The organism is Streptomyces yamdrokensis, from assembly GCF_053890455.1.
In genome coordinates this window covers 57,033-172,375 of sequence record NZ_CM132679.1, presented here as the reverse complement: position 1 = coordinate 172,375, position 115,343 = coordinate 57,033, and the positions used below count along the sequence as shown (strand labels likewise).

The following is a 115,343-nucleotide window of genomic DNA, read 5'->3' as shown; positions in this document are numbered from 1 at the left end:
GATCTTCACGGCGACGGTTCGGCCGTCCGGGAGCGCCGCGATCTGGACCCCTTCGAAACAGTCCCTGACGAGGAGTCCCGGCACGGCCCGCATCGGCGCGGCGACATCGCGGCCGGAGCCCGACACCATTTCGGCGTGCTCGCGCATCGCGTCGGCCACCCGGGCTTCGGGGGTGCAGGGCGGGGCCGTAGTGATCCCGGCGGCGGCGCGTGCGAGTCCGTGCAGCGGGACGGAGAAGAGTGGAGCGCCGCAGCCGTCGACCGTGACCTGGGCGATGGTCTGACCGGTCAGGTCCTCGACGGTCTCCGCGATCGCCTGCTGGAGAGGGTGCGCGGGGTCGAGGTAGTCGTCGAGCGTCCAGCCGTTGAGTCGTGCTGTGTAGAGCATCGCGGCGTGTTTGCCCGAGCAGTTCTGCGCGAGCCTCGACGGCAGTCGGCCCGCACGGATCCAGTCCTCGCGGACGACCGGGTCGAACGGCAGGTCCGTGACGTTGCGCAGATCGTTCTCGGAGAGCGCGGCGAGCTCCAGGATCCGCCGGGTGCCGGCGAGATGCCGTTCCTCGCCGGAGTGGCTGGCGGCGGTCAGCGCGAGCAGGTCTCCGTCGAGCGGCAGCCCGGCCCGCAACAGCGCCACGGCCTGCACGGGCTTGAGCGCCGAGCGCGGGTGGAAGGCCGCCTCCATGCCACCGATCTGCAGCTCCACACTCCCGCCCGCGGCGAGCACGACGACCGAACCGTAGTGGATGCCTTCGATGACATCGCCGCGTATGAGACGGGCGGCGGGCGCGTGCAGCGGTTCTCGGACGGAGGGTGCCTCGGCGAGTGAACCGTTGTACGCGGTATGCGTGTTGGTGATCATGCCCCGCCTCGGGCTTCCGTACGGCCGCGACCCGGCCGCGTACGCCGTACCAACCGGTGATCAGGCCTGCCGCGACCAGCGGCAGGCACGGCGCTGTCGTACGCCCCGCTCCGCCGTCGGCGTACATCAGGACCAGCACGGCGTATCTGCTCTTCGAGGGACCGCTCGCTCACGCCCGGGGTCCTCCACCGTCCGTGGGGGTGTCCGCGCCGTCGGTGCGTTCGGGGCGCACGATCGCGGTGAGGGTCGTCTCGACGCGGTCGAGGTGGTGGGCCATGGCCTCGGTCGCGTCGCGCTCGCTGCCGTCGATGAGCGCCTCGACGATGGCGCGGTGCTCACGGTTGGACTGCTCGCGGCGGCCGCCGAGTTCGTTGAGGAACGCCGACTGCCGGGCCAGCGCGTCCCGGATCTCCTCGATCACCCGGCGGAAGACCGGGTTCTGGGCGGACTGCGCGACGGCGAGGTGGAAGAGCGTGTCCATGGCCACCCACGCGGTGGTGTCGGTCTCCCGTTCCATCCGGTCGAGGAGGTGGGCCAGCCGGTCGAGGTCTTCGGGCGTGCGGCGCGCGGCGGCGTAGCCCGCGACGGGGATCTCGACGTGACGCCGGACCTCCAGCAGGTCGCTGGCCGCGTAGTCGCCGAAGGTGGGGTCCTCGACCGGACCGCTCGAGACGACGAACGTGCCCTTGCCCGTCCGGGAGACGGTCAGCCCCATCGTCTGCAGGGCCCGAAGAGCCTCCCGCAGTACGGGCCGGCTGACTTCGAGACGGCGGCAGAGCTCCGCCTCGGAGGGCAGTTTGTCCCCCACGGCGTAGTCACCGCGCTCGATGGCACTCCGCAGATGACCGAGCACCGCTTCCATCGCGCTGACGCGCCGCGGCACCGAGCCACCTGTCTGGCTGTCTGACAGGTTCACGGAAGCGATCCTGAGGGAATGGGAGACGGCTGTCAAGAAGGGGCAGTCGGCCCCCGCTCCCCGGACGGCCGGAGCGCCCCGGCGTCCGGTCGCCCGAACGGCAGCCCGACCGCGATCCGGTAGAACACGAACGCGCTGAAGGAGTGCTTGGCCGCGAACTTCGGCAGCCGGACGATCGAGGCATACGCGTCCCGGAAGACCTGTACCTCCCCGGCCTGCGGGCCCGTTCGACGGTGGCTGCCGCGGTGCTTCGACACCCGCCGCCTCTCGAGGACCAGAGCACATGCCCACTTGCCCGCGACGCCTTCATCGGCGTCGCGGGCAAGCAGCCTCGCGGCATCCGCGAGAGGTACGCCGGGCGGTGTGCAGGTGACCCGGTAAGCGCGGTGAGCATGTCGGCAGCGGTAGTTCGCGCCCCGGATCACCGCGGTGGCACCCGCCGCCGTCGGCGCGTTCGTGGTGAGCCGGCACGATCGGTGCGAGTGTGGCCGGCGTCGGCACTCGCTGGAGATCCGATGGGTCCAGTACATAGGCATATGGAACTGTTCCGTCTCGGCCACCGTGGGACCTCCCGCTCTGTTCCGGACGCCGACCGGAACGACCACGCGGCCGAGGTCGTGCAGCGGCGCCGCGCCGCGCGACTGCGTCAGCGCCTTCTCGTCGAGTCCTGCGACGCACCAGGCGCCCACCGCCAGGCCGGCGGCATGTTCGCTCTGCCCCGGCAACCGCCGGTTCCTCAGGGCCACGAGTCGGCCCAGCACCGCCGACAGCTGTGGCGCGGACCCGAACGGTACGGCAACGTGCGGCTGCGGTTCCGCTTCCAGTACGGCGACGCGGGTGTCCGGCGAGGTCCTCGAGGCCGGCGACATGGTGATCGCCCTGAGCCGCCACCGGGCTGCCGACGGGGCCACCGGCCTTGCCGCGACAGCGCGATTCGCCCACATCTGGCGGCTCCGTCACGGCGCAACCGATGAGAACGTTCGCCCTCGGAGCCACCGGCGATCCTGTGCGAAGGCCCAGGTCTCGGCATGGGCGTACCTCGGCCCGTGGCCTGGGCGCCGGAGGCCCCGCCTGTCCCACGGCAGAGAGCGACGGTTTCCGGGGCGCCGCGAGCGACGACCGGATCACTCACTCCCGCGGACCCGGCCGCCGCGAAGCCCGGCGGATCTCGTCGGCCGCGATGTGAACCGCGTGGGGCTGCTGCGCGTTCCGTCGGCCGCCAATGAGCGAGTGAGAGTGCAAGGTCAGGTTTTCACTAATTTGGGTGTTACTGGGTGGAGTGCGTTGCTCTCTGCCGGGTCGGCGTGACCATGATGCTGGGCGACGGGCCGGGGCCGAACGGCCGAGGACGGACCGCGGTAGTGCGTCAGTGGAATGGGGTGACAAGTCCCAGGGCTTCGCCCGGACCGCTGAAACGGGCACGACCGGTGCCGGTAAGCAGGCCCAGGGCGGACGTTCTGGGCAGGAGCGAAACGCGGGGGAAGAGCACTGTGCACCTGACTCCACATGAACAAGAACGCTTGATGATTCACGTGGCGGCGGATGTAGCCGAGAAGCGGCGGGCCCGGGGGGTGCGGCTGAATTACCCCGAGTCGATGGCGCTGTTGATCGTGCACGTCCTCGAGGGGGCCCGGGACGGAAGGACCGTTGCTGAGCTCATGTCGTCCGGGCGGAAGGTGCTGTCACGGGAGGAGGTCATGGACGGTGTCCCCGAGATGATCGAGAACGTACAGGTGGAGGCCACGTTCCCCGACGGCACGAAGCTGGTCACCCTCCACGACCCCTTCCCGGAGGCGGCCGACGGCGAGATGGGGACCGTCTGTCCGGGAAAGGTGGACTATTCCACGCGCCGGGAGGACCAGGTAGTGGTCTTCAACGAAGAGCGCGAGGTCACGGAGCTGACGGTCAAGAACCCGACCGACCGTCCTGTCCAGGTCGGTTCGCACTACCACTTCGCCGAGGCCAACGCCGGGCTGGAGTTCGACCGTAAAAGGGCGTGGGGCAAGCGTCTGCACGTCCCGGCCGGCAGTTCCGTACGGTTCGAGCCCGGCATCTCCGAAGAGGTCGAACTCGTCCCCATCGAGGGTGAGCGCGTGGTCCACGGTCTGCGCGGCAGGACGAAGGGTCTACCCGAAAAGATCGAAGGCTCGCTCGACAACACGCAGGGTTCGTTCGACGACAAGGAGCGGGTGTGACCTCCAGGACCGAGTGCCCCGACTGTTCCTGCTGCCAGCAGCCTCCGAAGCCTTCTGATCCGCTGTCCCGCCCCGCGTACGCGGACCGGTTCGGCCCGACGACCCGCGACCGGATCCGGCTTGCCGACACGGCGCTGCAGATCAGGATCGAGGACGACTGGTCGGGCGGCCCCGGACGCAGCGGCAACGAGATGGTGTTCGGCGGCGGCAAGGTGATCCGTGAGTCGATGGGACAGTCCGTCGCGCCGCGCGACCCGGGCAGAAGTAGTGAGTCCGCCGGCGACCCCGCCGTCGAGCCGCCCGACACGGTCATCACCGGCGCTGTCGTGCTGGACCACTGGGGCATCGTCAAAGCCGATGTCGCCATCCGGGACGGCGACATCGTCGCCCTCGGCAAGGCGTACAACCCGGAGACGATGGATCCCCTGCACGAGGAAGCCGGTCCTCACAACGACACCGGCCCCAAGCCCACCGACTTCGCCATCGGCCCGGACACCGAGGTCATCGCGGGCAAGGGCAGGATTCTCACCGCCGGGGGCATTGACACGCACGTCCACTTCATCTGCCCCGATCAGGTCAAAGAGGCACTGGCCGCAGGTGTCACCACGCTCATCGGTGGCGGGACGGGACCCGCAGAGGGCAGCACGGCCACCACCGTGACCCCCGGTTCCTGGCACATCGCCCGCACCTTCGAAGCGCTGGACGCCTTCCCGGTCAACATCGGACTGCTGGGCAAGGGCGCCACCATGTCCGAGAAGTCCATGTACGACCAGGTGGACGCAGGCGTCATCGGCTTCAAGATCCACGAAGACTGGGGTGCCACCCCGGCCGTCATCGGAAAGTGCCTTCAGGTCTGCGAGAAGACCGGTGTGCAGCTCGCACTGCATGCCGACTCCCTGAACGAGGCAGGCTTCGTCAAGGACACCATCGACGCCATCGGCGGCTGCTCCATCCATGTCTTCCACGTCGAGGGCGCCGGCGGCGGACATGCCCCGGACATGATCAAGATGGTGAGTGAGCCGAACGTCCTTCCCGCCTCCACCAACCCCACCCGGCCGCTGACCGTCAACACGGTCAAGGAGCACTTCGACATGGTGATGGTCTGCCATCACCTCAACCCGAAGGTCGAGGAGGACCTGGCCTTCGCGGACTCCCGGATCCGGCCCTCCACGATGGCAGCCGAGGACACCCTGCACGATCTGGGCGCCATCTCCATCATGTCCTCGGACGCCCAGGCCATGGGCCGCATCGGTGAAATGATCATGCGCACCTGGCAGACCGCGCACGTCATGAAGGTACGCCGCGGCTTCCTGCAGGAGGACCTGCCGCAGGACAGGAAGACCAAGAACACGACCCCGGAGGATGATCCGCTGCCGGCCGACAACCGGCGTGCTCGCCGGTACGTGGCGAAGTACACGATCAACCCGGCCATCGCCCAGGGCATCGACGCCGTCGTCGGGTCGGTGGAGACCGGCAAGCTGGCCGACTTGGTGCTGTGGGAACCGAAGTTCTTCGGAGTCAAACCACACACCGTCATCAAGGGCGGACAGATCGCCTACGCGCAGGTGGGCGACGCCAACGCCTCCATCCCCACTCCGCAGCCGGTCCTGCCCCGCCCCATGTGGGGAGCGACGGGCCAGGCCCCCGGCTCCGTCTCCTTCAACTTCGTCACCGAGCGGGCCGTCAAGAACGGCCTGGCCAAGAAGCACAAGCTGAACAAACAGTTCAGGGCCATCACCAGCACGCGCGGCGTCTTCAAAAAGCACATGAGGGAAAACGACGCCACCCCCGACGTCACGATCGACCCCGACACCTACGAAGTCGTCATCGGGGGCGCGAAGGTCACGGACGTGACGACCTTCGTCGACGACCGGATCGTCGACCGCGCCTACGCTTCCGAACTGCCGATGGCACAGCGTTACTTCCTCTTCTGAGACTTCCAAGAAGCATGCCGGCGACGTGCAAGGCGAACTGCGAAGAGCTGGAACGAAAGGTGACCCGCACCAGATGAAGCGCGCCGCGCTGTTCGTCCTGGCCGACGGTCGGTTCCCCGCCGGAGGCCACGCGCACTCCGGCGGGGCCGAAGCGTCCGTGACCGCAGGCCTCATCAAGGACGCAGCCTCGCTGGAGAACTTCTGCCGGGGACGGCTGCACACCACGGGCCTGGTCACAGCGGCACTGGCCGCCGCAGCCGCCGCCGGGCACGATCCGCTGAAACTCGACGACGCCGCCGACGCCCGCACGCCAGTGCAGGCCCTGCGGAACACCGCACGCAAACTCGGCCGGCAGATGATGCGGGCCGCCCGCGCCACCTGGCCGTCGGCCGAACTCGACCACCTGGCCACGCACCGGCCGCACGGTGCACACCAGCCGGTGGTCCTGGGCCTGGCCGTCCGGTCGGCAGGCCTGACCCCGCTGGACGCCGCCTATGCAGCGGCCTACGAAACGATCAGCGGGCCGGCCACGGCGACCGTCCGGCTGCTGAGCCTGGACCCGTTCGACGCCACCGCTGTCCTCGCCCACTTGTCCGACGACCTCGACCGCGCCGCCGCCGCAGCCGCCGCCGCGGCCCGGCACATCCCCGAGCACGGGCTCGACGTGCTGCCCGCCGCCTCCGCACCGCTGCTCGACATCACCGCGCAGCAGCACGCCGACTGGCCTGTACGCCTGTTCGCCTCCTGACCACTGCACCCACGAGACCCACGCAGGAAACCGCATGCACCTCGGCCATGACCTCGACGAGAAATTCCCCCACCGGCACACCTACAGCGCCGCCGAACCGCGACGCCCCAACGGCACACGGCGCGCCCTGCGGATCGGTCTGGGCGGGCCGGTCGGATCGGGGAAGACCGCCACCGTCGCCGCCCTGTGCCGGACCCTACGGGACCAGCTTTCCATCGCCGTGGTCACCAACGACATCTATACCCGCGAGGACGCCGACTTTCTGCTGCGCGAAGCCGTCCTGCCACCCGAGCGCATCAGAGCCGTCGAAACCGGTGCCTGCCCGCACACCGCCATCCGCGACGACATCTCCGCCAACCTGGAGGCCCTCGAAGACCTGGAGAACGAGATCGATCCCCTCGACCTGGTCCTGTTGGAGTCCGGCGGCGACAATCTCACCGCGACGTTCTCCAAGGGTCTCGTCGACGCGCAGATCTTTGTCATCGACGTGGCGGGCGGCGACGACATTCCGCGCAAGGGCGGCCCCGGAGTGACCACCGCCGATCTCCTCGTCGTCAACAAGACCGACCTCGCACCGTACGTGGGCTCCGACCTGGAGAGCATGGCCCGCGATGCCAAGACGCAGCGCGGTGAGCTTCCGGTCGCCTTCACCTCCCTCAGAAGCGAAGGCGGCGTGGAGCCGGTGGCCGACTGGATTCGCCCACTCCTCACAGCATGGACGGCAGGTCCGGCATGACCCTTGCGACCCGGCCCGCCGTGCCGGCAGCCACAGGCGTACAGGCGACCGCACGCATCACGGCAGCCACCAGCGGCACCACCACCGGTCTGCCGGTCCTCGAGGGTGACGGCCCCTTCGAACTACGGCGCCTGCGTTCACGAGGAACCGAGGCACGTGTGTGCGTCGTCGGCGCCATGAGCGCCCCTCTCGGCGGCGACCGGCTGCGCATCGAAGCCATCGCGCGACCGGGCGCGGTTCTGCACGTCACCTCCGCCGCCGCGACCCTCGCGTTGCAAGGATGCACGGCCGAACACGCCACCTATGACGTGCAACTGACCGTGGAAGAACACGCAGAACTCCACTGGCTGCCGAAACCCCTGATCAGCACCGCCGGCAGCAATCTACGGCAGACCTGGACCGTCCACCTCGCCCCCACAGCGCGACTCGTCCTGCGCGAAGAGCAGATCCTTGGACGCACAGGAGAACCACCAGGTCAGGTCACAACACGCCTCATCGTCCGACACGGTGGACGCACCCTGCTCAACCAGGAAGCCAACTACGGTCCAGGCACACCGGCCTGGGACGGCCCAGCCGTACTCGCCCACCACCGAGCGATCGGGCAAATCCTCACCGTCGATCCCGCTTACCAGAGCAAGCCCTCAAAGGTGAGACATTTCGCCGGCCCTTCGCAAGACGGCCAGGCAGTACTGACACCCCTTGTCGGACCGGCCACCCTGGTCACCGCCATTGCCCCGGACGGCCTCCGCCTGCGCCACCTCCTCGACACAGCGCAGACCGCCTCCCGCAACCCTGCCGCCACAGGCACAGCCCCGTAGAACGGCGGCCCGCCTCGGACCGGCCGCGGTGCAGGCGCCGGCCGGGTCCCCGCGTGGGCGGACTTCCGCGACCTGGCCGGGGCACAGCGGCGAACCGCCAGGTTGCGCACGCAAGTCGGTGAGCAGCCCGCCATGGACGGATCCCCCTACGAACGCCGTCCCGTAGGGGCACCAAACGGGCCTGCACGTCTTCCACGGCATGGTCACCGCAGCAGTGATCCGCCTATGGCTCCGCCCGTAATCGGCTTCAGCCGCGGTGCCTTCACCGCCCGCAGCCTCGCGGGGCTGGTACGCAACAGCGGAATCCTGCGCCGGTACCACGCCGACCGGATCCTGGAGGCCTGGGCCCTGTACCGCGACCGGATCGAGCGACCGAACGGCGCGGCCGCCACGTTGTTCCGCCGCTCGTACGCGCGCGAGACGGAGATCGGATTCATCGGGGTGTGGGACACGGTCGGCGCCCTGGGTATCCCGGTTCCGGACACAACATGGCTGCAGCCGGCGGGGAACCGGTTCAATCACCGCTGGGCGTTCCACAACACCGAATTGAGCAGCTGGATCAAGGCGGCCTTCCACGCACTGGCCGCCGATGAGCAGCGCTCAGCGTTCCGGCCAACGCTGTGGCATCAGAACCCCGGCTCCGCCGCGCAGGGCCAGGAGCTGAAGCAGGTGTGGTTCGCCGGGGTTCACTGCGATGTCGGTGGCGGCTACAAGGAGACGGGACTGTCCGACATCGCCCTGCTGTGGATGGTCGACCAAGCCCGCAGACACGGTCTGGAGTTCGACGCCGATGCGCTGAGCACGGACGGGCCACGGGTGATGCAGCCTCGGGAAAGCATCGACTTCCGCGTACGGCCGGACGGTTCGGGAGTTCTCCACGTCTCACGGGCGGGCATGTACCGACTGGCCAAGCCGCTGCACCGGCCGCTCGGAGAGGCGGTGAACGGCGGCGGCGAGCCCGACGGCAACGAGTTCCTGGCGGTGCCTGCCAAGGAGCGCTACGACCGGAACACAAGCTACCGGCCGCCGGAGCTGGAGCGCTATCTGGCCAGGCAGGAGCGGGTCAGGCTGGAGCCCGTCCTGCTGCCGGGCCTCTCCGCGGGCCTGCCGCCCATGCCACCGGCTGCGTCTGGTACGGGAGCGGCGGCCGACGCGCACGACGGACTCGACCGCGCCACGTGACGCCGCGGCCCGGACCAGGGTGGTCTGGCCCGGCAGGCGCCATGGCGCTCGGGTCGTATGCGGAACGGTTGTCGGCCGTACCAGGGCAGCGGCGCATATCCCTTTGCGCAGCGATCTTCGGCGTGGTTGGCTCGCGCCCATGACCTGGCTGCCGCATGACTTCGTCCATCCCCTCCACGTCGACATACCCGACGGCGGAGGCCACCGGCTGCGCCCGATCAGCAGTGCGGACGCGCCGCTGGACTACCCGGCGGTGATGGGTTCGCGGGAGCGGCTGTGGTCGGTCTTCGGCCCCGCGTGGGGCTGGCCGCCGGCCACGATGTCGTACGAGGCGAACCTCACCGATCTGCAGCGGCACGCCGCGGAGATCGAGGCCCACGAATCGTTCAACTACACGATCGAGAGCGTGGACCGCACTGCTCTGCGCGGATGCGTCTACATCGACCCGCCGGAGAAGCAGGGGGCCGACGCCGAGATTTCATGGTGGGTGGTGGACGACGAGGTGGGCGGTGCGCTCGAGCGGGCGCTGGACACGTTCGTGCCGCGCTGGATCGCCGAGGACTGGCCCTTCGAGCGGCCGCGCTTCATCGGCCGGGACGTGACCTGGGACGAGTGGATGAAGTTGCCGGATCATCCGTGAGCAGGACATCCGGCGGGCGCCGAGACGTCGCCGTCGGTGCCGCCGGCCGAAGCGCTGGCCCACGTCCGTCGGCCTCCTTGCCCGCCTTGGCGCATCAACCGCCATGTCCCGGCCCCGTCTCGGGTTCGGATCGGCCGTCTCCCCGCCACCCGCCTTGAAGCCGATGGAGTCGACGTTCCCGCCGGCCACTCGTAAGCGACCTCGTACTCCTCGTCAATTGGCCGACTTGTTGTCGGGCCTTCGCTCACGCACGTCGGCGTCGGCCGCGCAGCTCCCATGCTCGAGGTTCGCGTCCTGGCGACCACGCTCGGCGCAGCCCGTCCCCTTTCCGCGTCTCCGAGCGTCGCGGCCTCGGCGGCCGAGTCGTCGTGGGGTGCCGGGCGGCGAAGCGTGGTGGGCCACGAGACGGCAGTGGCCTGACAGCCACACCCAGCACCCCTGGGCGATCCAACCCTGCGAATGGTTCGATCAACCCGATCAGGAAGGCGGAGCGGCCCGACCGGGAACCGGCCGACACCCCCGGCACCTCACTAACCGACCCGCTGCATCGCCTTCCGGTGCCGTTCCGCCATCGCGGCCCCGGACTCGCGGCGGGCCATCCTGCGCAGGACGGACGGCGCGAGGAGCAGCCCGGCGACCGCCCAGGCACCCAACACACCCGCTGTCTCCAGGTGCCGCCAGGAGTCGCCGATCTCGGCGGCGACCGCTTCGGCCGGCAGCAACGCGGCCCGGAGGCCGAGGCCGAGCCAGTACACGGGGAAGATCTGCCCCACGGTCTGCAGCCACTCGGGCAGCTTCGACAGGGGGAAGTAGATCCCGGAGACCACGACGAGTCCCATCACCGGAAGCATCAGCAAACCGATGGTGCGCGGACTGTCGACGAGTGAGCCGATGACGGCGCCCAGCGGCAGGGTCGCCAGGAGACCCAACGGCACCACCCACACCAGCGTCAGCAACGCTCCACCGCCCTGCCGGGCGACCCCGTCCACCAGGAAAACACCAACGACGAAAGGGAGTGCCATGGAGACGAGAGCCGTCCCCGACACCATGACGATCTTGCCGACCAGATGGCCGACCATGCCGTGAGGCACGGCCTTGGCCCGCAGCAGCGTGCCGTCCTCGCGCTCGGTCGCGAGCAACTGCGCCGTGGTCATCATCCCGGTGAACGCAAGCGTCATCCCCACCATGCTCGGCAACATGAACGCGCCGGCCGAGATGCCGGCGCCCTTCAGCGGGTCGTCCCTGACCAGGAACAGCGGCACGATGAGCAGGACCGTCCAGAGTACGTACCCGAACACGTCCTGGCCGGTGGTGAATGTCTGCCGGAGTTCCGTCCAGCCGCGCCGCACCCCTATTCCCGCCGCGTACCATGCCGGGCTCATCGCGTTTCCTCCCCGAAAGCGTGTGCCGCCCGCTCGCCGGGGACACTCCCCGCCTCCAGCTCCCGCACCATCGTCAGATAGGTGTCTTCCAGGCTCGCCCGGCGCACCTCCAGCCCGCCGATCGCCTCGCCGTGCTCCTCGAACAGTCGACGGACGAACCGGGTGGGCTCGGCCGTCGCCTCCTCGAAGGGCCGCCCGTTTCGCGTCCAGCGCACGGTGGCCTCGGCCGATGCCTGCCGGGACAGCTCCTCCGCCGCGCCATCGGCCACGATCCGGCCACCGGCCAGAATGAGGATCCGGTCGGCGAGCCTCTCCGCCTCGGCGAGGTCGTGCGTGGTCAGCAGAACGGTGGTGTTCTCGTCCGCCAGCCCGCGTACCAGGCCGTGGAACTCGTTCCTGGCCTCCGGGTCCAGACCTGCCGTCGGCTCGTCCAGGAACAGCAGCTCGGGTCTGCCCACGATGCCGACGGCCACGTCGAAACGCCTGCGCTGCCCGCCGGACAGGGCTCCGACCCGTTTGTCCGCCTGCTCGGTCAGCCCCACGGCCGCGATGAGCTCGTCGATGTCCCACGGCCGCCGAACGAGGGGGGTGGAGTACGGCGCGTAGTACGAGCCGAGGTGGGCCAGTAGCTCCCGCACCCGCCACTTGCCGTGGTCGCGCCAGGACTGCAACACGATGCCCAGGCGCGCACGCCACCGCTCGTCCCCGCGAGCCGGATCGGTGCCGAGGACGGTCACGTCACCGGCCGAGCGCATCCGGAAGCCTTCCAAGACCTCGATCGTGGTCGTCTTGCCCGCGCCGTTCGGACCGAGCAGCACGACGACCTCGCCTCGCCGTGCGGTGAAGCCGACCCCCTTCAGTACATCCTGGCTGCGGTAGCGCATCCGCAGATCCCGTACGTCGATGACCGTGTCGCTCTTGGGCAGTGGGCTGCTCCCAGCCCCGGACAAGGCGTGGGCGGTCGCCATTCGGTGTCCCCCGTCCGTCTCGTGGTCCGGCCCCTGGGGCCAGGGGCCGAAGGCCGTGCCGACGTCCGTGGTCATGGGACGTGTCTACGGCTTGTGACGGCTGTTGCCGCCTGGCAGCAGCCGTTCGGCCCCTCCCCGGACGAACACATTACCGAACGGTTCAGGTATCTCATGCTGCTCCACCGACCCGGCGAACATTCCCGGTCAGAGTTCTGATCGCAGGGCCTCACGGGTGATGCCCGGGACGCGGGCCTTTGGACGGAGTGCGCGCACCGACGGTGAGCAGCCGTCTCCTGGCCGCCGTGCCACGTCGCATTCCGGCCGGAGTGACAAGCCTCTGACGTGGAACCCGTACCGACGTGGACGTCCGCGACACGGGACGACATATGTCCGCGGCACATGACGACAGAGAGGAAGGGACCGGCGCATGGAACGGGCTGCCTTGTTCGACGTCGACGGAACCCTCGTCGACACCAACCACCTCCACGTGACCACCTGGTGGGAGGCGTTCCGGCAGGCGGGCCACCAGGTACCGATGCACGCGATCCACCGGGCTGTCGGGCTCGGCTCCGACGACCTCGTCGCCCACCTGCTCGGGGACGGCCGGGACAAGGATCTGGACGAGGAGCTGAGCGCCGCCCACAAAACCCTCTACGGGCAGTACTTCGACCGGCTGCCCGCGTTGCGGGACGCCGGCCGGCTGCTGCGTCGCCTCGACCGGGACGGCTGGACGGTGGTGCTCGCCACCTCCGCCGGGGGCGCGGAGCTGTCCGCGCTGCGCCGGGCGATCGACGCGGACGACGCGATCAAGGCCACGGCCAGCGCCGACGACGTGGAGCAGGGCAAACCGGCCGCCGAGCCCGTCGAACACGCCCTGGAGCTGGCGGGGGTGCCCGCCGAGCGCGCGGTGTTCGTCGGTGACACCGTGTGGGACATGGAGGCGGGCAGCAGGGCCGGGGTGCACTGCGTCGGCGTGCTGTGTGGCGGGATCCCGCGTGCCGACCTGGAGGAGGCGGGCGCGCGTGAGATCTACGACGATCCCGCCCAGCTGTTCGCGTCCCTGGCCGACAGCCCGCTGGCGTGAGGAACGATCACCGCGGGACACCCACAGGAACATGACTCGTATGACGGGATGCGGCACGACGGGGGCGCACGCCTGGAACGCCACCCACGACGTGCTCGCCGCGCCCCACTGCCATGGCGCCACCTCCCTGCGCCGGCTGCTGCTGCGGCTGTCTGTACGCCTGTGGTGGCACCCGTAGGGGAGGGCCGCCCCTCGGTGCCGACGGCGCGTACCGAGCCGCGGCAGCCGGTCCGCGCCCAGGGAGCAGCCCGGGCCGCGTGAAGCTGCCCGGAGTCGGGTTACGACAAGAGCTGTGCCATCTGTTGCGCGACCTCACGGCCCGCCCTCGTGTCAGCACAGGTCACCATGCCGTTTCGCCGTGGTCGGCCCGCTGGCATCCCCGTCGCGGCCGTTTTCGCCCATGTTCCCGGCCGGAGTGAAGGAGGAAGGGGCGGGCGGGAGAGGCGGCGCGGGCTGCCGGGGATCGGGAACCCGCCCAGCCGGTTGCGCGTCGGCCGGGACCGCCGCGCCTGTGCTGCGTCAGCGCGGCGGTGACGTCAGGCGGGGGATCCGGTGGGGGGGGGGAGAGGGCAGCAGGAGATGACGGTATCCAGCCCCACGAGCCGAAGAACCCGAAAATCGGTTCCGGCGGGGGCGTCCAGGCGCAGCCGGCCCCGGTGCTCCGGGCAGCCTGGTGGGCGGTGACGAGGGCGTTGGTAGCGCTGGAGTCCATGAAGGCGACGGCACCGAGGCCGAGTACAGCCCGCAGCGACGTGTCATCGGCATCCGGCGTCAGGGCCGCACGGAGCTGGGGGAGGTGGTGTGGTCGATTTCGCCGCGGACGGTGAGGATGCGGACGTCGCTGATGGAGGTGCGGTCGACCGAGGACCGGGTGCCGTCCCTGGGCTCGTACGTCTCTGTCACACTTCCCTCAACAGCGCTCGGTGGTGCTCCGACCAGCGCTTCCGCGGGGAAGGCTGCCCTCGCATGGTACGGATGGTGCACCCGGATGGCCCTGCCACAGGTGTATGAGCGACCTGGGTGGTACCCGCTGGGGTAGACGGCGGCAGTGAACGGGGTAAGGATGACGGGGCAGATGGACGCAGAGGACCAGGGCGAGTGCCGCAACGGCCAGGACGCCGGCGCGATAGAAACGGCCCTCGCTCTGGATGGTGGCGGTTCCTGCCTTGCAGAGGCCCGGCATCTGGCCGTCGGCTTCCTCACCCAGGCCCAGGCCGATCACGAATTGACCGTTCCGGCCCGGGCGATCGATCTGACGCAGCTGGTGGTGAGCGAGTTGGTCACCAACGCCTGCAAATACGCGCCCGGTCCCATCCGGCTGCGGCTGCGCCTCACCGATGCAGCGGTGGAGGTAGCGGTGTGGGACACCCACCCGGTGCTGCCGGCCGCGAGGGCCGCTGACCCGCAGCGAGTCGGACAACACGGCCTGGAGATCGTCAAGGCCGTCGCCCACCTCACCATGCAGCCCGAGCCGGTCGGTAAGCGGATCACCGCCTGCATCACCTTGCAGCCCGATCCGGATCGCACCGCCCTCGGACAAGCTCCGCGGTAACCGCCGAACGGTCCGTTGCTCGAGCACCCTGTGCCGGCCCGCAGGGGTGTGTATGCGGCGAAAGGCTCGTCCGGTGAACCGGGCACATACGGTGAACCGGGCACGTACGGTGCGAAAAGCCACTTGACCACCGGGCAGGCCGCACTCGCAGGGGCGCAGACCCCCAACGGCCCGAAGGTCGCGCTGGACCGTCGAACGCACCATGACCCGCCACGCCGGATGCCGACGCCCGCATCGCCTGCGTTCTCGGCCCAGGCCGCCCTGGCCCTGTACTGCGGTCTGCCCCGACATCACCAGGCGGGTCGAGTGAAGAATCGACTCATCGGAGAGGGTATAAAATCTATACTTGCCGGAGTAGACATTGAGGGATCGTGTGGCTATGGTTTCTCTCGTAGCCGAGATGAGTGAGGCCCGGCAGACATGAACTGTCGGGCAGCAGTACCCGCATGACGGTGCGGTGGTGGAGTTCCGAAGCCAAGGTTGTTGCAGGACGGTGACGGGACTGACGACCGGACCGGGCGGCCCGCGGTGATCAGGGGCCGCCACGAGCAATACCGCAGTCGGGAAGCGGCAGTCTGCCGTTTCGGCAGACTGCCGGGGAGTGGCGCTGCGTGAGGCCACCAGCAGTTCGCAGAATCGCAAGTGATTGATGCAGAGGGAAGAACGGAGGAGTCGGCGACATCAGGATCGCCCGGGCGGACAACATGAACCCGGGTACCGCAGGACATCGATAGGTAGGTGGTCTCCGGTCACGCATCCGCGATCCCCGCATCCCCGTCGGTACATTCGGCGGCTGTGCGGAACAGAAGGCCGGCGCAGCACTGGGGCCGGCAGATGATGTTGCAGTCCCTTCGGGCCCTGGTGCCGTACGGCACCAGGGCCCCTCAACGCATTCCAGAGAGGTGAAATGACAGCAGACGCATCACTGAGCCGTCTCGATGACGACGACTACCCCGCCTACACCATGGGCCGGGCCGCCGAAATGATCGGCGCGTCTCCCGGCTTCCTCCGCGCCATCGGCGAAGCGCGACTGATCACACCGCTCAGGTCCGAGGGCGGACACCGCCGCTACTCCCGCTACCAGCTGCGCATCGCCGCTCGCGCCCGCGCACTTGTCGACCGGGGGACCCCCGTCGAAGCGGCGTGCCGGATCATCATTCTCGAAGACCAGCTCGAAGAAGCCCAGCGCCTGAACACCGCACACCGCAAGACCGCGTCGGCAGCCCAGGTCGACCCCGCCGCCTGACGCAGTCGGCAGCCCCGGGGTACGCAGCGGTACAGTTGCCGGACTCCGTCACTTCGAGCGGCCTGCACGCATCCGCTGTGGTCGGCGTAGTGCAATTGGGCTGCCGGCATCCGGCCCGGCACCGGCCTCTGAGCAGCTAGCGAGGGCTGGCGGTTCGGGAGCGGAGGCCGTGTCCAGTGCACCCGACTCCAGTCATCTGTGCAGCCGACTTCGAAGTCTGGCCCCGGAGCTGAAAGAGCTCCGGAACTCCCGCGTTTTGCCCCGGTCAAAGGGAACCAGCCAACCGGCCCCCGCGACTTCTTGCGGTGGGGCCGGAGGCACGGGCTCTGAGCCTGACCTCCTATTCGGTGCGCAGGGCCGTGGCAGTTCGGGCCCTGGCGGCCCAGCCGGCAGGCAGGAGCGCGCCCAGGGTGGCGATGAGCAGGCCGCCGAGCGCGAGCGGGAGCAGTTCGGCCCCGTGATGGACGGCGATGACGGACCCGGGAAGGCGGAGCCCCACGCTGTCGCCCATCGCGGGGATGACCCAGCCGTGCGGGGCTACGCCGAGCGGCACGCCCAGAGCGCCCGCGACCAGTCCGGTCACGACGACCGGGGTGAGGACCATCGCGGCGGTCTGCCGGGGGGGCATGCCGAGCGCCTTGTGGACACCGATCTCCCGGACGCGCTCGTGGGTGTCGAGCAGCACGCCGTTCAGCACGCCGAGCGCGGCGACGGCGACGAGTATCAGCGTGAGGATCGCGGACAGCGCGTTGAGCGTGACGACCATGTCGCTGCCGGCGTCGAGCCCGCCGGCCCGAGCGGTGACCCCCAGCGGTACCAGGTCACTGTTCAGCGCGTCGACGTGGCCGGTCACGTCGGTGCCTGACGTGACCGCGATGTGATGGCTCGTCTCCGTCGGGTCGGGATGTGCGGCCGTGAGGGTCGAGGTGTCGGTGAAGACCTGCATGCCGTCCTTCCGGGGGTCGAGGACCTCGCCGACGATCCGGACCGTGACCGGCTCGGCCAGGCCGTTCAGCGTGACGGTGTCGCCGATGCGGGTGCCGGTGGAGGCCAGGAAGGGGGTCGGGACCACGGCCTCGCGGGCCGGTCGATCCAGCGGCCCGAGACCATTGTGTAGCCGCCCCAGGAAGCGTCGCCGGTGAAGGCGATCACGTCGATGGTGCCGGTCAGGCCGGAGTGCCGCGCCCGTCCGGTCCCGGCGGCCTGGCCCTCATGGTGACCCTCGCGGTCATCGCCTCGGGTGCTCTGGCGCTGCGCCGCCGCTATCCGCTCGCCGTGCTGTGCGTCGTGACGGCCGCGACACTGGCGACACCGCAGAGCGTCCTGCGGCTGACCTTCTACGCGTTCGTCATCGCCGTCTACAGCGCCGCCGTGTACAGCCCGTACCGGGTGGCGACCCTGGCGGCGCTGCCGGTGTCGGTCGTCCTGGTCGGCACCTCGGGGAACTCGGTGACACCGATCGTCCCCAACGAGTACATCGCCCTGCTGATCCTGGCCCCGATGGCCGTGGCCGCCGTCGGCCTGCGTACCTGGAAACTCCGAACCGACGAGGGCCGCACCCGGCTCTCCGCCCTGGAACGCGAGCAGGCCGAGGCGCTGCGCCGGGCCGTCGAGCACGAGCGGGCCAGGATCGCCCGCGAACTGCACGACGTCGTCACGCACAACGTCAGCGTGATGATCATCCAGGCGGGCGCCGCCCGCAAGATCATGAGAACCTCCCCCGAGCAGGCCGGCGAGGCGCTGCTCGCCGTCGAGGCGGGCGGGCGGGCTGCCATGACCGAGCTGCGTCACGTCATGGGACTGCTCACCATGGCCGACGAGGGCGGGGGGACGGACGGAGGCGCGGACCTGGCCGAGACGGCGGCGGAGCTGGCCCCGCAACCCGGCCTGAACCAGCTGAAAACGCTGGTCGGACGGGTCCGGGACACCGGACTGCCAGTCGACCTGACCGTGACCGGCCCGCCCCGCCCCCTCCCGCCCGGCCTCGAACTCGCCGCCTACCGCGTGGTCCAGGAAGCCCTGACCAACACCGTGAAGCACGCGTGTGGCGCCAGCGCCGCCGTGACCGTCGAATACGGCCCGGAACGGCTCCGGGTGGAAGTCACCGACAGTGGTGGACACCCGGGCGAGGCCGCCGGAAGCGGCCGGGGCCTGATCGGCCTGCGCGAGCGACTCGCCGTCTACGACGGAACCCTGAACACCGGCCGGCACCTGAGCGGCGGCTACCGTGTGGAGGCCCTGATCCCCTTGGAGACACCGTGACCGAGCCGCTGCGTGTGCTCCTCGCCGACGACCAGACCCTGGTCCGCACCGGATTCCGGTTGATCCTCGGCGCCGACGGCATCGATGTCGTCGCCGAGGCGACCAACGGAACCGAAGCGGTCGAAGCGGTCCGCCGCACATGTCCCGACGTGGTCCTGATGGACGTCCGGATGCCCGAGATGGACGGCCTGGAGGCCACCCGCCGTATCCTCACCGGTGCCCCCGACGAACCCCGCGCCATCATCCTGACCACCTTCGACCTCGACCGATACGTCTACGCGGCACTGTCCGCCGGGGCCAGCGGGTTCCTCCTCAAGGACGTCACCCCCGAGCATCTGACCGCGGCCGTCCGCACGGTCCGTACCGGCGACGCTCTCCTCGCGCCCGCCGTCACCCGCCGCCTCGTGCAGCGGTTCACCCAGCGCGGCGGCGACACCGCCGCCCTCCACCGCGATCTCGCCTCGCTCACCCCGCGCGAACTGGAGGTCCTCGGCCTGCTGGCCCGAGGACTGAGCAACGCCGAACTCGCCACCCGCCTCCACCTGGCCGAGGCGACCGTCAAGACGCACGTCGCCCGCATCCTCGCCAAGCTCGGCCTCCGCGACCGTGTCCAGGCCGTCATCGTCGCCTACGAGACAGGGCTGGTCAGTGTCGGCGCACACGAGGCGGCCCAGCAGTCCACCGAGCAGACGTAGACCGAAGCCGAGACCTGGGATCAGCAGCCGAAGCCTGCACCCGTCCCGGTGGTTCACGCCTCCGAACCGTCAAACAACGGTCACCCGATGTCGCGTTCGCCGCGGTGCGGGGATCAGGCACTGCCGGCAGCGTGATGTCCAGCCTTCCGGGTCGGGAATTCTGTTCAGACAGCCGGTGGGGCGTTCGAGGATCTCGTCCGCGGTTTTCGTCCAGACGTAGGGTTTGGGGTCGGTGTTCCATGCGGCGATCCGGGTGCGGATGTCCTTCTCCGGGGTCTGGACGGATTCGTGGACGTCTCGCCGTATCTGCTTGTTCGTCAGCTCGGCGAACCACCGCTCGACCAGGTTGAGCCAGGACGGGCCGGTGGGCGTGAAGTGCAGGCGGAAGGGAGCCGGTCACCTTGCCCGTGGCCACCTCCAGTGCGGCGAACGGCGTCGTGGTGCCGGCCCGCACGTAGTCGTGGGTCATGCGCTGCGGGACGCCGGGCATCCATCGGCAGCACCGGCTGGGAGCGGTCCAGGGCCTGGATCTGCGACTTCTCGTCCGCACAGAACACCGGCGCCCGCTCGGGCGGACCCAGGCAGAGGCCGGCGACGTCGTGCGCCTCGTCCACGAAGCACGGGTCGGTGGACAGCTCGAACGTCTCGGTGCGGTTGCGGGCCGAAGGTGCGGGCCGGGAGCGGGCGCAGCCGGATGACGGTGTGCACGAGGACGGCCGCGCGCCAGGCGTTGCCGACGGCGACACCGGCCTGCGGGTGCTGCGGTGCGGCGAGATGCCCCGCAGCACCGCACTCCCCGAGGACCGGCGCTTTCCGTGCGCGAGCCGACGAAGTCGGCCGCGTGCGCCCCGTGCAGTCCCCGGGCAGGAAGAGTGATGCAAGCCACAGCGGCGCGCTGTCCGATCGGTCAGTTCTGACCGATCGGACAATTATGGTTGGGGCATGGCACGTTCCGCCTCCGCCATGCGCGGTCAGATCCTGAAGTCGGCACTGCGACTGTTCGCCGTGCACGGCTTCCGCGGCACCTCGTTGCAGGACATCGCCTCCGACGCGGGCTGCTCGAAGGCGTCGCTCCTCTACCACTTCGCCGGCAAGGAAAAGATTCTCACCGAGCTGCTGACTCCGGCCCAGGACGCCCTCGCCACGCTGCTCGACCGCGTGGCCGGGCTGGAGGGCGGCCGGCTGGTGGAGGAGACCGTCGTCGGATACGTCGAACTGACGCTGCGGTTCCGCCGCGAGATCCGGCTCCTCTTCGAGGACATCGCCGAGATGTCCTGCCACCAGGACCTCAACGTCATGGAGCTGGCGGACGGGCTGCTGGACGCGCTGGCCGGCCGCTCGCAGCAGGCACCGGCCCGGGTGGCGGCGTGGATGGTGCTGGGCGCCGTCTTCATCACCAGTGCCACCGATGACGAGGTGGCGCCGGACGAGGTGCTGCGCGCCGAGATGATCCGCAGCGCGCTGCGGACGCTTGACCACACTCCCAGTTGACCCCCTAACGGAAAGACTCCTCCTCCATGGCGACCTTGCTGTACCGGCTCGGGCGGTTCTCCTTCCGCAGAAGAGGCCGAATAGCCGCGGTCTGGCTGCTCCTGCTGACCCTGCTGGGTGTCGGAGCCGCCACCCTGATGGGCCCGACCAGCGACAAGTTCTCCATGCCGGGCACCGAGTCCCAGCGGGCGCTGGACGACCTCGACCGGCAGTTCCCGCAGGCCGGCGGAGCCACCGGCACCATCATCGTCGCCGCGCCCGAGGGCGAGAAGCTGGACCCCGCCGCGGTGGCACCCCTGGTGAAGGAAGCCTCCGAGACCGACGGCGTCACCGCCGCCATGGACCCGTTCCAGGCCGGCTCCGTCTCCCAGGACGGCCGCTACGCCCTCATCCAGGTGCAGTTCGACAAGGCCGTCGACGAGGTCACCGACGAGCAGAAGTCGGCCTACGAGGCCGTCGGCGCCGACGCCGGGGGCCTGCGGGTCGAGCACGGTGGCGAGGTCATGGGCGGTGAGGTGGAGATCGGCTCCACCGAGGCGCTCGGTGTCCTGGTCGCCGCGGTGGTCCTGGTCGTCACCTTCGGCTCGCTGGTCGCCGCCGGCATGACCCTGCTGAACGCGCTGATCGGCGTCGCGGTCGGCATGGCCGGCCTCTTCTCCCTGACCGGTGTCATCGAACTGACCTCCACCGCCCCCATCCTGGCGCTGATGCTGGGCCTGGCCGTCGGCATCGACTACTCGCTCTTCATCACCTCCCGCTACCGCCAGTACCTCGCCGAGGGCCTCCAGTCCGAGGAGGCCGCCGGCCGTGCGACCGGCACCGCCGGCTCCGCCGTCGTCTTCGCCGGTGCCACCGTGGTCATCGCCCTGGCCGGCCTCTCCGTCGTCGGCATCCCCTTCCTGAGCGTGATGGGCCTGGCCGCGGCGGGCACCGTCGCCGTCGCCGTGCTGGTCGCCCTCACCCTGCTGCCGGCCTTCCTCTCCTTCGCCGGCAAGAAGATCCTGCCGCGCAAGCAGCGCCACGCGGGCGGGCACACCGCCGAGGACGGCACCGTCGCCGAGGGCTTCGGCTTCACCTGGGGCCGGCTCGTCACCAAGCTGCGCATCCCGCTCCTGGTCGTCGGCATCCTCGGGCTGGGCGCGCTCACCCTCCCGGCCCAGGACATGCGCATGGCCCTGCCGGACGCGGGCACCGCCGCCGAAGGCTCCCCCGCGCGCGAGGCGTACGACCTGACGTCCGAGGGCTTCGGCGAGGGCTTCAACGGCCGTCTCATCGCCGTCGTCAACGGTGAGGACGCGCAGTCCACCGGGGCGGCCGCAGAGAAGGCCACCGCCCTCATCAAGGACACCGACGGCGTCCTGACCGTGGCCCCGCCGCAGCTGAACGAGCAGGGCACCACCGCCCTGCTGACCGTCATTCCCGAGGCCGGCCCGACCGCCGCCGCCACCGAGGACGCCGTCCACGACATCCGCGACCGGGTCGCGGACATCGAGGGCGCCGACATCGCCCTCACCGGCGCGACCGCTCTGGGCATCGACGTCTCGGAGAAGCTCGCCGACGCCCTGCCGGTGTATCTGCTCCTGGTGGTGGGCCTGTCCATCCTGCTGCTCATGCTGGTCTTCCGGTCGGTCCTGGTACCGCTGAAGGCAGCCCTGGGCTTCCTGCTCACCGTGGGCGCGACCTTCGGCATCACCGTCGCCATCTTCCAGGAGGGCCACCTCGCCGGCCTGGTGGGCGTCGACACCCCCGGCCCGCTGGTGAGCTTCCTGCCGATCCTGCTCATCGGCATCCTGTTCGGCCTCGCCATGGACTACGAGGTCTTCCTCGTCTCCCGCATGCGCGAGGACTTCGTCCACGGCGCCGACCCGCAGGCGGCCATGGTCAGCGGAATGGGCCACAACACCCGCGTCGTCACGGCCGCCGCGCTCATCATGACGTCCGTGTTCGGAGGCTTCGTCCTGATGGACGATCCGATCATCAAGTCCATCGGGTTCGCCCTCGCCGTCGGCGTGGTCATCGACGCCTTCGTCGTCCGCATGGCTCTGGTCCCGGCGGTGATGTCGCTGCTCGGCCGTGCCGCCTGGTGGCTGCCCAAGCCCGTCGACAAGGTCCTGCCCGACCTCGACATCGAGGGCGAGAAGCTGAACCGGCAGCTGGCCGCGGAGACGCGCGAAGAGACCCCCGTCCCGGTCTGACCCGCGCGCCGGCCGGGCCGGACCGCACCCCGGAGGACGGGACCCGCACAGTGGTCCCGTCCTCCTCCGTTCCCCCGCTTCCCTCACCCTTTCTGACCGCCTCGGGGGACGGGCCCGGCCTCGTACGCCGCCGTGCAAGCACACCCGAAGCGGCGGACCGCCGGGCGCGTCATCACACCACCGCACCGCAGGTTCGGGAAGAACGCCCGGACCGGTACGAGGAGAGGTGCGAACGACAGCGCACCCTGCACTCCCCGCGACGCATCGGGTCGAGCACGGTGTCGCCCGTGCGAGGAGACGGGCCGACGCCTGATCGTGCGCAACGGATACCACCAGCCGCAGAAGGTCACCACCGCCGCCGGGACGATCGAGGTCAAAGCCACGTGTGTGCACGTGTGTGAACGACAAGCGCGTCGACGAGACCACCGGAGAGCGCGAGCGGTTCGCCTCGGCAATTCTGCCGCCGTGGTGCCGCAAGTCCCCGAAGATCAGTGAGGTGCCGCCGCTGCTCTACCTCCACGGCCTGTCCTCCGGCTCGCTCTTCCCTGCGGCGGTGAGGCTGTCCGTACGCGTGCTGACGAAGGCGCTCAGCACGGTCGGGCCGATGGCGCCCCCGATCTGCCGAGTGGTGTTGAACAGTCCTGAGGCGATGCCGGACTCGGCCGGCGTAACGGCAGACATGCCGAGTCCCATGACGGCTGGCGCGGCGAGGCCGAAGCCCAGCCCCATGACAAGACCGGCTGGGAGGAAGTCCACCAGGTAGACGCCATTGACGCGGGCGAACGACAGCATGACGAACGCCCCAACGATGAGGGTGAGCCCCAGGAGGAGCATCGCGCGCTGGCCGAACCTGGTGATGAGCCGGGTCGAAAGACCGAGGGACACCACCGCGATCACCGCGACAATGGGCACGAACCCGATACCTGCCTGCAGCGAGCCGTACCTCAGCACCCGCTGTAGGTAGAGCGTGCCGAAGAACAACAGGCCGAACGTGCCAGCGATCAGCAGGAACCGGACGATGTCGGCCGCGGTCAGGCTCCGCGAGCGGAAGAACCTCAGCGGCAGCAGCGGCTTGGCGGCCGTGGCCTGGCGGACGACGAACCCGGCCAGCAGCAAGAGAGACAGAGAACCGAGCAGCAGGCTCTGGATCGCTCCCCAGCCGACCCGCTCAGCGTCCACGACCGTGTACACGAAAAGCATCATGCCGGTCGTGACCAGCAAGGCTCCCAGGAAGTCGGCGCCCTTGCCCATCCCCTCGCCGCGGTCCCCGGGGAGAGCTCGCGCGCCGACCAGAACGAGGGCGGCACCGGTCGGTGCGTTGATGAAGAAGATCCAGTGCCAGCTGAGCAGATCGGTGAGGATGCCGCCGAGAACAGGATGAGGCGGGCCACGTCCTCGTCCGAAGTGCCCTGTCAGGTCCCGGCACTTCCGTTTCACCAGCCGCGTGATCATGCTGTGCGGAGCTGGGCCCACCGGCCTGGTCGCCTTCCTGACCAGTGGCGGCGTGCGGGTCCTGATGGTCGGACGGGCTGCCGTGGTGGTGACCGTGTGGGCGTACTACGGCCATCGCGTGGAAAGGCGCGCCTCCGCGCAGCGATGACGCGGGCCCGGGCCCACTCATGAGTGGGCCCGGGGGCGTCAGCCGGACCCGGGGTGCTTGCCGGGCCCGTCGGCGCCGGGGGACAACGGGGTGGGTGACAGGGTGGTGTCCTCCTCGCCGGGCTCCAAAAGGGTGTCGGCGGCGCCGACGACGAGGGGGTCGGGTGTGCCGACCGCCTCGCCGTCCTTGCTGGCGTATTCGATGCGCGACAGCAGACTGCGCATGGTCTCCAGCCGGGCACGCCGCTTGTCGTTGCTCTTGACGACGGTCCAGGGGGCGTGGGCGGTGTCCGTGGCGCGGAACATGTCGACCTTCGCCTCGGTGTAGTCGTCCCAGAGGTCCAGTGACGCCAGGTCGGTGGGCGAGAGCTTCCACTGGCGTACCGGGTCGACCTGCCGGATCGCGAAGCGCGTGCGCTGCTCGGAGCGGGACACGGAGAACCAGAACTTCACCAGCAGGACGCCGTCGTCGACCAGCATCCGCTCGAAGGCCGGGCACTGGTCGAGGAACAGCTTGTACTCGTCCTTGGAGCAATATCCCATCACGCGCTCCACCCCGGCCCGGTTGTACCAGGAGCGGTCGAAGAAGACGATCTCACCGGCCGTCGGCAGATGCGCGATGTGCCGCTGGAAGTACCACTGGCCCGCCTCGCGTTCGGTGGGCTTGTCCAGGGCGACCACGCGTGCGCCACGCGGGTTGAGCCGCTCGGTGAGCCGCTGGATCGTGCCGCCCTTGCCTGCCGCGTCACGCCCCTCGCACACGACGACCAGGCGTGCGCCGGTGTCCTTGACCCACCGCTGGAGCTTGAGCAGCTCGATCTGCAGGATGCGCTTGGTCCGCTCGTACTCCTTGCGGCCCACCTTGCGGTCGTACGGATGGTTCTCCCGCCATGTCCGGATGGGACGCCCGTCTGCGTCCAGCACGATCGGTTGCTCTCGCCGACTGGCATCCACAGTCAGCCCGTCCAGCAGCTTGTCCGCATCCTCGGCGTTCATCACCAGGCTCCCCGCTCGGTTCGTACAGTCGGTCAGAAGGGCATACGGCCGCGGGAGCGGCGACCTGCCGAACCGCTGCGGCTCATCGCACGCGAACTGGTGTGGGAGGGCTTGCTGAAGAGCCGGCCCAGGACGCCGGGCGCTTTGCCACCGGCCCGCGCCCCGGCCCCGGGCGTACGGTGCGTGCCGCGTTCGGGATGATGGGAGAGACGGGGGACGAGGAGGGCCAGGACCACACACCCGGCGATGACGGCGGCGACTACCATGATCGGACTCCCTTTGCTGGCGGACGGACATACAGGTGCCCCGTCCCGCCTCACCCATGTGAGCAGTGAAGGCTCGACCCGGGACTGGTCCGGTCAGCGGCCCTCGCCCTCACCTGCCGCGGCACGCGTATGCATCCGGCGCGGCGTCGTCAGGATGCTCCGCAACTTTCCCCGGGCAGGTCTCAGCAGGGCGGTCGACGGCCAGAACCGCTGCTTCTCCGCACGCCGGTTGATCGAGGGGCGTCCCGGCGACTCGACCCTGGCACCCCCGAGATGATCTCGGACTACGAGAATCTCGCCAGAGCCGCGTTCACGCGTATACCGGCACACGACCTGAGCGCGGCCCGCACCCACGGGATCATCGACACCTCGGCCGCGGCCGATCTGCGCTGTTGGGCGGCCCCGGGCAGGCCTGATCATCCCGGAAATCACTCCTCAGGCGACTCCCGAACGGTTTGGAGCCCGCAGCCTGCTCCGTTCGAGCGATTCGCCGGGAGCGGGTGCCGTTGCGAGCGGTGAGCCCTGGGTCGCCGCGTGATGATCGAGCGATGCGCATGCTTGTGGGACGAGAAAGCCGTGGCCGGCTCACGAAGGTGATCGGTAATGGGCCAGTCAGGCCGGTGGGGGACAGTTGTGGCCGAGCGTGAGCCGGTGCCTGACAAGGCCAGGGTGGACCGGTCGGAGGGGTTCGGAGAGCGGTTGCTGGGGGTGCTGCTGGACCGGTCGCACGAGATGCCGCCGCAGTTGATCGCTCCGCTGATCGCGGAAGAAGTGGCCCGGCTCGGTGGACGCGAGGTCTCGATCCTCCTGCAGGACTATGCGCAGGAGTTCCTGGTGCCGCTGCCGGGGAGGGGACTGCTGGTCGGTGGGATCGAAGTGATCGGTGACTCCGCGGCGGGCTCGGCTTTCCTGCGGATGACCCCGGTCGAGGTCCCGCAGACCGACGGCGTTCGGATGTACTTGCCGTTGCTGGACGGCAGCGACGAGGTGGGGGTGATGGCTGTCACCCTGGAGACCGTCGACGACGACGACCGGCGCCTGCTGCGCAGGCTCGCCGGCCTGGTCGCCGACATGCTGGTCACCAAGCACGCCTACACGGACCGGTTCTTCCAGGCCCGGCGCCGCGAGCCGATGAGCGTGGCCGCGGAGATGCAGTGGACTTTGCTGCCGCCGCTGTCGATGTCCGTGCCGCAGGTCGAGGTGGCCGGCATCCTGGAGCCCGCCTACAGCATCGCCGGCGACAGTTTCGACTACGCGCTCAACGACGACGTCCTGCATGCGGCCGTGATTGACGCGATGGGCCATGGTCTGGACGCGGCCACGATGGCGACCGTCACGGTCGGCGCCTACCGGCACGCCAGACGCGCCGGCATCAGCCTCGCCGAGAAGTACGCGTTCATGGACCAGGCCATCGCCGAACAGTTCGGGCCCGACCACTTCGTCACCGCACAGATGATGGACTTGGACATCGTGACCGGCCGCCTGCAATGGGTCAACGCGGGCCATCCCGCGCCCCTGCTGATCCGCACCCACGAGGTCGCCCGCCGGCTGGAAGGCCCCACCACCCTGCCCGTCGGCTTCGGCGGTCCACCGCCCCAGATCAGCGAGTACACACTCCAGCGGGGCGACCGAGTGCTGTGCTACACCGACGGCCTGATCGAGGAGCGCGGCGAGGACGGACAACTGTTCGGAGAGCAACGACTCATCGCCTGCGTCAACCGCGTCGAGCACGCCGAGGAAGGACTACGGACAACAGCGCTCCGGCTCTCCCACACCCTCAAACAGGAACGCGGGGCAACCAGCGATGACGCGACCCTCTTCCTCATCGAGTGGCGCGGTCGCGCGGCCGACCACCTGGCTGTCCTGGAATGAGCCACGCTCACGAACCGGCTCACACATGCCGCACCGGACACCAACCTCGCATCGGACGATGTACGTGATCCTTGTTCGGGACGTCAGCCGCGCCGGCGTGCCGGGCGGCGTCCGGCTCACCTGGGAGGACGAGACCGGCTGGGCCTACGCCAAACCCGGTTCAGGCATCCACGGCCACCTTCCGGCCGCAACGTCCACGGGCGGGGAGAGCGCCACCGAGCCGTTGGCCGAGCAGACGATGGGTCTCTGCTGGTATGGGTGATGCGGCTGGTCGGCGACTTCGCCGACGATGTCCCGGCGGTAGGGACGGAGAGCGGCAGACTCCAGGACGGGCCCGCACGAACACGGCCTCACCCGCCGGTGAGGCGGCCCTGCACGCCTACCCGGAGCCGCTGATCAGCGCCGGCGCGCCGCTTCCCGCCACGCTGCAACGCGGCACGTTCCGCCTCGCCCGGCAGTATGTCCTCGGCACCACGGGCACTTTGCGCCGCCGGCTCTCACGGTTCGCCGAGAAGGGGGATCCGACTCACGACGACGCACCGCGCAGGGCCGAGCGCTTCAAGGACTGCGCTGTCAGAGCGGCAGGTTCAGGTTCTTCTCATACCCCGGGAGGTCGTACTCGCCGGTGACGATGCCATCCCCGTAGCGGGAGTTGACGACCTCCCAGCGCGCCTGCCCTACGCTCTGCCGTTCGCCGAACAGCTTGTGGAACGTGTCGCTGTTCAGATCCAAGTTCCTGCTCCTGCTGTCGACAGCCATGACGTATTCGAACTTCGAAGGGTCAGAGGTGCTGGTCACCTTCAGGACCGTCCCGCAGTCCTGTGCCGTCAATCCTTCGACGGCCGTGATCCGTGAGAGATCCATGGCAGACCCCGGGACGTTGCAGGACACCGGATGATCGTCCAGCAGATGACTCACCTCGTTGTAGTCGTGAGAGCCAACCGGCCCCGAGCCCTGGAGCACGGCACCCGCCCGCTCGGCATGTACGGCGCCCGGCAGCGCGGTGGCAAGCAGGGCTGCTGCTGCCGCCGCTGGCCCGACCGGACCACGGCCCGCGCTGAGATCTTCACCTTCATCGAGACCTTCTACAACCGCAAGCGGCTGCGGAGGCATCCAGTCTGGGGCTACCTCGCCCCGCTGGAGATCCGGCAGCGACACGAGCAAGAACACGCCCTCGCGGCGTAAGCATCGAGTGTCCAGCATCACGGGGGAACTTCACTGTCCTTGTCCCGCCCGAGGCGGACAGCCCCGGCCCAACAGGGCCGGGGCTGTCATCGGGAGGCCGGGTCAGCTGGGCTGGTCTCCGGTGTAGCGGTAGATGCCGCCGGCGGAATTGACGCACCATACGGTGCCGTCGGCGGCGGCGCCGATGTCGACGGCGGCACCCGGGATGCCGACCCAGGGGTTCGCGTCATGGTTGGTGTACCGGTAGATCTGGTCGGAGGAGTTGACCCCCCAGACCGCGGTCCGGGACCCGGCGGTGATCCGCGTCAGGCCCCCGGAGACGCTCACCCAGGCCGTCGAGCCCTGATCACCGGTGTAGCGGAAGATCCCGCCCGAGGAGTTGACGCACCATACGGTGCCGTCCGCGGCCACGCCGATGTCGACCGCCTTGCCGGGGATGCCGACCCACGGGTTGGCGTCGTGGCCGGTGTACCGGTAGATCTGGCCCGACGAGTTCACGCCCCACACATGGGTCCGGGACCCCACCGAGATCCGGGTCAGGCCACCGGATACATTGACCCAGCTGGTCGAGCTCTGGTCTCCGGTGTAGCGGTAGATGCCGCCGGCGGAGTTGACGTGCCACACGGTGCCGTCGGCGCCGACGCCGATGTCGGCCGCGCTGCCCGGAATGCCGATCCAGGGGTTGGCGTCGTGGCCGGTGTACCGGTAGATCTGGCCCGACGAGTTCACGCCCCACACATGGGTCCGCGATCCCACCGAGATCGTTGTGAGACCGCCTGAGATGTTCTTCCAGTCAGCCATGCCAGGCCCCTTGTCGTTCGGCTGTGATGCTCTCGTACAAGCCGAGCGTCAGGGAGACAAAGGCAGCGGCACAGACCGATTGACCGCTGAAATGGTCAGAAAACGACGTTTCAATTTCCCCTCTCCAGAGGGTGCGCGGCAACCGACGATTCGTACCGGTCGGGGAAGTCCGAAAACGCCGTAGCCCACAAGAAGCTCCTTTACGGAGCCCAGTTGACGTTCAGCACCCGGCGGCAGGCCTAGGCGAGGCCCGCAGGTCCGCTGTCCAGTGGTGAGCGTATCCCCCCGGAACACGGGTGTGCGTGCGCGCCCGTGCACACGAGCAGACCGACCGTCGCCCGGGACGCCGCTACGGCGGCTCCTCCATTGACGACGGTGGCCGCATATCCAGCACATGAGACATCAGCGGGGTGAGACACCCGGCAGGTCGCACAACTCCGTCCAGGCCCGTGGCATCGGGCAGCTGCGCGAGGCGAGGGCAGCTGCCCGAATCTCGGGGAAGGCCGTTGTCCCATATCGAGTGATCTGTTGTTGCCGTGGGGCAAGCTGATCGGATGACGTCGATGAACGGGCCGGATCCGTAGGCCCGTCACTGCGGTGTCCGGCACCCTCGGGGCTTCCGCCGGTGGGGCCGGTACGGCGCGCAGCCCGGGCGTCAACCGGTCAGGTGGGCCACCACCGAGCGCATCGCGTGGTGCAGGGCCGGGCGGATCTCCTCGGGCGCATCGAGGGTCTCGAAGCCGTGGTGGCCGTTCGGGACGTCGACCAGTTCCAGGTGCGCTCCGCAGTCCTTGGCCGCGGTCACGAACGCCTGCACGGTGGCGGCGATCTCGGGTGTCTCTCGCCCCGCACGGAGGAGGACGACGGGCAGTGCCCCCGCGTGGGCGACCGCCCGGGCCGGGTGGAACCGGCTGCCGGTCTGCCCCCAGTTGGGCAGCGGCGCCAGGATCGGATAGGAGGCGGCCAGGCAGCGCAGCCAGGCCGGGGGCTCCGTCAGCCAGTCCGCGGTGAGCAGGGGCTGATCCGCTCCCTGCCACCACCTGTCTCCACCCTCGCCGAGGCACTGGAGACCGCCCTGGCCGGTTTCCCCGGCGCCGTCGTCCTCGTCAGCACGGCCGGTTGCTCCGGCGGCGCTGGAGAGGGACCCACCTGACTCTGCACGCCGCCCGAGCGCCCGCGAACAACGGCTGAGCGTTCCCGTCCGCCCCCACCCCCGTTCCAGAGAGGAACCGACCCACCATGCCGGCCGTTCCCGCCGGCCCCACCGTCCTGCACCCGATGCCCGAACACCGGCGGGTGGTGCTGCTCAAGCCACTGGTGAAGTCCCCTCCGATCGACGTCGGTGAGTACTCCTACTACGACGACCCGGACGACCCCACCGCGTTCGAGACGCGCAACGCCCTCTACCACTACGGCCCCGAGCGGCTCGTCATCGGCAAGTTCTGCGCACTGGGCACCGGAAAACGGTTCATCATGAACGGCGCCAACCACCGGATGGACGGCCCCTCGACCTTCCCCTTCCCCACCATGGGCGGCTCCTGGGCCGAGCACTTCGATCTGATCACCGACCTGCCCGGCCGGGGCGACACCGTCGTGGGCAACGACGTCTGGTTCGGCCACGGCACGACGGTCATGCCCGGCGTTCGAATCGGCCACGGCGCGATCACCGCCTCCTGCGCCGTGGTCACAGGTGACGTACCCGACTACGGCATCGTCGGTGGCAACCCGGCCCGGCTCCTCCGTACCCGCTACGACGCGGAGCACGTCGCCCGGTTCCTCGCTGTCGCCCGGTGGAACTGGCCCGCTGGACACGTCACTGAACACGTACGGACGATCATGTCGGGCTCGGTCGCCGGACTGGAGGCAGCCGCCCCGCGCGCGGCATCCGTGACACCCGGTGGACGCACCCCGGGCCCGCCCATGACCACCCGCCCCTGAAACGGGTGATCACCCACGTCCCGTCGCCGCGCCCACATCGCGCTGGCCGGCATCCCCACCGTCAGCCACGTCCTGTTCGGTGTAGAAGCTCGCAGTGCAGATCCATCCGCGGGTCCGGCCGCAGCAGACGCACACCCCGCCATTCGCGGTGACTGCGCCGGTCGTGACGGGGTCGGGGTGGTAACGGAAGAAGGGCAGTGGGCTGCTCCTGCTGCATCTCCTCGAGGTGGAGGGCGGCCGGGCGGGGCAGGCACCGGTGCATTTCCTGGGCGTCGTCGAAGTCGAAGTCCTCGCCCATGTCATGGGACGGGCCGTCGGTTTCGCCGTGCCGGGCGCGGTAGTGGCCGAACGGGAACCGACGGTGGCGGCGCGCCGGAACCGTCACCGGGCTCGTTCGACTGCGTTCAGTCTGCGTCGCAGATGCTCCCGCTCGGGCTCCGTGCCGGCCAGGGCGAGCGCCTGCCGATAGGCCTCGGACGCCTCCGGGAGGCGTCCGAGGCGCTGGAGCAGATCCCCGCGTGCGGCCTGATAGGGATGGTGGCCGCGCAGCCGTTCCTCGTCCGCCAAGGCGTCGAGCAGTGCCAGCCCCGCTTCCGGACCGTCCCGCATCGCCACGGCCGCCGACCGGTTCAGCGCGACGACCGGGGACGGGGTGAGCGTGAGCAGGACGCCGTAGAGCGCGACGATTTGCGGCCAGTCGGTGGACGCGAAGTCGGTCGCCTCGTCGTGCAGGGCGGCGATCGCGGCCTGCACGCCGTACGGGCCCGGCGGGCCGTCGGTCAGTGCCGGGGGGACCAGGCTCAGTCCCTCTTCGATCATCGGCCGGTCCCAGCGTCCGCGGTCCTGCTCCTTCAGGAGCATGAGCTCGCCGCCGGGGCCGGTCCGGGCGGCGCGGCGGGCGTGGACCAGCAGCATCAGGGCGAGCAGCCCGGTGACCTCCCGCTCGGCGGGCAGCAGCCTGCGCAGGACCCGCGTCAGGCGAATGGCCTCCTCCGCCAGGCCGAGCCGCTGCAGCTGCGGGCCGGAGCTGGCCGCGTACCCTTCGGTGAAGATCGAGTAGAGGACCTGGAGGACGCCCGGCAGACGGCCCGGCAACTCGTCGGCGTCCGGGACGCGGAACGGGATCCGGGCCTCACGGATCTTCTTCTTCGCCCGCACGATCCGCTGGGCCACCGTCGCGGGCGGCACGAGATAGGCGCGGGCGACCTCGGGCGTCGTCAGGCCGGCCAGGCAGCGCAGAGTGAGTGCCCCGCGCGCCTCGGGCAGCAGGGCCGGGTGGGCGCAGGTGAAGAACAGTTGCAGCCGCTCGTCGGGCAGGTCGCCGTCGGGGCCGGTGTCCGAGGGCAGTGCGAGGTCGGCCCGGTCCGCCTCCACCTGGAGGACGGCGAGCCGGGCGGCGTACACCTGGTCGCGGCGCAGCCGGTCGACGGCCTTGCGGCGGGCCGTCGTCAGCAGCCACGCGCCGGGCCTGGCCGGCACGCCCTGTACCGGCCAGTGCACCAGCGCCGCCTCGATCGACTCCGAGGCGGCCTCCTCCGCCAGGTCCAGATCCCCGAAGCGGCGCACGAGGGAGGCGAGCAGCCGGCCGTGTTCCTCACGGAACACCGACTCCACGGCCCGGTCCGCACCGGCAGCGCGCTCCACCATCGGTCTCAGGCCCCGAAGTCGGCGACCGGCCGCACGACGACCGAGCCGCTGCCCCGCGCGCCCGGGCAGCGGGCGGCCCAGTCCAGGGCGACGTCCAGGTTCGGCACGTCGATGACGTAGAAGCCGCCGAGGACCTCGCGGGTCTCCGCGAACGGCCCGTCGGTGACGGTCCGCTCGCCGTCCGGACCGACGCGCACTTTCGTGGCGGTGACCAGGTCCGCCAGTGACTCGCCGGAGACGAGGATGCCCGCGTCCTGGACAGCCTTGTCGTAGGCCATCCAGTCCTCCACGGTGCACTCGGCGGCGCCGCCGTTCTCGTCGATCGAGCCGCTGTTGATCAGCATCATGTACTTCATGGTCCGACTCCCTCGGGTCCTGTCGTCGTCCTCGCGCGGCGAGTGGCCGCACACCATGACGACGAACGTGACACCGCCGTATCGACACCGCCCCCAAATTTTTTTCTCCGGGTGACTTCACGGCCGCGTCCGGACAGTAAACCGGGTACCGGAGCCGGCCACGTCGGCCGTGGCCACACCCGGCCATGGCGCCGGGCGCAGTGCCCTGCTTCCTCTGTCGACGCGGCGTTGGACCGCTCGCACATCCACTGCCGCACGCCGGTGAGCCTGTCCCGGCCGAGCCGGACCGACCTCACCTGCCGTTCCCGGTCCTCGTCGTCACCGAATGGCAGGGGTGCGTCGGGGCAGGGGGTTTTCATGACCTCACTGGCTTTGACGGCCGGCCCTCACCGGATGGTGACGCTCTGGAGATTTTTCGTAGGGCTGGCGGTAGTGGTCGGTGTGTGGTTGTGGGCGCATCGGCGCCACTGACCCGCCCTGCTGCATCCAGCGCATGCCGATGGTGGAGAACTGTTCGATCCGCTCTGGGGGCCGGTGCTGTTCATGGGGCGCCGGCCAGATGGCGGACTGAAGAACGGCGCCGGGTCGCCGTTGTCGAGTGCGCGCCCCTCGCCCGGGTATGCGGGCCTGATGGGGAGGACGCGGTGGGCAGCGAAACTGAGCGGGTTTGCGTTGGCCTGGTGGAGGGTGATGACACTCCTCGCGCGGTGACTGTTCCACGACTCACGGGATGAGGCTGCGAGCCTGGCGTTTACGTCGGCGTGCGTTTTGGCGGGAGTGCAAGTAGGGGAGCGGTGGCGGCGCGGACCGGGCCGGCAGCGCCCTGACAGACACTGAACCGCCCGGACGGATGTAGGGCCCTCTGCGAGTGGGCTCGATGGCCGCCGATCGGCACACGGCGCGGTCCGCCGCAGGCCCCGCCATCCGTCATCCGGCGGCTGCTGCCCCGTGCGGAACGACGAGCGTGCGGGCGCGCCGCCCAGCCGGGCCCCCGGTGCGTACCGCGGGCGCGGGCCCCGTACGGCGCGTCACGCGGTCCCGCGCCTGCCGCGGCCGCCCTCACGTCCCCCTGTCCTGGGACATCAGGACAACGCCAACGGAGCGGACGAAACGGTCCGGCCTCATCCCGTCTTTGCCAGATCTATCGTTTCTCGATAGATTTCCATCGTAAATCGAGTGGAGGAGGGGTTATGGGAAAGCTGACCGTGCTAGCCCTGCGTGCCGTACTGGTGATGCTGCTCGCCGGCTCTGCGTTCGTTCAGGCGGTCATGGTGCCGCTGCTGGCCATGGACTTCGACGACGCCGACGCGGCCCTCGCGTCCGTGCGCACACCGGTGATCGTCATCGTCGTGCTCGGTGTCGTGGCGGCCCAGGTTGTGCTCGTCTGCGTGTGGCGTCTGGTGACGATGGTGCGACGGGGAACCGTGTTCTCTTTCGGCGCCTTCCGGTACGTACATGTCGTGATCGGCGCGTTCGTCGCGGCCGCGTTCCTCGTGTTCGCGCTCGCGGTCGTCCTGGCACCGGGCGAGGCCGTCGCGCCGGGCATCGTCCTGCTGCTGTGCGGGGTCGTCGTGGCAATCCTGGGGGTCGCGCTGGTCGTGCTCGTACTGCGGATGCTGCTCGCCCAGGCCGTCGCGCGCGACATCGAGGCGGCGCGGATGCGGGCCGAGCTGGCTGAGGTGATCTGATGCCGATCGTCGTCGACATCGACGTGATGCTGGCGAAGCGCAAGCTGTCCGTGGGTGAACTGGCGGAGCGCGTCGGGATCACCCCGGCCAACCTGGCGGTGCTCAAGAACGGCCGCGCCAAGGCGGTGCGCTTCACGACGCTTGCCGCGCTCTGCGACGTACTGGAATGCCAGCCGGGTGACCTGCTGCGTTGGGAAGCCGGGGGCGCGGACGAGGGCGGATGACACGGGCCGGCGCAACTCCCCTTGCCTTCGTCCCGCTGGCCGCCGTGATCGATGTGGGGCGTCAACTCCGACGGCGGAATCTACCGCTGCACCGGAGACCAGCCCGGCTGACCCGGCCTCCTCCACACGGCGGCGGGGCCTCGGCGTCAACAATGCTGCCGAGGCCCCGTCACTCTGCCGCGCCCGGCAGGTTCACGATCGGCCCGGTACCGCGCGCCGGTGCGACGGCCCGGGCTGGTGCACATCACCGCTCTGATCGGCGCGGTCCGAGGGCGTGCTCCTCAGCGGTAGGCGCGGGTGACCTCCAGGCGTTGGCTTACCAATGGCCCTTTGGTAGTTCGATGCCTCGCCTCGCGAATCGTTCCTGTGGTGAATGTTCGCGTCCATGCGGGTGAGCGACGACTGTTGGGCACCCGAGGAGACGAGATGGCTGGTAGAACGCGGGAGTGACCAAGAACCTGCTGCACGGTTTCGGCGCGCCCTCCCTCACCCTCGTTCCGTTCCTGGCGTCCGCACCCGCCCGGGCCGCTCCGGTTCCTCAGGGGCTGCGGGCCGCTGAGGTGACCACGCTCGCCGATGCCGTCGGCCTGGTCCGGGCCGACGACGAGGACCGCACCGGCTACACCCGCTCGTCCTTCCGGCGCTGGAACTCCGGCGACCTTGCCGACGTCCGCAACCCCCCAAACGAGGTCCTGCTCGCCGAAGCGACCACCGCCCGACCGTGGGAGCAGGCCGCAAGCTGACCGGCGGCACGTGGTTGTCCTACTACGACAACCATGAGGTCACCGGCCCCGGCGCCCTGGACATCGACCACATGGTCCCCCTGGCCGAAGCCTGGGGCTCCGGCGCCTCGGCCCGGACGGCCACGCGCCGCGAGGCGTACGTGAACGGCCAGGGCGCGGCTACCTCGCTGGTCGCGGTGACCGCCCGTACGAACCGGCGGAAAGCGGATCAAGATCCGGCCCGGTGGCCGCAGCCGGCCCCGGACGCGCACTGCCGGTACGTGGGGGAGTGGGTGGCGACCAAGCTCCGGCGGCAGTTCGGCGCCGACACCACGGAACCGGACGCGCTGAAGGTGTTCGCCGAAGGGCCCTGCGAGGACACCGTCGTCCAGTACACCCCGGCCGCGTAGCGGCGCCCGGTCGATGGGAGGCAGTGCTGTGACACCGCGTTCCACACCGGGCCCTGAGGTCCTCAGTGATTCTTTTCGTTGTTCCACCGTACTGAAGGGTGTTCGTGATGAGCCGAGGCCTGATCGTTGTGGATGTGCAGAACGACTTCTGCGAAGGAGGCAGCATTCCCGTCTCGGGCGGCGCGCGGATCGCGACGAAGATCGCCGACCTGGTGGAACGGAGCGCAGGCCGGGACTACCAGTACGTCGTCGCCACCCGCGACCACCACATCGACCCGGGAAGCCACTTCTCCGAGAACCCCGACTTCAAGGACAGCTTTCCCGTCCACTGCGTGGCCGACACCGAGGGCAGTGAGCTCCACCCCCACTTCGCCCCGGCCCTCACCGGCGGCAAGGTCGACGCCGTCTTCCTCAAAGGCGCCCACAGCGCCTCCAAGAGCGGCTTCGAAGGCGCCGACGAAGAAGGAACCTCCCTCGCGGACTGGCTGCGCGCCCGCGGCGTGGACGACGTCGACGTGGTGGGCATCGCCACGGACCACTGCGTGCGCGCCACGGCGCTGGACGCCGTGAAGGCCGGCTTCCGCGCGCGGGTACGGCTGGACTACTCGGTCGGGGTCGCGCCGGACACGACGGCCGCGGCTGTGGACGACTTCCGCCAGGCAGGTATCGCTGTATCCGGGGAGACACCGGTGCCGCAGTAACTCCCAGTAGCACCGGTCCCGGGTCTGGCCGGCCCAGCCTGGGAGGGGGGCCAGTGTCTTCCTGGCGACCTGGCGACCTGGCGACCTGGCGACCTGGCGACCTGGCGCCGGGTGTTTCTCGTGCGCCATCATCAGGCCCTTGCCGGCCCGGCTTGCCCGAGACCTGTCGACCGCGGCCGACAGGGTTGTCGCACAGGGGCAGCGCGCTGCCGGCCCGCGTCGTCCGTTGTCTGTCAGGTGTGCAGACGGTGTGCGGAGTCGGTGCCCGGTGCCTGGTGGTCTTCGGTGGTGTAGGCGAAATTCAGGACGGTCCGCCGGGTGACGGGGCGGGCCAGGGGTGTGACGCGGTGGGCGGTGAGGTCGCTGCGTAGCGGGTAGGCGTCCCCTCAACCGCACCGCACCGAGACGTTCGAGCTGTCCACCGACCCGTGCTTCGTGGACGAGGCGCACGACGTCGCCGGCCTCTGCCTGGGTCCGCCCGAGCGGGCGCCGGTGTTCTGTGCGGACGAGAAGTCGCAGATCCAGGCCCTGGACCGCTCCCAGCCGGTGCTGCCGATGGATGCCCGGCGTCCCGCAGCGCATGACCCACGACTACGTGCGGGCCGGCACCACGACGCCGTTCGCCGCACTGGAGGTGGCCACGGGCAAGGTGACCGGCTCCCTTCCGCCTGCACTTCACGCCCACCGGCCCGTCCTGGCTCAACCTGGTCGAGCGGTGGTTCGCCGAGCTGACGAACAAGCAGATACGGCGAGACGTCCACGAATCCGTCCAGACCCCGGAGAAGGACATCCGCACCCGGATCGCCGCATGGAACACCGACCCCAAACCCTACGTCTGGACGAAAACCGCGGACGAGATCCTCGAACGCCCCGCCGGCTGTCTGAACAGAATTCCCGACCCGGAAGGCTGGAGCTCGTAGTCCCGGGACCAGTTCCTCTGGAGAATGTGGACCAGGGTCCGTCCGGGGTCAGCGGCCCCTGCGCACCCGGGCCGCCGCCCGGGCCTCCGCCGCCTTGCGGGCCTCGGCGGCCTTGCGGGACTCCTTGACGGGACGGCCCGGACGGCTGCCGAGACCACGGAAGGGCACGTTGCCGCTGTTGGCCTTCGTCCCAGCCGGCGGTCGCTTCGCACCTGTGATGGCGGTCAGCGTCGCCTCGCCGGAGCGCACCGGGGTGACGGTCGGCCGGATACCGGCATCGGACATCATCCGGTTCACCTCGCGCCGCTGGGCTGGAGTGACCAGGGTGACCACGGTCCCGGACTGTCCGGCCCGCGCTGTGCGCCCGCCGCGGTGCAGGTAGTCCTTGGGGTCGGCCGGCGGATCGACGTTGACGACGAGGTCGAGCGAGTCGATGTGAATGCCCCGCGCCGCGACGTTGGTAGCCACCAGCACGGTGATGTCACCATCCGTGAACCGGGCGAGCGTGTGCGTGCGCTGCGGCTGCGACTTGCCGCTGTGCAGGGCGCCGGCCCGCACGCCACCGGCCCGCAGATGACGTGTGAACTGGTCGACGCCCGCCTTGGTGTCCAGGAACATCAGCACCCGGCCGTCCCGAGCGGCGATCTCGGTCGCCGTGGCGTACTTGTCGGCGGGATGGACGGTCAGGACGTGATGGTCCATGGTCCCCACCGAGCCCGCCCCGGGGTCGACCGACGCGTGGACCGGGTCGTTCAGATGACTCCGCACCAACTGCTCGACGTGACGGTCGAGCGTGGCCGAGAACAGAAGCCGCTGCCCGTCCGAGGGGACCTGTTCCAGAATGTCCGAGACCTGCGGCAGAAATCCGAGATCGCACATCTGGTCCGCCTCGTCCAGCACCGTGATCCGCACGTGGTTCAGATGGCAGTCCCGGCGCGACACGAGGTCGGCCAGCCGCCCCGGCGTCGCGACGACCACATCGGCGCCGCTCCGCAGCTTTGCCACCTGCCGGTTGATCGACAGCCCGCCGACCACCGTCGCCAGCCGTACGTTCAGCGTCCGCGCGTACGGCACCAGGGCGTCGCTCACCTGCTGGGCGAGTTCCCGGGTCGGCACCAGGACCAGAGCGAGCGGCCGCTTCGCCTCCGCCCGCCGGCCCGCCGTCCGGACGAGGAGAGCGAGCCCGAAGGCCAGAGTCTTGCCGGACCCCGTCCGCGCCCGGGCGAGGACGTCCCGGCCTGCCAACGCGTCGGGCAGCGTCGCCGCCTGGACGGGGAACGGTTTCGTCACCCCGAGCCCTCCCATTGTCTCCACCAGCTCCGGCGGCAGCCCGAACGCGTCGAAGGACGCGGCCGGGGTCACCCCCGGCGACGCTGTCACTCGCGGGGGCGTGCCACCCCTGGAGGGTCCGGAGGCCGACGGCTTCGTGTTCATGAGGCACCTTCCTGATCTGGCGCCCGAAACGCACCGGGGTCCGTACCGAACGGTACGGACCCCGGTGCAATGAAGCGCGGGCACAGTTTATCAGCGGCCCGGAACGCACCTGCGGCACTGTTTTCTCCACCTTCGCCGGCGCCCACACCCTTCGTTTTGTCGTCCCCTCCTCGCTTTGCGGGGTGTGCCGGAGAAGCATGACCGGGCCTGGCTCGACACCAGTCCGAGTTCCGCCTTCACCCGCACAATGAGCTCTTTCCATATTCACTCTGAGCTGCCCACCCGGCGGAGAACGACCAGCCTGTCCTCGGGTGCGCGCCCGTTGGTGGGGCCCCGCCGGCCGGCCGGGGCGCGGCCGGCGACGCTGTGACCGGCCGATGAGGTTCCGCGCGCCGGCTGCGGGGGGCGAGCCCGAGCGGGCAGAATTGTCCGTGTGGAAGCGCACCGGCCACCGGAGAAGACCCCTGACGGTCACTTCGTCGTGGTCACGGGGCGGAAGTGGCGGGCGACCGATCCGTCCATTCCCGAGGAGATCGCCGCCCGTCTCCGGCGTCACCTCATGTCGGCCCGTCGCGCGGTGCGCTCCGCGACGACCGCGGGCGACCCGGAGGCCGAACGGGCGGCGCGCGCACGCGTGAACCGGGCAAAGGTCGCGTTGGGAGAACGCGGCACCCCGTGGTGGGACCAGCCCGAGGGCGAACGCCGCCGGCGTTGGGAACAGGGGCTCGCGCACCTCGATGCGGATGCGCAGAACTGAGGCCGTCGTGCTGCTGGGGAGCGGATGCGGGTTGTCCACCGCTGCCCGATCCGCTCCCCTCCGCACGGTTCGCGGGCAACATGCGGAAGTCACCCGTATTTTACGGATCGTCAACAACGTGATCAGAACATTCGCAGGGCGCGGCACTCCGGCTCAATCGTTGTGTTTCGCCGGATGCCGCCCTCCTCGCGATCTGGGCGTCGGTCCGTAGTCGGCTGAAAATACACCCTGATGAATCGTTGGTAAATCGAAGGCGCAGTCAGGCAAACCCTTGTCAACGACCTTCCCCGGCTTTAGCCTCCAAGGTGCCGTCCCGATGTGATCGCCTCTCGCCTCTGGAGGTTCCTGTGCTTCCTCGCGCCCGGTCGGGCTCAGTACGGAGATCGACCGCAGCGATGGTCACGGCATCCGCCTCCGAGGCTGTGGCGGCCGATCCAGCGGCCCTGGCGGGTACGCAGCTGGTAGCCCCTGAGTGCCTCGGTCGGACATCTCCAGGGGGAAACCGGGCCTGACAACGCTATCCATCGGTCGCGGGACATCGCACCCCCTCATGTGCACAGAAAGACGGTACGTCCGTGGTCACCACGAGCATCGCCGCTTCCCGCGGCTCCTCCCCGGGCGACAGAAAGGCCGCTGCCAGGGCCGCTTCGCCGGCTTTACCGCAGGACACCGCCGGTAGTCGTCGACGCCGCTTGCACACGGCCCATCTGTCGCCCCGGGACATGACCATCACCGCCGCGGAGGCGGAGTTCGCCGACCGGTTCGGGCTGAGCCCGGGCGAGATATGTGGCCATAACCTCTGCGACCTCCTGCTCGCGCGGTCCCCCGCATGCCTGCGGCACCGGTTCATCGGTCTTTGCGAGGGTCGGTTCGGCTGGTTCACGGAACGGGTGACCGGACGGGACGGTACCGGCCGGACCTTCCGCGCCACCCTGACCGCCATAGCGGTCGCAGGCCCGGACGGTCCCGCCGGACTCGTCGTCCTCCTCGGCCACGGTGAAGAGCCGGACCCCTCGGAGCCGCAGGGCGAGCAGACACTCAGCGCGCTCGACGCACGCGTTCTCGAGGGGGTCGCGGGCGGCGCCTCGACGACGCAGCTGGCCAGCACTCTCTACATGAGCCGTCAGGGAGTCGAGTACCGCGTGGGACGCCTGCTGCGCAGGTTCGACGCTTCCAACCGTCCCGCGCTCGTGGCGCGCGCCCACGGGCTGGGCATGTTCGCCGGGGGGCAGTGGCCCCCCCGCGTCCTCCCTGAGTTCGTGGAGTAACCGCCCTGCGGTTCCGCTCTCGCCGAGGCGGCCGCCCCGGGGCGGGCGGAGTCGGCCGCCTACGCCGCCGAAGGCAGCCACGCCTCCCGGAACCGGCGGCGGGCCCGGTGCAGACGGGAGCGGACCGTCCCCACCGGCAAGGAGAGGGTCTGCGCCATCTCCTCCTCGGTGAGTCCGTAGGCGCGCAGGGTGAGCACCTGCCGGTGGGAGAGGGAGAGCCGCTCCAGGACGTCGCTGATGTGCACGGCGTCCAGCGGGTTCACCTCCTGACCCGAGTCGACCCGCATGCAGGTGCCCTCCGAACCCGTCCGTTTCACGGTGCGGATGGCCTCGCGAAGCGTCACCGCCCGCACCCAGCCGTAGAAGGCGTCCGGCTCGCGCAGGGTACGCAGCCCGCGGTAGATGGCCAGGAGCGCCTCCTGGGTGGCGTCGGCGCCGTCGTCGTGCGTGACGGACCGGCACAAGCGGGCCACGTACGGCGTGATTCCGGTCAGCAGGTGGTTCATCGCCTGCTCGTCGCCGGCCTGGGCTCGGGGCAGCAGTGCGAGGGGCGCGGGTGTCTGGCCGAGGGTGCTCATGTGGTGGAGTGCTCCTTGTGGCAGCCGGTGCGGTCGTGCGCGGTGGGCCGGGGTGGCCGTCCTCACCGTGCGGGCGCGAGCGCGGGCAGGGACTCGGCGGCGTCCGTGAAGGCGAGGAGCCCGGTGCGGACGTCGTCGCGGAACGCCCGCATGAAGGCAGGGCTGAAGCAGGCGGTGGAGTGGGGGAACTCGATGGCGAGCCGCCTCTCGAAGGAGACGACGCACGCCATGACGGGGCTGCGGCCCGCCTGCGGGAAGTAGTGCTCGCGCGCGGGCACCAGCCGGATGTCCGTGACGTGCAGCCCGGCCGGCAGCCGGGGGCCGGGCACCACTCCCATGTTCGTGGCGATCACGGTGGCGAGCTGCAACGCCGGATTGCGGGGGATCTCTGGCGTGATCCGCATCTCGTGGTAGTGGTCGGCGCGGGCGATGAAGTCGCCCAGCCGGGTGTGAACGGTACGGGCCAGTGCCATGGGGTCGGTGTCCGTGGCGACGTCCAGGGCCTGCAGGTGGGTGGTGACGGCCGACACCATGACCGAGGCGGGCAGCGGCGGGGACAGCCGGGACCGCAGGTCCACGGGGGACAGGCAGCCGAGGGTGCGGGGGCCGTCTCCCCCCAGACGATGCCGTGCCGTCGTGAGAAGCGCGGCGGCGACGAGGGAGTGCACGGACACGCCGGCCTGACGCGCGGTCCGACGCAGCCGGGTGGTGCGCTCCTCGTCGAGGGCCAGCCGCTGTACGTCGATGTCACCGGCCGCTGCCGTGTTCTGCCCGGCGCTGGGGGCGGCCGGGCCCGGCACGTCGTAGGGCACGAGCTCGACGGGGTGCCGCCGTGTCTCCTCGACGCGCCGCTCCAGGTAGGCGGCGGTGGCCGTCAGGTCGGCGTCGGGCAGCAACCGGCTGACCGGCTGCGGCCATTGAGGGCCGTCGCCGGAATCACTTGGGGCGGCGCCGGCCGTGACCACCGCCTTCTCGCCCTCGTGGCCCTCGACCAAGGCGCGGTAGTGGTCCCAGACGGCGTTGTGCAGGGTGATGCTGCTGTGCCCGTCCGTGATGGTGTGGTCCACGACGAGGACGAACAGGTGGCGGTCGCTCTCCGGTGTGCTGACCAGGACCGCGCGGCTGAGCGGACCCCCGACCGGTAGGGGGGTGTTGAGCTCCGCCGCGTAGGCCTCCTCGCCGCCGGTGCGAGTGACCAGCCGGGGCCGCTCGTCCTCGGTGAGGAGTTGCAGGACGAAGCCTTGACCATCCGGCATGATGCGCGTGCGCAGAGTCGGGTGGGCCTGCGTGACGGCGTCGAACGCCGCCGACAGCGCACCGACGTCCACCCGTCCGCGCAGGGTGCAGGAGAGCACTGCTCTGCTTCGCTGCCCGACGTACAGCGTCTCGACCGGACACAACACACGATGCATGCCGCCCGCCTCTTTCCGTTGGTCTCTTTCCCTGGTTCACAGCGTGTGACGTCCTGTCACCACCGGGGCGGCGCAAGTCCGACGCCCGTTCGAGAATGCAATGCCGGGCACCGGCGAATCCACCTGGAACAGGGAGCCGGGCGAAAGTTTCGGGAATCCCCTAAAGGTTGACCGGAGCCGGTGCTATCCCGGTTCCGGGACAGTTCAGGGAAATACCTAAACTCTCGCCGCGAGGCCGGTCCGGGCTTGATCGGTTTCGCCGCCCCGTCGCATCCTGAGGACACCTGCAGGGCCGGCGGTGGGGTCGTGCCGACCCAACGCCCTCGGCGCGCGACCGTTCCTTTCCCGCCGCACGGGCCGAAGCCGCATCCCCGTCCACCCGACCGGGCGTCCCCGGCCGGGACATTACGACCTGTCACGTGAGGGCTGTGCCATGTCACTCCACGAGGACGACCACCGACCGCTGTCCGGAGCCCAGAAGGGACTGTGGTACGCCGGGCGGCTCGTGTCCGACAGCGCCGCGTACAACACCGCGGAGGCGGTGGAGATACACGGTGCCCTGGACACCGGCTTGTTCGAGACCGCGCTGCGCCGTACCGTCGGCGAGGCCGACACCTTCGCCCTGCGCTTCCTGGACACGGACGACGGCCCCCGCTGCCACCCGGCCCCGGACACGCACGACTGGACCCTGCACCGGATCGCCGTCGGCGACGCCGACGACCCGGAGGGGACCGCCTGGGAGTACGTCCGCGCGGAGCTGGCGACACCGGTGGACCTCGACAAGGGGCCGCTGTTCTCGCACACCCTGCTCACCCTCGCCCCCGACCGGCACCTGTGGCTGCTGAGGGCGCATCACATCCTGCTCGACGGCTACAGCTACAAGCTGCTGGGCCGCCGTCTCGCCGACATCTACAACGCGCTGGCCGAGGGACGCGAACCCGCTCCGGCCGCCTTCGCCCCCGTGAGCCGCCTCCAGACCGAGGAGGCGGCCTATCTCACCTCCGAGCGCTGCGCCCGCGACCGGGACCACTGGAGACGACGGCTGGCAGGACTGCCGGAGCCCGCGCGGCTCACCCGCCGCGACGCTCCGCCCGTCGCCTCGTTCCTGCGCCGCACCGCGGAGCTGGAGGACGCCGAGGCCAAGGCCCTGTCGGCCGCCGCGACCCGGCTCGGCGCCACGCGCACCGATCTGCTGACCGCCGCCGTCGCCGCCTACCTGCACCGCATGACCGGCGCCGACGACCTGGTGCTGGGCATGGCCACGATGAGCAGGCTCGGCAGCGCCGCCCTGCGCGCCCCCGGCACCGCCTCCGACGTCCTGCCGCTGCGCGTGGCCGCCGACCCCGGCACGTCCGTCGCCGGCCTGGTCCGCACGGTCGCCGGCGAACTGGGGGCGCTGCGCCGGCACCAGCAGTACAGGGGCGAGTTCATCCGCCGCGACCTGAACCTGCTGGGCACGGGCCGCCGGCTGTACGGGCCGGTGCTGAACATCGTCCCGTTCACCGAGTCCCTCGACTTCGGCGGCCACCCGGCCACCTGGCACCACCTCTCCGGCGGCGCCGTCGACGACCTCCAGATCACCGTCCGGCCCGGACCCCGGCCCGGCGGGCTCTGGCTCGCCTTCGACGCCAACCCCGCCCTGTACGAGGAGGACGAACTCGCCCTGCATCGCGACCGGTTCAAGACCCTGCTGCAACGGCTGGCGGACGCCGCGCCCGAGACGCCCGTGGGAGAGCTGGACCTGCTGCTGCCCGGCGAGCACCCGCGGGATGACCCCGTGCGGGACTTTCCCGTCACCGCGACGCTCACCGACCTGTTCGAGCGGCAGACGCGGACCTCGCCGCAGCGCGTCGCGGTGACGTACGAGGACGAACGGCTCACGTACGCCGAACTCGACGCCGGGGCAAACCGCCTGGCCCGGCTGCTGGCCGAGCGCGGCGCGGGCCCCGGCCGGGTGGTGGCGCTGGCCCTGGACCGGGGCCTGCGGATGCTGCCCGCCCTGCTGGCCGTCCTCAAGACCGGCGCCGCCTACCTGCCCCTGGACCCCGGCCACCCGGCGGAACGCCTGCGACCGGTCATGGACGACGCGGCCCCCGTCCTCCTCGTCACCGAGACCGACCTCGTGCCACGCCTCACCGGCGGCGTCCCCACCGTCGTCCTGGACGACCCCGCCGTCGAGGCGGACCTCGCCGCACGCCCGGCCGACGGGCTGACCGACGCCGAGCGACGGGGCCCGACGAGCCCGTCGGACATCGCGTACATCATCCACACCTCCGGCTCCACCGGCCGTCCCAAGGGCGTGCCCGTCGCGCACGCCAACGTGGTCCGCCTCTTCACCGCCGCGGCCGAGCACTTCGACTTCGGCGCGGGTGACGTGTGGACGCTGTTCCACTCCTACGCCTTCGACTTCTCGGTGTGGGAGATCTGGGGCGCCCTGCTGCACGGCGGCCGGCTCGTCGTCGTCCCCTACGCCGTCAGCCGCTCGCCCCGGGACTTCCTGCGGCTGCTGCACCGCGAGGGCGTCACCGTCCTCAACCAGACGCCGTCCGCCTTCGAACAGCTCATGGACGCGGACGCCGAGCGGGTGCCGGACAGCGGCCCGGACCCGGCGGGCGCGCTGCGTCACGTCGTCTTCGGCGGCGAGGTCCTGCGCCCCGAGCGGCTACGGCCGTGGGTCGACCGGCACGGACTGGACAGCCCGGCGCTGGTGAACATGTACGGCATCACCGAGACCACCGTGCACGTCACCCACCACCGCATCACCCCGGCCGACCTGACCGACCCCCGCCGGACGAGCGTCATCGGCAGGCCGCTGGCGGACCTGCGGGTGCACCTGCTGGACCCGGCGGGCCGGCCGGTGCCGCCGGGCGCCGTCGGAGAGATGCACGTGGCGGGTGCGGGCGTGGCCGCCGGGTACCTCGGCCGGCCCGAGCTGACCGCCGAGCGGTTCCTCGACGACCCGTTCGACCCGTCCGGCGGCCGGATGTACCGCTCCGGCGACCTGGCGCGGCGCCACGCCGACGGCACCCTGGAGTACGTGGGCCGGGCCGACCAGCAGGTCCAGTTGCGCGGCTTCCGCGTCGAACCCGGCGAGATCGAGGCCGTCCTCGCCGCCCACCCGCAGGTCTCCCGGGCGGCGGTCGTCGTACGCCGCGCAGACAACGGCGCCCGGCAGCTGGTCGCCTACACGGTGTCCGCCGGGCAGGAGCCGCCGAGTCCGGCGGAACTGCGCGCCCACGCCGCCACGCACCTGCCCGACCACATGGTCCCCGCGGCCTGCGTGAGCGTCGACGCGCTCCCGCTGACCGCCAACGGCAAGCTCGACACCGACGCCCTGCCCGCGCCCGACTTCACCGCCGTCGCGGTGGGCGTCCGCCCGCAGACCCCCGAACAGGCGCTGGTGTGCGGCCTGTTCGAGGACGTGCTGCGGCTGCCGCGCGACACGGTGGGGGTCGACGCCAACTTCTTCGACCTGGGCGGCGACTCCCTGCTCGCCACCCGCCTGCTGGCCCGCCTGCGGCACGGGAGCGGCGTCGAGGTGCCCATCACCGCCCTGTTCGACGGGCCGACACCGGCGGCGCTCGCACGACGGCTCGCCGACCGGCCCGGCACCGCCCCCGACCGCCCGGCCCCCGGCGACGTCGACCGTCCCGAGCTTCTCCCGCTGTCCTACGCCCAGGAACGCATGTGGTTCCTGAACCGGCTCGACGGGTCGGCGGCCACGTACAACATCCCGCTGGAGGTGCCGCTCGGCTCCGCCGCGGACACCGAGGCACTGCACGTGGCGCTCGGGGACCTCGCCGACCGGCACGAGAGCCTGCGGACGGTGTTCACCGAGCGGGACGGCGTGCCCCACCAGCGGATCCTGCCGCCGGGGGAGCTGCGTCCGACGCTGCGCCGTGTGGACTGCCCGGCCGACGAGATCGCCGCGCACGTCGCTGCGGCCTCCCGGCACCGCTTCGATCTGTCCGGCGAAAGCCCCCTGGCCGCCTGGCTGTTCGGGACGGGGGAGAAGTGCACACTGCTGCTGGTGCTGCACCACAGCGCGGCCGACGGCTGGTCGCTGCGCCCCCTCGCCGACGACCTGGCCGCGGCCTACGCGGCGCGCCGCGAGGGCCGTGCACCGGCCCGGGACCCGCTGCCGGTGCAGTACGCGGACTACGCCGTCTGGCAACGCGCCCTGCTCGCTCCCGAACCCGAGGGCACGGGACGGCTGGAGCGGCTGACCGCGCACTGGCGCGAGACGCTGGCCGGTCTGCCCGAGGAGTGCACGATGCCCGGCGACCGGCCCCGACCCGAGGTCGCGCGCGGCGGCGGTGCGCACGTCACCGAGACCGTGGACGCCGCACTTCACCGGGACCTGCTGGACCTGGCCGAGCGCGAGGGCGCCAGCCTGTTCATGGTGCTGCACGCCGCGGTGAGCGCCCTGCTCACCCGCTGCGGCGCCGGCGAGGACATCGTCGTCGGCACGCCCGTCGCGGGCCGCTCCGAACCCGCCCTGGACGACCTGGTCGGCCTGCTCGCCAACACCCTCGTGCTGCGCGCCGACACCTCTGGCGACCCCGCGTTCCGGGACCTGCTCGCCAGGGTGCGCCCGCACGACCTGATGGCCCTGGACCACCAGGACCTGCCCTTCGACCGGCTCGTGGACGAGCTCAACCCGCCCCGCAGCCCCGGCCGCCACCCGCTGTTCCAGGTCATGCTGGCCCTGCAGAACAACGAACCCGCCGTGCTCCGGCTTGACGACCGCGAGGTGCCGCTGCGGCCCACCGCCACCGGCACCGCCAAGTTCGACCTCTTCGTCGACGTCCTCGAACGGCGCGGCGCGGACGGCGCGCCCGACGGGCTCGACCTGCACGTCGAGTACGACACGGACCTGTACGACGCCTCCACCGCCGAGGGGATCGCCCGCGCCCTGGGGAAGCTGCTGCGCTCCGTGTGCGCGGACCCGGCCCGCAGGATCGGGGACCTGCCGGCGCCGCCCCCGCGCGCCCCTGCCGCCCCCGCCGCGATCGACGTCGCCGAGGTGGCGGACGCGGCCCTGTCCGTGCCCGGCATCCGCGACGCGGTCGCCCTGCCCGGCTCCGACGGCACGCCGCCGCACCTGTACCTGGTGCCGGGCCGCGCGGACGCCGCTGAACGCGTCGAACAGGTCCTCGACGAGGCCGGATACGGCGCGCTCCGCGTCACGGCGGTCAACACCCTGCCCCGCACCGCCGACGGCCGGCTCGACACCGGCGCGCTGCGCGCCCTGTCCCCGGTCGACCGCGCCGCCGCCGAAGCCTGGAGGCAGCGCCTGGACCGCGCCCCGGGCGTCCGCACGGCCGAGGCCGTGGTGGAGGCCGCCCCGGAGGAACTGACCCGCCGCCACGCCGGCCCCGCGCGCCGCACCGCTCCGCCGGCGCCGGCCGACGGACCCCGCACCGCGACCGGAGCCGTCCCGGCGCTCAGTGAGGGACCGGGGCTGACCGAACCGACCGTGCCCGGCTGGGCGCAGGCCCTCGTGCGGGCCGCCGAGCGCGACCACGGCGACATCGTGCACGTGCACGCCGACGGCAGCGAGACGCGGCGCGGCTACGCGTCCCTGCTCACCGAGGCCTCCCACGTCCTCGCCGGACTGCGGCGGGCCGGACTGCGCCCCGGCGACCAGGTGATCCTCCAGTGCGACGCCACCGAGGACTTCCTCGCCGTGCTGTGGGGGTGCATCCTCGGCGGCTTCGTCATCGTGCCGCTGACCGTCCCCGCCTCCTACGCCGCCCCCTCGGCGGCGCTGACCAAGCTGGAGGGCATCTGGCGGATGCTCGGCCGGCCCTGGATGGTGTGCTCCGCCGGCCTGGAGGCCGGCCTGCGCGACCTGGCGGCCCGGCAGGACTGGCCCGGGCTGCGGCTGACGACGGCCGACGCGCTGCGGGACGCGCCCGAGGACCGCGACTGGTACGCCGCCCGGCCCGACGACCTCGTCCTGATGCTGATGACGTCCGGCAGCACCGGTCTGCCCAAGGCCGTGCGTCTGACCCACCGCAACGTGCTGACCCGGTCCGCCGCCACCGAGCAGATGAACGGGCTCGGCGAACGGGACGTCTCCCTGAACTGGATCCCGCTCGACCACGTCACCGGCGTGGTGATGTTCCATCTGCGCGACGTGTACCTGGGCTGCCGGCAGATCCACGCGCCCACCTCCTGGATCCTGCAGGACCCACTGCGCTGGATGGACCTCGCCCACCGGCACCGGGTCACCGTCACCTGGGCGCCCAACTTCGCCTTCGGCCTGCTGGCCGAACAGTCCGACCGCTTCGGGGACCGGCAGTGGGACCTGACGCCGATGCGGCTCGCGATGAACGCCGGAGAGGTCGTCGTGGCCGCCGCGGCCCGCCGGTTCCTGCACGTCCTGCGGCCCTTCGGACTGCCCCAGGACGTGATGCACCCCGGCTGGGGCATGTCGGAGACCTGCTCGGTGGTCACCGACGCCGTACTGCCGGCCGTCGCACCGGGCACCGACGAGACGTTCGTCAGCTGCGGCCTGCCCTACCCCGGTTTCGCCATGCGGATCGTCGACGAGCACGGCACCGTCCTCACCGAGGGCGAGGTCGGCCTGCTCCAGGTCCGCGGTACCTCCGTGACCGGTGGCTACCACGACAACCCGGCGGCCAGCGCCGAGGCGTTCACGGACGACGGCTGGTTCGACACCGGCGACCTGGCCTTCCTGCGCGACGGCGAGCTGTACATCACCGGCCGCGCCAAGGACGTCATCATCGTCAACGGCGTCAACCACTACAGCCACGAGATCGAGGCCTGCGTCGAGGAACTGCCGTACGCCGTGCGCAGCTTCACCGCCGCGGTCGCGGTGCGCTCCGACCCGGCGGCGACCACCGACGAACTCGCCCTGTTCGTCCACCTCGCCCCCGGCCACGACCCCGCCACCGCGCTGCGGGAGATCGCCGGCAAGGTGACCCGGGAGATCGGCGTCAGCCCCGCCTTCCTCGTGCCGGTCGACGCCGACGCCGTCCCGAAGACCGAGATCGGCAAGATCCAGCGGACCAAGCTGCGCAAGAGCTTCGAGGCGGGCGTCTTCGACGACGCGGTCCGTGGGGCCCAGCTGCTCATGGGCACCGCCGTCACCCTGCCCGACTGGTTCCTGCGGCCGATGTGGCAGCGGGCCGAGCGCCACCGTCCGCGTGCGGCGGTGGCCGGCCGGCACGTCCTCGTCCTCGCGGGCGGCGAATCGCGGGCCCAGGACCTCGCCCTGCGCCTGGCGCGGTCGGTGCGGACCGAGGGCGGGCTGTGCACCCAGGTCACCGACGGCACGTCGTACGCCCGGCTCGACGCCGCCCACCACCGCATCCGGCCCGCCGAGGAGGCCGATCATCAGGCGCTGCTGCGAGCTCTCGAAGCCGACGGGCGGCCGGTCGACACCGTCGTGCACCTCGGCGCGCTGCACACCGGCGGGGCGGCCGACCCGGCGTCCGCCGAGGCCGTCACCGCCTCCCTGCTCGCCCTCGCCCGGGCCCTCGCCGCCCGGCCCGGCGGGCCGCGCCCGGCCAACCTGCTGTACGTGACGGCGGGCGCCCAGGCGGTCACCGCCGCAGACCGCCCCTCCCCGGCGCACGCCCCGGCCGGAGCCGTCCTGAAGTCGCTGCGGGAGGAGGTGAGCGGGCTGCGGTGCGTCCACCTCGACCTCGACCCCCACGGCGACGAGGACCTCGTACCCGTACTGCTCGCCGAAGCGGACGGCACCCCCGCCGACACCGAAGTCGCCCACCGCGGCGGACGGCGCCACGTGCGTCGGCTGGCCCCCCTGCCCGAGCCGGCACCTCGGACCGAACCGCCCGCCGACGACGGCTTCCACCTCCTCAGCGGCGGCCTGGGCGGGGTCGGCACCGAACTCGCAGCCCACCTCCTGCGCACGCCCGGGACCCGGCTCCTCGCCCTCGGCCGGACCCCCCTCCCCCCGGAGGACACCTGGCCGGAGCACCTCGCCGCCGGAGGGACCGCGGCCGCCCGCATCGACGCCTACCGGCGGCTGCGCGAACTCGGCGACATCCGGTACGCGTGCGCCGACGTCACCGACGAGCGGCAGGTACGGGAAGCCGTCCGCGCGGCCACCGAACACTGGGACGCGCCCCTGGCATCGGTCCTGCACCTGGCCGGAGCCCTCGTCGAACGCCCCGTCGGCGACCTGGACCCCGCCACCTGGCACGAGGCCCTGGACGCGAAGGTGCGCGGCGCCTGGACCCTGCACCGCGTGAGCACGGACCACCCGGTCTCCTCCTTCGTCACCTTCTCCTCGGTGAACGGCTGGTTCGGCGGCGCCCTGAACACCGCCTACGCCGCCGCCAACGCCTACCTCGACGCGCTCGCCCTGCACCGCCGCGCCCTCGGCCTGCCCGCGCAGAGCCTGGCCTGGAGCATGTGGCGCGAGCGCGGCATGAGCAGCGGCTACCGGCTCGCCGCGCTCACCGAGGCCCGCGGCTACCGCGCCCTGGACACCACCGCCGCGCTGCGCTCCTTCGACCTGGCCCGCACCCTGGACGAACCCCACCTGCTGATCGGCGCCGACCGCAGTGCCCCCTGGGTCCGCAGCCACGTCCTCGAACCCGCCCGGCAGGTCCGGCGACTGGCCGGACGTGTCGCCCTGGAGGACGGCGCCGAGCTCGGCGCGCTCTGTCGGGCCGCCTCCGAAGCCGCCGGCGGGGAGCACTGGGTACTGTGCGCGGCCGGCGGCGCCGCGCAGCCCGAAGCCCCCTCCGGCCAGGGCGAGCGGCTGCGGGACCTGGAGCGGCGGCTCGCCGACCTGTGGTGCGACGTCCTGGGGCGCGACCGGGTCGGCCGGGACGACAACTTCTTCGACCTGGGCGGCAACTCGCTGCTCCTGGTCGCCGCCCAGAGCGCGGTCGACCGGGCCTTCGGCATCGAGTTGCCCGTCGTCGACCTGTTCGCGCACCCCACCGTGCGCGACCTGGCCCGCCACCTGGAGGCCCTGACCGGGCCGCAGACCGCGGCCGCCGAACCGACGGCGGACCCGCAGACGCCGCCGGAGACCGCCGGGACCGGGTCGAGCGGCCTGGACCGGGCCAAGGAACGAGCCCAGCGGCAGCGCGTGGCCCGCGCCCGCCGCTCCGCACGGCAGGGGAAGGACCGAGGCCATGCCTGAGACCACCGAACCGCAGGACGAGCAGGCACCGGCCGTCGCCGTGATCGGCATGGCGGGCCGCTTCCCCGGCGCGGACGACCTGGACGCGTTCTGGGAGAACCTGGCCGCCGGACGGGAGTCGGTGCGGCCCGTCACCGACGAGGAGTTTCTGGCCGCCGGCGGATCCGAGCGCGACCTCGACGACCCCACGCTGGTCCGCATGGCGTCGGTCATCGAGGGGATCGACCGCTTCGACTCCGGGTTCTTCGGCTACAGCCCCGCCGAGGCCGCCGTCGTCGACCCCCAGCAGCGGCTGCTGCTGGAGACGGCGTACCACGCCCTGGAGGACGCCGTGTGCCTCGGCTCCGGCGCCGCGACGGGCACGTTCGGCGTGTACGCGGGCAGCGGCGACAGCCGCTACTACCCGGCCCACGTGCACCCGCGGTACGCCGGGCGGCCCGGATCGGTGGAACTCGTGCACGCGGCCACCGCCAACTCCCTGGGCACGCTCGCCACCCGCGTCTCCTACGAACTCGGGCTGACCGGCCCGAGCGTGTCGCTGCAGACGGCCTGCTCCACCGCGCTCGTCGCCGTGCACACCGCCTGCCAGGACCTGCTCGACTACCGGTGCGACACCGCGCTGGCCGCCGCGGTCTCCGTCAACCCCTCGGCGCTGCTCGGCTACCAGTACGTGCCCGACGGGCCCTTCTCGCCCGACGGACACTGCCGGGCGTTCTCCGAGGACGCGGCCGGCACTTCCTCCGGCGACGGCGTCGGCGCCGTCGTCCTCAAACGGCTGGAGGACGCCCTCGCCGACGGCGACCGCATCCGCGCCGTCATCCGGGGCAGCGCCGTCAACAACGACGGACGCCGCAAGGTCGGCTTCAGCGCCCCCAGCGCCGCCGGGCAGACCGAGGTCATCCTCGCGGCGCAGGCCCAGGCGATGACCGATGCCGGCACCATCGGACTGGTCGAGGCGCACGGCACCGCCACGCGCCTCGGTGACCCCATCGAGGTGGCCGCGCTCACCGAGGCCTTCCGGCAGTCCACATGGCGCCGCGGTTACTGCGCCCTCGGCTCGGTGAAGACCAACATAGGCCACCTCGGTGCGGCCGCCGGCATCGCCGGGCTCATCAAGGCCGTGCTGGCCCTGGAGCACCGGCAGGTCCCGCCGAACCCGCACTTCGAACGACCCAACCCGCACATCGACTTCGCCACCGGACCGTTCCGGGTGCCCACCACCCTGGAGGACTGGCCCGCGGGCGAGCACCCCCGGCGGGCCGCGGTCAGCGCCTTCGGCATCGGCGGCACCAACGCCCACGTCATCCTGGAGGAGGCGCCGCCCGCACCGCCCGCCCCGCCCCGGGAACCGGTGGACGGCCGCCGTCTGGCGCTGCCCCTGTCCGCGCGCACGGCCGGCGCCCTGCGCGGCCAGGCCGAGGCGCTCGCCCGCCACCTCGAACGGCGGCCGGACCTGCGCCTGGACGACGTCGCGCACTCCCTGCGCACCGACCGCCCCGCGCTGCGCCACCGCCTGGCGGTGACCGCCGCCTCCCGTGAGGAGGCCCTGTCCGCGCTGCGCACCGCCGTGCCCGCGACCCCGCCCCTGCCGGACGAACCCGCACAGGTGGCGTTCCTGCTGCCGGGCGGCGGCACCCAGTACCCCGGCATGGGCGCGGACCTCTACTACGAGCACGACACCTACCGCGACACCGTCGACGAGTGCGCGCGCATCCTGCGTCCCACCCTCGGCGCGGACCTGCGCGACACCCTGTTCCAACGGCGGCAGGCCGACAGCACGAGCATGTTCCTCGCCCTGGTGGTCACCGAGTACGCCCTCGCCCGGACCCTCATGGCGGCGGGGGCGCGTCCAAACGCGCTCATCGGCCACTCGCTCGGCGAGTACACGGCCGCCTGCCTGGCCGGGGTGATCGACCTCGACGAGATGCTGCCCCTGGTCGCCGCACGCATCCGGCTCATCAGCTCCGCCGGCGGGGCGACCGTCGGGGTGGCGGCCCCCGTCGAGGACGTGCTGCCGCTCCTCGACGAGGAGCTGTCTCTCGCCGCGGTCAACGGCCCCGCCGCTTGCACCGTCGCCGGGTATGAGGGCGCCGTCGCGCGTTTCGAGGCCGAACTCGCCCGCAGGGGCCTGACGTTCCGCCGGCTGCGCATCCCGGCTGCCGCGCACTCCCACGTCCTGGACCCGGTGCTGGAGACGTACGAGGAGCACCTGCGCGGCGTCACCCTGCGCGCGCCGCGGATCCCGTTCGTCACCAACGTCACCGGCACCTGGATCACCGACGCGCAGGCGACCTCGGTCCGGCACTGGATCGACCACACTCGCGACACCGTGCGGTTCGCCGACGGCGTCACCGCCCTGTGGGAGCGCCGTCCCGTCCTGGTGGAGATCGGACCGGGCGACACCCTGACCAAGCTGGCCGCCGCTCAGCTCGCGCAGCACACACCGGTGACGGTGACCACCATGCGGCACGCCAAGGCCGACGCCACCGACGGGTTCGTCCTCGCCGAGGCGCTGGGCCGGCTGTGGAGCACGGGCGTGGACAGCGCGCTCCCCGAGGTGCCGGGCACACCCCGACGCGCCCCCCTGCCCCCGTACGCCTTCGAACGGCGCCGCCACTGGATCGACGCCCCCGGTGCCCGCACGGACCCCGGCGCACCGGACCCCGGCGCACCGGACGCCGGGACCCCGGTGGACGCCGAGCCGGTCCTCGGGCCGCGGCCCCGCCTGACCACCGGGTACGTGCCGCCGCGCGGCGAGCGCGAACAGGCGGTGACCCGCCTGTGGGGGGAGACCCTCGGCATCGGCGGCATCGGCGTCCACGACAACTTCTTCGATCTGGGCGGCGACTCGATGCGCGCCGTCGTACTGGCGGGCCGGCTGCGCCAGGCCGGCGTGCTCGACGTACCCGCCGCGACCCTGCTGGCCGCACCCACCGTCGCCGGACTCCTCGCGGCGGCCGACGACACCTCGGCACAGACGCCCGGCGGCCCGAACGCGCTGGCCCCGCTGCTGCCGCTGCGGGCACAGGGAGACGCCGCGCCCCTGTTCTGCGTCCACCCCGGGGCGGGCGTGTCCTGGCGCTACACAGGTCTGCTGCCCCATCTGGGCGGCGACCAGCCGGTCTACGGCATCCAGGCCGTCGGCCTCGACGGCACCCGCCCGCCCGCGCCGGACGCGGCGTCCATGATCGCCTCCTACGTCGACCTCGTTCGCCGGGTGCAACCTCAGGGACCCTACCGGCTGTTGGGCTGGTCCTACGGCGGCTTCGTGGCGCACGCGATGGCCTGCGCCCTGCAGGAGCAGGGCGAACGGGTGGAACTGCTGGCCATGCTGGACGCCCCCCAGCCGCACGGCACGCCCTACGACCCCACGGCGGCCGAACGGCAGGTGGCGTCCCTGCTGGCGAGGGTGGCCGGCCTGCCCCCCGAACCGGCGGGGGACCAGCCGCCGGGCGTGGCCGACGTCCTGGACCGCATCGACGCCGACCTGGCCGTGGATCCGGCCAGTTCGCCGGTCACCCGGGCCGAGGCCGCGGCCATCGCCGAGGTCATGGGCAACAACCTGCGCCTGGCACCCCAGTTCGCGCCCGGTGTCTTCCGCGGGGACGTGCTGTTCTTCAGCGCCGGCCGGGAGCGGGCCACCGACTTCCCCGGCGACCTCGCGGTGCTCCCCGGCAAGGCCGACGGCTGGCGGACCTGTGTCGACGGCACCCTCCAGGACCACCGGGTGCCGTGCGGCCACTACGAGATGACCGAACCCGAGCCCCTCGCGCTGATCGGCGCCGCCGTCGCCAAGGCGCTGCGCGAGACGTCCCGCTGACCGACCGGCCCCGCCCGCCCTCGTCCCGAGCGGGCCCCGATCCTCCAGGAGACCCCACGTGATTCCGACAGCCACCCAGGACCTCTACGAACTCGGCGACGCGCCCGAGATGGGCACCGTGCCGAAGAAGATGTACGCCTCGTTGATCCGTCGCGAACGCTACGGGCAGCCCGTCGACGCCTTCCGCACCGAAGTGGTCGACGTGCCCCCGGTCGGACGCGGGCAGGTGCTCGTCAAGGTGATGGCGGCCGGGGTCAACTACAACAACGTCTGGGCGTCCATGGGGCACCCGCTCGACGTGATCGCCGCCCGGCAGAAGGCCGGAGCCACCGAGGACTTCCACATCGGCGGCTCCGACCTGTCCGGTGTCGTGTGGGCCGTCGGCGAGGGGGTGCGGGACGTCAAGCTGGGCGACGAGGTCGTCGTCCTGGCCAGCCGGTGGGACGAGACGGCCGAGGACATCCGCCTCGGCGCCGACCCGGCCTTCTCCACCACCCAGCGCGTGTGGGGGTACGAGGAGAACTACGGCTCCTTCGCCCAGTTCGCCGTCGTCGACGACTACATGTGCCACCCCAAGCCCGCCCGACTGTCATGGGCGGAGTCCGCCTGCTATATGGCGACGGCCGCCACCGCCTACCGCCAGCTCTTCGGCTGGGAACCGCACACGGTCCGGCCCGGCGACCCGGTGCTGATCTGGGGCGGGGCCGGCGGCCTGGGCTGCATCGCCATCCAGCTCGTACGGCACGTCGGCGGCACCCCGGTCGCCGTCGTCTCCAGCGAGGAGCGCGGCGAGTTCTGCATGAAGCTCGGCGCGCAAGGGTGGATCGACCGGCGTGAGTTCGACCACTGGGGCCGGATGCCGGACACCTCTGACGAGGCGGCGATGGCCCGCTGGCTGACCGGTGCGCGCGCGTTCGGACGGCGCTTCTGGGAGGTGCTCGGCGAGCGTCGCGGTCCGCGGGTCGTGCTGGAGCACTCCGGCGCCGACACCATCCCCACGTCCATGTACCTGTGTGCCAACGGGGGCATGGTCGTCATCTGCGGCGGCACCACCGGCTACAACGGCGACGTGGACCTGCGCTTTTTGTGGATGCGGCAGAAGCGGCTGCAGGGCTCGCACGTGGCCGGTGTCCGTGAGGCCCGTGAGGTGACCCGGTTGATCGACCAGGGCTTCGTCGACCCGTGCCTGTCGCGGACGTTCGGCTTCGAGGAGATCGGTCTGGCACACCAGCTCATCCACGACAACCGCCACCCGGCGGGCAACATGGCGGTGCTGGTCAACGCGTCGGCATGACGCCGAGACGGCCCCCGCTCCGCGCGTCGAGCGCGGGGCGGGGGCTGCGGTGATCGGAGGCCGGTAGCCAGAGGGGCGTGGCCAAGGGTCAGGGGCCGGCCCGGCCCAGGACCGTGCTGAAGACGCCCGCGCCGATCGGGACCACGTCGGCGTGCACGGCGAGTACCGGGTCCGTCCGGGTCTCTATGCGCAGTCCGCAGGCGAACGGGTGCGCCCGCAGGTCGCGCAGGGAACTCAACGCGTCGGCGGGAAGGGCCCGCGGCCCGGTGTGCAGAGCTTTCCACGCGGCTTCCTTCGCCGAGAACAACGAGGTCACCGACCATGGCATTGCCCCGGGCCCGGGGGTGCGCAGCAGTTCCTCCTCGTCCTCGCACAGGACGAGCCGTGCCGCCCGGGAGGGCAGGGGACGCAGTTCCAGATCGCAGCCGAGGGGGGTGTCCCGGCCCGGCGCCCGGGCGACGGCCACCGCGACCCCGGCGCTGTGCGTGATCGACGCCGCCCGTCCGGGCGGGAACGCCGGCAGGCGGCCCGCCCGCGGGATCTCCCCGCAGTCCAGCCCCACCGCGTGCAGCGCGCGCCGCGCCGCGAGCCGGCCGGCCAGGAACTCCCCCCGCCGTCGCGACGGCATCACCGCGGCAGCGGCCTCCTCGGCGGGCCCGGCGGGCACGGCCCGCGGATCCGAGGTGAGGGCGACACCCAGGCCGAGACCGGCCGCCGCCCACGTCGGCCGTCGGGGGAGCAGCCGGGCGGCCACGTCGATGCTCTGACGGGCCTTCGCGCCAGAGAGTTCCTCGGCGGGCACGGCCCGCGCAACCAGGGTGACGACGCCCAGCCCGAGGCCGGCCGCCCCACCGGGGAACACGCCCGGGGGACGGCCGGCCGTCGGGTCAGGGCACTGGCGCGGACGCACCCGTCAGGCCCGCAGCAGCTTCTTGACGATCTTCCCGGCGGGGTTGCGCGGCACCTGCTCGATGAACTCCACCCGCCGCGGGCGCTTATAGGGCGCGAGCTGCTGCCCGACGTGGGCGAGCAGGTCCGTGGCCCGCGTGTCCGGCTCGGCGACGACGTACGCCAGTGGTACCTCGCCGTAGTCCTCGTCGGGCATGCCGACGACCGCGGCGTCCCGGACCGCCGGGTGGGACACCAGAGCGCGTTCGATCTCCGAGGGGTAGACGTTCTGTCCGGCCCGGATGATGACGTCCTTGGTACGGTCCACGAGGTGGATGCGGCCCGCCTCGTCGACGAAGCCCAGGTCACCCGTCTTGATCCAGCCGTCGAGAGTGATCTCGCGCGTGGCCTCGGGATCGTTCCAGTACCCCTGCATCACACCCGGTCCGCGCACGACGATCTCGCCGATCTCGCCGCGGGGCAGTTCCCGTCCGGTCCCGTCGACCGCGCGGGCGGACATGCCGGGCACGACACGTCCGCAGGGGATGCGGGCGGTGACGTCCCCGGGAGCCGGATGCTCGTCGGGGCCGAGGGTGACGAACGGGCCGCCGACCTCCGTCATGCCGTAGACCTGCCGGAAACCGCAGCCGAGGCGTTCCACGGCGTCGGCGTATACGTCCAGGGGCATGGGGGCGGCACCGTACAGGACCTCCCGCAGCGAGGACAGGTCGGTGCGCTCGGCGCCCTTGGCCTGGAGCATGAAGCGGAGCATCTGCGGGACCAGCCACATGTGGGTGGCGCGGTGCTCCTCCACCGCGGCCAGCGCCCGCTGCGGGGTGAAACCGGGCATGAGTACGACGGTGGCGCCGGCGGCCAGGTAGGTCAGGGACACCACCATGCTGCCGTGGTACAGGGGGCAGCAGTTGACCATGACGATGTCGTCGGTGGGGCGTGCCGTGACCAGCCAGCCCAGGGCGATGGCGCGGAACGAGGCACCGTCGACCGTGACGCCCTTGGCCCGACCCGTGGTCGCCGATGTGTGCAGCACGGCGATCGGATCGGTGTCGGCCACCTCGGGCAGGTGCCGCTCGGCGGCCAGCGTGCCCAGGGCCTCGAACGCCGGCTTGTCCAGCGCCATCCTGATCCGCACCGACGCCGGCAGCCCGGGGTGCCGGTCCAGCAGCTCCGACTCGCCGAGGACGGCCACCGCGCCGACGCGCTCCACGATGCCGGCGACCTCGGGCACGGCCAGGCTGTGGTTGAGCGGGACGAACAGCGCGCCCAGCCGGGCGAGCGCGAAGTAGGCCTCCAGGACCTCGATGCGGTCCTTGGACAGCACTGCGACGCGGTCGCCGCGCTCGATGCCGAGGTCGGCCAGTCCCCGCGCCAGTTCGTGCACGCGGTCGTGGAACTGCGTCCAGGTGAGCCGGCGCCGCTCGTCGACCAGGGCCAACCGGTCCGGGTGGCACTGGCGGTTGCGCTCCAGCAGCTGCGTCAGCCACATCACGCACCGCCGGCGCCGGCGGCGGAACGCTCTGCCGTGAACCGCTCGTAGTCGGCGATCGTGCGCAGCTCCTCCATGTCGTCGGCGGTGATCTCCACGCCGAGCCGCTGCTCGACGAGCAGGACGAGACGCACCAGGTCACCGGAGTCGATGCCGCTCGCGGCGAGGTCGGTGTCGTCACCGATCCGCTCGGCATCGGCGAACTCCGCGGTACCGGTGAGTTCGACCAGCAGCTCCCTGATGGTGCTCATGCTTTCCCCTTTCGCCGCGGCCGGCGGCCGGCGAGCGGATCTCGTGGGTCCTTGTCACCTCAGCAAGAGGGCCGCTCGGCGCAGCGCAATCCCCACGGCCCGGCGTGACCTTTGTCACGCGTCCGCACCGAACGGCCCGGGGATAGCGGGGCCTGTCCGGAGCCTCTTTCCGGGGCGGAGGCCGCACCCACCGCCCGCCGTGACGCGCCGGGCGTGCCGGAGCCCGAGGAGTGCCGAAGGAATGATGCCAGTGCCCAGGCCACACGCCCGGTTCGAGGGCCGTTACATGCCCGCCGTGGCGGGATCCGGATGCGGGAGCGCCGCATGAGCGCACAGCCGACCGACACCGCGCCCGCCGCGCAGGGCGAGCTGCCCGCGCACTTCGAGGGCCTCATCGCCGCGGGGCAGACCATCGAGCCCCGCGACTGGATGCCCGACGGCTACCGCCGGATGATGGTCCGTCAGATCGCGCAGCACGCCCACTCCGAGATCATCGGCATGCAGCCGGAAGGCGCCTGGCTCACCCGGGCTCCCTCCCTGTACCGCAAGTCGGTTCTCATCGCCAAGGTCCAGGACGAGGCCGGGCACGGCATGTACCTCTACTCCGCCGCCGAGACACTGGGCGTGGACCGGGCCGACCTGCTCGACGCCCTGCACCGGGGGCAGCAGCGGGCCTCGGCGACGTTCAACCACCCCGCGCTGACGTGGGCGGACACCGGTGCCATCGCCTGGCTGACGGACGGCGCCGCGGTCATCAACCAGGCGCCCCTGTGCCGCACGTCCTACGGGCCGTACGCCCGGGCGATGCGCCGCGTCTGCCAGGAGGAGGCCTTCCACGTGCGGCAGGGGTACGACATGTTGCGCGCCCTGTGCGAAGGCACACCGGAGCAGGAGGCGATGGCCCAGGACGCGGTGAACCGCTGGTGGCTGCCGGCCGTGGCGCTGATGTTCGGCCCGCCCGACACCGGTGCGGGCGTCGACGCCCGCACCGCGGCCCTCGGCGCCGCGGTCTCCCGCCGCGCCATGGCCTGGGGCATCAAACGCCACACCAACGACGAACTGCGCCAGCGCTTCGTCGACAGTTGCGTCCCCCAGGCCGAACGCCTCGGACTCACCCTCCCGGACCCGGCGATCCGCTGGAACGAGGAACGCGGCCACTACGACTTCACTCCGGTCGACTGGGACGTCTACCGAGCCGCGCTCGGCGACGACACGCACTGGTCCCGGCAGCGCGTCGCGCACCGGCGCGCGGCGCACGAGGACGGCGCCTGGGTGCGGGAGGCGTCCGCCGCGTACGCCGCGCGCTTCGGCGCCGACGGGCCTCCCACGGACCCGGGCACGGTGCCGCGGACGGTCCCGGACGCGGACGCGGCCGCGCGGGACCGGGTGGGTGAGCGCGTATGAGCCCGCAGCGGGAGGGCGCTCCGGCGTCCTGGGAGGTCTTCCTCAGGCCGCGCCGGGGCCTGGCCCACCAGCACGTGGGGTCCGTGCGCGCCGCCGACGCCGACACGGCCCTGCTGCGCGCCCGGGACCTGTACACCAGGCGCGGCGACCCGCTGTCGCTGTGGGTGGTCCGATCCGACACCGTGCACGCGGCCTCCCCGGACGAACGCGACCCGTTCTTCGCGGGCGCCCGGCACAAGCCCTACCGGTACCCGGAGCAGTTCGCGCCACTGACCGAGAAAGGCACTGAAGGTGACCACTTCGACTGACCCCGCCGCGGTCGCGGACACCGGCCGCGTCGACGCCTACCTCGCCGTGCACCTGCTGCGCCTCGGCGATGACGCGCTCGTCCTCGGACAGCGGCTGTGCCAGTGGATCACGCGGGCACCGGCCATCGAGGAGGACATGGCCCTGTCCAACATCACTCTCGACCTGATCGGCCACGCCCGCACGCTGCTCACCCTCAGCGGTCGCGTCGACGCGACCGGACGCACCGAGGACGAGTTCGCCTTCACCCGCTCCGACCGCGAGTTCACCAACGCCCTGCTGACCGAACTGCCCAACGGGGACTTCGCGGTCACCGTCGCCCGGCAGCTCGCGTACACCCACTACGCGGTCCTGTACTACGAGGCCCTGGCCGGTTGCGCGGATCCCCGGCCGGCAGGTTTCGGTGAACGGGCCGTCAGGGAGGTGGCCTTCCACCGGATGCACGCCGACACCTGGACGCTGCGGCTGGGACTGGGCACCCCGGAGAGCTCCCGCCGTATGCAGCGGGGCCTGGAACGAGTATGGCCCTACACCGCCGAGTTGTTCGACGAGGACGACGTCCTCCGTCACCTCGTGGCGGCGGGCACGGTCCCCTCGCCGGCCCCGCTGCACCCGGAGTGGGAGCGGCGTGTGGGTGAGGTCGTGACCCGTGCGGGGCTGACCGTGCCGACTCCTGGCTGGCAGGCCCGCGGTGGACGCACGGGCCTGCACACCGAGGAGTTCGGGCCGCTGATCGCCGAACTGCAGTCGGTGCACCGCCAGTTCCCGGGAGGCCGCTGGTGAACGGTCGCACCCCCTCGCCGACGCGACGGGTACCGCTCAGGACGGCAGCCCCGGCGCCCCGGCCCGTCACGGCCCTGCGCCCCGCCCGTGCGGCCGCGGAGGTCCGGGCCCTGGTGGAGGCGCTGCCCGATCCGGAACTGCCGATGATCGGCCTCGGCGACCTCGGCGTGATCCGCTCTGTCGCCCCGGCCGCCGACGGAGTACTCGAGGTGGAGATCACCCCGACCTACCTGGGCTGCCCGGCACTGCCCGCCATCGTCGCCGCGATCCGCGACGTCCTCGCCGCGAGCGGTCACCCGGAGGGGCGTGTGCGGCAGGTGATGTCCCCGCCCTGGACGCCCGATCGCATCACGGAGGCCGGCGGGGAGAAGCTCGCCGCCCACGGCATCGCCCCGCCCGTACCCGGACCGGCCGACGGCCCGGTCGCCGTCGGACTGGCCCGGGTGCCCTGCCCGCACTGCGGCTCCCGCGCGACCCGGCCGCACAGCCCTTTCGGGCCGGCCCGCTGTCAGTCGGTACTGCGGTGCACGGCCTGCCAGGAACTCTTCCCCTACCTGGGCGCGGTGTGAGGCGGGCCATGAACACCACGGATCCGTCCCGGACGACCGGCGCTGCTCGGGGCGCGGCCGCCGACACCGCGACCACCACCCCGGCCGCCACCACCCCGGCCGCCACACCCCCGACCGCCCCCGGCCCCGAACCCCTCGCCCGGCCCCGTCCCGCAGGCCGACGTACCGGCTGGCACCGCCTCGTGGCCGCCGAAGTCCGGCACGTCTCCGGAGACGCGGTCGCGGTCACCCTGGAGGTGCCCGAGCCCTTGCGCGCGGTCTTCGCCCACCGGCCCGGCGAGCACGTCGTCGTCCGGCACCGCCGCGACGGCACGGAACTGCGCCGCAGTTACTCGGTGTGCCCCCCGCCCGACGACCCGGCCGCGCTGCGCTTGGTCGTCGGGAGCGGCGCTCCCGACGGCTTCGGCGCCCACGCCACCACCGCCCTGGCGGCGGGCGACGTCCTCGAACTCTCCCCGCCCATGGGGACCTTCGCCCTGCCCCGGCAGCCCGGCGGCCATCACGTCCTGATCGCGGGCGGCTCCGGCATCACTCCCCTCGCCACCATGGCCGCCGCCGCGCTGCGTGAGGACCCCGCCTGCCGTGTCTCCCTGATCCACTCGGTCCCGACGTCCGCCGACGCCCTGCTCGCCGACGAACTGGCCGCACTGAAGGACGCGTTCGTCGACCGCCTCACCGTCCTGTACGTCCTCACCCGGGAGGAACACGGCAGCGGTGTACCGGGCGGGCGGATCGACGAGGTGAAACTCCCGCGCCTGCTCACCGCGGTAGGAGCCAGCCCCGGCCCCGACACGGCGTTCGCCCTGTGCGGCCCGGGTGGCCTGGTCACCGCGATGCGCCGGGCGCTGACGGCGTGGGGCGCCGACCCGGCCCTGATCCGCTCGGAATCCTTCACCCCCGCCGACACCCCCCGGCAGAGCGCCCCGCCCCGCCCGGCGACCGCCCCGCACCGGACCCGTGTCACCGCCCTGCTCGGCGGCCGCCGCCGCCTCGCGACCGCCGGACCCGAGGACACCACCCTCCTCGACGCACTGCTGCACACCCAGCCCGACGTGCCCTACGCCTGCCGTGAAGGCGTGTGCGGCAGCTGCCGGGCCCGAGTGGTGTCCGGCAGGGTGGCGGCAGGCCCCCAGCACGCCCTGGACGCCGGGGAACTCGCCGCGGGCTACACGCTTGTATGCCGGGCCCGGCCGCTCGGCACCGACCTCACCCTCGACTTCGACGCCTGATCCGGCGCGAGCCCGCTGCGCCGCGAAGCCGGCCCCCACTCACCCGAAGGAGAAGACGTTGACCACCACCTTGCGGCACGAGGGCAAGACCGCCCTGGTCACCGGAGGAAGCCGCGGCATCGGGCGGACCATCAGCCGCCGCCTGGGCCACGAAGGCGCCCTCGTGGCCGTCCACTACGGCCACGACCAAACGGCAGCCGAGCGCACGGTCAAGGAGATCGAGGCCGACGGCGGCCGGGCCTTCCCCGTCCACGCCGAACTCGGCGTGGACGGCGCCGCCGACACGCTCTGGGAGGCCTACGACCGGGCCTTGGCCGAGCAGGACGCGGCACCCGGCGTGGACATCCTCGTCAACAACGCCGGCATCACCCTCCCGCGCCGGATCGCGGACGTCACCGAGGCGGACTACGACCGTGTGTTCGCCGTCAACACCAAGGGCCCCTTCTTCATCGTCCAGCGCGGACTGGACCGGCTGCGCGACGGCGGCAGGATCGTGAACGTCTCCTCGGTCGCCACCCGCGTCGCCTTCCCCCCGATCGTCGCCTACGCCATGACCAAAGCCGCCCTGGACTACCTCACCCTGGCCCTCGCGCAGGAGCTCGGCCCCCGGGGCATCACGGTGAACAGCGTCGCGCCCGGCTACACCGAGACGGAGATCAACCCCACGCTGAGCATCCCGGAGATCCGCCAGAAATATTCGGACGCCTCCGTCTTCGGCCGGCTCGGCACCCCCGCGGACATCGCCGACGTGGTGTCGTTCGTGGTGAGCGACGAGGCCCGCTGGGTGACCGGCCAGTGGATCGACGCCTCCGGCGGCGTCCACCTCGGCGTATGAGACAGCCGCTCGCGGCCCCGCACCGCACGACCGGTGGCCCCCGCCCCGGGAGCACGGCCGCACGGCCGTGCTCCCGGCCGACGGCAGCACCAGGAGATGCCATGACCGACAGCACGTCCGCCGCCCCGCCTGCCGTGGACGACCCCGACCCGCTGACCCAGCCCTTCCCGGGTGCGAGCCCTTACGACACCTACGTGCACGCGTCCGTCCTCAACACACTGCAGCACCCCCTCACCGAGGCCCCGGACGAGATGGGCTTCCTGGTCACCACCCAGGTGATGGAGTTGTGGTTCACCCTGATCGTCCACGAGTGGCGCACCGCCAGGACGGCCTTCGCCAAGGACGAGCTGGACGAGGCAATGGACGCCCTGGTGCGCAGCCGCCGCGCCCTGAACGCCCTCAACGCCGCCTGGGCGCCGATCGCCGCCCTGACACCCGGCCAGTTCAACGGCTTCCGGGCCGCGTTCGGCAGGGCGTCCGGCTTCCAGTCGGTGATGTACCGGCACATGGAGTTCCTGCTGGGCGACAAGTCCACCGGGATGCTCCGCCTCCACCAGGGCGCCGCCGCTCACGAGGCACTCGCCGAGACCTACCGTGAACCGTCCCTCTACGACGAGGTGCTGTGCTTCCTGCACCGGCGGGGACTGCCGGTCCCCGAGCACGTCCGGGACCGGGACGTCACCCGCCCGCACACCTCGGACCCGGACGTGGTCGAGGCGTGGCGGCAGGTCTACGCGGGCCCACCGCGCCACCCTCTGCTCGCCCTCGGCGAACTGCTCACCGACATAGCCGAACTCATCGCGCGCTGGCGCTTCGACCACGCGATGGTTGTACGCCGTGCCATGGGCGCCAAGAGCGGCAGCGCCGGCTCCACCGGGCTCGCCTGGCTGGAACAGCGCGCGGTCCGCCCGGTCTTCCCCGAACTGTGGGAGGTGCGCGGTGGCGTCTAGGACCATCTCCGCCTTCGCGGCCGAGGAGGAGAAGCGGGTGCTTGGCCTGAAGCCGGTCCTGGCACCGGCACACGGCCGCTATGGGGACCACCCCCACCAAGTCTACGACGCCTGGCCCGCCGAGGACCCCGGTGCCCCACTGGTGATTCTGCTGCACGGCGGCTACTGGCGCTACGACCGCATGCACCTGACACCCTTCGCGGCCTACCTCTGCCGGCAGGGCTTCGACGTCCTGCTGCCCGGCTTCCGCCGCTCCGGCGGCGCCGGCGGCTACCCGGAGACGTTCGACGACGTCGCGCGGATCGTGGACACCCTGCCGAAAGGGCGGCCGTACGTCCTGGCGGGGCACTGCTCGGGCGGCCATCTCGCCCTGTGGTGCGCGGCCCGTGGCCTGCTGCCGCCCGGCTCGCGCTGGCACACCCGCACCCTGCCGACCGCTGTGCTGGCCCTCGCCCCGATCACGGACCTGGCCGCCACCCGCCGAGACGACCTCAGCAACAGCGCCGCCCTGCAACTCCTCGGCGGTGAGGACGTGTTCGAGGAGCGACTGCCCTCGGTCGACCCCCTCACCCTGCTGCGCGGCGCGAGCACGACCGGGGTCCCCACCGTGCTGCTGCACGGAGCCGCCGACGAAGAGGTCCCACTCACCCAGTTCGCCGACTACGCGTCCGCGCACCGCGATCTGAAGACCGTCGTGCTGCCCGGTACGGGCCACTACACGCTCATCGAACCGGGCGCGCCCGGCGCCCGCGCGGTCGCCGACACCCTGGGGGAGATGTCGGCCGCGTTCGGCGAACGACGCCCGGACAACGACAGCCGAGAGGCCCCGCGGACATGACGACCACTCCCACCGCACTCGACGAACAGGCCGCGCGATTGGACGCCGACGACGTCCTGGCCCCTCTCCGTGACCGCTTCCTGCTCCCGGACGGGGTCGTCTACCTCGACGGAAACTCCCTGGGTGCCCTGCCCGCAGCCGTTCCCCAGGCCCTCAGCGACGTAGTGACCCGGCAGTGGGGGACCGACCTGATCCGCTCCTGGGAGAGCAACGGCTGGTGGACCGCACCCCTGCGGGTGGGCGACACCGTCGGCCGCCTGCTCGGTGCCGCACCCGGGCAGACGGTGGCGGGGGACTCCACCAGCGTGCAGCTGTTCACCGCGCTCAGCGCCGCCACGGCACTGCGCCCCGACCGGACACTGCTGGTCACCGACCCCGGCCATTTCCCCACCGACCGGTACCTGGCCCAGGCTGTGGCCGGCCGCCAGGGCCTGGAAGCACGGTGGGTACCTCCGACCGACCTGGCGTCGTTCCTCGCCTCCGAGGGCGACCGCGTCGCCGTGGTCAGCTACTCGCCAGTCGACTTCCGCACGGGGGAGCTGCACGACATGCGGGCGCTCACCGAGGTGGCGCACCGTGCCGGCGCGCTGGTGGTGTGGGACCTGTGCCATGCCGCCGGTACCCTTCCCCTGCACCTCGACGCCCTGGGCGTGGACTTCGCCGTCGGCTGCGGCTACAAGTTCCTCAACGGCGGCCCGGGCGCCCCCGCCTACCTCTACGTGGCCCGACGCCACCACAAGGCGCTCGAAACCCCCCTGCCCGGCTGGACCGGCCACGCCGACCCCTTCGGTATGGGCCGTGACTACACGCCCGCGCCGGGCGTGGCCCGCGCCCGCATCGGCACGCCGCCCGTCCTGTCCCTGCTGGCGCTTGAGGCCGCGCTCACCGTCTTCGACGACGTCGACCTGGCCCAGGTGCGCGCCAAGAGCCTGTCTCTCACCGGCTTCCTCCTGGACTGCGTCACGGAACTCCTCGCCCCTTTGGGCTTCGAGTCCGTCACTCCCGCCGACCCCGCACGCCGCGGCAGTCATGTCGCCCTGCGTCACCCTCACGCCCGCGGCCTGACCCGGGCACTGGAGGACCACGGCGTGATCATCGACATGCGGGCCCCGGATCTCCTGCGCTTCGGCGTGAACGCCCTCCACACCACCCACCGGGAGCTGCTCACCGCCGTCCACCGCCTGCGCACCGTCGTCGAGCAGGCCGCCTACGAGGAGGTGCCGACCTGACGGCGGGAAGTCCGGGTCGGGCATTCGGGAGTGCGCGGCCTCGGCGGCTTGGGCGCCGTCCAGGACGATCGGCGCGCCGTCGAAGAGGACGGGAAAGCGGTGAGGGGGCTCCGTCGAAGAGGACGGCGGTGTCCACCGGGACGAGGCGCCCGACGATCTCCTTGACCGCGTCGGGGGAGGTGTCGTCGCCGCGGACGTGGACGGTGGGCGGGCCGCCGCCGGTCAGGACGAATTCTATGACTTGGCCGGTGAACGGCTCCGTCTCCTCACGCGTTCCGGGGCCGTGCATGGCGGGCCCGGCGGTCACGGTGACCGTGCCGCCGGGGCGGTCCAGTTCGACGGCCTCCCAACCGGCCAAGCCCGTGGCCTTCTCGTGCTGATCGTCCCCATCGGGGCGGCGGGGAGCGGCAAGAGCACTTGGGCCGGCACCTGGCCCCGCACGCAACAAGTCCTGGAGTTCGATCAGTTCCGGGTGATGATCTCGGACAACCTCAGCCGGCAGGGCACCCCTGGCGATGCCGCCAACGTCCTCAAGCTGATCCCGGAGCGCCGGATGGCCCGCAAGCTCAACACGGTCATCGACGCGACTTCCCTGATGGTTCAGCGGGTTCAAGGACTCGCCGGGGGCGTGAACGAGTGGGCGGATGCGAACTGCCCAGGCAGTGGGGTCAGCGGTGATCCCACCACCAGGAGATGCTCGGGTAGGGCAGGGGACTGGTGTCGTCGGTGGACAGCGAGGGTGCCCAGAAGGCGGGCGTCCGGATGACCTGGTCCAGCCGCGGAAGTCGGACCGGCAGGGGGTTGTATCGCCGCGCGCACAGGGTGGCCTCGGTGTTGGCGATGACGAACTGGCCCAGCCTTTCGACGAGGTAGCGCAGTGAGGGAGTGGCGGCGGAGGTCAGGAGCCGCTCGCGCAGCTGGAGGAACAGGAGCATCAGGCGGTCACGGATCTCGACGGTCAGGGCGACGGCCCGGTCGAAGGAGGCCCCGCGGCTGGTCCGCAGAACGTCCACGAAGTTGGTGCTGGGTTGTCCCTCGGCCTTTTCCTTGTGGAAGGAGGTGACGTCGTTCTCCAGGGCGCACACCAGTGTCACGCATTCGATGAGGGCTTGGACCGTCGGGGAGTCCCATTCCTCGTCCGGGGTGGGCCCGGGTCCGCACATGTCGATGAGGACGGCGTAGACGGGACCGCCGAAGTCCTGAAAGCGGGAGAAGAGGTACTCGTCCTCACCGGGTCGGTCGAGGTGCAGCTTGTGCACGGCACTGGTGAGCAGGCGCCTGAAACCGGTGGCGAGCCGGATGGTGTGTGCGGGTGCGCAGGCGGTGCGAAGTTGTTCCATGGCGTCGTGTCCAGCCCGGACGAGGAGGTGGTCGTCCGCGGTCACCCGGTAGCCCGGGGACTCCAGGACGCGCATGACGCGGCACATCAGGCGGAAGAGGTCGCCGGGGCGACTGCGGGCGTCGGCGTGGTCCAGGACGTCGTCGTCGAGAACGAGAGCCCACTCCGTGATACAGCCGATACCGCGCAGCACGGCGGGAGGGGTCTGCGGAGTGGAGAACCTGCCCAGGCACCAGGCCAGGACGCTGCCGCAGTTGCCGGAGTCGGGCCGGTCCTCCAGGAAGCCGTACGACTCCTTCCACGTGGTCACTTCGGCGGCGACACCCGACGGGACGTGGGACACCTCCGGCATCGGCAGAGGGTAGTGGAAGCGCGGCGCCGGACGTGGTCCGGTCGCGGGTGCGGACAGGTCCGCCTGGGAGGTGTCACTGCTCATCCATGTTCCTTCGCCGAGGGGCCGGTTGACGAGCATGCGCCACCAGGGCCGGACCGACTGGAGAAAGAAGGAACATCATCCGATCGGGTGGTTCTCTGTACTGCCGTCGGTGTGTGGGTCCGAGGCCCACGGCGTCCGCGTCGGAGGACAGTGCCGTCGCCGGGCCTGCGGTTCGCGGGGCGGGCGAGGAATCGCCGGGGCGGTGCGGCCCGGCCGCGCCGGCGCGGCCGGGCAGGGCGCCGCGGGTGCGGTGGTGGAAGGCGAGGAGGGCAAGGAGCGCGGTGGCAGCGAACCGGAGTAGCTGGAGCCCGAACCGGGAGGTTGCGGGGCTGGTGGAGAAGCCCGCCGTGGTGGCCGCCTGGACCGTGCCGTAGGTGGGGAGCAGCCGCAGTAGTCGGCTGTCGGCCCCCGAGCTTACGACGTTGTGAACGAAATCCGCTGGGGTGCCTTGATCGAGGCCCGACGCTTCTGGTGCCCGCGCAACGTCTATGCTGGGGGCGGTGGTGGTGCACCGAGGCCCGGTGGCTACTCTCGTCTCTCCGTCGATCTGGAGTAAAGGGAAGCAGGCTGTGCGCAACGCCGCCGTGACGCCCGAGGGCGGCCAGATCCGCTGGGTTGAGCTGCCGGGACAGGAGCCGTCCCGCGTCTACGTCCATGGTCTGGGCGCCACGTCGCCGGCCTACTTTGCGGAGGTTGCGGTTCATCCTCTGCTCGCCGGACGTCGCTCGCTGCTGATCGACTTGCTCGGACACGGCATCAGCGACCGGCCGACGGACTTCGACTACACCCTGGAATCCCACGCCGATGCCCTCGCTGCGGCTCTGACCAGTGCGGGTGTCACGGACGCCGAGCTGATCGCGCACAGCATGGGTGGCTCGGTGGCCATCGTCCTGGCCGCCCGGCACCCCCAGCTGGTCTCCCGCTTGGTCCTGATCGACGCCAACCTTGACCCGATCCCGCCCGCACCCGGCTCCGCGGGCAGCAGCGGCATCGCCGCGTACTCCGAGGAGGAGTTCCTGGCGAGCGGCTGGGAAGCGATCCGAGACCGGGCTGGTTCCCACTGGTGGTCCACGATGCGCCTGGCAGGCCGGGAAGCCCTGCATCGCAGCGCGGTCAACCTCACCCGCGGCACCGCTCCCACCATGCGCGAGCATCTGCTGGACCTGAAAATCCCCCGTACCTACCTGCTGCCCGAGGCCGACGGCCCGCTCCCGGGCACCGATGCGCTCATCGAAGCGGGGGTGGCCGTGGTCTCGGTCCCGGACTGCGGGCACAACATCATGCTGGACAACCCGGAAGGCTTCGCCCGCGCCACCGCGGCGGCGCTCTCGGACCACGACCAGCAATACAGAGCTCAGGCGGCCCGTAACGCGGAGAGAGCCGCACGAGTTCCTCATGTGTGATGACGAAGGAATGGGCCCGTGCGGCCTTGTCCCATCCTGCCTTCACCGGCATCTCCCGTGCACATCTCGGCGGTTTGATCGAGGAGCCGGCCGGGCCGTGGACCGCGCGCTGTGAGTCCGCACCGCACGAGCGGCGCGGAGGCAACCGCAGGCAGCGGCCTGGTGCCGGACCGAAGCACGACCTCGTCTTCACCGACCGGGTGTTGGTCACCCTGGTCCACCTGCGTCATCAGCTCCCGCACGCCGCCCTCGCGGAGCTCTACGGCCTGGAGCGGTCCACCATCACCAGGGCGATCGGCGAGATCCGTCCGCTGCTGGCCGCGCGGGGTTTCGCCGTCCCCGACCGGCCGGGGCTTCGGCTGCATACGCTGGCCGATGTCTTCGCCTATGCCGCAGCCGAAGGGATCACGCTCCGCATCGACAGCACCGAGACCCAGGTCCGCCGCCCCAGGGCCCACCGGCCCGGCCGCTGTGCGTTCGTCTCCGGCAAGAAGAAGCAGAACACCATGAAGACCACCACCATCAGCGACGCACAGGGTCGCACCCTGTGGTCCGGGGCCGACCGGCCCGGAAGAATGCACGACCAGACCGCGATGCGCACCGAGGGCATCGCCGAACAGCTCCGCCTCCACCCGGACGTGAGAGCCGAGGTCGACGATGGCTACCGGGGCCTGGCCAACGAGTTCCCCGACCAGATCTCGACCCCGCCGAAGAAGCCGAAGAACTTGGAGGACGTGGCGCTGACCGAGCGGTACGGATGGCGTGAGATGCGCCGCCGCCAATCCTCCCGCCGGATCTGCGTGGAGCACGCCAACGCCGAGCACAAGCAGTGGCGCCCCTTGCAGTGGTTCCTCGGACGTCGCGAGCACTACTCGGCCACCCACCGCGCCATCGCCGGCCTGGTCTCCGACCGCGCCGCCCAACGTGCCACTCACCGTAAGCCGAGCACCGCACTCGTGCCCGTCACCCCGACGATCCGCTGAATCACCCACCACCCGAATCCCAGACCAGCACGCCCCCAACTCATTCGCTCACAGCCTCGTTAGGACGGGGTTTTGCAGGGCTACGTCTACGACGCTTGTCATCACCATGGCGAACATTGCCTCGACCCCGCGGTGAAGGAGGGAGCCGAAGACGACGCCGAGGACACCGTAGGTCATGGCCGCGCAGAAGAGGGCGGCGGCGAGGATCAGCGGCTGCTTGGGCATCCACGCGGTGCAGGTGGCCGCCGTGGCGTAGGCGGAGATGAGCGCCGGTGAGGCGGTCCTCGCCAGGACGAGGTGGGGGCGGGGGAAGCCCGGCCGTGGCCAGACACCACAGTTCGTCGAGACGCCGAGTGTCGTAGGCCAGGTGGGAGACGGCGAGGACGGAGCGCCCAGCGTCACTCAGCCGGGTGGCCAGCTCCCAGAAGCGTTGGTGGGTGCCCCGGTCGAAACCCTGGTACGGCACGTCCAGCAGCAGGACCTGGGGATCATGTATCAGGGCGAGTGTGGGGTTGATTTTCTGCCGCGTGCCACCGCTCAGTAGCCCGGAGGGCGCGTCGGCGTAGGACCACAGCCGCAGTTCCCCCATGATCCCTTCGGCATGGCGCAGGTCCGGCAGGCCGAACGCAATCCGGAAGAACTCCAGGTGCTGACGCGCGGTGAGTGCGTCGTCGAGCACCGCTTCCTGCGGGCAGTACCCGAAACGCCCCCGGTGACGGACCGAGCCCCCATAGGGGCGCAGCTCGCCGGCCAGGATTTTCAGCAGGGTCGTCTTCCCGGCACCGTTCTCACCGACGACCCCGGCCAGGACACCGGGGGGCGAGGTCCAGATCGACACCGCGCAGAACCGCGCGCTCCTGGTAGCCGTGATACGGACTCTGGACTTCCATCGCGTCCCCGTCATCCGGTTCCCACCTGCTCAAACGGACATCGGATGATCGGGACACGCCGTGTCAGCCTCCTTGTCGGCACGCCACTCCATCAGCACCGCGGAGCTGACCAAGAAGGCGTACGCCGGTGACGTTGCCCTGTACCTGAGCTGGTGCCGGCGGATCGGGCGGGTCCGGCCGCGGCCCTGCGTGCCTCGAGGGCGACGACCGCTGACGCAGTCGCCCTCGAGGCACGCAAGCCGCCCAGGCCGAGACCGAACCCGGCCTGACGGGCCAGCGGTTGCTGGGAAAACCGGCGGCGAACGTGACGTCCCTGCACGAGTGGAAGCTGTCCCGTCTTCCGCCGAACACCAGACCGCTGCCTTCGGTGACCCTCTATGACCAGTTGCTCCGACATCGTCGCGTCAGCGGCGGTGACCACCGAGAGCCGAAGCATGTCCGGCTCAGGGGCCATGCCGATGACCGAGCGGACCCGCGAGGCGAGCGGGACGGCCAGCTGACCCGTGCCGCACCCGAGGTCGAGCACCAGATCGTCGGTGGTCAGCGGGAAGGCTGCTTGCAGCGCATCGAGTGCCTGAGGGGGACAACCACGCCGGAACTTCGGGTAGTAGTCGGCAACACCACCGCTGAACCCCACAGCCATGGCGTCCACCTTGCCCAAGCGCTGGCCGGGGAGACAGGTTCTCGACGGGCAGATCGCTACCGGCTGAAATCAGGAGCGACCCCCGGGGATCGCCGACACAGCCGATATCTCTGGGCTCCAGGCGCCGTCAAAAGGCCGGCGTGCCGTCTGCCCGGTCCGCGCAGTGGGCGTCTCGAAGTCACGCCCCGCGTAACCTCCTCCTGTGCCAGCCTCCCGCCTGCATCGCGTCGCCGTCCTCGTGCTCGAGGGTGCGAAGCCGCTCGATGTCGGCATTCCTGCGCAGGTTTTCACGACCCGCGCGAGTATGCCGTACGAGGTGCGGGTGTGCGGGGCGACACCCGGTCTCGTGACCGGCGGCGATGGCCTCGCGTACTACGTCGCCCACGGCCTCGACACGCTTGCGTGGGCCGACGTCGTCTTCGTCCCCGGCTACCGGTTCCCGGACCGCGACGACCCGCCGCAGGCCGTCGTCGACGCACTGATCGCCGCCCACGACCGGGGCGCGCGGCTCGCCGCCATCTCGACGGGTGCCTTCGCGCTCGCCGCCACGGGCCTGCTCGACGGCAGGCGCGCCACGACGCACTGGCACTACACGCGGGCACTCGTGGCCGGGTATCCGCTCGTCCAGGTCGACGAGAACGTGCTGTTCGTCGACGAGGGCAGCGTGCTCACCTCGGCCGGTGCCGCCTCCGGCATCGACCTGTGCCTGCACATCCTGCGCGGCGACCTCGGAGTGGCCGCGTCCAACCACGCGGCCCGGCGTCTGGTGGCCGCCCCCTACCGCAGCGGTGGCCAGGCCCAGTACGTGCCGCGCAGCGTCCCCGAGCCGCTCGGCGAGCGGTTCGCGGCCACCCGCGAGTGGGCGCTGCACCGGCTCGGCGAGCCCTTCACCCTCGACATGCTGGCGCGGCAGGCGGGGGTTTCGCCGCGCACGTTCTCCCGGCGCTTTGTCGAGGAGACCGGCTACACGCCGATGCAGTGGGTGATGCGAGCCCGCATCGACCTGGCCCGCGAACTGCTCGAGCGCTCGCAGCGCAGCGTCGAACAGATCGCCGCCGACGTCGGGCTCGGCACCGGCGCGAACCTGCGCCTGCACTTCCGGCGCATCCTCGGCACCACACCGGGCGAGTACCGGCGCACCTTCACCCGGGGCGAGTGACCCGCCCGGCGCCGCGTGGCGGGATCCTTTTGAACCATGGCGATCCCGCCGCTGCCAGCGGCGCGAGCCACGGGCGAGCCTGGTGGCGAAGGGAAGGGACATCACTCATGACTCGCATCGCCATCAACGGATTCGGCCGCATCGGACGCAATGTGCTGCGCGCATTGCTGGAGCGCGACAGCGCCCTCGAGATCGTCGCCGTCAACGACCTGACGGAGCCCGCCACTCTCGCCCGGCTGCTCGCCTACGACAGCACGGCCGGCCGGCTCGGGCGTCCGGTGGCCGTCGACGGGGACGTCCTCGTCGTTGACGGCCGTCGGATCACGGTGCTGGCCGAGCGCGAACCGGCGCAGCTGCCGTGGGCCGAACTCGGCGTCGACATCGTCCTGGAAGCCACCGGCCGCTTCACCTCGGCCAAGGCCGCCCGGGCCCACCTCGACGCGGGCGCGAGGAAGGTACTCGTCAGCGCGCCGTCGGACGGCGCCGACGTCACGCTCGCGTTCGGGGTCAACACCGATGCCTACGACCCGGTCGTGCACACGATCGTCTCGAACGCCTCCTGCACCACCAACGCGCTCGCGCCGCTGGCCGCGGTTCTCGACGAACTCGCCGGTATCGAGCACGGGTTCATGACGACGGTGCACGCCTACACGCAGGAGCAGAACCTGCAGGACGGTCCGCACCGCGACGCCCGTCGTGCCCGGGCCGCCGGTGTCAACATCGTGCCGACCACGACCGGCGCCGCCAAGGCGATCGGCCTGGTGCTGCCGAATCTCGACGGCAAGCTGTCGGGCGACTCGATCCGTGTACCGGTGCCGGTGGGCTCGATCGTCGAACTCAACACGGCCGTCTCCCGGGACGTGACACGCGACGACGTGCTGGCGGCGTACCGCGCCGCGGCGCAGGGGCCGCTCGCCGGCATCCTCGAGTACTCGGACGATCCGCTCGTGTCGTCCGACATCACGGGCAACCCCGCCTCGTCGATCTTTGACTCGGCCCTCACCCGCGTCGACGGCCGCCACGTCAAGGTGGTCGCGTGGTACGACAACGAGTGGGGCTTCTCGAACCGCGTGATCGACACGCTCGAGTTCCTCGCCACCCGCTGACCGGACGCCGGGGTGGTGCCCCGCCCCCGGCGACCGCGCCGGCACTTCCTTCGGGCGCTCCGGTTGACCAGTCGGGTCAACCGGAGCGCCCAGTCACAGAAGTGGTTCCGCCCGGCCTCCGGAGGGCGCGGGAGCGCCACAGCCGGTCAAGGGGCTCTTCGAGCGTCGCCCCGCGATGGCCTACGGCCACCCCTCACGGTCCGCGGCACCCTCGAATCCGGCGGCTGTCGGACGAACCCGCCCTCCTGGTCATGCCCACAACCAAGTGGGGGCGAAGAGCGGGGCTGGGGATTTTTCAAGGAGCCCCAACAGGTGTGGGCCCGGGGGAACCAGAATGCCCGCTGCGCCGCGTCCGGGTCGCCCAGGTGCCGGGCGAGATGCTGCGCCAGGGCGTGCTGGGGCGTAGCTGGTGCACTTGGTCATCGACCTTGCCCGTGGCCTGGTGTTGCTCAGCTGTATCGGGTGGCGTCTCCAGCATCACGGGGAAACTTCACCCTGCTCGTTCCGACGAACCTCGAAGTCAACCGCTGACGGATGTGAGGCCGCGCCGTCTGGACGCTGAAAGTCACCCAGCGAGGGTGAGTGAACGAAGGCAAGCGTCCAACATGCGGATCAACTCACCAACCCGTCCGCCGCCACTCGGTGCCGCCGGGAAGCGTTTGAGCACGTCAACGACGACTGGTGTCGCACGATGCACCGTCTGCTCAAGGTTTTCGGCACCAACGCTCCGGTCGTCGCCGGCGACGAGTTCGGCTGCTCTGGCCGCGTAAGCGCCGGCTCCGAGAATGTGCCTGACCTGGGTGGCCTTGGCCAGCGGATGCAGGTAGGCGGCGCCTGCCGCGGACATCGCTGCCCACGCTGCCTCGCGGGCAGCCGCAGTGTCCGCGCTCTTGGCCGCTTTGAGGGCCGCCGACGCTGTGTCGCGCAAAGATTTCCCGCGTTCGCCGCCCCGAGCGAACTCCCATGCGGCACTGACAGCGTCTCGAGGGCGCGAGTCGTCCGGCTGATCGGCCTCGAATATCTCGAGCACCGCCTCCGCACACGCCGCGGCGAACGCGGCGACCTCACGAAGATCCTGCTTGCTCAGAACGATCTCGCTTGCGTCCCCTGCCATGTTTCCATCTTCCACGATCGCGCTGGACAGCCGCGGTAGGGGCGGCTCCGGGCCGCCACGCCGACTCGCTCCCGAGCAGACCGGATCACCGAACTGCTGAACCATCTGGTCCAGGGTCAGCTCGGTGCAGTAGGCCGGGCCCATGGGCTGCTGGCGCCAGGAGTCGGCGAGCACACCGGCGTCGAAGGGGTCGAAGCCGGTGTCGTCCACGAGCTGCATGGCCACCCGCCGCGCCTCCTCGGAGTCACCCGCGACGGGAATGGCGATGCGGCCCGGGGTGCCCGCAGGAACGCCCTTGGTCCGCTGGGTCTCGGCCAGGACGGCGTTCCACGCCTTGACCACCGGCCGGCCCAGTGCTTCGGCGTTGCGCACGCTCTCCACCTGCCCGTTGTCCACCGCCCCGATGCGACCGCCCAGGTGCGGGTAGTAGTTGGTGGTGTCGATGACCACCGTCTCGTCGGGGACCGAGGTGAACGGTTCGGCCAGTTCCGGGACCCGGTCGAAGGGGATGGACAGAATGATCACATCCCGGTCCCGCACGGCGTCGTCCAGGGCAGTGGCGCGGGCGCCGGACTCCAGCACGTCGGCCGGGACGGCCTCGGTACCCCGGGCGCCGGCCACCTGCACGTCGTGACCGGCCGCGGCGAGCTTGCGGGCCAGGTTGCCTCCGATGGCCCCAGCGCCAATAACAGTGATTTTCATAGTCGTGACGCCGGCCGTAAGCGGGGCCGGCAGCAAGGGCCGTCAGGCCATGAAGCTCTCCCTCGTCGAACTGGCCACCGTCGCTCCCGGCAGCGACAGGCCGCAGGCGCGAGTGGCGAGACCGCGTCTGGTGAGGGGGGCTGTGACCAGCTTGGCGGGTGCCCGATGCTGGGAAACGATCTACGACCAAGTGGGAAGCGGCCTTCAAAGCCGACCCCGTCGACACGCCCTACGGCCCGGCGACACCCATGCCCGCATTGCCAGTGACGAGGCCGGACCGGCCTCGAACCGGGTCGGCCCGGAAGGCTGAAATCGATGGTGGGCAATGCTCACCCGCCTTCGCGCAGTACTTGCCCCGCCGCCATCTTCTGTCGCTCTCCTCGATGTCCAGCCACAACGGAGCATCACTCAGCACGGAAGTTGAGCCAGAACCGCTAGGGATGAACGAAGCCACGCATACGACGCGCGGTACACCGGCCGGGTGACGCCGGTGTCCCCCGGATGCCGGAGTGCCTCGTGTGAGCGGGGGAGCGACGGGGCATCATCCTGCATGCGCATCGTGGTCACCGGGGCGACCGGGAACATCGGCTCTGTCATCGTGCAACGCCTGCGTGCCGAGGGCACGCACGACCTCGTAGGTCTGGCTCGACGGCTGCCCGAGGGCCCCGACAGCCGTGGTGTCGACTGGCGCTCGGTGGACCTCAGCACCGAGGCCTGCCGCGACGCGCTCGTAGAGGCGTTCACCGATGCGGACGCGGTCGTCCACCTGGCGTGGGGCTTCCAGCCGTCCCACGACCTCGCCTACCTCGCCCGGCTTGGCGTCGGCGGCACCCGCCACGTGCTCCGGGCCGTCACCGAGACCGGTGTCCCGCACCTGGTCCACATGTCCTCGGTGGGCGCCTACTCACCGAAGAAGGACGACTGTCCGGTCGACGAGTCCTGGCCCACCGGGGGCGTGCGCAGTTCGCGGTACAGCCGACACAAGTCGGCGGCCGAGCGCCTCCTCGACGGGCACGAGGCCTCCGGCGCCGGCACACTCGTCACCCGCCTGCGGCCGGGGATCGTCGGGCAGCGCGCCGCAGGCAGCGCCCTCCTCCGCTACGGCGTGCCCGCCCTCGTGCCCCCCAAGGTGCTCGACCTGCTGCCGGTCCTGCCGATGGACCGGAGGCTGACCATTCCGATGGTCCACACCGACGACGTCGCCGAGGCGATCGTCGCGGTGCTCCACCGGCGCGCGGGCGGTCCGTTCAACCTCGCCGCCGACACGCCCGTGACCGCGGCGGTCATCGCGGACGCGCTCGGCGCCAGGCTGGTGCACGTTCCCTCCGCAGTGGTCCGCGCCGTCATGTCGGCCGCCTGGCACGCGCACCTGCAACAGGTCGACGCCGGGTGGCTCGATATGGGCTTCGCGCTCCCGACGCTGGACACGACCCGCGCGCGCACGGAACTCAACTGGGCCCCGACCAAGGACGGCCCGCGGGTGTTTGCCGAGGTGATCGAGGGCATGCGGGAGGCCGCGTCCGGCCAAACACCCGTGCTGCGCCCACGTACCGTCCTCGGCGCGCTCGGCGACGCGATCCGTCGCGGGCCGGTCGCTGTGCGGCGGCGCCCGTGACCGCCGGCGCGGCCCCGACGCGCTCTGGGCCGCAGCCCGTGCTCGCGCTGCTCGCCGCCGCCCACGGCGGGCCGGCTCTGACGGTCGGCGTCATCGCGGGTCTGCTCGCGCTCCGCAGTGACCTGCGCCCGCTCGACGCCGCCGTCCTCACGGGGGCGGTACTCACCGGCCAGCTCACGATCGGTTGGGGCAACGACCTGTGCGACCTTTCTCGCGACCGCGCCGTCGGCCGAACCGACAAGCCGTTGGTCACCGGAGCCCTCCCGGTCGCCTGGGCGGTGCGCGCACTGGCCGCGGCCGGACTCGCCTGCCTCGTGCTTTCCGCGATCGTCGGCTGGCGCAGCGCGCTGGTCAACGTCGTCCTCGGCGCCGGCGCGGGCCACGTCTACAATCTCGGCCTCAAGGCGACCCCGTGGTCCTGGGTACCGTACGCCAGCGCCTTCGGGACGCTGCCCTCGGTCGTTACCCTCGCCGGCCCCGCCCAGGCCTGGGCGCCGTTGTGGATGACCGGCGCCGGGGCCGCACTCGGTGTCGGGGCGCACCTGCTCAACACGCTGCCCGACCTCGCCGACGACGAACGCACCGGCGTCCGCGGCCTGCCGCACCGGATCGGTGAACACCCCTCGCGCGTCCTGGCCGTCGTGCTGCTGTCCGCCGCCTCACTGCTGGCCGTGCTCGGTCCCGCCGGGCCTCCTCCGGCATGGGAATGGGCGGCCCTCGTGCTGGTGGTGGTCCTCGCGGTGCTCACGCTGGTCGCCCGGGGACGCGTCCCCTTCCGGGCCGCGCTGGCCGTCGCCCTGCTCGACGTCGTGTTGCTCGTGGCGGCCGGTTGATGGCGCCGGCACCCACCCACTGGGACCTTGCGGTGGTCGGCGCCGGACCGGCCGGTGCCGCCACCGCCCTGGGCGCGTTGCGCGCCGACCCGGATCTGCGCGTCGCCCTCCTGGACCGGGCGGACTTCCCGCGGGACAAGGCCTGCGGCGACGGGGTGGCCCCGCACGTCCTCGACCTTCTCGCCAAGGTCGGCGTCACCGGTCTCGTCGACGACCGGGTCCCGGTCGACCGCCTCCGCCTAGGCCGTGGCGGCCTGGTCGTCGAGCGGCGGATGGCCCGCCCGGTGTGGGTGGTACCGCGCCGGACCCTCGATGCCCGACTGGTCGACGCGGCCGTCGCCGCCGGCGCCCGACTCCTCCGGCACCGCGTCCGCGACCTGCGGCAGCACACCGACGCGGTGGTCCTGGACGGGGAGGTCTCCGCCGCGGTCGTGGTCGGCGCCGACGGCGCCCACTCGGTCGTCCGACGCGCGCTCGGCCGGCCCCGCGGTCCGGTGGCCCTGGCGCTGCGCGGCTACGCCCCGGTCGGACCCGGGCGGCGCGGCGCGCAGGTCATCGAGTTCGGCACCCGGCACCAGCCGTCGTACGCCTGGTCCTTCGACCGTGGTGACGGCCTTGCGAACGTCGGGTACGGCGAGTTCCTCCACGAGGGCCGTCCGGCGCCGCCCCGTGCCCAACTGCTCGCGCGCCTCGAGGCGCTCCTGCCCGGCGCCACCGAGAGCGGGCGACACTGGGTCGGGCACCACCTGCCGCTCTCGACGGCGCGCTGGCGCCTTCCGGCCGGCCGCGTACTGCTCGTGGGCGACGCCGCCTGCCTGGTGAACCCGCTGACCGGGGAGGGCATCCACTACGCCGTGGCCACCGGCATCACGGCCGGCCGCGCCGCCGCCGCGGCACTGCGTGACGGACGGCCCGAGGGGGCGGGGGAGCGGTACGCCCGCGCCACCCGCCGGATCCTGCTGCCCCACCTGCGCCACACCGCCCTGGCCGCCCGGCTCGCCCGCAGCACGCGCGTCATCGAGGCCGGGCTGCGGGCCTCGGCCGCCGACCAGCGCGTCTTCGACGACCTCGTCGAACTCGGTCTCGCCCGGGGCCGGTTCACCCCCACCGTCGCGCTCGGCCTCGGCCGGGCGTTCCTCGCACCCGTCCGTCCGGCCGGCCGGCCTCAGGAGCCAGCATGAGCATGCGCGTCCTCAGCGTCCGCGGCGTCCTGCCCGAGCACTGCCACCGGCAGGAGGAGATCACCGAGTCCTTCACCACCACGCTGGTCGAAGGCACGCTCTACCGCGGCGTCGTCGAGCGGTTCCACCGCAACGCGTGCGTCGAGACCCGGCACATCGTGCTCCCGCTGGAGGAGTACGCCAGGCTCGGGGACTTCGGCCGGTCGAACGACGTCTTCATCCGGGCCGGTGTCGAGCTCGGCGGGCGCGCGGTCGTCGACGCGCTCAAGGGCGCCGGCCTCACGCCGGCCGACGTCGACTACATCGTGTCGTGCACGGTGACCGGTCTGGCCGTCCCCACGCTCGAGGCACGCGTCGCGGCGCAGATCGGGCTCCGCCCCGACGTGGTGCGCCTGCCCCTCGTCGGCCTCGGCTGCGTCGCCGGCGCGGCCGGCATCGCACGCCTGCACGACCTTCTGCGCGGTCGCCCGGACGGAGTCGCGGTGCTGATGTCGGTCGAGCTGTGCTCACTCACGCTTCAGCGCGAGGACACCTCGGTCGCCAACCTCGTGGCGAGCGGCCTGTTCGGGGACGGTGCCGCGGCGGTGGTCGCCGTCGGTCCCGAGCATCCACTCGCGCGGTCCGACGACCCCGCCCGCCCCGAGGTGCTCGCCTCGCGCAGCCGCCTGTACCCCGACTCGGAGCGCACGATGGGCTGGGACGTCGGGCCCGGTGGGTTCAGGATCGTGCTCGACTCCTCGATTCCAGACCTGGTGCGCCGGTACGTCGGCGACGACGTCCGCGGCTTTCTCGCCGACCACGAGCTGACCGACGGCGACCTCGGCTGGTACGTCGCGCACCCCGGCGGTCCCAAGGTCATCGAGGCCCTGCAGGAAGCGCTCGGGATCGAGCGGGACGCCCTGGCCGTGACCTGGGACTCGCTGCGCCGGATCGGCAACCTGTCCTCCTCCTCGGTGCTGCACGTCCTGGCGGACACGCTCGCCGACCGCCCGCCCCGGCCCGGCTCCCACGGGCTCATGCTCGCCATGGGCCCGGGCTTCTGCTCCGAACTCGTCCTCCTGCGCGCCCCGGGGGAGGAGGGATGAACGGTCAGGTCCTGTTCACCGTCCTGGTCCTGGCCGTCGGTCTGGAGCGGGTCGCCGAGTTGGCCGTGTCCCACCGCAACGCCGGCTGGAGTCTTGCGCGGGGCGGCGTGGAGTCCGGGCGGGACCACTACCCGTTCATGGTGGTGCTGCACACGGGCCTGCTCGTCGGCGCGCTCGTGGAGGTGTGGGTGCGACGACCGGACGCCGTACCGGTCCTCGCCTGGACCATGCTCGCCCTCGTCGCAGCCTCGCAGGCGCTGCGCTGGTGGTGCATCGCCACCCTGGGCCGACAGTGGAACACCCGGGTGATCGTCGTGCCCGGTGCTGCGCGCGTGACCGGCGGCCCCTACCGCCGGCTCCCGCACCCGAACTACGTCGCCGTCGTCGTCGAAGGGTTCGCGCTCCCGCTGGTGCACTCGGCCTGGTTCACGGCGGTCGTCTTCACCGTGCTGAACGGGTTCCTGCTCGCCACCCGCATCCGCACCGAGGACGCCGCCCTGGCGCGGCTGGACTGAGGGGACGCACATGGACCTGCTCGTCGTCGGCGGGGGACCCGCGGGTCTCGCCACGGCCCTGCACGCGGCCCGGGCGGGGCTCGAGGCGACCGTCTGGGAACAGCGCGCCGGCACCATCGACAAGGCGTGCGGCGAGGGGCTGATGCCGGGTGCCGTCGCCGGTCTGGCAGCACTCGGCGTCCACCCGCCGGGCTACGACCTGCGGGGCATCCGGTACGTGGCCGGGGCGCGCCGGGCCGACGCCGACTTCCGAGCGGGACCGGGCCGAGGAGTGCGTCGCACTGTGCTGCACGCGGCGCTGCGCGAGGTGGTGCTGGCCGCGGGCGTGCGGGTCGAACAGCGCGCCGTGCGCCGTGTCGAGCAGGACGAGGACGGTGTGGTGGTCGACGGCACCCGTGCCCGCCACCTCGTCGCGGCCGACGGCCTGCACTCGCCGATCCGCCGGGCCCTGGGGCTGCACCGGCCGCATCGGGCCCACCGGCGGCACGGGCTGCGGCGCCACTACGTGCTCACCCCCTGGAGCGACCACGTCGAGGTGTACTGGGCCCGTGACGCGGAGGCCTACGTGACCCCGGTGTCCGACGACCTCGTGGGCGTCGCGGTGCTCACCGCCGACCGGGGGCCGTACGACGACCACCTCGCCGCCTTCCCCGAGTTGCAGGAGCGGCTGGCAGGAGCCGGTACCGCCACACCGGCGCGCGGGGCGGGCCCGCTCCGCCAGGACGCGAGCGCGCGCACCGCCGGCCGGGTGCTGCTCGTCGGTGATGCGGCCGGCTACGTCGACGCGTTGACCGGCGAGGGCATCGCGCTGGCGCTCGCGCAGGCGTCGGCGGCGGTGCGGGCAGTCATCAGCGGCGACCCGGCGGCCTACGAACGGGAGTGGCGGAGACTCACCCGGCGCTACCGCTGGCTGACCCACGCGCTGCTCGGTGCGACGAGGGTGCCCCCGCTCCGTGCGGCGCTGGTGCCCGCGGCGCAGCGGCTGCCGTGGTTGTTCTCCGCGACCGTCGACGCGCTGGCGCGTCCACCGGGGACGTGATCCGGCGGGCTTTGGGCACTGTCGGTCACGGCGGCCGGCGGCCTCGATCCGGTTCGCGGTCCTCGTGTCGGTCGCGGGGTGGGCAGGGTGTGCGTGTGCGGCCGACCGGCCGCCATCCGCACCAGGCACACCCCGGATCCACGGCCCTCGCGTCGTCGTCTCCGGGCTGTGCCCACACCATGCGGGGGCAACCGTCGGACGGGATGCCGACCGAGGGAAGATGTCGCATGTCGCGGCCCCAGCGGGCCGCGGGGCCGCGTCAGCGAGCGCGAGCACGGCTCAAGGAACCAGGCGGTCTTCTCGGATGAGGCATCACTCAGCCAGTCCGGCAGAGCTCCGAAGTCGTCAAAGAAGTTGACGGGGCTGGCGAGGCGATGGACGAACACGGTGATGTCCTTGGTGTCAGGGCGTCTGCTGGAGTTCGAGGCACAACCCGACCAAGCGGGCGTCGTTAGGCCGGTTGGCAGCTTCCGAAAGTCACGACGTAGGTTCCCGCTTCGCTCGCTCCGGCGCCGGCCGGATCGGCCGCGCCTCCCAGGCCCCAGCGCCCGATCTCCCGCAGTGACGGGTCGAGGACGATCTGGCGGTGCCCCCATGTGCTGACGTTCACCCACCAGTTGACGGCCGCCCGTGGCGTGCCTCCGCCGCCCCAGCCGGTGTAGGTGATCTCGTTGACCTTCCAGGACCGGGGGTTCGGGCAGTAGCCCGCGGCCTTGATACGACTCTGTGGCGTCGAGCCGGTCTGGGGGTTGGTGTGCGAGTCCTTGCCGGGCCCCCACCATTTCAGGCGCACTGCCTGGTCGGTGTGCTGAAACGCCGCGTTCGTCAGGGACTGGTTGTCCGTGAGCGCCGGCAGCCCGTGTCGTGCGCGTTCGGCATTGATGAGACAGACCAGGGCCTGCCGTGTCCCGAGGGTGCCGGTGCCTCCTCCCGGGCTCCGGTCGTAGTAGGCCGCGGCGTTGTCGCACTCCGAGACGGCCGTGGCCTGCGACGCGGTGGCGGGGACGAGGGTGGCTGAGAGAACTCCGGCCGTGGCGAGGGTCAATGCGGTTGTGGTGTGTGGAGCGTGCCTTCTCACGGTGGTTCGACCTCCTGCGCACAGATGGCAGATGGTTCAAGGCGGTTGCCGGGGCTGCCGCCGTTCGATGGTGCGGCGGCGGTCCCTGGCGGCGACAATCTGCGCGTGCCCGCCCGTAGTCAGCCCCGAGGCCCCGCCCCGTCCAGGGCAGCGGCGGGACCTTCTGCTGCACGCCCTGCGATTCCGGGCTGGTCAGCGGGCGAGTCCCGCCGTCACCCAACGGCGGGTCACGAAGGACTCTTCCTCTGGTGCGTCGTACGGGCCGATCTCGATCTGTTTGCGGGCGACCAGGTAATGCCTCGTCGCCCGCGATCTCGTATCAGACCTCAGCGCACCAGCCCCTGGTGTCCTCGTACGTGCAACGCAGAGGCGACGCACTCGTGAACGTCTCGATGCCGAATGCTCCCCAGCGGCCGGCCGTGCCGTCCCGGTGCTCGAACTCAGGTCCCTTCAGCGCGACCGGTGACGGACCACGGCCCTGGAAACAAGCTCCATGGGTTGTGTCCCTTCTCCTCGTTCATTCGGCAACCGGTGGAGAGGCGGAGGCGCCCTCTTCAACCGTTGCCCCGCACGGGACGGGCCGCAACTCGACTGGGGGCCGCCGCGCCCTATACCGGCCTTGGGGCAGGGCGTGATGGACAGTGATCGCCGGGAAGTCCCGCCTTCGCTGGGTGTCTCGTGATCGCGATTCGCCGCTTACTCCAGGTAGAGAGCTGCCAAGCGTGGCAGGTGGCGGGTCATTTCGCCTCGGTCGTCGAAGTCGAAGTCCCAAGTGGGGTCCAGCTCCGGGTATCGGATGGTGAACGCGTCGTCCGGGAGTTGTTTGCCGGTCGCCATGACGTGTGCGTTCCAGACGACGCTCAGCGCCTCCTCACAATCGAGATCGACGCCGTCGGCCGCTGAAGCTCGCACGATGGGCACTTTTGCGAGGGCGTCGGGGTCGGCAACTATGCACTCGAAGACCTCGCGTCCCTGCGTGATCAGCCAGCCGCGGAAGTAGTCGAAGCCGTCGTCGGAGCATCCGCCGTTGAGCACGTAGGCAGCGGCCCAGAGAGGATTCGTATAGGAGTCGGCCATCAGGTCCCACAACACCTGCTGAGCGGCAACGATCTCCTCGGCCGGGCGTGTGGCCAGCAGCGAGGTTGCCCGGCGGACAACTTCTTCTCCGTCGTTCGGGTTGGACGCCTGGTTGCGGGCTGTCGCGATGAGCTGCCAGAACTGCTGTTTGTTCATGGCGGCAGAGCATGCCACCTGGTACTGACATGGCACTGGTCCCAGGAGATTGGCCCTCCGCTTGCCGAACACCTCATCCGTGCTGTTCAGGCCGCATGCTGGTACTCGTGAAGGGTGCCGCCAAGCCGCGCTTGTCGGCGTATGTCCAGATGGGCGGCCCGGGTCCTCGATCGGAGCGGGCAGTGGGCAGCGGGTGCAGGGGGCGGGCGTTCGGAAGGCCCTGGCGCGACCTGTGCTCGTTGTGAAACGTCTTGAACTTGCTTAGCCCGTACAGGAGGTGACGCTGATTCCGGATCAACATGCGGTCCAGCAGCTCTCGCTGACAGGTCTGCACCCGCCGCTCCATGATCGAGTTCGTCCGCGGCACCCGGAAGCCGCTGAGCACGACCTCGATATCCTCCTCCTTGAACACCTCGTCGAACAACCGTGGGAACTTTCCGTCCCGGTCCCGGATCAGACGGTGCGCCCGGCAGTCGGCGCCATCGAGGTCCATGACAAGATTCCTCGCCGCCTGGACCACCCAGGACGCGGTCGGATGCGCGGTCGCGCCCAGGATCCGGATCCGCGGGTTCGCGTGCTCGACCGCGACGAACACGTACGAGCGGGCCCCGGACAGTGTGACGGCCTCGAAGAAGTCGCAGGTCGGCAGGGCGTGGACCCGGGAGCGCAATCCGATGGCGCAGGGCCAGGGTTTCTACATCCTTCCCGCGGCCGCTCATCGGCAGCAGCCACAGCATCGCGAACGTGTTCGGCGTACCCAGGTACGTCAGTCCCGGCAACACGACCGAGCACCGTGCCACGACCACCACCGACCGCGTGGGAGCACCGACTCGGGCAACCACTGACCGGCACTCAAACCCGCTTTTACCTGCATGGGTGAGGTATTCGGCAAGGGCAGCGTTGCCCGCGGCCAGAGGTCCCGGCCGGCACGACAGCCGTCAAGGGCCGATCGTGGGTGGCGATCACCTCCCGGGCCGGACAGCAAGCCTTCGCGAGCAGCTCGCGTACGGCGGCGGAGTGTCGCTGCCGTTCCGCCGACCATGCAGGGTTGCAGCCCGGGTCAAGTTCGCGCAGTGCCGTCTCCCGCTCCGGTTGTCCGTGGGTGACGCGTGCTCCGATGGTGGGGCCGGGGTGTGAAGGGTGTATTCGGGGGGCGTGAATGCAGTGAACGCGGTCAATTCGCCCGACGGTGCCGGATACTGATGTCTTTCACGACACGGTGATCAGGGAGACGAATCGGTGAACTCTGCCGGCAAGAAAAGCCGTTGGGGCGTAGACGGAGGCCGGGACGAGCGGCATGCGGTCGTCGTGGGCGGGAGCCTCGCAGGGCTCCTCGCAGCGCATGTCCTGGCCGGGCACGCCGAGCGGGTGACCGTCGTCGAGCGCGACAGGTTCCCGGAGGGCGTGAAACCGCGGCCCGGAGTGGCGCAGGGCCGGCATCCGCATGTCCTGCTGGAGGGCGGGCAGTTGGCCCTGGAGTCGCTGCTGCCGGGCTTTCTCGCGGAACTGGAGGCGGCGGGGGCGCCGCGGGTGGGTATGCCGTCGGACCTGGTGCTGTGGCAGGACGGGCGCTGGTTCCGGCGGCTGCCTGCAACCACGCACATCTACACCGGTTCCCGCGCACAGCTGGAAGAGCTGGTGCGGCGGCGTGTCCTCGCCGATCCAGGGATCAGCGTGATGGAGGCGACCGATGTACTCGGGCTCCTCGGTGACGCCTCGCGTGTACGGGGTGTACTGCTGCGGGACCGCTCCGGTGGCGCCCGCGGGGAGCAGCGTGCCCTCAAGGCCGACCTGGTCATCGACGCGTCAGGCAGCGGCACGAAGGCCCCGCAATGGCTCACGGCGATCGGGGCCAGAGCCCCGTACGAGGAGACCATCGACACGGGGCTTGCGTACGCATCCCGCCTCTACCGCGGCAGGGACGGCTTCCTTGACGGCGACACAGCCGGCTACTACGTCTATCCCAGCCCGGCCCAGATCCACGCCGGCGGTGCGCTGCCGCTGGAGGACGGCACCCATCTGGTCATTGTCTCGGGGCTGCGCGGCGACGAACCACCCACGGCCGAAGACGAGTTCGTGACGTACACGAAGAGGCTGCCGCATCCACTCCTGCATCGGTGGCTGGAGGAGGCCGAACCGCTCTCACCGGCGTTCGGCTACCGGCAGACCGCGAACATCCGCCGCCGCTACGACCTGCCTGGCCGCCACCCGGCAGGGTTCCTCGCCACAGGCGACGCCCTGTGCACCTTCAACCCGGTCTATGGGCAGGGAATGGCCGTCGCCGCGATGAGTGCGGTCGCCCTGCGTGATGCACTGGCCGATCCGCGCCGGACTTCTACGACGCGGTGCGTGCAGCGGGCACTCCTCGCGGCGTCCCGGCAGGCGTGGAACATCTCCGCCGGGGCGGATCGCAAGATGCCCGGCGCGACCGGCACCGTAGTCGGCCTCGGGCCCGCAGACCGCGCTGCCGACTGGTATCTGCAGCGCGTCCAGGCGTGCTACCCCGGCGACCCGGTCGTGGGGCGCGTCTTCCGCTCCGTACTGACCCTCTCCGCTCCCGTCACCGCCCTGTTCACCCCGTCCGTGGCCCGGGCCGTCCTTTTCCGCCCGCCCCCGACGACCCCGGCCGAGCCACCGGCGACACCGGAGGAATGCCGAAGCAGCAGGCACCGTCCGGGAAGATCCTCCGCCGACCGATGAACCGCGCAGCGCATCACCGCCATCCCACTGTGATCCACCCGACGGCCGCGGCCAAGCGCCACAGACAGTCGGCCTTGCCGTACACACCGCGAGACGCCGGTCGTAGCGCGGCGGGGGAGAAGCGCGGATGGGCGCGACGCTGGGTGTAGGTGCGGCCGACACGGTGGCGGCCGGCTTCGACGTGACCTTCGGCTTGGAGACGGTGCGCTGCCCGCCGTACGGCAGCATGCTGGGCATCGCTCGGCTGATTCCGGCGGCCTGCTACGGGTCAAGCGGTTCGAGGCGACACCAAGTGCACCGTCCTCACGCCACTGACGTCGCCACCGTTCCGCCGACCGCTCCGACACCCTGAGAGCGGTCGCGATGGCTCTGGTCGTCTGCCCGACCTCGAACAAAAGCCCGAACAGCTGAGCCGGGAACTCCCACCAGCCAACACGGCAGCGCGAACGCGCGGTGAAAGGCTTCCGCAGCGTCGGAGGAGCCCAGAGATTCCTGTCCGCGTCCAGCGGCATTTCACCCCGCTTCCGGCCACGTCGGCACCGGATGACCGCTCCCGACCACAGCACCGAGATGATCACCCGCTTCGCCGTCTGGGACCAGACCACCGGCACCACCGCACAGCCCGCCGATGTCTGATCCAGACCCGCACCGGCGCACCCGTACCCTGGTACAACCTCGGGCGGTCATCCCTCAGTCGACGTGACAAGGCCCCCGCTTGCAGCACGGCTCGACGCTGACCCTGTGCACCGTCCACCTGTTGCCCAAGGGAAACCACCCGGCCGTGGTGTCGTTCGAGAGCGAGGAAGCGAAGGCCAAGCCGCTGATCTGGCGTACCGGTTCCCGAGCTCGGTCAGGCTCTGAGCTTCTCGTAGTCATGCGGTGCGGGTCTCCGTCTCCCGCCAGAACGCGTCGACGCGGGCGTTCCATTCGTCGGGGATCTCCTGGAAGGGCTGGTGTGCTTCCTCCTCCATGACCGCGAACCGGGCGCCGGGGATCGCGTCGGCGACGGCGCGGCAGAGTTCGGGGCGGCTGGTGGAATCACGGCCGCCGGCGAGTACCAGCGTCGGCACGTCGATGTCCGGCAGACGGTTCGTCGTGTCGTGGTCGAGGACGGCGTCGAGAAAACGCTTCAGGTTCTCGGTCGTCTGCTTGTGCGGGAAGGCGAGCGCGTCCTCGATGAACCGGTCGACCGTGCCGTCGTTGTGCGCCCGGGCCGTGTAGATGTCCAGGAAGAAGCCCTCGAGGAACGCGCGTTCGCCGGGGGCGGTTTCGACCAGCCAACGGACGAACAAGCCCCACCGGCGCAGGTAGGCATCCGGCACCGACCAGGTACTCTGAAGGACCAGGCTGCGCACCAGCCGGGGGTGGCGAAGAGCCAGCTCCTGGCTGATGACGCTGCCGCCGGAGAAGCCGGCGACGTGGGCGGACGGGATGTCCAGTGCCCGCATCAGCGCGGCGGCGTCGTCGGCCATCGCTTCGACCGAGACAGGGCCCTCGGGCATGGCGGTCCGGCCCGCTCCCCGGTTGTCGAAGGTGGTCAGCCGGTAGCGGTCGGCCAGCCCGTCGAGCTGAAACTGCCAGGACTCGACGGTGTCACCGAGCCCTCCGACCAGCAGGACGTCCGGCCCGGTGCCGACCTGCTCGGTCCAGATGTCCAGTCCGTCCGCGCGCACATACCGTCCCATCGGCCCTCCTTCCTCCACGGTTCCTTCAAGGGTCCGCCCGTCGAGCACGGCACGCCAGCCAGGCTCCAGCTCACCGGCCCTGGTGTGAGAAGGCCGCCCAGTAGTAAGACCGTGTCCTACGTGGCGAGTCGGACGAGTCGCTTGTAGCAGCGGAGGGCGGCGGCGAGACCGAGAAAGGCCAGGTAGTTGCGGGGGTGGCGTTCGTAGCGGCGGTAGCCGGTGAGCCAGGACATGGTCCGTTCGATGACCCGCCTTCGGCGACCGAGCCGTTCGCCGGACTCGACCCCCTTGCGGGCGATGCGCACGCCGATGCGCCTGCCCCATAGCCATTTACGCAGGTGAGGGACGTCGTATGCCTTGTCGGCATGCAGACACTGAGGTTTGAAGTACCGGCCGCGGTGGGGGTCGTGTCTCGTTTGGTGACCCTCGACCATCGACTTCAGTGCGAGGCTGTCGTGGACGTTGGCCGCGGAGAGGCCGACGAGGAGGGGCAGTCCGTTCGTGTCCGGCAGGACGTGCATCCTGGAACCCGGCCTGCCCCGGTCCACGGGGCTCGGACCTGTGAGGTCGCCCCTTTTTTAGCCCTCACGTGCGCGGAGTCGAGGACGGCCCGGGACAGGTCGAGCAGGCCGGCGTCGTCCGGGCGGTGCAGGATCTCCTCGTGCAGCCGGCCCCGGACACCGGTCAGCGACCAGATCAGGAACCGGCGGTGGGCCGTCGACTTCGAGATGCCGAAGCACGGCGGCAGTGCCCGCCATGCGCAGCCGGACACCAGTACGTAGATGATCGCCGCGAACAGCGTCTCATCAGGCGTGTCCTGCGTCCCGCCGCCCTGCGGCCGCACCCTCGACGGCGGAATCAGCGGCTCCGCGATCTCCCACAGCCCGTCCGGAACAATCCACCTCCACGTACCCCGCCCCATGATGAGTCCAACGAGCCAGTCCCACGTAGAACACGGTCTTAGGCGGGGGAGGAAGTCAAGTCTGCCCCGGTGCGGTGGGCGGCTGGGAGGGAGGCTGGAGCAGCAGCGGAGGGTCGGGCCAGTCGAAGGTGACCGGTGACAGGCTTCGCTTCGCCAGGTACTTGCTCAAGTCCCGGCCTTGGTTCCGCTCGTGCCGGGTGGTGGTCGGGAGCGGAAAGCCCAGCGCGCGGTAGAGACCGGCCCTGTGGACCAGGAAGGTGTCCTCCGCGGCGTCACAGTACGCGTCCACTGCCCCCGCGACCGCCCGGCAGGCGAGCAGTACCAGAAGCAGGCAGCTGACCGCGTACGCGCCCCGGGCCCACCAGGTGGGCAGCAGCGGGGTCCACAGCAGCAGTCCCGCGGCGAACGGTACGGCCTGTGTCCGGGCGACGATCAGACTGGACGTGGTCTCCAGACGCGTCCGTGCGGTCTGGTCGACCACCTGGACGAGGGGCCGCCAGCACAGCTCCAGATCCAGCCCGTGCCGCTCCTCCACCCGCTGTTCGGTGGCGGCAAGGGCGTTTCCGATCCGGGTGGGCTGGAGGGTCGTGCTGCCCTTGGGGTAATGGCGGCGGGCGACGGAGGCGGCTGCGGCGCGGCGGACTGCGAGGATGTCGTTCGTCGCCGGCCCCATGGCTCCGACCAACTTCCTGCGTCGCTCACGGTGTGCCTCGACACGTTGCCGCGCCCACCACCGCAGCGGGGGCACGTCCGGCCAGGCACCGCTGAGCAGATTGAGTACTCCGGGCGTGCACCACACGGTGAGCAGGGCGGATACGACGACGATGCCCAGGGCGACGGTGGTGGCGACCCCGACGCCGAAGCCGCCGTGCCGCGTCACCAGGCAGACGAGGTGCGCACCCGGCGCGTCGTCACGGCCGCAGTCGATCTGGCGCGGCGGTGTGCGGGCCAAGTAGAGGACGACGCCCAGCAGCCAGAAGCACACCACTGCACCGCCCATGGCCCTGCTCCACCGGCGGGCGAGCGGTTCGACAAGTCCTTTCGCGAGGTCTCCCATGGCTGGCCCGGCTCATTCCGTGCGTTCGAGGGCCAGAGCGGGGTGGACGGGACAGCACTCGTCCTCGAACGGGCCTTCGTCGTCGCCCAGTGCCTGGTGCGTGCACTGAGGGTTCGGGCACTGCCAGTAATCCATCTCCGCCGGGGCGCGCCGGGTCGGAAAGATCCGCTCGTCCGGGGCGGACGGGGTGGCCGGCGCGGTGCCGTCGTCGGGGCTCTGCGCCGGTTCGTCTTCGTGCGGCTCCGGTGCCATGAGTTCTCCTCGGCCGTGGTGGATGAAGGCTGCCCAGACATAGGGATCGGCGGGGTCGGTGTCGTCGGTCCTGTGGCTCTCCTTCCCGGAGCCGCGTCCTTCCACCGCCGTCCGGGTTGCGTCTCGGGGCGTGCGCAGTGCGGCGAGCTGTGCCTCGCGCAAGGCGTCGGCGGCCGCCATGTCCCGCTCCCGCAGCCGCCGGTGGAAGTCCAGCATGAGGTCGGCGGTGCACCGGTCGTCGACGAGCCAGAGGGAGCCGACGACGGCGGACGCGCCACCGGCGAGGAAGGCGGTGGCCAGGCTCAGCGCCTCGTCGTAGTCCCCGGAGGGGACCCCCGTGGCGCAGGCGGACAGGACCGCCAGGGGCCCGGGTTCCTGTCCGCCCTGCTCGGACTGTTGGAGCGGGCGCTGGAGCCGGGGCGCCAGCAGACGGCGGACGGTCAGCCGCTGTCTGCCCGCGAGCAGCAGATGGGATTCGGTCGGTGGCTGGACGAGGGCGCCGTGGCATGCCAGATGCAGCAGGGCGCATGGGACGGAGCCCCGGCCGGGGAGGGCCGACAGGACGCGGTTCGGTGTGGCCGGGGGCGCGTCCGCGGCGCCCTGGCCGCCCAGGAGCGTGGCGGGCCCGGGCCAGCCTGCCCGGACGCCTTCGGCCTCCCTGCGGGCGTGCACCAGGTCGCCGGTGGGGTCCCGTACGACGAGCGCGGCGCCGTCCGCCCCCGCGCACCGCCGGTCGGCTGCCTGGATCAGCTCGCGGCCCGAGGCCGCGTACGAGAAGGCCGCGTCCTGCACCGCGTACCGGTACTGGCCGGGCCTGCCGGGGACCGGCCTTCGCGCGGCGTGCCAGGGCACGAGTCCGAGCGGCCCGGTGGGAACCAGGTAGAGCCGGAGGCGGTTCCCCGATGCCGCGCCGCCGGCGCGACCGCGACGCGGTGCGCGGTCTTCGCCGGGTTCCCGGCCGAACTCCTTGAGGACCGGGCTTACGACGGCGGGCCAGGCCCAGTCGCACACCGCGTGCAGGGCGGAACGCCACGCGGTCCTCAACCGGGTGCGGTCACCTTTCGTCCCGGCGGCCACGTGGGCGTCGTGTGCGCTCAGGAACGCGGCGAGCGGTCCCGTCCGGACGAGTCCCCGGAGAGGGAGGACGCGGCCGCTTCCGTCGGGTCGTACGAGCAGTGCCCAACCGGAGCCGCCCTCCTCACCGGCGACGAGATAGACCAGTCCGTCCGCGCCGAGTCGTGCGAGGGCCTTGCCGATGCGGGTGCCGGAGGGGGCACTTACCAGAGGCGCCGCCGCTTCGCCGCCGACGCGGCGGTACACCACCTCCAGCGCCCGGTGCCGCACGTCGTCGGGGACGACGGGCAGGTCCCCCGGAGAGGCGCCGCCAGCAGTGATCGGGACGACGCCGGGCGTGTCCGTGCCGTCGCCGCGCGAGCCTGGGACACTGCCCGCCCGCGCGCCCGTGCCCCCTCCCGGCCCCGCGCCCGCCAAGGTGAGGCCGTCGGCCGGGGAGCCCACAGCGTGCGGCGGGAGGCGAACGAACCTGCGGGCCGTGTTCCGCCGGGAAGCCTGTCGCCAGGCTTCGGCGAGTCCGGGTTCACCGGCCTCGTCCAGCAGCTCCGGCACGGTGGCGGACGCGCTGCCCGCGAACAGCACGAGCGCCCGCGCGGACTCGGCCGCGGCCACCGCGTCCTGCGGCGCGCGGTCCTCCAGGCACCAGTGCAGAACCTGGGTGGCGGTCTCCGCCGCCCGCCGGGCGGCCAGCAGCCCGTCGTCCGTCCCGGACTGCAGCAGCACGTCCCAGGCCCGGTCGGCCAGCATGCCCAGTCCGGTGGCACGGCTGAGCGCAAGCTTGCCCTGGGCGCGCTGGACCACCGCGAGCCGATGCCGTGCCATGGTCCGCCGGGTGTCACCGAGGGTGTCGCCGAGCCGGGCGACGGCTCGCTCCAGTACCTCCTCCGCGCGGCGGAGATCGTCGGGATCGGCCGCTGCCTCGTACCGCTGCAGGAGCACTGCTCCCTGCAGTTCGAGTGTCATCGCCTGGTCGGACGCCATGCGGCCCCCGACGGTCAGCGCCGTCTCCAGGTCCGCCCAGGCCCGGTCCAGCAGTGCCGTCTCCCCGGATTCCTGCCGCGCCCCGGCGAGGTGGGCCTGCAACAGCACCTGGGCCCGGTTCTGGGCGAGCGCCGCCCTGGCCGTCTCGCCTTCCGCGAGCGAGTTCAGGGCCTCGTCGAGCACGGCTCCGGCCCGCTGGAGCTCGGTGGTGTCCCCGGTGTGCGCGTACCGGGTGGTGAGGAGTGTGGCCTGGTTGTTGAGGCAGCCGACCCGGTCCGCGGAGCCGGCCGGCAGCATGGTCAGGGCCGCTTCGGTGTGCCGGAGCGCCGCATCCAGGTCGGGCCAATGCCCCAGGTGGACGAAGCGGGTGTGCAGGGCGGTCGCGAGGTTGGCGTGGTACTGGCCGCGTACGAGTCCGCTCGGAGGCAGGTCGCCGAGCGCCTCGGCCATGAGGCGGACCCCAGCGTCCAGGTCCGCGAACGCCCCGTGGACCTCGAAGCGCAGCACCATGATCAGCCCGAGATGGGCTCTGCGGACCGGCGTGTCGCGGTGCCCGTCGGCGGCGGCCTCGACGGATCGCCGGTAGCCGGCGACGGCCGCGTCCAGGTCCGCGGGGTCACCGGTCAGCCCGAAGCGCTGTTCCAGGGCGGAGGCGAGATTGCCGGTCCACAGGTCCCGGTGCGGGTCGCCCGGCGGGCCGAGGGTGGTGGCCCGGCGCAGGTGTTCCACCGCCTCCTCGAGGTCGTGCGGGCGGCCGCGCCGCTGGAACCGCAGCAGCAGGCTGTTGCCGAGACTTCCGTTGAGCGTCGCGGTCTCCGGGTGATCAGGGCCGGCCGCGCCCACGGCATGGCGCAGGGTGCCGATCGCCTGGTCGAGGAGGTTCAGGTCGCCGTCGAGCCAGAAGGCCTCCGCGTACGCCACGCCGAGGTGGCGCAGCCGCATGACCAGGTCCGGGTGGTCGCCCGGGGTGCGCTCCACCGCCTCCGCGAGGACCTTCACACCCTCCCGCAGGTCCTCCGGATGGCCGCGCTCACCGAACCGCATCACCAGGGCGTTGCCGAGGATGGTGGCCCACAGGGGGCCGGCCGGGTGGTCCGGCCCGGTCAGCCGGTACGCCTCGGCTACGGCCTCGTAGGCCCGGTCCAGATCCGCCGGATCGCCGTACCGCCCGAACCGGGTGCACAGTGCGTTGGCGTAGTTGCCGGTGACGGCGTGGCGTGCGGGGGCGGCGGCCGGTGTCCGTTCGGCGGCGTCCGCCAGGCAGCGCACCGCCTCCTCGAGGGTGTCGTCCTCGCCGTCGTGCTCGTACGCGAACAGCAGGGCGTTGCCCAGACCGCTCAGGTACCGGGCGTGTTCCGGCCCGGTCTGCGCCAGGTCGGCCGCCCGGCGGTAGTGCCGCAGCGCTTCGGCCAGGTCGCGCGGATCACGTACGTCCCGGGTCCCTGTCGAACCCGTCTCCCCGGGGCCGGGCGTGCGGGGATACGCGATCAGGTCCCACGCGCGGGATCCGGCGAGCAGCCCCTCGGGCTGCCGCTCGGGCGGTTCGTCGTCCCCTGGGCCGTGTGCGAACTCGAACCGTGCGAGCAGCACGTGTCCGGCCAGCTCGTGGAGGGATGCCCGCCCTTCGCCCACCACGGTCAGGGCGCTGCGCACCGCTGCCAGGGCGAGGTGACCGTGCTTCGGCTCGGCGAACCGCTCGTACGCCTCGAGGGCGTCCCGCGCGAGGTCCTCCAGCCGGCGGCCGCGATCCTGGTGGTCGTACGGCGTCAGGTCCAGCGCCCGCAGGCGGGCGACGACCGCCGCCTCGGAGAGCCCTCTCTCCTGGTGCTGCACGAACTCCGCCCCGTACGCGTCGGCGAGTTCGTCCCACACCTGCTCGGGCGGGCCGCTGTGTCGGCGCGACGCGGCGGCGAACTCCCGTGCCACATCCGGAACACGTTCCTCCCCCGACGGTGCGTCCTCGTCCCCACCCGCGGCCCCGCTGCCCGTCCCCATCGGGCAAGCGTGGCTTGCGTTCGCTTCGTGCAGCAAGTAGATGTTCGCATCTGACCGTTGCGGTGCGGATGCCGGCCGGTTGCCATGGTGTTCGCGGTACGAGGTGGCGTCCATATGCCCTCATCGTCCTGCGCACCCGGGTGAGGCGCTGCCGAGGACGGCGTCCCGCTGTGTGGTGTAGGGGATCTCCGCGGCTGAGTGCGCGGGTTCCGCTCCCTGGTCTGCGCCGTCTGCCGGTGTCTGCTCCCTGCTCAACCGGCAGGACACTGTGCAACTGTCCTGATTGAAGGGGAAGCTCGACTCCAGAGGGTGCGCGGTGGCCTTGTCCCGGCATGACCTGCTTCGCCTGCTTGGGTCATTACGTTCGGCGGAGGGTCTTGAGCTCGTCCGGGAGGTCGGCGAGCGGCTGCTGCAGGAACTGATCGAGGCCGAGGCCACCACGGAGATCGGAGCCGAGTGGGGCGAACACACTGACACCCGCACCACCTGGCGCAACGGACACCGTGAGAAGACCGTGACCACGCAGGCAGGCGACCTGGAACTCGCGATCCCGAAACTTCGGGCCGGGAACTTCTTCCCCAGCCTGCTGGAACGTCGGCTCCGCATCGACCAGGCCCTCTACGCGGTCATCATGGAGGCCTACGTCCACGGGCTCTCCACCCTTCCCCAAGCTCTCGGCTCCGCTCGAGCAGGGGGAGACCCCAATGGTCGACGACCTCGTCAAAGCCCTCGGCTCCGACGCCGGGGTGTCCAAGAGCGAGGTCTCCCGGATCCGCGCGGACCTGGACGAACGGCTCGACGCCTTGTGGACCCGCCCACTGGACCACATCCGCTTCCCCCCCCACCTCTTCCTCGACACCACCTACGTCAGGGCCCGCGTCGAGCACCGCATCGTCTCCCAGGCGATCGTCATCGCCACCGGCGTCGTCCAGGTCTTCTCGAACCCGTCCGTCGTCCTGCGCCTCGCCATCGCGGCCCTTGCCGAACTCCACGACGAATGGATCGCCTTCCCCCGCCGCTACGTCTCCAACGAGAGCATGGACGCCCTCTACACCGGCAACCCGACCGTCCTGCCCGCTGCATCAGACGACTGGTCGCCTGCACCACGAGAAGGGGCATCACCTTCGTGTTCAAGCCTGCTGAGGGAGCCGGGGACGAGGTTGAGTGGGTTGCTCGCCTGTTCGAGGGACTGGCGCCGGGCAGTGACTTCCGGGCCCCGACTCCTCGCCTTCGCACTGGATGATGTAGGGCACGAGCCCGGGCCCGGTCGCGGCGTCGGCGGGATCTCGCCAGCAGGTTCTGGACTTCCCGGGGCTGCCGCAGCGCCACCCCATCGACGACGCGCTGTCGGCGCTGTACCGGCAGGCGATGTGCGGCAACCACAACGCCGGGGCCGAGAACGCCCCGAAGCCGACGACGCTCGGCCCGTGACCGGAGTGCCGGCGCTCCGGTCGTGCTGCTCGCCCTGTCCGCCGACGTCGGCCCGGCCGGTGATTTCACCGATTCCCCCACCCCGACCGCCCGCTTGACTCGGTGCGAGCCGATCCCGGAACGATCCGCGGGGATCGGAAGCAGGCACGACTCGTGCAACCGACAAGGGTGCGCCGACGCAGTCGACCGGCGTGGCCAGAAGGGATCTCGGACATGTCTCGTATCAGCGGGCGCCTGCGCTTACTCGGCGCCGTGGCCGTCGGCATCACGGCCGTGGGAACCGCGGGCGTTGCGACAACCCCCGCCTCCGCCGCCACGCCGGTCTACAGCGAGGACTTCTCCGACGGGCTCGGCACCTTCACTGCCTCCGGTTCCGTCAGGACCGGAACGTACGGCGCCCGGCTCAGTGGGTCGCTCGCCTCCGCCCCCTCCATGGTGTCCGCACCCATCGATCTGACCGGGTACGGCGACCTGACACTGTCCTACACCCGGGCGGCATCGGGGCTGGACCTCGGTGAGACCTTCACCGTGGCCTACTCGGTCGGCGGAGGCTCGTTCACCACGCTGGAATCGGCGCGCACCGCCACGGGCGCGGTGTCGTTCCCCCTGCCGGACTCCGCCGAAGGCGGTGACCTGCGACTGCGGTTCTCACTGGACGCCAACAGTCTCCTGGAGACGCTGACCGTCGACGACGTGCTGATCGAGGCCGCCGGCGGCGGAGGCCCGACCGACCCGCCGACCGGGTCACTGCCCCCGGTGGACGACGTCACCAAGCCCGGCCCGTACTCGGTGACCGTCGACGACTCCGCAGGCCCCGGCAACGACGGTTGGCTGGTGTACCCGGCCAACGCCGGCCAGAACGGTGTGGACCACCCGGTCTTCGTCTGGGGCCCGGGCGCGGGGTCCGACCCCGCCGACTACGAGGACATGCTGCGACAGTGGGCCTCGCACGGGTTCGTCGTCTACAGCGAGGTCTCGTCCAGCAGCGGCGCCTACATGGTCGACGCCCTCGACTGGCTGGAGAACCAGAACGCCAGTCCGAGCAGCCCGCTGTACGGGGACCTCGACACCTCCGAGGTTGCCTTCGGCGGCCACTCCCGCGGGTCCATCGGCACGTTCGACGTGGCCGACGAACCGCGGCTGGAAACCACCGTCCACGTGGCCGGAGGCTCGTTCGACGGCAACGGCCCCGACAGCCTCCGCAATCCGGCCCTCTACATCGGCGGTGACGAGGACTTCGCCACCGCGAACACGGAACGCGACTACATCAACACCGACGTGCCCGTGTGGTTCAACATCCTCGACGGCACCGACCACATCCTCGCCACCCGCAACGGCCGGCACATCATCACCGCCTGGCTCCGGTGGCACCTGGCCGACGAGGAATTCCGCCGCACACAGGACTTCCTGAGCCCCGACTGCGCCTTCTGCGGCCTCGGCGACGTCCGGTACAAGAACTGGTGACACCACGACAACCGGCCGGCGCCGCCCCGCCGTTCATACCGCGCGGGGCGGCACCGGGGGAGCCCCCGGGCTGCCGGGCCTCCGTCTTCCGCGGTGGCCCTCACTCCCCGAGCGTGGCGACGGCATCCTCGTAACCGCCCGTCGGCGGCGCGGTGTCGGGCCCGTACACGAGGTTCAGCACGCCCGTGGTGAACGTTTCCGACTTCAGCAGCTTCAGCGGGATCGACGGCTCGCCCTCGTCGAACAGACGCATGCCCTCGCGTACGGCGATGGGGTGGACGAGGAGGTGCAGTTCGTCGAGGAGGCCCGCGGCCAGCAACTGCCGGACGACGGAGACCGAGCCGCTCAGCGAGATGTCACCGCCCGGCGCGCTCTTCAGCGCGGCGGCGACCTCGGCGACGTCACCCTGCGCCTGCTCGGAGTTCCGCCATTGCAGGTCGAGCCGCCGGCGTGAGAACACGATCTTCCGCATGTCGCCGAGCTGCTTGGCGAAGCCCGCCTCCTCGCCGCCCGCCGCTTCCCGCTCGGGCCAGGCGCCGGCGAAGCTGTCGTATGTCCTGCGGCCGAAGAGCAGGACCTCTGTGGTGTTCAGGCTCGCGCCGACGGCGGCTCCCATCTCGTCGTTGAAGTACGGGAAATGCCACTGATCGGGCGCCTCGACGACGCCGTCGAGCGAGATGAACAGGCTGGCGGTGATCTTCCGCGGCATGGTGTCCTCCGAATCCGGGTGCATGTACCGGATATGACCGTGCCACCCACCGGAAGTCATCGGTGGGCGGCACGCGGATGGTTCAGACAGTGAGCCGTTTTCAACCTCATGCTGATGCGTGGTGAAGGACGAGGACGGCCTTCACGATGTCGATGATGCGGTTGGTGCTGCAGCGGAGTTTCCGCAGCAGGCGCCGGCCTTTCAAGGTGGCCATGGTCTGCTCGCCGACGCAGCGGCTCTTGGCGTGGATGGTGTTGTGCCGTCGCTTCCACCGCTTGAGCCGACGACCCGGGAACGGGACACGGACGGAGCGGCCGGCGTCCTGGTGCGCCCCGTCCGCCCAGTTTGGGTCCCGCCTCCGTGAGGGCGTCGATGCTCCCGTGGGCGCGGGCCGCGGTCGGGTCGTGTGTGGCGCCGGGCAGCTCGGGTGAGGCCCACAACAGTCGCCCGAACGGGTCCGTGAGGACCTGGACGTCCATCCCGTGCCGCGGGGTGGTACGGGATGTCCGCGGCGATCCGGTCGATCGGCAGCAGAGCGCCGTCCACGGTCACGAAGGCCTTCGTCCGTGCCGTCTTCATCGCCTCGGTCGGGCGCGACGCCGATGCCGAACCCGGCGGCAAGCTGCATGTAGGTGTCGCCGCACCGCAGGTGGGCCAGGGCCGGCAGGGCCTGCCGCCCGGCCGCCGACCGCCGCCACCGAGTGCCGGCCTTCCGTCACCGGACGGCGAGTTGCCCGGTCAGGTACCGCAGGGTGCGGCTGGGCAGAGCATGAACGCCGTCGGCAGCTCGGCGGACAACGCACTCGCCGAGTCCTTCAACGCGACCTGCAAACGAGAGACTCCCCAGGGCCGCCGTGCCCGGGCCGACGAGCGCGAAGCCCGCCTCGACCTGTTTCGCTGGCTGCACAGCTACAACACCCGACGCCACCACTCCAGTCTCGGACAACGCAGTCCCATCGCCTACGAGGCAGCACTCGCAACAACATCAACTGCCCTGGCTCAAGCCCCGTAGCCCGTGTCCAAGATTCCGGGGCAAGGCCCTAGATCATGCTGCCGGAGACTGCTCGAGGTTCGACGAAGCCAACCGGCATCCCGCTCGCACCTTCAGCGTTCCGTGGCCGCATTCTTGGCTTCCTTCCGCTGCGCCTTGCTCTCGGCCTTTTCTGCCTTCTTTGCTTGGCCGGGCGGTCGGTGCGGGGCCTTGGTCGCCGCGCTGCCCCGCGTTGCCGCCACGGGTGTGTCCGTGTCGCTGGGTGTGGCTGCGTCGATGGCGGATTTGTGGTTCGGGTCGGGGGAAGCGGGGCCGACGCTTTGCCCGGGCACGTCGTCGGGGGGTGTGCCGACAGAGGTGCTGTGGTCAGAGGGTGGCGCCGCCGCAGGCGTCGTGGCCGGCTCCTTCTGCCCCGCGTTGTCAGGAGGATCCGACTTCCCAGTGGGGGCACTCGTGGTCCTGGTCGCGCTTCGGTCATCGCCTGGTGGGGCGGAGTCGTCGGTGACGGCGAAGGCGGTTGCCATGACAGCGGCGAGTGCAACGGTCGCGCCGGCCACGAGGGTGCGCCCACGCGCGGGCGTAGTGCGGGGAGCAGCCTGATCCTTGTCGGGCAGCGGGTTCATGTGCGTGTGGTCGGCCGTCTGCGATGGTCCGCGGCTGGAGACGAGGCTTGTGGCGTGCGCCGACGGACCGGCTTCAAGATGTGCTGTCCCGGCCAATGCCGCCAGTGTGCGGGCGCAGTCGTTGGCCGATGGACGGTTCTGCTCGTCCAGGGCTGTCATGGCCCGCAGCAGGACAGCCAGTTGTTCCGGCAGGCAGTGGGGCAGGACGGGTTGGCGGTGCAGTCGTGCGATCGCGGCTTCAAGGGGGCCGCCCTCGTACTCGAGCCTGCCCGTGAGGCATTCGAGGAGCACCAGGCCGAGGGCGTACACGTCGGCGGGCCGGCCGACGGGCTGGCCGAGGACTTGCTCGGGGGAGAGGTAGGCGGCGGTGCCGACGAGCGTGCCGGTGGCGGTGCAGGTGCTGGCGTCCAGCAGTCGGGAGATGCCGAAGTCGGTCAGGTAGGGGCGGTGGGAAGCGTCCAGGAGGATGTTGGACGGTTTGACGTCTCGGTGGACGATTCCTGCTTCGTGTGCGTGAGCCAGCGCGTGGGCCAGGTCGACGCCGAGTGCGGCAGTCGCTTTGGGTGGCAGCGGGCCTTTGGCGATGCGGTTCCTCAGTGTGTTGCCTTCGATCAGTTGCATGACCAGGAAGACGCGTCCATTGTGCTGTCCGGCGTCGTAGGCGGTGACAAGTCCGGGGTGGTGCAGCCGGGCCAGGATCACTGCTTCGCTGTGCAAGTCCTCCTCGACGTCGATGCCGGTATCAGGACGAAAGACCTTGACCGCCACCGGTCGTCTCAATCGCAGATCGAAACCTCGATAGACATTGGCGGCACCGCCCGAACCAAGGAGATCGTCCAGACGGTACCGGCCGCTCAGTACCTCGGCGGAACACCGGGAAGCCATGGCCCGAGCCGACTCACGAAACCTCATTCCCTCTCCCACTGCATTGAGGTGCGAATGCTCCTGGCGAGCCGTGGTCGACGCGCCGCCGGACGCAGGTACCCACGAAGGGCTGGAATACCCCCGGCACAGCAGCGCGACGGCACTTCACGAGGCGAAACGGGCGCTCGCCGGTGCTTGCAGGCTTTCCGAACACGACGATGCCCTCGCTCCCGCGGCGGCCGAGGGGGCATCAGGCGAGGCGGTTCAGGGACGCGCGGTCCCCGTATGGATCTCAGAGGGTGTTTCGTGCGTTCTTTCATCCCGAATTGCCGGGTTACGTATATTTCATGCGCCGCGCCATATCGGGGTGGAATGGAGAGTCGTCCCCTTCGACGCCACCGACCCGCTGCTCGATTTGCCGGCAGGTGCTGCGGTGCAGCGTGTGCTTCCCGGCGACGTAGGGGTGGCGATCGGGCTCGTCGAAGTGGCGCCGCCGCACGGGCGAGGCGGCACGGATGGCGCCGAACCGCTCACGGACCTGGCACACGGGAGCACACACCGAGACCGCGACATCGCTCTCGGCACGGGCCGGCCGCAGGATCCCGGCCGCCGATCGTGCGACTGAGGGCGTGGGCGGGGTGTCCTGGCCCCCGCGGGACGTACGGCTGCGGCAGCCCGCCGGCCCGCCTCCCGCGCAACGCGCTGCCGCGCAGAAATTCCTCCCCGCTTCGCCACGAAAAGCCGTCCTTCCTGTTCGCCGCCGGTCGCGGTCGTAGAAGGTACGGCGTCGTGGAACACATCGGCCGCCAGCTCCTGCGCGCGTGTCGCCCGGCGGACCGTCAGACCTGCCGAAGCATCCGCCCTTCCCGCCGGACGGGACAGGCTCCGAGGACCTGATCCAGCCCCCGGCGAAACGCGCAGACTTGTCACCCGGGCCTGGCAACACGGACGCGCACCTCCGCCCCCACGAGCCACTGCCCCCTGCCTGTGCCCCTGATCAGCCATCGATCGACCCCACCGTGCCGCCGCACGATGAAGCATCAGCAGGTGTCCGACGACGAAAAAGCGGACATGACCAGCACACCGGACTCACCCGAGACGTACTGGATGACCCAGCAGACGCCCGACGAGTGCACCGCCGTGGACTGGACGGAGGCCTTCTCCCGAAAGCAGCAGATCATTCGCGAGTTCAGCGCAGCGGCCCTGCACGACGACGGCGGCCCTGAAACCGACCGCATCACCACGCTCTGGCAGGAAAGACGCCAGAGCGCAGCCGCAGGCCGGCGGGCTCCGGACCGTACGGTTCAGCGACCCGCACACGGCCACGACCAGGGCACAGCCCAGCCGCCTCGCCACCGCCCCGGCCCGTAGCTCACACCCACGCAAGGCGGTGCCCGCCGGGCTGCTCGAGACCGGGAGGCCAATCGCGCCTTTCTGCGGCGACTTCACCCGCAGTCCGGGCGCGCCGAGGACGGGTATGGCACCGTGTCCTCGGGCCTGGTCCGTCACTCCCCCCGTGGTGACGGGTCAGGCCTCCTCAGCAGTTGCACGGCCGGGGCCCACCACAGCTCGGTACTCGGACGCAGCCGTAGGGCCGGGAAAGCGGAACGCACTGCGTTCGGGCTCACCGGGCACACCCGGGCAGTCCTCACTGCGCTACGGATCACGACACCCGTGCAGACCTTCAGGCCGACGCTGATCTTGGGGTCGTCCACGGTGCACGCGGGCAAGGCCCGCGCCGGCACCTCAGGCTCCACCCCGCACAGTTCGGCGAGTCCTCTCTCCCGCCCGGTCTCGTTGAGCAAGCCCCCCACATCGGCCCGTACCCCGCCGCCCTCGTGCAGCCGTCGCCGTCAATGTGTACGCCGTCTGCGCTGTCAGTGCCGCGCCGTAGGCTGCCGGGCAGGACGCGTTCCTGGCGGCGAGGGGGTAAAGGTGCTCAGGCCGGTTGAGGGTGAAGTCCACGTTCACTACGGTCAGATCTACGTCGAGAGCGATCCGGACAGCTTCGGCCCGGGCCTCGCGGAGGCGTTCGCCGGGCAGAACGCCGGGCTGTGCGGGGCAGCGACCCCCGGCGCGCTGTGGCTGTCGACCGGGCTGCACACGGGCAGCGTCGGCTTCGCCGTCGAGGTGCACGACCAGGCTCCGTCACTGGATCCGGCGTGGGAGGACGCCGTGGAGGTGTCCTTCCACCCCGCCTCGGCCGGCAGCGCTCTCGTGCAATGGGCAGGGGAAGCCTCCTGGGAGCTCGACCTGGAGGAGACCGACTACCGGGTGCGCTACTGCGCCAAAGGCATGGACGAGGCACGCCGACAGGACACCCGACTGGACGAGGAGCCTCAGGCGGACTGCTACCTGCTGCAGTTCTGGCCCGCTCCGCCCGCACCGGACCGCGTCCTGAAGCAGACCTCGGCGATCGCCGCGTACTGGCACGACTACGCCCGCCGGCAGCCGCCCCCTCCCACACCGGCCGAACGCGCCGAAGCCGAGCGCCGGGCCCGCCTCGCCCAGGAACGGGCCGAACAAGAACACCGGCTCGTCCACGAACGGCGGCGGTGGGGCGGACGACTGCCGAGCCGGGCCCTGCGCAACGTCGGCGGCAACGTGCGCGGCCTGCTCGCCTTCGACCCAGCCCTCGTTCACGCCATCGACGCCGCCGCCCCCGGGGCGCAGCGTGGCATAGCCCTGCTGGCTGCACGCCGCGCCTGTGAGGTTGCCGGTCTTACCGAACTCGACTGGATCGCCGCAGGAATCTGCGCCCTGGTCGAGGGCCGTCCGCTGCCGCCACCCCTCGACGACCCGGCCCACACGTGGCGGGCCCTGGCATCCGACCCGCGTGTCCCCGACAGAACCGTCGGCCGGGCGGTCCCGCCCAAGCGGCCCCTCTTTCAGCCGTCCGCCCGTGATGATGCGCACGCGCCGATGCCCAAGCCCGCGTCGGTCCCGCGGATCATGGGTCCCGCGGCCGCCATGGTGAAGTCGCCGAGCTCTTCCGCACCGTCGGTGCCGCAGCCGGGGGAAGCGACGTCGTACACGGTGGAGGTCACGTTCGGCGAGCCGGATCCGTCCCTGCGGATGTCCCAGCCCCACATGGCTCTGCCCGCGCTGCTCGCCACCGCCGAAGCCGACCCCCTCCAGGCGGCCCTGGATGCGGTGTACGCGGCCGTGACCGCCTACGGCGAGGACTACCAGGCACTCCTGCAAGAAATCTGGTCCGTATGCCGAGGCCGTGAATAGACGCCGACCCGCCGAGGGGAGTCCTGGCGCCGTACGTGATGACCAGGTGCGGGACCTGGCGGGAAAAAATTCGCTGCCCTGTGCCGCTCCTGGCGCGACCAGCGTCACCTGTAGCACCCTCGGTGCAGAGGGGACGGAGGCACGACGCGCAGTCCGTCGCCGTGCGCGGCGCAAGCCGCCGGTCCGACGGACTTTCGGCCTGCTCGGCTCATGTCCGCCCGCCCCGTGATCACCGGCGGGCAGACGAAGAGTCTCACCGTCCTGGCCATCGCCTACGCCGGCTGACTCTCCTGGCCGGCCACGGCACCCCTTGGCATGTCTCTGCCGAGAACCCGGCGCGTTCGCGACATGGCGAAGCCATCCTGCTGTCCGTTCCGGAAGGGCGAGGGAGGGGCAACAAGCCCGTCCACGCCATGGGGGGCACGGATGCCGGGCTCAGGCGGCGCTCTTCTTGCGGCGACGCCTTGTCGACGCTGCCTTGCAGGACCGACATGAGGTTGACGACGTTGGTGGCCGTGGGTGCCTCCTGTGCCGGCTCGATCTCCTGCCTCTCGGCCTTCCACCTTCACCGCGCAGGCGGGCTCACTCCCGGCGGGAGCCGCGCCGCATCCTTCGCGAAGCGCGCAGAGCCCCGTGCCGCAGAGGTGTCCGTGCTTCAAGACCACGCTGTTCGTCTGCGCCCCCGGCAGGTGTTCCCGCCGGCCGAAGCCGTACATATTCGCCCGCGTGGCCTGAAGCAGACCACTGGGCGGCTGCCCCAGCTGACACACGGGCGACAGATCCTCCCGCCGTCGCACGCTCACCCGGTCGATCTCCATCCGGCTTAACGATCTCCCGGCTGGCCCAGTACTCTCTGTATCCCGGGACGGGTTGGAAGATGGGAAAGGGGACCAGGTGAGAGCGGCGCGGACGTTGGCTACGTTCGACGACGTCGAGCTCGGTGACCACATCTGCTGGCATGCGGACTCGGCCGCCACCTCCCTCGCAGATGTGCTCGCCTACGTGGCTGACGGTGCTCTGTACGGCGACAAGATCGTGGTGGTCGGCTCCACCGGCGCCGCCTCCGGCCTCGCTCGTGATGATGTGCCATCGGCCTCGGTGATTCTTGACTTTCCACGCGTTGCGGACCCCGACTCTGTCCTGGCTGCGGTGCGCCGGGAAGCGCGTACCGCAGCCAGGGAGGGCTACCGGTCGGTGCGCGTACTCACCGAGCGGGTGCCTGCGGCAGTGCCCAGCGGGGCCGAGGAACTGGTGGCCCAGGAGCTGAAGCTCGATGAGTTCGCCTCGGAGAGCAACGCCATCGTGGTGTGCGCTTTCAGGCCGTCGCAGTGGGACGCGCCTGCGCTGGAACATGTGGCATGTGTACACCCGCACGAGATGGGCATACGCGCTGAACGTCCGGCCTTCCGGATGTACAGCACGGGCGCCGACAGCTGGAGCGTTGACGGAGTGATCGACTCAGAGTGTGCGGACGCCTTCAACATCGCGGTACGCGCAGCGATCCGGAGCTCACCCAAAGTGAAGATGCGCTTCGACACCCTGGACATGATCGACGCCGCAGGCATGCACGCACTCGTTGACGCCGCCCGTCACCTGCCGGACCGCCGGATCGTCGTGGAAGGCGCCAACGAGACCGTACGCCTGTGCTGGGAACTCGCCGGCTACGCGACCGCCAGCATGCCGGTGGTGATGGCCGCATGACCGCGATCTCGCCCTCGCATCGGTCCGGCCAGGCCCACTCCTCGTTCCGCCACGAGCTCTACCCCTATCGCGGGGACGCGCAATTCCTGTCCGGAACACTGGGTTACATCCACGAGGCCCTGGAAGGCGGCGAGGCCGTAGTCGTCGCCGTTCCCTCGGACAAGGCGTCACTCCTGCGCGGCGAACTCGCCGACGAGCCCGCCATCACTTTCGTCGACACCACGACGCTCGGACCCAACCCCGGCCGGTTCGTCGGCGCCTGGGGGGACTGGATGAAGGAGCACGGTGAGGGTGACAGGCCGGTACGCGGCATCGGGGAGACGGCCTGGCGCGAGGCCCGCAACGCCGCGCACCTGTCTGAGCTGCGTTATCACGAGTGGCTCTTGAACCGGGCCTTCGCCCGCAGCTCCGCCTGGTCGATGCTGTGCCCCTACGACGACGCCGACGAGGACCGGAGCGCCCTGCAGTCCTTGTCCCGCTGTCACCCGCTGATCCGCCAGGACGGCCATTACGTTCGCAACGAGGGCTACCTCACGGCCGAGGAGTATCCCTTCGAGGCCCTGAACCCCCCGTGCGATCCCTTCCAGGAGCTGAGCTACACACACGGTGACCTGACCGCGATCCGCTCGAAGGTCGCCCAGTGCGCATCGGACGCGGGCGTCCCGGACGATCAGCAGCGCAAGCTGGCCGTCGCCGTCACGGAGATCGCCACGAACAGCATCCGGCACGGCGGGGGCCACGGAACCCTGCGCACCTGGGCCCAGGACGCGACGTTCCTGTGCGAGTTCCGCGACGCCGGCTACATCACCGACGTGATGGCCGGCCGCACCCGCCCCACCACCGAGCAGATCGGTGGCCGCGGCCTCTGGCTTGCCCACCAGCTATGCGACCTGGTCGAAATCCGCTCCACCCGAGACCAGGGCACCACCATCCGCCTCCATATCGACGTTCCGCAACAAATTTGACGGTTGGTCCGCAGTCCCTTCAGACGGCGGTCGGCTTTCCTCGCCGCCTCCCGGATATCGGGGTTGCGGCCGACGCGCTTGTGGTCGTCCAGTTCTCGCAGGACGGCGGGCATCAGGTGGACCATGTACCGCTCAGCACGAGACCCCGAGCATCTGCGGCCCGGGGTCTCTCTGTGCTCTGGGATGTCGTCTTGTCACGACGCACTAACCGTCCCGACCGGCGATGGAACCGGCCGAACCCGGGCCGGGGCCGGCGCGTCACAGTGCCGGCACGTAGCCTCCGTCCGTCCCACGCACACCCCACCGGTACACGGCCAGTCCCCGGGAGACCCATGCGTACGAACATCACCCGCACCGCTCGCCTTCTCGCCGCACTCGCCCTCGGCACCGGTGCAGCCGCGGGCTGCGGCAGTGGAAAGACCGGCAACGGCGGCGCGGAGGTCCGCAGCAGCGAATCGGCGCCGCAGCCGGGGGATCGCGCCCGTCAGGTCGCCGATGCGTGGAACGGCTCCAAGGCCGCCGAGGCGTGGCACGAGGGCTACCACCTCCTGGATGCGGTGGCCCGACTGCCGGAGAACGGTCTCCGCAGCACGGCCGACCGGAGCGCCTACGAAACCGGGAACTTCGACCTGAGAGGAGAGCTCCCCGCCGCCCCGCGCAAGGCCGGGCGGGTGGTGTGGAAGAGCGGGGACTCGATCACCATGCAGCTCATGGGGGCCGAGAAGGCGTACAGGACCCTGGACCGTAACAGCAGCCCCGGACCGCGCCTCACCGTGACCGAGGCGAAGCTGGGGGAAATGACGGTGCTCACCAGCCGCGGTCCGGCGACCGTCCCGGCCTGGCTGTTCACCCTGGACGGCTACGACAGTCCGCTCAAACGAGCTGCGGTCAGCCCGTCCAAGCTCCCCGAGCCACCGATCAAGCCCCTCGGACAAGAGGTGCCCAGCGACGTGCTGGCGCCGCTTGGCGGGTTGACGAACGTGGCGCAGGACAGCCGGTCCGTCACCGTGGTGGCCACCCACGGATCCTGCGACGACGGCCCTGCCGTGGACGCGCTGGAGACGAGCGGCAGCGTGGTGCTGTCCGCATCCGTTGTGGGGTCAACGGACGGCAACTGTCCGGGCAAGATGCTGAGCGAGAAGGTGACGGTGAAGCTGGATCGGCCGGTCGGCAACCGTATTGTCCTGGGCGCGTTCACGGGCCGGCCGGTGCCGTACAGCGAGTGGCCCGAGATTTCAAAAAATTGGAGCTGACCTGCTTCCAATAGCAAAGGCCTGACGTGCTGGTCTGGAGCAATGCTCCGAGTTGAGTGCAGGTTGTGCGGCCGGTGATCGCCACCGGCCTCGTCGCTGGTGCTGCAGGACGGTGCCACGGGTATCGGCCAAGAGGTGGCGTCTGATGCCGCTGACCTTCTTGCCGCCGTCGCAGCCGTGCAGGCCACCGCGCTCCGTGCCCCGGACGCTCCGGCTGTCCACAATGGCCGCACTGGGAGTCGGATCACGGCCGCACTGAGCCCGCTCGCGCTCACGCAAGGCCGCCGGCATCCGCTCCCACACGCCCTCTTTCTGCCACTGTCACCAGTAGTGACAGACCGTCTGCCACGGCGGCAGGTCATGCGGCAGAAGTCTCCAGGCGCAGCCGGCACGCAACCAGTGCGCCAACGCGTTGAGGATCTCCCGCCGAGCGTGCCTCGCCGGTCGCCCACCAGGTTTGACCTGCGGAACCAACGGCCTGATGATCTCCCACTCCGGATCAGGCAGATCCGTCGGACAACGGGTACGCAGCTTGCACACCCCAGCCCCCGAACGTGCGCCACCGCACCGCTACCAGTGGCTTGCCTGCTGACAGGCTTTTCGGACGTCCTCCGACCATGATCTCGTCACGAACTCGTAGCGAGTTTGTCCGGACGGCAACGGACGGCTATGGGCAAGATCCCGCATCCGACACCCGGCGAGCTTTGTCCCGATCAAGGAGAAAGTCGAGAGATCTCTCGCGAAAGGGGTTACACGTCGGAACCATGGCCGCTAACTTCCTTGAATCGAACCGGTCATGCACCTGAGGCCCGGCTCGACGGCGCGACGGCGCGCGCCGGTGCTCCCTCGACAGGACTGATCATGTCCTGTTGCCTACCCCACAGCTCGGGAGACGTCTGTGCGCACAAAACTGCTCAGACCCAGACTCGTCCGCTCGTTAGCACTGGCGGTGGCGTGTGCCACCGGTTGCCTGATACCGGGAACAGCGGCTGCCGCACCGCCGGACCCGGCCGACGGCCCCAGGGCAGCGGCCGCGGAGTTCCAGCAGGTCACGCTTGCCAAGGGGGTGGCCGAAACGGGCGAGCCCATGACCCTGACCGTGCTGCCGGACCGTTCGGTACTGCACACCTCGCGCGACGGCACCGTCCGGCTCACGGACGGAGCCGGAAACACGAAGGTGGCGGGCAAACTCGACGTCTACAGCCATGACGAGGAAGGCCTGCAAGGCGTCGCGGCGGATCCGGCCTTCGCCTCCAACCGCTTCGTCTACCTGTACTACGCCCCCAAGCTGAGCACTCCGAACGGTGACGCACCCTCCGACGGACCGGCCTCCGGCTTCACGCCGTTCGACGGTGTCAACCGGCTCTCCCGGTTCGTCCTGAAGACCGACGGCATCCTGGATCTGACCAGCGAGAAAAAGATCCTCGACGTCCCGGCGTCCCGCGGCATCTGCTGTCACGTCGGCGGCGACATCGACTTCGACTCGGCGGGCAACCTCTACCTGTCGACAGGCGACGACACCAACCCGTTCGCCTCCGAGGGCTACACCCCGATCGACGAGCGTGCGACCCGCAACCCCGCCTACGACGCCCAGCGTTCCTCCGGCAACACCAATGACCTGCGTGGAAAGGTCCTGCGCATCAAGGTCAACGCCGACGGAACGTACTCGATCCCCAGTGGCAACCTCTTCCCGCCCGATACCGCCAAGACCCGGCCCGAGATCTACGCGATGGGCTTTCGCAATCCGTTCCGGATGAGCGTCGACAAAGCCACAGGCACCGTCTACCTCGGTGACTACGGTCCCGACTCAGGAACCGCGAAGCCCGATCGAGGGCCCGAGGGGCAGGTCGAGTTCAACCGCATCACCAAGGCGGGCAATTACGGCTGGCCATACTGCACCGGCAAGAACGACGCCTACACCGATTACAACTTCGCCACCGGAACTCCGGGCACCACCTTCGACTGCTCGGCACCCAAGAACACCTCGCCGCGCAACAGCGGCCTGACCGACCTGCCGCCTGCCCAACCCTCCTGGATCCCCTACAACGGCACCTCCGTACCGGAGTTCGGCGGCGGTTCCGAGTCCCCCATGGGCGGCCCCGTCTACCGCTACGACGCCAGCTCCACCTCCGCGGTCAAGTTCCCGCAGGAGTTCGACGGCGACTTCTTCGCCGGCGAGTTCGGCCGCCGCTGGATCAAGCGCATCGAAGCGGCCGGCGACGGCACCGTCCAGTCCATCAACCCCTTTCCCTGGAGCGGCACCCAGGTGATGGACATGGCTTTCGGCCCGGACGGCGCCCTCTACGTCCTCGACTACGGCACCGGCTACTTCAACGGCGACGAAAACTCCGGCTTGTACCGCATCGAACACGTCACCGGCGGCCGCGCCCCGATCGCGCAGGCCAAGGCGAACGTCACCTCCGGCAAGGCACCTCTGACCGTCTCCTTCTCCTCGGCCGGCAGCTCGGACCCGGACGGAGACGACTTCGGCCACTCCTGGGCCTTCGGCGACGGCGCGACCTCCACCGCCGCCAACCCCTCCCACACCTACTCGGCCGACGGTCAGTACACGGCCACACTGAAGGTCACGGACACCACCGGCGAGTCCGCTACGGCATCCGTGCAGATCACCGTCGGGAACACCGCCCCCACAGTGAGGATCGACCTACCTGCGGACGGACGCATCTACGACTTCGGCGCCGCGATCCCGTTCGCAGTAACGGTGACCGATCCTGAGGACGGCACCGTCGACTGCTCCAAGGTGAAGGTCTCGTTCATCGTCGGGCACGACAGCCACGGCCACCCGCAGACTTCGGCCACCGGCTGCACCGGCACGCTGCAGACCCTGGCCGACGGCGAACACGACCCCAACGCCAACATCTTCGGCGTCATCGACGCCGAGTACACCGACAAGGGCGCGAACGGCCAGCCCGAGCTGACCACACACGACCAGCACATCACCCAGCCCACCCACCGGCAGGCCGAGCACTACGGCGACTCCGCCGGTGTCCAGGTCGTCAACCACAGCCTTGCCCATGGGGGCAGGACCATCGGCCACATCGACAACGGCGACTGGATCTCCTTCACCCCGTACGCCCTCGACAACGCCACCAAGTTCACCGCCCGGGTCTCCTCCGCAGGCGCGGGCGGCACCATCGAGGTACGTGCCGGGTCCCCGGCCGGCACCGTGCTCGGCACGGCGATCGTGCCGGTGACCGGCGGCTGGGAGGTCTTCCAGGACGTGACCACTGACCTGTCCGATCAGCCCACCGGTTCCACGACACTGTTCCTGGTCTTCAAGGGCGGCACCGGCTCGCTGTTCGATGTCGACGAGTACTCCTTCACCACCTCCGGCAGCGGAACTTGGTCGGGCTCGGTCAAGGGAGTCAACGGCAAGTGCCTGGACGTGGACGGTGGCGGCAGCGCGGACGGTACCAAGGTCCAGCTGTGGACCTGTAACGGAACCGCCGCCCAGACGTGGACCCTGGCCGGCGACGGTACGTTCCGGGCCCTGGGTAAGTGCCTCGACGTCTCCGGTGGCGCGAGCGCCGATGGCACCAAGGTCCAGCTGTGGACCTGCAACGGAACCGGCGCGCAGAGATGGGCGCCCCAGCCCGACGGCACTGTCCGCAACCTCCAGTCCGCCAGATGCCTCGACGCATCCGGCGGCACCTGGAACGACGGAACCCCCGTACACCTGTGGACCTGCCACACCGGACCCAACCAGAAATGGACTCTTCCGTAGGGAAGGAGGCGACCGTACATGCACACTCGACTCAAGGCGGCTCTCGGCCTGTTCGCAGGCATCGCGCTCTGTATGACACCACAGGCCATGGCCGTGCCTGGTGCCGGTGACCAGCCGGCCAGCGTGTCCCCACGGGCTGAGGCGATCCCGCGCCCCGCGCCCGCTCTGGCTGCCGATCCCGCCTACGAGATCCTGGTCTTCTCCAGGACCGCCGGCTTCCGGCACTCCTCCATCGACGACGGCATCGCGGCACTGCGGGCCCTTGGTACGACCAACAACTTCACCGTGGACGCGTCCGAAGACCCCCAGGTCTTCACCACCGGAAATCTCGCCCAGTACGAGGCGGTCGTCTTCCTCTCCACGACCGGTGACGTGCTCGGCGACGCACAGCAGACCGCCTTCGAGCAGTACATCCAGGAGGGCGGCGGGTACGTCGGCATCCACGCGGCAGCCGACACCGAGTACGACTGGCCCTTCTACGAGGGACTGGCCGGCGCCCTCTTCCACTCCCACCCGGCCATCCAGTCCGCCACCGTCGAGGTCGAGGACCGCGCCCACGACGCCACCGCCCATCTCGGCACAACCTGGCAGCGCACCGACGAGTGGTACAACT

The 115,343-nt window shown here is 71.0% G+C and carries 89 protein-coding genes and 15 pseudogenes (2 of these 104 cut by a window edge); 63 read left to right on the top strand and 41 right to left on the bottom strand.

Features of this window, described 5'->3' with window-relative positions; translation table 11 throughout:
- From ACWZEH_RS00815 to ACWZEH_RS00805, 3 genes and pseudogenes are all read right to left on the bottom strand, one after another.
- Positions 1 to 858: pseudogene (locus tag ACWZEH_RS00815) on the bottom strand (asparaginase) (it extends 193 nt beyond the left edge of the window).
- Between the two features lie 169 nt (positions 859 to 1,027).
- On the bottom strand, positions 1,028 to 1,720 hold the full coding sequence (locus ACWZEH_RS00810) for a FadR/GntR family transcriptional regulator (protein WP_456199991.1): 693 nt from the start codon (positions 1,718 to 1,720) through the stop codon (positions 1,028 to 1,030).
- Between the two features lie 86 nt (positions 1,721 to 1,806).
- On the bottom strand, positions 1,807 to 2,643 hold the full coding sequence (locus ACWZEH_RS00805) for a hypothetical protein (RefSeq protein WP_456195016.1): 837 nt from the start codon (positions 2,641 to 2,643) through the stop codon (positions 1,807 to 1,809).
- Between the two features lie 654 nt (positions 2,644 to 3,297).
- Here ACWZEH_RS00805 and ACWZEH_RS00800 point away from each other — a divergent pair.
- The 7 genes from ACWZEH_RS00800 (at position 3,298) to ACWZEH_RS00770 (ending at position 10,027) form a co-directional block, all read left to right on the top strand.
- Positions 3,298 to 3,969: an urease subunit gamma gene (locus ACWZEH_RS00800; RefSeq protein ID WP_456195015.1), complete on the top strand. Its 672-nt coding sequence runs from the start codon at positions 3,298 to 3,300 to the stop codon at positions 3,967 to 3,969.
- A 62-nt stretch (positions 3,970 to 4,031) separates the two neighbouring features.
- Complete coding sequence (locus ACWZEH_RS00795; protein ID WP_456199989.1) at positions 4,032 to 5,903, top strand: urease subunit alpha; 1,872 nt, start codon at positions 4,032 to 4,034, stop codon at positions 5,901 to 5,903.
- 73 nt (positions 5,904 to 5,976) lie between these two features.
- Positions 5,977 to 6,651 carry an urease accessory protein UreF gene (locus ACWZEH_RS00790; protein ID WP_456195014.1) on the top strand — a complete coding sequence of 225 codons (675 nt, stop codon included), beginning with the start codon at positions 5,977 to 5,979 and terminating at the stop codon, positions 6,649 to 6,651.
- Positions 6,652 to 6,685: 34 nt separating this feature from the next.
- Entirely contained in the window at positions 6,686 to 7,387 is a 702-nt protein-coding gene (ureG, locus tag ACWZEH_RS00785) for an urease accessory protein UreG (RefSeq protein WP_456195013.1), read from the top strand.
- 158 nt (positions 7,388 to 7,545) lie between these two features.
- Complete coding sequence (locus ACWZEH_RS00780; RefSeq protein ID WP_456195012.1) at positions 7,546 to 8,205, top strand: urease accessory protein UreD; 660 nt, start codon at positions 7,546 to 7,548, stop codon at positions 8,203 to 8,205.
- Between the two features lie 225 nt (positions 8,206 to 8,430).
- Complete coding sequence (locus tag ACWZEH_RS00775; protein ID WP_456195011.1) at positions 8,431 to 9,387, top strand: phospholipase effector Tle1 domain-containing protein; 957 nt, start codon at positions 8,431 to 8,433, stop codon at positions 9,385 to 9,387.
- 139 nt (positions 9,388 to 9,526) lie between these two features.
- Positions 9,527 to 10,027 (top strand): N-acetyltransferase, encoded by a 501-nt coding sequence (locus tag ACWZEH_RS00770; RefSeq protein WP_456195010.1) that lies wholly within the window; start codon positions 9,527 to 9,529, stop codon positions 10,025 to 10,027.
- A gap of 530 nt (positions 10,028 to 10,557) precedes the next feature.
- On the opposite strand, the gene ACWZEH_RS00765 is transcribed toward ACWZEH_RS00770, so the two are convergent.
- Together ACWZEH_RS00765 and ACWZEH_RS00760 are read right to left on the bottom strand one after the other, a co-directional pair.
- Complete coding sequence (locus ACWZEH_RS00765) at positions 10,558 to 11,409, bottom strand: ABC transporter permease (protein WP_456195009.1); 852 nt, start codon at positions 11,407 to 11,409, stop codon at positions 10,558 to 10,560.
- The gene (locus ACWZEH_RS00760; protein WP_456199987.1) at positions 11,406 to 12,377 is read right to left on the bottom strand and encodes an ABC transporter ATP-binding protein; all 972 of its coding nucleotides are present in this window, start codon (positions 12,375 to 12,377) and stop codon (positions 11,406 to 11,408) included. Before ACWZEH_RS00760 ends, ACWZEH_RS00765 begins: the two co-directional genes overlap by 4 nt.
- Positions 12,378 to 12,804: 427 nt before the next feature.
- Here ACWZEH_RS00760 and ACWZEH_RS00755 point away from each other — a divergent pair, with 427 nt between their 5' ends.
- Entirely contained in the window at positions 12,805 to 13,461 is a 657-nt protein-coding gene (locus ACWZEH_RS00755; protein ID WP_456195008.1) for an HAD family hydrolase, read from the top strand.
- A 31-nt stretch (positions 13,462 to 13,492) separates the two neighbouring features.
- On the top strand, positions 13,493 to 13,639 hold the full coding sequence (locus tag ACWZEH_RS00750; protein ID WP_456195007.1) for a hypothetical protein: 147 nt from the start codon (positions 13,493 to 13,495) through the stop codon (positions 13,637 to 13,639).
- A gap of 593 nt (positions 13,640 to 14,232) precedes the next feature.
- Here ACWZEH_RS00750 and ACWZEH_RS00745 read toward each other — a convergent pair.
- The gene (locus ACWZEH_RS00745) at positions 14,233 to 14,364 is read right to left on the bottom strand and encodes a hypothetical protein (RefSeq protein ID WP_456195006.1); all 132 of its coding nucleotides are present in this window, start codon (positions 14,362 to 14,364) and stop codon (positions 14,233 to 14,235) included.
- A gap of 172 nt (positions 14,365 to 14,536) precedes the next feature.
- Between ACWZEH_RS00745 and ACWZEH_RS00740 the strand changes: the two genes are divergently transcribed.
- Positions 14,537 to 15,013, top strand: coding sequence for an ATP-binding protein (locus ACWZEH_RS00740; protein WP_456195005.1), 477 nt, complete (start codon positions 14,537 to 14,539; stop codon positions 15,011 to 15,013).
- A 907-nt stretch (positions 15,014 to 15,920) separates the two neighbouring features.
- A complete protein-coding gene (locus tag ACWZEH_RS00735; RefSeq protein ID WP_456195004.1) occupies positions 15,921 to 16,259 on the top strand; it encodes a MerR family transcriptional regulator in 339 nt (112 codons plus the stop codon).
- A gap of 340 nt (positions 16,260 to 16,599) precedes the next feature.
- Here the strand turns inward: ACWZEH_RS00735 and ACWZEH_RS00730 are convergent, their stop codons facing one another.
- Positions 16,600 to 17,331: an ABC transporter permease gene (locus tag ACWZEH_RS00730; RefSeq protein WP_456195003.1), complete on the bottom strand. Its 732-nt coding sequence runs from the start codon at positions 17,329 to 17,331 to the stop codon at positions 16,600 to 16,602.
- Between the two features lie 140 nt (positions 17,332 to 17,471).
- On the opposite strand from ACWZEH_RS00730, the gene ACWZEH_RS00725 reads away from it, so the two are divergent.
- Positions 17,472 to 18,521 carry a sensor histidine kinase gene (locus ACWZEH_RS00725; protein WP_456199985.1) on the top strand — a complete coding sequence of 350 codons (1,050 nt, stop codon included), beginning with the start codon at positions 17,472 to 17,474 and terminating at the stop codon, positions 18,519 to 18,521.
- The gene (locus ACWZEH_RS00720; RefSeq protein ID WP_456195002.1) at positions 18,518 to 19,216 is read left to right on the top strand and encodes a response regulator; all 699 of its coding nucleotides are present in this window, start codon (positions 18,518 to 18,520) and stop codon (positions 19,214 to 19,216) included. Before ACWZEH_RS00725 ends, ACWZEH_RS00720 begins: the two co-directional genes overlap by 4 nt.
- A 69-nt stretch (positions 19,217 to 19,285) precedes the next feature.
- Here the strand turns inward: ACWZEH_RS00720 and ACWZEH_RS00715 are convergent.
- A pseudogene (locus ACWZEH_RS00715) lies at positions 19,286 to 19,872 on the bottom strand (transposase); the annotation flags it as partial.
- A gap of 286 nt (positions 19,873 to 20,158) precedes the next feature.
- Here ACWZEH_RS00715 and ACWZEH_RS00710 point away from each other — a divergent pair.
- The 3 genes and pseudogenes from ACWZEH_RS00710 to ACWZEH_RS00700 all read left to right on the top strand — a co-directional run.
- Positions 20,159 to 20,707, top strand: a complete 549-nt coding sequence (locus ACWZEH_RS00710) for a TetR/AcrR family transcriptional regulator (RefSeq protein ID WP_456195001.1) — start codon at positions 20,159 to 20,161, stop codon at positions 20,705 to 20,707.
- Between the two features lie 26 nt (positions 20,708 to 20,733).
- Positions 20,734 to 22,902: an MMPL family transporter gene (locus ACWZEH_RS00705; RefSeq protein WP_456195000.1), complete on the top strand. Its 2,169-nt coding sequence runs from the start codon at positions 20,734 to 20,736 to the stop codon at positions 22,900 to 22,902.
- Positions 22,903 to 23,193: 291 nt separating this feature from the next.
- Positions 23,194 to 23,452, top strand: a pseudogene (locus tag ACWZEH_RS00700) (IS256 family transposase); the annotation flags it as partial.
- On the opposite strand, the gene ACWZEH_RS00695 reads toward ACWZEH_RS00700, so the two are convergent.
- A complete protein-coding gene (locus ACWZEH_RS00695) occupies positions 23,413 to 24,354 on the bottom strand; it encodes an MFS transporter (RefSeq protein WP_456194999.1) in 942 nt (313 codons plus the stop codon). The pseudogene ACWZEH_RS00700 and the gene ACWZEH_RS00695 sit on opposite strands and share 40 nt — an antisense overlap.
- Between ACWZEH_RS00695 and ACWZEH_RS00690 the strand changes: the two genes are divergently transcribed.
- Positions 24,353 to 24,502 (top strand): hypothetical protein, encoded by a 150-nt coding sequence (locus ACWZEH_RS00690; protein WP_456194998.1) that lies wholly within the window; start codon positions 24,353 to 24,355, stop codon positions 24,500 to 24,502. The genes ACWZEH_RS00695 and ACWZEH_RS00690 overlap by 2 nt on opposite strands.
- Before the next feature lie 38 nt (positions 24,503 to 24,540).
- Here ACWZEH_RS00690 and ppk2 read toward each other — a convergent pair whose 3' ends face one another.
- A complete protein-coding gene (ppk2, locus tag ACWZEH_RS00685; protein WP_456194997.1) occupies positions 24,541 to 25,497 on the bottom strand; it encodes a polyphosphate kinase 2 in 957 nt (318 codons plus the stop codon).
- Positions 25,498 to 25,529: 32 nt separating this feature from the next.
- The gene (locus ACWZEH_RS00680; RefSeq protein WP_456194996.1) at positions 25,530 to 25,763 is read right to left on the bottom strand and encodes a DUF6411 family protein; all 234 of its coding nucleotides are present in this window, start codon (positions 25,761 to 25,763) and stop codon (positions 25,530 to 25,532) included.
- Between the two features lie 603 nt (positions 25,764 to 26,366).
- On the opposite strand from ACWZEH_RS00680, the gene ACWZEH_RS00675 reads away from it, so the two are divergent.
- Positions 26,367 to 27,635: a PP2C family protein-serine/threonine phosphatase gene (locus tag ACWZEH_RS00675; RefSeq protein WP_456194995.1), complete on the top strand. Its 1,269-nt coding sequence runs from the start codon at positions 26,367 to 26,369 to the stop codon at positions 27,633 to 27,635.
- Positions 27,636 to 27,699: 64 nt separating this feature from the next.
- The gene (locus ACWZEH_RS00670) at positions 27,700 to 27,897 is read left to right on the top strand and encodes a hypothetical protein (protein ID WP_456194994.1); all 198 of its coding nucleotides are present in this window, start codon (positions 27,700 to 27,702) and stop codon (positions 27,895 to 27,897) included.
- 311 nt (positions 27,898 to 28,208) lie between these two features.
- Here the strand turns inward: ACWZEH_RS00670 and ACWZEH_RS00665 are convergent, their stop codons facing one another.
- Positions 28,209 to 28,526 carry a hypothetical protein gene (locus ACWZEH_RS00665; RefSeq protein ID WP_456194993.1) on the bottom strand — a complete coding sequence of 106 codons (318 nt, stop codon included), beginning with the start codon at positions 28,524 to 28,526 and terminating at the stop codon, positions 28,209 to 28,211.
- A gap of 39 nt (positions 28,527 to 28,565) precedes the next feature.
- Here ACWZEH_RS00665 and ACWZEH_RS00660 point away from each other — a divergent pair, with 39 nt between their 5' ends.
- Positions 28,566 to 28,820: a hypothetical protein gene (locus ACWZEH_RS00660; RefSeq protein ID WP_456194992.1), complete on the top strand. Its 255-nt coding sequence runs from the start codon at positions 28,566 to 28,568 to the stop codon at positions 28,818 to 28,820.
- Between the two features lie 102 nt (positions 28,821 to 28,922).
- On the opposite strand, the pseudogene ACWZEH_RS00655 reads toward ACWZEH_RS00660, so the two are convergent.
- Positions 28,923 to 29,642: pseudogene (locus tag ACWZEH_RS00655) on the bottom strand (tectonin domain-containing protein); the annotation flags it as partial.
- A gap of 634 nt (positions 29,643 to 30,276) precedes the next feature.
- A pseudogene (locus ACWZEH_RS00650) lies at positions 30,277 to 30,660 on the bottom strand (alpha/beta hydrolase); the annotation flags it as partial.
- 200 nt (positions 30,661 to 30,860) lie between these two features.
- On the opposite strand from ACWZEH_RS00650, the gene ACWZEH_RS00645 reads away from it, so the two are divergent.
- Complete coding sequence (locus tag ACWZEH_RS00645; RefSeq protein WP_456194991.1) at positions 30,861 to 31,559, top strand: CatB-related O-acetyltransferase; 699 nt, start codon at positions 30,861 to 30,863, stop codon at positions 31,557 to 31,559.
- Between the two features lie 9 nt (positions 31,560 to 31,568).
- Here the strand turns inward: ACWZEH_RS00645 and ACWZEH_RS00640 are convergent, their stop codons facing one another.
- From ACWZEH_RS00640 to ACWZEH_RS00630, 3 genes are all read right to left on the bottom strand, one after another.
- Positions 31,569 to 31,862: a CbrC family protein gene (locus ACWZEH_RS00640; RefSeq protein ID WP_456194990.1), complete on the bottom strand. Its 294-nt coding sequence runs from the start codon at positions 31,860 to 31,862 to the stop codon at positions 31,569 to 31,571.
- A gap of 78 nt (positions 31,863 to 31,940) precedes the next feature.
- Positions 31,941 to 33,206 (bottom strand): RNA polymerase sigma factor, encoded by a 1,266-nt coding sequence (locus tag ACWZEH_RS00635; RefSeq protein ID WP_456194989.1) that lies wholly within the window; start codon positions 33,204 to 33,206, stop codon positions 31,941 to 31,943.
- Positions 33,207 to 33,211: 5 nt separating this feature from the next.
- Positions 33,212 to 33,562 (bottom strand): YciI family protein, encoded by a 351-nt coding sequence (locus ACWZEH_RS00630; RefSeq protein WP_456194988.1) that lies wholly within the window; start codon positions 33,560 to 33,562, stop codon positions 33,212 to 33,214.
- Positions 33,563 to 34,752: 1,190 nt separating this feature from the next.
- On the opposite strand from ACWZEH_RS00630, the gene ACWZEH_RS00625 reads away from it, so the two are divergent.
- From ACWZEH_RS00625 to ACWZEH_RS00610, 4 genes and pseudogenes are all read left to right on the top strand, one after another.
- Positions 34,753 to 35,250 (top strand): DUF2975 domain-containing protein, encoded by a 498-nt coding sequence (locus ACWZEH_RS00625; RefSeq protein WP_384021834.1) that lies wholly within the window; start codon positions 34,753 to 34,755, stop codon positions 35,248 to 35,250.
- Positions 35,250 to 35,474 carry a helix-turn-helix domain-containing protein gene (locus tag ACWZEH_RS00620; protein WP_456194987.1) on the top strand — a complete coding sequence of 75 codons (225 nt, stop codon included), beginning with the start codon at positions 35,250 to 35,252 and terminating at the stop codon, positions 35,472 to 35,474. Before ACWZEH_RS00625 ends, ACWZEH_RS00620 begins: the two co-directional genes overlap by 1 nt.
- A gap of 446 nt (positions 35,475 to 35,920) precedes the next feature.
- A pseudogene (locus tag ACWZEH_RS00615) lies at positions 35,921 to 36,606 on the top strand (HNH endonuclease).
- 107 nt (positions 36,607 to 36,713) lie between these two features.
- A complete protein-coding gene (locus ACWZEH_RS00610) occupies positions 36,714 to 37,307 on the top strand; it encodes an isochorismatase family protein (protein ID WP_456194986.1) in 594 nt (197 codons plus the stop codon).
- Positions 37,308 to 37,540: 233 nt separating this feature from the next.
- Here the strand turns inward: ACWZEH_RS00610 and ACWZEH_RS00605 are convergent.
- Positions 37,541 to 37,681, bottom strand: a pseudogene (locus tag ACWZEH_RS00605) (HalD/BesD family halogenase); the annotation flags it as partial.
- A 13-nt stretch (positions 37,682 to 37,694) separates the two neighbouring features.
- Between ACWZEH_RS00605 and ACWZEH_RS00600 the strand changes: the two are divergent.
- Positions 37,695 to 38,227: pseudogene (locus tag ACWZEH_RS00600) on the top strand (transposase); the annotation flags it as partial.
- A gap of 48 nt (positions 38,228 to 38,275) precedes the next feature.
- Here ACWZEH_RS00600 and ACWZEH_RS00595 read toward each other — a convergent pair.
- A complete protein-coding gene (locus tag ACWZEH_RS00595) occupies positions 38,276 to 39,661 on the bottom strand; it encodes a DEAD/DEAH box helicase (protein ID WP_456194985.1) in 1,386 nt (461 codons plus the stop codon).
- A gap of 433 nt (positions 39,662 to 40,094) precedes the next feature.
- Between ACWZEH_RS00595 and ACWZEH_RS00590 the strand changes: the two genes are divergently transcribed.
- Both ACWZEH_RS00590 and ACWZEH_RS00585 read left to right on the top strand, forming a co-directional pair.
- Positions 40,095 to 40,418: a hypothetical protein gene (locus ACWZEH_RS00590; RefSeq protein ID WP_456194984.1), complete on the top strand. Its 324-nt coding sequence runs from the start codon at positions 40,095 to 40,097 to the stop codon at positions 40,416 to 40,418.
- Positions 40,419 to 41,140: 722 nt separating this feature from the next.
- Positions 41,141 to 41,686 carry a helix-turn-helix transcriptional regulator gene (locus tag ACWZEH_RS00585; protein WP_456194983.1) on the top strand — a complete coding sequence of 182 codons (546 nt, stop codon included), beginning with the start codon at positions 41,141 to 41,143 and terminating at the stop codon, positions 41,684 to 41,686.
- A 59-nt stretch (positions 41,687 to 41,745) separates the two neighbouring features.
- Here ACWZEH_RS00585 and ACWZEH_RS00580 read toward each other — a convergent pair whose 3' ends face one another.
- Both ACWZEH_RS00580 and ACWZEH_RS00575 read right to left on the bottom strand, forming a co-directional pair.
- The gene (locus tag ACWZEH_RS00580; RefSeq protein WP_456194982.1) at positions 41,746 to 42,264 is read right to left on the bottom strand and encodes an RNA polymerase sigma factor; all 519 of its coding nucleotides are present in this window, start codon (positions 42,262 to 42,264) and stop codon (positions 41,746 to 41,748) included.
- A gap of 62 nt (positions 42,265 to 42,326) precedes the next feature.
- Positions 42,327 to 43,676 carry a phthiocerol/phthiodiolone dimycocerosyl transferase family protein gene (locus ACWZEH_RS00575; RefSeq protein WP_456194981.1) on the bottom strand — a complete coding sequence of 450 codons (1,350 nt, stop codon included), beginning with the start codon at positions 43,674 to 43,676 and terminating at the stop codon, positions 42,327 to 42,329.
- 433 nt (positions 43,677 to 44,109) lie between these two features.
- On the opposite strand from ACWZEH_RS00575, the gene ACWZEH_RS00570 reads away from it, so the two are divergent.
- The 3 genes from ACWZEH_RS00570 (at position 44,110) to ccrA (ending at position 57,941) form a co-directional block, all read left to right on the top strand.
- Entirely contained in the window at positions 44,110 to 52,827 is an 8,718-nt protein-coding gene (locus ACWZEH_RS00570; protein ID WP_456194980.1) for an amino acid adenylation domain-containing protein, read from the top strand.
- Positions 52,820 to 56,647, top strand: a complete 3,828-nt coding sequence (locus ACWZEH_RS00565; protein ID WP_456194979.1) for a type I polyketide synthase — start codon at positions 52,820 to 52,822, stop codon at positions 56,645 to 56,647. Before ACWZEH_RS00570 ends, ACWZEH_RS00565 begins: the two co-directional genes overlap by 8 nt.
- A gap of 109 nt (positions 56,648 to 56,756) precedes the next feature.
- Positions 56,757 to 57,941, top strand: a complete 1,185-nt coding sequence (gene ccrA / locus ACWZEH_RS00560; RefSeq protein ID WP_456199984.1) for a crotonyl-CoA carboxylase/reductase — start codon at positions 56,757 to 56,759, stop codon at positions 57,939 to 57,941.
- Positions 57,942 to 58,029: 88 nt separating this feature from the next.
- Here ccrA and ACWZEH_RS00555 read toward each other — a convergent pair whose 3' ends face one another.
- The 3 genes from ACWZEH_RS00555 to ACWZEH_RS00545 are packed head-to-tail and all read right to left on the bottom strand — an operon-like array spanning position 58,030 to position 60,584.
- Complete coding sequence (locus ACWZEH_RS00555) at positions 58,030 to 58,803, bottom strand: 4'-phosphopantetheinyl transferase superfamily protein (protein ID WP_456194978.1); 774 nt, start codon at positions 58,801 to 58,803, stop codon at positions 58,030 to 58,032.
- A 51-nt stretch (positions 58,804 to 58,854) separates the two neighbouring features.
- A complete protein-coding gene (locus ACWZEH_RS00550; protein ID WP_456194977.1) occupies positions 58,855 to 60,333 on the bottom strand; it encodes a class I adenylate-forming enzyme family protein in 1,479 nt (492 codons plus the stop codon).
- On the bottom strand, positions 60,333 to 60,584 hold the full coding sequence (locus ACWZEH_RS00545) for an acyl carrier protein (RefSeq protein WP_456194976.1): 252 nt from the start codon (positions 60,582 to 60,584) through the stop codon (positions 60,333 to 60,335). Before ACWZEH_RS00545 ends, ACWZEH_RS00550 begins: the two co-directional genes overlap by 1 nt.
- A gap of 324 nt (positions 60,585 to 60,908) precedes the next feature.
- Between ACWZEH_RS00545 and paaA the strand changes: the two genes are divergently transcribed.
- The 10 genes from paaA (at position 60,909) to ACWZEH_RS00495 (ending at position 69,493) form a co-directional block, all read left to right on the top strand.
- Positions 60,909 to 61,988, top strand: coding sequence for a 1,2-phenylacetyl-CoA epoxidase subunit PaaA (gene paaA, locus ACWZEH_RS00540; protein ID WP_456194975.1), 1,080 nt, complete (start codon positions 60,909 to 60,911; stop codon positions 61,986 to 61,988).
- Complete coding sequence (gene paaB / locus ACWZEH_RS00535) at positions 61,985 to 62,296, top strand: 1,2-phenylacetyl-CoA epoxidase subunit PaaB (protein WP_456194974.1); 312 nt, start codon at positions 61,985 to 61,987, stop codon at positions 62,294 to 62,296. The genes paaA and paaB overlap by 4 nt, the downstream gene beginning before the upstream one ends.
- Positions 62,280 to 63,077 carry a 1,2-phenylacetyl-CoA epoxidase subunit PaaC gene (gene paaC / locus ACWZEH_RS00530; RefSeq protein ID WP_456194973.1) on the top strand — a complete coding sequence of 266 codons (798 nt, stop codon included), beginning with the start codon at positions 62,280 to 62,282 and terminating at the stop codon, positions 63,075 to 63,077. Before paaB ends, paaC begins: the two co-directional genes overlap by 17 nt.
- Positions 63,074 to 63,646 (top strand): 1,2-phenylacetyl-CoA epoxidase subunit PaaD, encoded by a 573-nt coding sequence (paaD, locus tag ACWZEH_RS00525; protein WP_456194972.1) that lies wholly within the window; start codon positions 63,074 to 63,076, stop codon positions 63,644 to 63,646. The genes paaC and paaD overlap by 4 nt, the downstream gene beginning before the upstream one ends.
- Positions 63,647 to 63,654: 8 nt before the next feature.
- Complete coding sequence (locus ACWZEH_RS00520) at positions 63,655 to 64,875, top strand: 2Fe-2S iron-sulfur cluster-binding protein (protein WP_456194971.1); 1,221 nt, start codon at positions 63,655 to 63,657, stop codon at positions 64,873 to 64,875.
- A 58-nt stretch (positions 64,876 to 64,933) separates the two neighbouring features.
- Positions 64,934 to 65,710, top strand: a complete 777-nt coding sequence (locus ACWZEH_RS00515; protein ID WP_456194970.1) for an SDR family oxidoreductase — start codon at positions 64,934 to 64,936, stop codon at positions 65,708 to 65,710.
- 101 nt (positions 65,711 to 65,811) lie between these two features.
- On the top strand, positions 65,812 to 66,660 hold the full coding sequence (locus ACWZEH_RS00510) for a tryptophan 2,3-dioxygenase (RefSeq protein ID WP_456194969.1): 849 nt from the start codon (positions 65,812 to 65,814) through the stop codon (positions 66,658 to 66,660).
- Positions 66,650 to 67,498 carry an alpha/beta hydrolase family protein gene (locus ACWZEH_RS00505; RefSeq protein ID WP_456194968.1) on the top strand — a complete coding sequence of 283 codons (849 nt, stop codon included), beginning with the start codon at positions 66,650 to 66,652 and terminating at the stop codon, positions 67,496 to 67,498. Before ACWZEH_RS00510 ends, ACWZEH_RS00505 begins: the two co-directional genes overlap by 11 nt.
- A complete protein-coding gene (gene kynU, locus ACWZEH_RS00500; protein ID WP_456194967.1) occupies positions 67,495 to 68,727 on the top strand; it encodes a kynureninase in 1,233 nt (410 codons plus the stop codon). Before ACWZEH_RS00505 ends, kynU begins: the two co-directional genes overlap by 4 nt.
- A 196-nt stretch (positions 68,728 to 68,923) precedes the next feature.
- Positions 68,924 to 69,493, top strand: coding sequence for an AAA family ATPase (locus tag ACWZEH_RS00495; RefSeq protein ID WP_456194966.1), 570 nt, complete (start codon positions 68,924 to 68,926; stop codon positions 69,491 to 69,493).
- Here ACWZEH_RS00495 and ACWZEH_RS00490 read toward each other — a convergent pair.
- Positions 69,396 to 70,502 (bottom strand): terpene synthase family protein, encoded by a 1,107-nt coding sequence (locus tag ACWZEH_RS00490; protein WP_456194965.1) that lies wholly within the window; start codon positions 70,500 to 70,502, stop codon positions 69,396 to 69,398. The genes ACWZEH_RS00495 and ACWZEH_RS00490 overlap by 98 nt on opposite strands.
- A gap of 569 nt (positions 70,503 to 71,071) precedes the next feature.
- Between ACWZEH_RS00490 and ACWZEH_RS00485 the strand changes: the two genes are divergently transcribed.
- Positions 71,072 to 71,905, top strand: a complete 834-nt coding sequence (locus ACWZEH_RS00485) for an alpha/beta fold hydrolase (RefSeq protein ID WP_456194964.1) — start codon at positions 71,072 to 71,074, stop codon at positions 71,903 to 71,905.
- Positions 71,905 to 72,888, top strand: coding sequence for a transposase family protein (locus ACWZEH_RS00480; protein ID WP_456194963.1), 984 nt, complete (start codon positions 71,905 to 71,907; stop codon positions 72,886 to 72,888). Before ACWZEH_RS00485 ends, ACWZEH_RS00480 begins: the two co-directional genes overlap by 1 nt.
- Positions 72,889 to 72,951: 63 nt before the next feature.
- Here the strand turns inward: ACWZEH_RS00480 and ACWZEH_RS00475 are convergent.
- The 3 genes and pseudogenes from ACWZEH_RS00475 to ACWZEH_RS00465 form a co-directional block, all read right to left on the bottom strand.
- Positions 72,952 to 73,203 (bottom strand): annotated as a pseudogene (locus ACWZEH_RS00475) (ABC transporter permease); the annotation flags it as partial.
- Between the two features lie 10 nt (positions 73,204 to 73,213).
- A pseudogene (locus ACWZEH_RS00470) lies at positions 73,214 to 73,778 on the bottom strand (ATP-binding cassette domain-containing protein); the annotation flags it as partial.
- A 91-nt stretch (positions 73,779 to 73,869) separates the two neighbouring features.
- Positions 73,870 to 74,421, bottom strand: a complete 552-nt coding sequence (locus tag ACWZEH_RS00465) for a methyltransferase domain-containing protein (protein ID WP_456199982.1) — start codon at positions 74,419 to 74,421, stop codon at positions 73,870 to 73,872.
- A gap of 202 nt (positions 74,422 to 74,623) precedes the next feature.
- On the opposite strand from ACWZEH_RS00465, the gene ACWZEH_RS00460 reads away from it, so the two are divergent.
- Together ACWZEH_RS00460 and gap are read left to right on the top strand one after the other, a co-directional pair.
- Entirely contained in the window at positions 74,624 to 75,580 is a 957-nt protein-coding gene (locus ACWZEH_RS00460; protein ID WP_456194962.1) for a GlxA family transcriptional regulator, read from the top strand.
- Positions 75,581 to 75,687: 107 nt separating this feature from the next.
- Positions 75,688 to 76,686: a type I glyceraldehyde-3-phosphate dehydrogenase gene (gene gap, locus ACWZEH_RS00455; protein ID WP_456194961.1), complete on the top strand. Its 999-nt coding sequence runs from the start codon at positions 75,688 to 75,690 to the stop codon at positions 76,684 to 76,686.
- A 565-nt stretch (positions 76,687 to 77,251) separates the two neighbouring features.
- Here gap and ACWZEH_RS00450 read toward each other — a convergent pair.
- Positions 77,252 to 78,502 (bottom strand): NADPH-dependent F420 reductase, encoded by a 1,251-nt coding sequence (locus tag ACWZEH_RS00450; RefSeq protein ID WP_456194960.1) that lies wholly within the window; start codon positions 78,500 to 78,502, stop codon positions 77,252 to 77,254.
- 550 nt (positions 78,503 to 79,052) lie between these two features.
- On the opposite strand from ACWZEH_RS00450, the gene ACWZEH_RS00445 reads away from it, so the two are divergent.
- From ACWZEH_RS00445 to ACWZEH_RS00420, 6 genes are read left to right on the top strand one after another with little or no spacing between them, the layout of a single operon-like run.
- Entirely contained in the window at positions 79,053 to 80,117 is a 1,065-nt protein-coding gene (locus tag ACWZEH_RS00445; RefSeq protein ID WP_456194959.1) for an NAD-dependent epimerase/dehydratase family protein, read from the top strand.
- The gene (locus tag ACWZEH_RS00440; RefSeq protein WP_456194958.1) at positions 80,114 to 80,950 is read left to right on the top strand and encodes a UbiA family prenyltransferase; all 837 of its coding nucleotides are present in this window, start codon (positions 80,114 to 80,116) and stop codon (positions 80,948 to 80,950) included. Before ACWZEH_RS00445 ends, ACWZEH_RS00440 begins: the two co-directional genes overlap by 4 nt.
- Positions 80,950 to 82,131 carry an NAD(P)/FAD-dependent oxidoreductase gene (locus ACWZEH_RS00435; RefSeq protein ID WP_456194957.1) on the top strand — a complete coding sequence of 394 codons (1,182 nt, stop codon included), beginning with the start codon at positions 80,950 to 80,952 and terminating at the stop codon, positions 82,129 to 82,131. The genes ACWZEH_RS00440 and ACWZEH_RS00435 overlap by 1 nt, the downstream gene beginning before the upstream one ends.
- Positions 82,128 to 83,216, top strand: a complete 1,089-nt coding sequence (locus ACWZEH_RS00430) for a type III polyketide synthase (protein WP_456194956.1) — start codon at positions 82,128 to 82,130, stop codon at positions 83,214 to 83,216. The genes ACWZEH_RS00435 and ACWZEH_RS00430 overlap by 4 nt, the downstream gene beginning before the upstream one ends.
- The gene (locus tag ACWZEH_RS00425) at positions 83,213 to 83,731 is read left to right on the top strand and encodes an isoprenylcysteine carboxyl methyltransferase family protein (RefSeq protein ID WP_456194955.1); all 519 of its coding nucleotides are present in this window, start codon (positions 83,213 to 83,215) and stop codon (positions 83,729 to 83,731) included. The genes ACWZEH_RS00430 and ACWZEH_RS00425 overlap by 4 nt, the downstream gene beginning before the upstream one ends.
- A 10-nt stretch (positions 83,732 to 83,741) precedes the next feature.
- The gene (locus ACWZEH_RS00420; RefSeq protein WP_456194954.1) at positions 83,742 to 84,770 is read left to right on the top strand and encodes an NAD(P)/FAD-dependent oxidoreductase; all 1,029 of its coding nucleotides are present in this window, start codon (positions 83,742 to 83,744) and stop codon (positions 84,768 to 84,770) included.
- 451 nt (positions 84,771 to 85,221) lie between these two features.
- On the opposite strand, the gene ACWZEH_RS00415 is transcribed toward ACWZEH_RS00420, so the two are convergent.
- The 3 genes from ACWZEH_RS00415 to ACWZEH_RS00405 form a co-directional block, all read right to left on the bottom strand.
- A complete protein-coding gene (locus ACWZEH_RS00415) occupies positions 85,222 to 85,815 on the bottom strand; it encodes a CAP domain-containing protein (RefSeq protein WP_456194953.1) in 594 nt (197 codons plus the stop codon).
- 729 nt (positions 85,816 to 86,544) lie between these two features.
- A complete protein-coding gene (locus ACWZEH_RS00410) occupies positions 86,545 to 87,081 on the bottom strand; it encodes a DUF4240 domain-containing protein (RefSeq protein WP_456194952.1) in 537 nt (178 codons plus the stop codon).
- Positions 87,082 to 87,154: 73 nt separating this feature from the next.
- Positions 87,155 to 87,676: an integrase core domain-containing protein gene (locus tag ACWZEH_RS00405; protein WP_456194951.1), complete on the bottom strand. Its 522-nt coding sequence runs from the start codon at positions 87,674 to 87,676 to the stop codon at positions 87,155 to 87,157.
- Positions 87,677 to 88,389: 713 nt separating this feature from the next.
- Here ACWZEH_RS00405 and ACWZEH_RS00400 point away from each other — a divergent pair.
- Positions 88,390 to 89,781, top strand: coding sequence for an NAD(P)/FAD-dependent oxidoreductase (locus ACWZEH_RS00400; RefSeq protein WP_456199980.1), 1,392 nt, complete (start codon positions 88,390 to 88,392; stop codon positions 89,779 to 89,781).
- Between the two features lie 278 nt (positions 89,782 to 90,059).
- Here ACWZEH_RS00400 and ACWZEH_RS00395 read toward each other — a convergent pair.
- Positions 90,060 to 90,173: pseudogene (locus ACWZEH_RS00395) on the bottom strand (helix-turn-helix domain-containing protein); the annotation flags it as partial.
- 19 nt (positions 90,174 to 90,192) lie between these two features.
- Between ACWZEH_RS00395 and ACWZEH_RS00390 the strand changes: the two are divergent.
- Positions 90,193 to 90,417, top strand: a pseudogene (locus ACWZEH_RS00390) (IS6 family transposase); the annotation flags it as partial.
- A gap of 236 nt (positions 90,418 to 90,653) precedes the next feature.
- Here ACWZEH_RS00390 and ACWZEH_RS00385 read toward each other — a convergent pair.
- From ACWZEH_RS00385 to ACWZEH_RS00370, 4 genes are all read right to left on the bottom strand, one after another.
- Entirely contained in the window at positions 90,654 to 91,466 is an 813-nt protein-coding gene (locus ACWZEH_RS00385; RefSeq protein WP_456194950.1) for an alpha/beta fold hydrolase, read from the bottom strand.
- Between the two features lie 116 nt (positions 91,467 to 91,582).
- A protein-coding gene (locus ACWZEH_RS00380) for an IS5 family transposase (RefSeq protein WP_456194949.1) occupies positions 91,583 to 92,388 on the bottom strand; the annotation gives its coding sequence in 2 pieces (ribosomal slippage) (positions 91,583 to 92,040 and positions 92,040 to 92,388; 807 coding nt in all).
- 55 nt (positions 92,389 to 92,443) lie between these two features.
- Complete coding sequence (locus ACWZEH_RS00375; protein ID WP_456194948.1) at positions 92,444 to 93,445, bottom strand: hypothetical protein; 1,002 nt, start codon at positions 93,443 to 93,445, stop codon at positions 92,444 to 92,446.
- 12 nt (positions 93,446 to 93,457) lie between these two features.
- Positions 93,458 to 97,747, bottom strand: a complete 4,290-nt coding sequence (locus ACWZEH_RS00370) for a CHAT domain-containing tetratricopeptide repeat protein (RefSeq protein WP_456194947.1) — start codon at positions 97,745 to 97,747, stop codon at positions 93,458 to 93,460.
- A 316-nt stretch (positions 97,748 to 98,063) separates the two neighbouring features.
- Here ACWZEH_RS00370 and ACWZEH_RS00365 point away from each other — a divergent pair.
- Both ACWZEH_RS00365 and ACWZEH_RS00360 read left to right on the top strand, forming a co-directional pair.
- Positions 98,064 to 98,679 (top strand): annotated as a pseudogene (locus ACWZEH_RS00365) (transposase); the annotation flags it as partial.
- Between the two features lie 712 nt (positions 98,680 to 99,391).
- Positions 99,392 to 100,642: a poly(ethylene terephthalate) hydrolase family protein gene (locus ACWZEH_RS00360; protein WP_456194946.1), complete on the top strand. Its 1,251-nt coding sequence runs from the start codon at positions 99,392 to 99,394 to the stop codon at positions 100,640 to 100,642.
- Positions 100,643 to 100,742: 100 nt separating this feature from the next.
- Here ACWZEH_RS00360 and ACWZEH_RS00355 read toward each other — a convergent pair whose 3' ends face one another.
- On the bottom strand, positions 100,743 to 101,351 hold the full coding sequence (locus tag ACWZEH_RS00355; RefSeq protein ID WP_456194945.1) for a dihydrofolate reductase family protein: 609 nt from the start codon (positions 101,349 to 101,351) through the stop codon (positions 100,743 to 100,745).
- 106 nt (positions 101,352 to 101,457) lie between these two features.
- Positions 101,458 to 102,102: pseudogene (locus ACWZEH_RS00350) on the bottom strand (transposase family protein).
- A gap of 12 nt (positions 102,103 to 102,114) precedes the next feature.
- Between ACWZEH_RS00350 and ACWZEH_RS00345 the strand changes: the two are divergent.
- Positions 102,115 to 102,363, top strand: a pseudogene (locus tag ACWZEH_RS00345) (integrase core domain-containing protein); the annotation flags it as partial.
- Between the two features lie 92 nt (positions 102,364 to 102,455).
- On the opposite strand, the gene ACWZEH_RS00340 reads toward ACWZEH_RS00345, so the two are convergent.
- Positions 102,456 to 103,850 carry a serine/threonine-protein kinase gene (locus ACWZEH_RS00340; RefSeq protein WP_456194944.1) on the bottom strand — a complete coding sequence of 465 codons (1,395 nt, stop codon included), beginning with the start codon at positions 103,848 to 103,850 and terminating at the stop codon, positions 102,456 to 102,458.
- Between the two features lie 1,050 nt (positions 103,851 to 104,900).
- On the opposite strand from ACWZEH_RS00340, the gene ACWZEH_RS00335 reads away from it, so the two are divergent.
- From ACWZEH_RS00335 to ACWZEH_RS00315, 5 genes are all read left to right on the top strand, one after another.
- Positions 104,901 to 105,200: a hypothetical protein gene (locus tag ACWZEH_RS00335; RefSeq protein WP_456194943.1), complete on the top strand. Its 300-nt coding sequence runs from the start codon at positions 104,901 to 104,903 to the stop codon at positions 105,198 to 105,200.
- 564 nt (positions 105,201 to 105,764) lie between these two features.
- Complete coding sequence (locus tag ACWZEH_RS00330; RefSeq protein WP_456194942.1) at positions 105,765 to 107,066, top strand: hypothetical protein; 1,302 nt, start codon at positions 105,765 to 105,767, stop codon at positions 107,064 to 107,066.
- Positions 107,067 to 107,978: 912 nt separating this feature from the next.
- On the top strand, positions 107,979 to 108,767 hold the full coding sequence (locus ACWZEH_RS00325) for an MEDS domain-containing protein (protein ID WP_456194941.1): 789 nt from the start codon (positions 107,979 to 107,981) through the stop codon (positions 108,765 to 108,767).
- A complete protein-coding gene (locus ACWZEH_RS00320; RefSeq protein WP_456194940.1) occupies positions 108,764 to 109,732 on the top strand; it encodes an anti-sigma factor RsbA family regulatory protein in 969 nt (322 codons plus the stop codon). The genes ACWZEH_RS00325 and ACWZEH_RS00320 overlap by 4 nt, the downstream gene beginning before the upstream one ends.
- A gap of 332 nt (positions 109,733 to 110,064) precedes the next feature.
- Positions 110,065 to 110,985: a hypothetical protein gene (locus ACWZEH_RS00315; RefSeq protein WP_456194939.1), complete on the top strand. Its 921-nt coding sequence runs from the start codon at positions 110,065 to 110,067 to the stop codon at positions 110,983 to 110,985.
- A gap of 321 nt (positions 110,986 to 111,306) precedes the next feature.
- On the opposite strand, the gene ACWZEH_RS00310 is transcribed toward ACWZEH_RS00315, so the two are convergent.
- Positions 111,307 to 111,525 (bottom strand): transposase, encoded by a 219-nt coding sequence (locus tag ACWZEH_RS00310; protein ID WP_456194938.1) that lies wholly within the window; start codon positions 111,523 to 111,525, stop codon positions 111,307 to 111,309.
- Positions 111,526 to 111,883: 358 nt separating this feature from the next.
- On the opposite strand from ACWZEH_RS00310, the gene ACWZEH_RS00305 reads away from it, so the two are divergent.
- Both ACWZEH_RS00305 and ACWZEH_RS00300 read left to right on the top strand, forming a co-directional pair.
- A complete protein-coding gene (locus tag ACWZEH_RS00305; RefSeq protein ID WP_456194937.1) occupies positions 111,884 to 114,730 on the top strand; it encodes a PQQ-dependent sugar dehydrogenase in 2,847 nt (948 codons plus the stop codon).
- Positions 114,731 to 114,748: 18 nt separating this feature from the next.
- Positions 114,749 to 115,343, top strand: partial view of a ThuA domain-containing protein gene (locus ACWZEH_RS00300; protein ID WP_456194936.1) — the 5' end (the start) only. The gene runs 1,187 nt beyond the window's last position; the window shows 595 of its 1,782 coding nt (coding positions 1-595); it begins with the start codon at positions 114,749 to 114,751; its stop codon lies beyond the right edge, outside the window.

Coding starts and splice junctions, on each gene's coding strand:
- ACWZEH_RS00810 (WP_456199991.1), bottom strand. CDS start 1,720: ATGGAAGCGGTGCTCGGTCATCTGCGGAGTGCCATCGAGCGCGGTGAC.
- ACWZEH_RS00805 (WP_456195016.1), bottom strand. CDS start 2,643: ATGTCGCCGGCCTCGAGGACCTCGCCGGACACCCGCGTCGCCGTACTG.
- ACWZEH_RS00800 (WP_456195015.1), top strand. CDS start 3,298: ATGATTCACGTGGCGGCGGATGTAGCCGAGAAGCGGCGGGCCCGGGGG.
- ACWZEH_RS00790 (WP_456195014.1), top strand. CDS start 5,977: ATGAAGCGCGCCGCGCTGTTCGTCCTGGCCGACGGTCGGTTCCCCGCC.
- ureG (WP_456195013.1), top strand. CDS start 6,686: ATGCACCTCGGCCATGACCTCGACGAGAAATTCCCCCACCGGCACACC.
- ACWZEH_RS00775 (WP_456195011.1), top strand. CDS start 8,431: ATGGCTCCGCCCGTAATCGGCTTCAGCCGCGGTGCCTTCACCGCCCGC.
- ACWZEH_RS00770 (WP_456195010.1), top strand. CDS start 9,527: ATGACCTGGCTGCCGCATGACTTCGTCCATCCCCTCCACGTCGACATA.
- ACWZEH_RS00765 (WP_456195009.1), bottom strand. CDS start 11,409: ATGAGCCCGGCATGGTACGCGGCGGGAATAGGGGTGCGGCGCGGCTGG.
- ACWZEH_RS00760 (WP_456199987.1), bottom strand. CDS start 12,377: ATGGCGACCGCCCACGCCTTGTCCGGGGCTGGGAGCAGCCCACTGCCC.
- ACWZEH_RS00755 (WP_456195008.1), top strand. CDS start 12,805: ATGGAACGGGCTGCCTTGTTCGACGTCGACGGAACCCTCGTCGACACC.
- ACWZEH_RS00750 (WP_456195007.1), top strand. CDS start 13,493: ATGACTCGTATGACGGGATGCGGCACGACGGGGGCGCACGCCTGGAAC.
- ACWZEH_RS00740 (WP_456195005.1), top strand. CDS start 14,537: ATGGACGCAGAGGACCAGGGCGAGTGCCGCAACGGCCAGGACGCCGGC.
- ACWZEH_RS00735 (WP_456195004.1), top strand. CDS start 15,921: ATGACAGCAGACGCATCACTGAGCCGTCTCGATGACGACGACTACCCC.
- ACWZEH_RS00725 (WP_456199985.1), top strand. CDS start 17,472: ATGGTGACCCTCGCGGTCATCGCCTCGGGTGCTCTGGCGCTGCGCCGC.
- ACWZEH_RS00710 (WP_456195001.1), top strand. CDS start 20,159: ATGGCACGTTCCGCCTCCGCCATGCGCGGTCAGATCCTGAAGTCGGCA.
- ACWZEH_RS00705 (WP_456195000.1), top strand. CDS start 20,734: ATGGCGACCTTGCTGTACCGGCTCGGGCGGTTCTCCTTCCGCAGAAGA.
- ACWZEH_RS00690 (WP_456194998.1), top strand. CDS start 24,353: ATGCTGTGCGGAGCTGGGCCCACCGGCCTGGTCGCCTTCCTGACCAGT.
- ACWZEH_RS00695 (WP_456194999.1), bottom strand. CDS start 24,354: ATGATCACGCGGCTGGTGAAACGGAAGTGCCGGGACCTGACAGGGCAC.
- ppk2 (WP_456194997.1), bottom strand. CDS start 25,497: ATGAACGCCGAGGATGCGGACAAGCTGCTGGACGGGCTGACTGTGGAT.
- ACWZEH_RS00680 (WP_456194996.1), bottom strand. CDS start 25,763: ATGGTAGTCGCCGCCGTCATCGCCGGGTGTGTGGTCCTGGCCCTCCTC.
- ACWZEH_RS00675 (WP_456194995.1), top strand. CDS start 26,367: ATGGGCCAGTCAGGCCGGTGGGGGACAGTTGTGGCCGAGCGTGAGCCG.
- ACWZEH_RS00645 (WP_456194991.1), top strand. CDS start 30,861: ATGCCGGCCGTTCCCGCCGGCCCCACCGTCCTGCACCCGATGCCCGAA.
- ACWZEH_RS00640 (WP_456194990.1), bottom strand. CDS start 31,862: ATGACATGGGCGAGGACTTCGACTTCGACGACGCCCAGGAAATGCACC.
- ACWZEH_RS00635 (WP_456194989.1), bottom strand. CDS start 33,206: ATGGTGGAGCGCGCTGCCGGTGCGGACCGGGCCGTGGAGTCGGTGTTC.
- ACWZEH_RS00630 (WP_456194988.1), bottom strand. CDS start 33,562: ATGAAGTACATGATGCTGATCAACAGCGGCTCGATCGACGAGAACGGC.
- ACWZEH_RS00625 (WP_384021834.1), top strand. CDS start 34,753: ATGGGAAAGCTGACCGTGCTAGCCCTGCGTGCCGTACTGGTGATGCTG.
- ACWZEH_RS00620 (WP_456194987.1), top strand. CDS start 35,250: ATGCCGATCGTCGTCGACATCGACGTGATGCTGGCGAAGCGCAAGCTG.
- ACWZEH_RS00610 (WP_456194986.1), top strand. CDS start 36,714: ATGAGCCGAGGCCTGATCGTTGTGGATGTGCAGAACGACTTCTGCGAA.
- ACWZEH_RS00595 (WP_456194985.1), bottom strand. CDS start 39,661: ATGAACACGAAGCCGTCGGCCTCCGGACCCTCCAGGGGTGGCACGCCC.
- ACWZEH_RS00585 (WP_456194983.1), top strand. CDS start 41,141: ATGACCATCACCGCCGCGGAGGCGGAGTTCGCCGACCGGTTCGGGCTG.
- ACWZEH_RS00580 (WP_456194982.1), bottom strand. CDS start 42,264: ATGAGCACCCTCGGCCAGACACCCGCGCCCCTCGCACTGCTGCCCCGA.
- ACWZEH_RS00575 (WP_456194981.1), bottom strand. CDS start 43,676: ATGCATCGTGTGTTGTGTCCGGTCGAGACGCTGTACGTCGGGCAGCGA.
- ACWZEH_RS00570 (WP_456194980.1), top strand. CDS start 44,110: ATGTCACTCCACGAGGACGACCACCGACCGCTGTCCGGAGCCCAGAAG.
- ACWZEH_RS00565 (WP_456194979.1), top strand. CDS start 52,820: ATGCCTGAGACCACCGAACCGCAGGACGAGCAGGCACCGGCCGTCGCC.
- ccrA (WP_456199984.1), top strand. CDS start 56,757: ATGGGCACCGTGCCGAAGAAGATGTACGCCTCGTTGATCCGTCGCGAA.
- ACWZEH_RS00550 (WP_456194977.1), bottom strand. CDS start 60,333: ATGTGGCTGACGCAGCTGCTGGAGCGCAACCGCCAGTGCCACCCGGAC.
- ACWZEH_RS00545 (WP_456194976.1), bottom strand. CDS start 60,584: ATGAGCACCATCAGGGAGCTGCTGGTCGAACTCACCGGTACCGCGGAG.
- paaA (WP_456194975.1), top strand. CDS start 60,909: ATGAGCGCACAGCCGACCGACACCGCGCCCGCCGCGCAGGGCGAGCTG.
- paaB (WP_456194974.1), top strand. CDS start 61,985: ATGAGCCCGCAGCGGGAGGGCGCTCCGGCGTCCTGGGAGGTCTTCCTC.
- ACWZEH_RS00520 (WP_456194971.1), top strand. CDS start 63,655: ATGAACACCACGGATCCGTCCCGGACGACCGGCGCTGCTCGGGGCGCG.
- ACWZEH_RS00510 (WP_456194969.1), top strand. CDS start 65,812: ATGACCGACAGCACGTCCGCCGCCCCGCCTGCCGTGGACGACCCCGAC.
- kynU (WP_456194967.1), top strand. CDS start 67,495: ATGACGACCACTCCCACCGCACTCGACGAACAGGCCGCGCGATTGGAC.
- ACWZEH_RS00490 (WP_456194965.1), bottom strand. CDS start 70,502: ATGAGCAGTGACACCTCCCAGGCGGACCTGTCCGCACCCGCGACCGGA.
- ACWZEH_RS00480 (WP_456194963.1), top strand. CDS start 71,905: ATGACGAAGGAATGGGCCCGTGCGGCCTTGTCCCATCCTGCCTTCACC.
- ACWZEH_RS00465 (WP_456199982.1), bottom strand. CDS start 74,421: ATGGCTGTGGGGTTCAGCGGTGGTGTTGCCGACTACTACCCGAAGTTC.
- gap (WP_456194961.1), top strand. CDS start 75,688: ATGACTCGCATCGCCATCAACGGATTCGGCCGCATCGGACGCAATGTG.
- ACWZEH_RS00450 (WP_456194960.1), bottom strand. CDS start 78,502: ATGAAAATCACTGTTATTGGCGCTGGGGCCATCGGAGGCAACCTGGCC.
- ACWZEH_RS00445 (WP_456194959.1), top strand. CDS start 79,053: ATGCGCATCGTGGTCACCGGGGCGACCGGGAACATCGGCTCTGTCATC.
- ACWZEH_RS00435 (WP_456194957.1), top strand. CDS start 80,950: ATGGCGCCGGCACCCACCCACTGGGACCTTGCGGTGGTCGGCGCCGGA.
- ACWZEH_RS00430 (WP_456194956.1), top strand. CDS start 82,128: ATGAGCATGCGCGTCCTCAGCGTCCGCGGCGTCCTGCCCGAGCACTGC.
- ACWZEH_RS00425 (WP_456194955.1), top strand. CDS start 83,213: ATGAACGGTCAGGTCCTGTTCACCGTCCTGGTCCTGGCCGTCGGTCTG.
- ACWZEH_RS00420 (WP_456194954.1), top strand. CDS start 83,742: ATGGACCTGCTCGTCGTCGGCGGGGGACCCGCGGGTCTCGCCACGGCC.
- ACWZEH_RS00410 (WP_456194952.1), bottom strand. CDS start 87,081: ATGAACAAACAGCAGTTCTGGCAGCTCATCGCGACAGCCCGCAACCAG.
- ACWZEH_RS00385 (WP_456194950.1), bottom strand. CDS start 91,466: ATGGGACGGTATGTGCGCGCGGACGGACTGGACATCTGGACCGAGCAG.
- ACWZEH_RS00375 (WP_456194948.1), bottom strand. CDS start 93,445: ATGGGAGACCTCGCGAAAGGACTTGTCGAACCGCTCGCCCGCCGGTGG.
- ACWZEH_RS00370 (WP_456194947.1), bottom strand. CDS start 97,747: ATGGGGACGGGCAGCGGGGCCGCGGGTGGGGACGAGGACGCACCGTCG.
- ACWZEH_RS00360 (WP_456194946.1), top strand. CDS start 99,392: ATGTCTCGTATCAGCGGGCGCCTGCGCTTACTCGGCGCCGTGGCCGTC.
- ACWZEH_RS00355 (WP_456194945.1), bottom strand. CDS start 101,351: ATGCCGCGGAAGATCACCGCCAGCCTGTTCATCTCGCTCGACGGCGTC.
- ACWZEH_RS00340 (WP_456194944.1), bottom strand. CDS start 103,850: ATGGCTTCCCGGTGTTCCGCCGAGGTACTGAGCGGCCGGTACCGTCTG.
- ACWZEH_RS00335 (WP_456194943.1), top strand. CDS start 104,901: ATGACCAGCACACCGGACTCACCCGAGACGTACTGGATGACCCAGCAG.
- ACWZEH_RS00320 (WP_456194940.1), top strand. CDS start 108,764: ATGACCGCGATCTCGCCCTCGCATCGGTCCGGCCAGGCCCACTCCTCG.
- ACWZEH_RS00315 (WP_456194939.1), top strand. CDS start 110,065: ATGCGTACGAACATCACCCGCACCGCTCGCCTTCTCGCCGCACTCGCC.